Annotated in this window: 81 protein-coding genes and 3 pseudogenes; 42 read left to right on the top strand and 42 right to left on the bottom strand. The window is 69.4% G+C overall.

Annotated elements, in window-relative coordinates; all coding sequences use genetic code 11:
* From LDL49_RS49770 to LDL49_RS49745, 6 genes are all read left to right on the top strand, one after another.
* Window positions 1–236, top strand: a 236-nt coding sequence (locus LDL49_RS49770; protein ID WP_225301969.1) for a CBS domain-containing protein, incomplete at its 5' end; no start/stop codon positions are given.
* 18 nt (window positions 237–254) lie between these two features.
* Window positions 255–767, top strand: coding sequence for a flavodoxin family protein (locus tag LDL49_RS49765; RefSeq protein WP_225301968.1), 513 nt, complete (start codon window positions 255–257; stop codon window positions 765–767).
* 28 nt (window positions 768–795) lie between these two features.
* Window positions 796–1,062: a cation-transporting P-type ATPase gene (locus LDL49_RS58840; protein ID WP_225301967.1), complete on the top strand. Its 267-nt coding sequence runs from the start codon at window positions 796–798 to the stop codon at window positions 1,060–1,062.
* Window positions 1,004–1,207, top strand: a complete 204-nt coding sequence (locus LDL49_RS49755; protein ID WP_225301974.1) for a hypothetical protein — start codon at window positions 1,004–1,006, stop codon at window positions 1,205–1,207. Before LDL49_RS58840 ends, LDL49_RS49755 begins: the two co-directional genes overlap by 59 nt.
* Before the next feature lie 114 nt (window positions 1,208–1,321).
* Window positions 1,322–2,188, top strand: coding sequence for a universal stress protein (locus tag LDL49_RS49750; RefSeq protein ID WP_225301966.1), 867 nt, complete (start codon window positions 1,322–1,324; stop codon window positions 2,186–2,188).
* Window positions 2,185–2,958 (top strand): DUF6544 family protein, encoded by a 774-nt coding sequence (locus LDL49_RS49745; protein ID WP_225301965.1) that lies wholly within the window; start codon window positions 2,185–2,187, stop codon window positions 2,956–2,958. The genes LDL49_RS49750 and LDL49_RS49745 overlap by 4 nt, the downstream gene beginning before the upstream one ends.
* Window positions 2,959–3,091: 133 nt before the next feature.
* Here the strand turns inward: LDL49_RS49745 and LDL49_RS49740 are convergent, their stop codons facing one another.
* Complete coding sequence (locus LDL49_RS49740; RefSeq protein WP_225301964.1) at window positions 3,092–4,129, bottom strand: P-type ATPase actuator domain-containing protein; 1,038 nt, start codon at window positions 4,127–4,129, stop codon at window positions 3,092–3,094.
* 59 nt (window positions 4,130–4,188) lie between these two features.
* Between LDL49_RS49740 and LDL49_RS49735 the strand changes: the two genes are divergently transcribed.
* Window positions 4,189–4,656, top strand: a complete 468-nt coding sequence (locus tag LDL49_RS49735) for a pyridoxamine 5'-phosphate oxidase family protein (protein ID WP_225301963.1) — start codon at window positions 4,189–4,191, stop codon at window positions 4,654–4,656.
* A gap of 294 nt (window positions 4,657–4,950) precedes the next feature.
* Here the strand turns inward: LDL49_RS49735 and LDL49_RS49725 are convergent, their stop codons facing one another.
* Window positions 4,951–7,848 (bottom strand): pyridoxamine 5'-phosphate oxidase family protein, encoded by a 2,898-nt coding sequence (locus LDL49_RS49725; protein ID WP_308016289.1) that lies wholly within the window; start codon window positions 7,846–7,848, stop codon window positions 4,951–4,953.
* 383 nt (window positions 7,849–8,231) lie between these two features.
* Between LDL49_RS49725 and LDL49_RS49720 the strand changes: the two genes are divergently transcribed.
* Entirely contained in the window at window positions 8,232–8,888 is a 657-nt protein-coding gene (locus LDL49_RS49720; protein WP_225301962.1) for a CBS domain-containing protein, read from the top strand.
* Window positions 8,889–8,999: 111 nt separating this feature from the next.
* Here LDL49_RS49720 and LDL49_RS57765 read toward each other — a convergent pair.
* The 4 genes and pseudogenes from LDL49_RS57765 to LDL49_RS49705 all read right to left on the bottom strand — a co-directional run.
* Window positions 9,000–9,131: pseudogene (locus LDL49_RS57765) on the bottom strand (phosphoketolase family protein); the annotation flags it as partial.
* Between the two features lie 15 nt (window positions 9,132–9,146).
* Window positions 9,147–9,278, bottom strand: a pseudogene (locus LDL49_RS59530) (CBS domain-containing protein); the annotation flags it as partial.
* A 20-nt stretch (window positions 9,279–9,298) separates the two neighbouring features.
* Complete coding sequence (locus tag LDL49_RS49710; protein ID WP_225301961.1) at window positions 9,299–9,982, bottom strand: CBS domain-containing protein; 684 nt, start codon at window positions 9,980–9,982, stop codon at window positions 9,299–9,301.
* A gap of 200 nt (window positions 9,983–10,182) precedes the next feature.
* A complete protein-coding gene (locus tag LDL49_RS49705; protein WP_225301960.1) occupies window positions 10,183–11,139 on the bottom strand; it encodes an Acg family FMN-binding oxidoreductase in 957 nt (318 codons plus the stop codon).
* A gap of 211 nt (window positions 11,140–11,350) precedes the next feature.
* On the opposite strand from LDL49_RS49705, the gene LDL49_RS49700 reads away from it, so the two are divergent.
* Window positions 11,351–12,334 carry an Acg family FMN-binding oxidoreductase gene (locus LDL49_RS49700; RefSeq protein ID WP_225301959.1) on the top strand — a complete coding sequence of 328 codons (984 nt, stop codon included), beginning with the start codon at window positions 11,351–11,353 and terminating at the stop codon, window positions 12,332–12,334.
* A gap of 47 nt (window positions 12,335–12,381) precedes the next feature.
* Window positions 12,382–14,070, top strand: coding sequence for a sensor histidine kinase (locus tag LDL49_RS49695; protein ID WP_225301958.1), 1,689 nt, complete (start codon window positions 12,382–12,384; stop codon window positions 14,068–14,070).
* A 39-nt stretch (window positions 14,071–14,109) separates the two neighbouring features.
* On the opposite strand, the gene LDL49_RS49690 is transcribed toward LDL49_RS49695, so the two are convergent.
* The gene (locus tag LDL49_RS49690; protein ID WP_225301957.1) at window positions 14,110–14,751 is read right to left on the bottom strand and encodes a response regulator transcription factor; all 642 of its coding nucleotides are present in this window, start codon (window positions 14,749–14,751) and stop codon (window positions 14,110–14,112) included.
* A gap of 717 nt (window positions 14,752–15,468) precedes the next feature.
* Between LDL49_RS49690 and LDL49_RS49685 the strand changes: the two genes are divergently transcribed.
* The 7 genes from LDL49_RS49685 (at window position 15,469) to narI (ending at window position 25,617) form a co-directional block, all read left to right on the top strand.
* Window positions 15,469–16,743, top strand: coding sequence for an MFS transporter (locus LDL49_RS49685; protein ID WP_308016288.1), 1,275 nt, complete (start codon window positions 15,469–15,471; stop codon window positions 16,741–16,743).
* A gap of 203 nt (window positions 16,744–16,946) precedes the next feature.
* Window positions 16,947–17,357, top strand: coding sequence for a pyridoxamine 5'-phosphate oxidase family protein (locus LDL49_RS49680; RefSeq protein WP_225301956.1), 411 nt, complete (start codon window positions 16,947–16,949; stop codon window positions 17,355–17,357).
* Window positions 17,358–17,633: 276 nt separating this feature from the next.
* Entirely contained in the window at window positions 17,634–18,428 is a 795-nt protein-coding gene (ppk2, locus tag LDL49_RS49675) for a polyphosphate kinase 2 (protein WP_225301955.1), read from the top strand.
* Between the two features lie 491 nt (window positions 18,429–18,919).
* Window positions 18,920–22,573 (top strand): nitrate reductase subunit alpha, encoded by a 3,654-nt coding sequence (locus LDL49_RS49670; RefSeq protein WP_225301954.1) that lies wholly within the window; start codon window positions 18,920–18,922, stop codon window positions 22,571–22,573.
* Between the two features lie 37 nt (window positions 22,574–22,610).
* On the top strand, window positions 22,611–24,266 hold the full coding sequence (narH, locus tag LDL49_RS49665; protein WP_225301953.1) for a nitrate reductase subunit beta: 1,656 nt from the start codon (window positions 22,611–22,613) through the stop codon (window positions 24,264–24,266).
* Window positions 24,263–24,889, top strand: a complete 627-nt coding sequence (gene narJ / locus LDL49_RS49660; RefSeq protein WP_225301952.1) for a nitrate reductase molybdenum cofactor assembly chaperone — start codon at window positions 24,263–24,265, stop codon at window positions 24,887–24,889. Before narH ends, narJ begins: the two co-directional genes overlap by 4 nt.
* Window positions 24,886–25,617, top strand: a complete 732-nt coding sequence (gene narI, locus LDL49_RS49655; protein ID WP_225301951.1) for a respiratory nitrate reductase subunit gamma — start codon at window positions 24,886–24,888, stop codon at window positions 25,615–25,617. The genes narJ and narI overlap by 4 nt, the downstream gene beginning before the upstream one ends.
* A 152-nt stretch (window positions 25,618–25,769) precedes the next feature.
* On the opposite strand, the gene LDL49_RS49650 is transcribed toward narI, so the two are convergent.
* Window positions 25,770–26,483, bottom strand: coding sequence for a CBS domain-containing protein (locus LDL49_RS49650; protein WP_225301950.1), 714 nt, complete (start codon window positions 26,481–26,483; stop codon window positions 25,770–25,772).
* Window positions 26,484–26,741: 258 nt separating this feature from the next.
* Between LDL49_RS49650 and LDL49_RS49645 the strand changes: the two genes are divergently transcribed.
* On the top strand, window positions 26,742–27,266 hold the full coding sequence (locus LDL49_RS49645) for a hypothetical protein (RefSeq protein ID WP_225301949.1): 525 nt from the start codon (window positions 26,742–26,744) through the stop codon (window positions 27,264–27,266).
* Between the two features lie 187 nt (window positions 27,267–27,453).
* On the top strand, window positions 27,454–28,959 hold the full coding sequence (locus tag LDL49_RS49640; protein WP_225301948.1) for a WS/DGAT/MGAT family O-acyltransferase: 1,506 nt from the start codon (window positions 27,454–27,456) through the stop codon (window positions 28,957–28,959).
* Here LDL49_RS49640 and LDL49_RS49635 read toward each other — a convergent pair.
* From LDL49_RS49635 to LDL49_RS49610, 6 genes are all read right to left on the bottom strand, one after another.
* Complete coding sequence (locus LDL49_RS49635) at window positions 28,956–29,831, bottom strand: universal stress protein (protein WP_225301947.1); 876 nt, start codon at window positions 29,829–29,831, stop codon at window positions 28,956–28,958. The two genes, LDL49_RS49640 and LDL49_RS49635, sit on opposite strands and share 4 nt — an antisense overlap.
* 193 nt (window positions 29,832–30,024) lie before the next feature.
* Entirely contained in the window at window positions 30,025–32,715 is a 2,691-nt protein-coding gene (gene fdhF / locus LDL49_RS49630; RefSeq protein WP_225301946.1) for a formate dehydrogenase subunit alpha, read from the bottom strand.
* The gene (locus LDL49_RS49625; RefSeq protein WP_225301945.1) at window positions 32,712–34,400 is read right to left on the bottom strand and encodes an NAD(P)H-dependent oxidoreductase subunit E; all 1,689 of its coding nucleotides are present in this window, start codon (window positions 34,398–34,400) and stop codon (window positions 32,712–32,714) included. The genes fdhF and LDL49_RS49625 overlap by 4 nt, the downstream gene beginning before the upstream one ends.
* Window positions 34,397–34,744, bottom strand: a complete 348-nt coding sequence (locus LDL49_RS49620; protein ID WP_225301944.1) for an adenine nucleotide alpha hydrolase family protein — start codon at window positions 34,742–34,744, stop codon at window positions 34,397–34,399. Before LDL49_RS49620 ends, LDL49_RS49625 begins: the two co-directional genes overlap by 4 nt.
* Window positions 34,738–35,007 (bottom strand): DUF1876 domain-containing protein, encoded by a 270-nt coding sequence (locus tag LDL49_RS49615; protein WP_225301943.1) that lies wholly within the window; start codon window positions 35,005–35,007, stop codon window positions 34,738–34,740. Before LDL49_RS49615 ends, LDL49_RS49620 begins: the two co-directional genes overlap by 7 nt.
* Before the next feature lie 324 nt (window positions 35,008–35,331).
* Window positions 35,332–37,911: a cation-translocating P-type ATPase gene (locus tag LDL49_RS49610; RefSeq protein ID WP_225301942.1), complete on the bottom strand. Its 2,580-nt coding sequence runs from the start codon at window positions 37,909–37,911 to the stop codon at window positions 35,332–35,334.
* A gap of 520 nt (window positions 37,912–38,431) precedes the next feature.
* Here LDL49_RS49610 and LDL49_RS49605 point away from each other — a divergent pair.
* The 3 genes from LDL49_RS49605 to LDL49_RS49595 all read left to right on the top strand — a co-directional run bounded on the left by LDL49_RS49605 (window position 38,432) and on the right by LDL49_RS49595 (window position 39,681).
* On the top strand, window positions 38,432–38,620 hold the full coding sequence (locus LDL49_RS49605; RefSeq protein WP_225301941.1) for a hypothetical protein: 189 nt from the start codon (window positions 38,432–38,434) through the stop codon (window positions 38,618–38,620).
* A 236-nt stretch (window positions 38,621–38,856) separates the two neighbouring features.
* A complete protein-coding gene (locus LDL49_RS49600; protein ID WP_225301940.1) occupies window positions 38,857–39,126 on the top strand; it encodes a DUF1918 domain-containing protein in 270 nt (89 codons plus the stop codon).
* A 111-nt stretch (window positions 39,127–39,237) separates the two neighbouring features.
* Window positions 39,238–39,681, top strand: coding sequence for a CBS domain-containing protein (locus LDL49_RS49595; protein WP_225301939.1), 444 nt, complete (start codon window positions 39,238–39,240; stop codon window positions 39,679–39,681).
* Here LDL49_RS49595 and LDL49_RS49590 read toward each other — a convergent pair.
* The 4 genes from LDL49_RS49590 to LDL49_RS49575 form a co-directional block, all read right to left on the bottom strand.
* On the bottom strand, window positions 39,675–39,947 hold the full coding sequence (locus tag LDL49_RS49590) for a calcium:cation antiporter family protein (protein WP_225301938.1): 273 nt from the start codon (window positions 39,945–39,947) through the stop codon (window positions 39,675–39,677). The two genes, LDL49_RS49595 and LDL49_RS49590, sit on opposite strands and share 7 nt — an antisense overlap.
* Complete coding sequence (locus LDL49_RS59525; RefSeq protein WP_225301971.1) at window positions 39,925–40,146, bottom strand: SdpI family protein; 222 nt, start codon at window positions 40,144–40,146, stop codon at window positions 39,925–39,927. The genes LDL49_RS49590 and LDL49_RS59525 overlap by 23 nt, the downstream gene beginning before the upstream one ends.
* Window positions 40,147–40,312: 166 nt before the next feature.
* Window positions 40,313–41,902 (bottom strand): ABC transporter permease, encoded by a 1,590-nt coding sequence (locus LDL49_RS49580; RefSeq protein ID WP_225301937.1) that lies wholly within the window; start codon window positions 41,900–41,902, stop codon window positions 40,313–40,315.
* Window positions 41,899–42,792 (bottom strand): ABC transporter ATP-binding protein, encoded by an 894-nt coding sequence (locus LDL49_RS49575; RefSeq protein WP_225301936.1) that lies wholly within the window; start codon window positions 42,790–42,792, stop codon window positions 41,899–41,901. Before LDL49_RS49575 ends, LDL49_RS49580 begins: the two co-directional genes overlap by 4 nt.
* A 597-nt stretch (window positions 42,793–43,389) precedes the next feature.
* On the opposite strand from LDL49_RS49575, the gene LDL49_RS49570 reads away from it, so the two are divergent.
* From LDL49_RS49570 to LDL49_RS49560, 3 genes are all read left to right on the top strand, one after another.
* Window positions 43,390–43,944, top strand: a complete 555-nt coding sequence (locus LDL49_RS49570) for a CBS domain-containing protein (RefSeq protein ID WP_225301935.1) — start codon at window positions 43,390–43,392, stop codon at window positions 43,942–43,944.
* The gene (locus LDL49_RS49565) at window positions 43,941–45,233 is read left to right on the top strand and encodes an ArsB/NhaD family transporter (RefSeq protein ID WP_225301934.1); all 1,293 of its coding nucleotides are present in this window, start codon (window positions 43,941–43,943) and stop codon (window positions 45,231–45,233) included. The genes LDL49_RS49570 and LDL49_RS49565 overlap by 4 nt, the downstream gene beginning before the upstream one ends.
* Window positions 45,234–45,295: 62 nt before the next feature.
* Window positions 45,296–46,525, top strand: a complete 1,230-nt coding sequence (locus LDL49_RS49560) for a cation:proton antiporter (protein WP_225301933.1) — start codon at window positions 45,296–45,298, stop codon at window positions 46,523–46,525.
* A 235-nt stretch (window positions 46,526–46,760) separates the two neighbouring features.
* Here LDL49_RS49560 and LDL49_RS49555 read toward each other — a convergent pair whose 3' ends face one another.
* Complete coding sequence (locus LDL49_RS49555) at window positions 46,761–47,456, bottom strand: DUF998 domain-containing protein (RefSeq protein WP_225301932.1); 696 nt, start codon at window positions 47,454–47,456, stop codon at window positions 46,761–46,763.
* A gap of 149 nt (window positions 47,457–47,605) precedes the next feature.
* Between LDL49_RS49555 and LDL49_RS49550 the strand changes: the two genes are divergently transcribed.
* Window positions 47,606–48,064, top strand: coding sequence for a GbsR/MarR family transcriptional regulator (locus LDL49_RS49550; RefSeq protein WP_225301931.1), 459 nt, complete (start codon window positions 47,606–47,608; stop codon window positions 48,062–48,064).
* A 1-nt stretch (window position 48,065) separates the two neighbouring features.
* Window positions 48,066–49,268, top strand: a complete 1,203-nt coding sequence (locus LDL49_RS49545; RefSeq protein ID WP_225301930.1) for an FAD-dependent monooxygenase — start codon at window positions 48,066–48,068, stop codon at window positions 49,266–49,268.
* On the opposite strand, the gene LDL49_RS49540 is transcribed toward LDL49_RS49545, so the two are convergent.
* The 4 genes from LDL49_RS49540 to LDL49_RS57750 are packed head-to-tail and all read right to left on the bottom strand — an operon-like array spanning window position 49,253 to window position 53,074.
* Window positions 49,253–50,398, bottom strand: a complete 1,146-nt coding sequence (locus tag LDL49_RS49540; protein ID WP_225301929.1) for an FAD-dependent oxidoreductase — start codon at window positions 50,396–50,398, stop codon at window positions 49,253–49,255. The two genes, LDL49_RS49545 and LDL49_RS49540, sit on opposite strands and share 16 nt — an antisense overlap.
* A complete protein-coding gene (locus tag LDL49_RS49535) occupies window positions 50,398–51,417 on the bottom strand; it encodes an NAD-dependent epimerase/dehydratase family protein (protein WP_225301928.1) in 1,020 nt (339 codons plus the stop codon). Before LDL49_RS49535 ends, LDL49_RS49540 begins: the two co-directional genes overlap by 1 nt.
* On the bottom strand, window positions 51,414–52,118 hold the full coding sequence (locus LDL49_RS57755; protein WP_308016287.1) for a CocE/NonD family hydrolase: 705 nt from the start codon (window positions 52,116–52,118) through the stop codon (window positions 51,414–51,416). Before LDL49_RS57755 ends, LDL49_RS49535 begins: the two co-directional genes overlap by 4 nt.
* Complete coding sequence (locus LDL49_RS57750) at window positions 52,016–53,074, bottom strand: CocE/NonD family hydrolase (protein ID WP_263656517.1); 1,059 nt, start codon at window positions 53,072–53,074, stop codon at window positions 52,016–52,018. Before LDL49_RS57750 ends, LDL49_RS57755 begins: the two co-directional genes overlap by 103 nt.
* Before the next feature lie 158 nt (window positions 53,075–53,232).
* Between LDL49_RS57750 and LDL49_RS49525 the strand changes: the two genes are divergently transcribed.
* Window positions 53,233–53,703 (top strand): GbsR/MarR family transcriptional regulator, encoded by a 471-nt coding sequence (locus tag LDL49_RS49525; RefSeq protein ID WP_225301927.1) that lies wholly within the window; start codon window positions 53,233–53,235, stop codon window positions 53,701–53,703.
* A 445-nt stretch (window positions 53,704–54,148) separates the two neighbouring features.
* Here the strand turns inward: LDL49_RS49525 and LDL49_RS49520 are convergent, their stop codons facing one another.
* Complete coding sequence (locus tag LDL49_RS49520) at window positions 54,149–54,988, bottom strand: AMIN-like domain-containing (lipo)protein (protein WP_225301926.1); 840 nt, start codon at window positions 54,986–54,988, stop codon at window positions 54,149–54,151.
* 202 nt (window positions 54,989–55,190) lie between these two features.
* Between LDL49_RS49520 and LDL49_RS49515 the strand changes: the two genes are divergently transcribed.
* The 3 genes from LDL49_RS49515 to LDL49_RS49505 are packed head-to-tail and all read left to right on the top strand — an operon-like array spanning window position 55,191 to window position 56,887.
* Window positions 55,191–56,123, top strand: coding sequence for a universal stress protein (locus tag LDL49_RS49515; protein ID WP_225301925.1), 933 nt, complete (start codon window positions 55,191–55,193; stop codon window positions 56,121–56,123).
* Window positions 56,124–56,126: 3 nt separating this feature from the next.
* On the top strand, window positions 56,127–56,459 hold the full coding sequence (locus LDL49_RS59520) for an ATP-binding cassette domain-containing protein (protein WP_372470700.1): 333 nt from the start codon (window positions 56,127–56,129) through the stop codon (window positions 56,457–56,459).
* Window positions 56,456–56,887, top strand: a complete 432-nt coding sequence (locus LDL49_RS49505) for a pyridoxamine 5'-phosphate oxidase family protein (RefSeq protein ID WP_225301924.1) — start codon at window positions 56,456–56,458, stop codon at window positions 56,885–56,887. Before LDL49_RS59520 ends, LDL49_RS49505 begins: the two co-directional genes overlap by 4 nt.
* Here the strand turns inward: LDL49_RS49505 and LDL49_RS49500 are convergent.
* The gene (locus tag LDL49_RS49500) at window positions 56,868–57,557 is read right to left on the bottom strand and encodes a CBS domain-containing protein (RefSeq protein WP_225301923.1); all 690 of its coding nucleotides are present in this window, start codon (window positions 57,555–57,557) and stop codon (window positions 56,868–56,870) included. The two genes, LDL49_RS49505 and LDL49_RS49500, sit on opposite strands and share 20 nt — an antisense overlap.
* Before the next feature lie 532 nt (window positions 57,558–58,089).
* On the opposite strand from LDL49_RS49500, the gene LDL49_RS49495 reads away from it, so the two are divergent.
* Complete coding sequence (locus LDL49_RS49495; protein ID WP_263656516.1) at window positions 58,090–58,947, top strand: universal stress protein; 858 nt, start codon at window positions 58,090–58,092, stop codon at window positions 58,945–58,947.
* 56 nt (window positions 58,948–59,003) lie between these two features.
* Window positions 59,004–59,243 (top strand): annotated as a pseudogene (locus LDL49_RS49490) (ISAzo13-like element transposase-related protein); the annotation flags it as partial.
* Between the two features lie 234 nt (window positions 59,244–59,477).
* Here the strand turns inward: LDL49_RS49490 and LDL49_RS49485 are convergent.
* Window positions 59,478–59,720 carry a CBS domain-containing protein gene (locus LDL49_RS49485; RefSeq protein ID WP_225301921.1) on the bottom strand — a complete coding sequence of 81 codons (243 nt, stop codon included), beginning with the start codon at window positions 59,718–59,720 and terminating at the stop codon, window positions 59,478–59,480.
* 113 nt (window positions 59,721–59,833) lie between these two features.
* The gene (locus LDL49_RS49480) at window positions 59,834–60,496 is read right to left on the bottom strand and encodes a helix-turn-helix domain-containing protein (protein ID WP_225301920.1); all 663 of its coding nucleotides are present in this window, start codon (window positions 60,494–60,496) and stop codon (window positions 59,834–59,836) included.
* Between the two features lie 101 nt (window positions 60,497–60,597).
* Here LDL49_RS49480 and LDL49_RS49475 point away from each other — a divergent pair, with 101 nt between their 5' ends.
* Both LDL49_RS49475 and LDL49_RS49470 read left to right on the top strand, forming a co-directional pair.
* Window positions 60,598–60,966, top strand: coding sequence for a universal stress protein (locus LDL49_RS49475; protein ID WP_225301919.1), 369 nt, complete (start codon window positions 60,598–60,600; stop codon window positions 60,964–60,966).
* A gap of 27 nt (window positions 60,967–60,993) precedes the next feature.
* Window positions 60,994–61,464 (top strand): rhodanese-like domain-containing protein, encoded by a 471-nt coding sequence (locus LDL49_RS49470; RefSeq protein ID WP_372470699.1) that lies wholly within the window; start codon window positions 60,994–60,996, stop codon window positions 61,462–61,464.
* A gap of 83 nt (window positions 61,465–61,547) precedes the next feature.
* Here LDL49_RS49470 and LDL49_RS49465 read toward each other — a convergent pair whose 3' ends face one another.
* Complete coding sequence (locus tag LDL49_RS49465) at window positions 61,548–62,231, bottom strand: CBS domain-containing protein (RefSeq protein ID WP_225301918.1); 684 nt, start codon at window positions 62,229–62,231, stop codon at window positions 61,548–61,550.
* 185 nt (window positions 62,232–62,416) lie between these two features.
* Here LDL49_RS49465 and LDL49_RS49460 point away from each other — a divergent pair, with 185 nt between their 5' ends.
* Window positions 62,417–62,620, top strand: coding sequence for a hypothetical protein (locus LDL49_RS49460; RefSeq protein WP_225301917.1), 204 nt, complete (start codon window positions 62,417–62,419; stop codon window positions 62,618–62,620).
* Window positions 62,621–62,803: 183 nt separating this feature from the next.
* Window positions 62,804–63,250: a site-specific integrase gene (locus LDL49_RS49455; RefSeq protein WP_225301916.1), complete on the top strand. Its 447-nt coding sequence runs from the start codon at window positions 62,804–62,806 to the stop codon at window positions 63,248–63,250.
* A 1,124-nt stretch (window positions 63,251–64,374) separates the two neighbouring features.
* On the opposite strand, the gene LDL49_RS49445 is transcribed toward LDL49_RS49455, so the two are convergent.
* Window positions 64,375–65,355, bottom strand: a complete 981-nt coding sequence (locus tag LDL49_RS49445) for a TniQ family protein (RefSeq protein ID WP_225301914.1) — start codon at window positions 65,353–65,355, stop codon at window positions 64,375–64,377.
* Between the two features lie 731 nt (window positions 65,356–66,086).
* Here LDL49_RS49445 and LDL49_RS49440 point away from each other — a divergent pair.
* Together LDL49_RS49440 and LDL49_RS49435 are read left to right on the top strand one after the other, a co-directional pair.
* Window positions 66,087–66,755 carry a nucleotidyltransferase domain-containing protein gene (locus tag LDL49_RS49440; RefSeq protein ID WP_225301913.1) on the top strand — a complete coding sequence of 223 codons (669 nt, stop codon included), beginning with the start codon at window positions 66,087–66,089 and terminating at the stop codon, window positions 66,753–66,755.
* Window positions 66,756–66,980: 225 nt separating this feature from the next.
* Complete coding sequence (locus LDL49_RS49435) at window positions 66,981–68,297, top strand: coiled-coil domain-containing protein (protein WP_225301912.1); 1,317 nt, start codon at window positions 66,981–66,983, stop codon at window positions 68,295–68,297.
* Between the two features lie 122 nt (window positions 68,298–68,419).
* Here LDL49_RS49435 and LDL49_RS49430 read toward each other — a convergent pair whose 3' ends face one another.
* From LDL49_RS49430 to LDL49_RS49410, 5 genes are all read right to left on the bottom strand, one after another.
* Window positions 68,420–69,706 (bottom strand): MFS transporter, encoded by a 1,287-nt coding sequence (locus LDL49_RS49430; RefSeq protein WP_225301911.1) that lies wholly within the window; start codon window positions 69,704–69,706, stop codon window positions 68,420–68,422.
* Window positions 69,703–70,242 (bottom strand): ArsR/SmtB family transcription factor, encoded by a 540-nt coding sequence (locus LDL49_RS49425; protein ID WP_225301910.1) that lies wholly within the window; start codon window positions 70,240–70,242, stop codon window positions 69,703–69,705. Before LDL49_RS49425 ends, LDL49_RS49430 begins: the two co-directional genes overlap by 4 nt.
* Window positions 70,243–70,407: 165 nt before the next feature.
* Complete coding sequence (locus tag LDL49_RS49420; RefSeq protein ID WP_225301909.1) at window positions 70,408–71,370, bottom strand: ABC-2 membrane transporter-related protein; 963 nt, start codon at window positions 71,368–71,370, stop codon at window positions 70,408–70,410.
* Window positions 71,367–72,212: an ABC transporter ATP-binding protein gene (locus tag LDL49_RS49415; RefSeq protein WP_225301908.1), complete on the bottom strand. Its 846-nt coding sequence runs from the start codon at window positions 72,210–72,212 to the stop codon at window positions 71,367–71,369. Before LDL49_RS49415 ends, LDL49_RS49420 begins: the two co-directional genes overlap by 4 nt.
* The gene (locus LDL49_RS49410; protein WP_225301907.1) at window positions 72,209–72,601 is read right to left on the bottom strand and encodes a GntR family transcriptional regulator; all 393 of its coding nucleotides are present in this window, start codon (window positions 72,599–72,601) and stop codon (window positions 72,209–72,211) included. Before LDL49_RS49410 ends, LDL49_RS49415 begins: the two co-directional genes overlap by 4 nt.
* A gap of 107 nt (window positions 72,602–72,708) precedes the next feature.
* Between LDL49_RS49410 and LDL49_RS58835 the strand changes: the two genes are divergently transcribed.
* Together LDL49_RS58835 and LDL49_RS49400 are read left to right on the top strand one after the other, a co-directional pair.
* The gene (locus LDL49_RS58835) at window positions 72,709–75,402 is read left to right on the top strand and encodes a helix-turn-helix transcriptional regulator (RefSeq protein WP_372470695.1); all 2,694 of its coding nucleotides are present in this window, start codon (window positions 72,709–72,711) and stop codon (window positions 75,400–75,402) included.
* A gap of 3 nt (window positions 75,403–75,405) precedes the next feature.
* Window positions 75,406–76,284, top strand: coding sequence for an alpha/beta fold hydrolase (locus LDL49_RS49400; RefSeq protein WP_225301905.1), 879 nt, complete (start codon window positions 75,406–75,408; stop codon window positions 76,282–76,284).
* 31 nt (window positions 76,285–76,315) lie between these two features.
* Here LDL49_RS49400 and LDL49_RS49395 read toward each other — a convergent pair whose 3' ends face one another.
* The gene (locus LDL49_RS49395; RefSeq protein WP_225301904.1) at window positions 76,316–77,431 is read right to left on the bottom strand and encodes an epoxide hydrolase family protein; all 1,116 of its coding nucleotides are present in this window, start codon (window positions 77,429–77,431) and stop codon (window positions 76,316–76,318) included.
* A 62-nt stretch (window positions 77,432–77,493) separates the two neighbouring features.
* On the opposite strand from LDL49_RS49395, the gene LDL49_RS49390 reads away from it, so the two are divergent.
* Window positions 77,494–78,453, top strand: a complete 960-nt coding sequence (locus LDL49_RS49390) for a helix-turn-helix transcriptional regulator (protein WP_225301903.1) — start codon at window positions 77,494–77,496, stop codon at window positions 78,451–78,453.
* An 87-nt stretch (window positions 78,454–78,540) separates the two neighbouring features.
* On the opposite strand, the gene LDL49_RS49385 is transcribed toward LDL49_RS49390, so the two are convergent.
* The 7 genes from LDL49_RS49385 to LDL49_RS49355 form a co-directional block, all read right to left on the bottom strand.
* A complete protein-coding gene (locus LDL49_RS49385) occupies window positions 78,541–79,419 on the bottom strand; it encodes an ABC transporter substrate-binding protein (RefSeq protein WP_225301902.1) in 879 nt (292 codons plus the stop codon).
* 104 nt (window positions 79,420–79,523) lie between these two features.
* Window positions 79,524–80,279, bottom strand: a complete 756-nt coding sequence (locus LDL49_RS49380) for an SDR family NAD(P)-dependent oxidoreductase (RefSeq protein ID WP_225301901.1) — start codon at window positions 80,277–80,279, stop codon at window positions 79,524–79,526.
* A 349-nt stretch (window positions 80,280–80,628) separates the two neighbouring features.
* Complete coding sequence (locus LDL49_RS49375) at window positions 80,629–81,471, bottom strand: ABC transporter permease (protein WP_225301900.1); 843 nt, start codon at window positions 81,469–81,471, stop codon at window positions 80,629–80,631.
* Complete coding sequence (locus LDL49_RS49370; RefSeq protein ID WP_225301899.1) at window positions 81,468–82,370, bottom strand: ABC transporter ATP-binding protein; 903 nt, start codon at window positions 82,368–82,370, stop codon at window positions 81,468–81,470. The genes LDL49_RS49375 and LDL49_RS49370 overlap by 4 nt, the downstream gene beginning before the upstream one ends.
* A gap of 228 nt (window positions 82,371–82,598) precedes the next feature.
* A complete protein-coding gene (locus tag LDL49_RS49365; RefSeq protein WP_225301898.1) occupies window positions 82,599–83,078 on the bottom strand; it encodes a Clp protease N-terminal domain-containing protein in 480 nt (159 codons plus the stop codon).
* Entirely contained in the window at window positions 83,075–83,308 is a 234-nt protein-coding gene (locus LDL49_RS49360; protein WP_225301897.1) for an RNA polymerase subunit sigma-70, read from the bottom strand. Before LDL49_RS49360 ends, LDL49_RS49365 begins: the two co-directional genes overlap by 4 nt.
* 62 nt (window positions 83,309–83,370) lie before the next feature.
* A complete protein-coding gene (locus tag LDL49_RS49355; protein WP_225301970.1) occupies window positions 83,371–83,721 on the bottom strand; it encodes a cytochrome P450 in 351 nt (116 codons plus the stop codon).
* Between the last annotated feature and the right edge of the window lie 114 nt (window positions 83,722–83,835).

The following is an 83,835-nucleotide window of genomic DNA, read 5'->3' as shown; positions in this document are numbered from 1 at the left end:
CCGGTGAGCGCAGGCCGCGGGTGCGGCCGGACGACCCGCTGACCCGGGTCGCGGCCGTGATGACCGACGCCGGCTGTGACGCCGTACCCGTGGTGTCCGGCAGGGGACTGGTCGGGATGATCACCGCCCGCGATGTCGTGTCGGCGGTGGCCGGACGTAGCCATCACCTGAAAGAGGGCGGCGAGGTGGTGACCGGCATGTTCCACCTCGAACCGGTGATACCGGCGCGGAGCTGAGTCCGAAGGAGGCAGGAGATGTACGCGCTGATCGTTTACGAGTCCATGTTCGGCAACACCAAGCAAATCGCCGAGGCGGTGGCGGAAGGGCTGGCCACCACGATGAGGACAGAGGTCCTGGAGGTCGGCTCCGCGCCCGCCTCGGTCGGGGAGGACCTCGGCCTGCTCGTCGTCGGCGGCCCGACGCACGCCTTCGGGATGAGCAGGGCCTCGACCCGGCAATCGGCCGCCCAGCAGGGCCGGGTGCTCTCCCAAGGGCAGGGGGTGCGGGAGTGGCTGGCCACTGTTCGGTCGCCGTCGGCCAGACTCGCCTCGGCCGCCTTCGACACGCGGATCGCCAAGCCGCGCATGCCCGGCTCGGCCGCGCGCGGTGTCGCCAAGCGGTTACGTCGGCTCGGCCTGGCCTTGGCCTCGCCCGCCGAGAGCTTCTACGTCACCGGAACTCAGGGGCCGCTGGTGGCCGGCGAGGTGGAGCGAGCCAGGCAATGGGGCAGGCACCTCGCCTCGTCCTTCCTGATCCCGGCGTCCTGAGACCGTCAGAAGGCGCCCGGCGATCGGTGTGCCGGACGCCTTCCCTGACCGTCCTGTTCCGAACCCCCTCACTAGGCTGACCGAGTCTGAGGCCGCCCAACTGCTGGCCGAGCACGGGCCCAATGAGCTGCCCGCGCCCAAACAGCCGTCCGTGCGGGCGAGAGCCATGCGCCAGCTCGCCGATCCGCTGTCGATCCTGTTGCTGACCGCCGGGCTGGTCAGCTACTGGTGCTCCGATGACCAAGCTCCGGCGCGATGGCACGGTGCTCCGGATCGTCGAGGTCGCCGCCGGTGACTGGGTGCCCGTCGACGCCGTCGTGGTGGAGGCGGGCCGGTTCGTCACGGATCGGACTCCGTACCCGGCCGGGGACATCGCGCCACCGCGTTCCCAGGGCCGATGGTCCCTGATAGGGCAGGACTTCGTCCTCTGGGAGACGTAGGCCGGTAGGTGTGTGCTGGAGGTGTGGGAATCGGAACCGGTGAAGGACGTCGAAGTCACCGTGAACGAGGGGCGTGCGCCGCATCCGGCGGAGAAGGCCCGAAGGAGGACGACGATGAGCAGACCGATCGTTGTCGGCGTGGACGGATCGCCATCGGCCGGTTCGGCGCTCGGCTGGGCCGCTGACGACGCCTCACGTAGAGGGCTTCCCCTGCGGATCGTGCTCGTGCGCGAGCCCTGGGCGGCGGAGCATCCGCCCACCGCGGCCAGTGACCGGCAGACTCTGACCGAGCGGTGCACGTACCTGCTCGACAAGGCCGCCGACCAGGTACGGAGGCTCACCCCCACGCTGGAGGTCTCAACGGCTCTGGTCACGGGCGCGGTGATCGAGCGGCTGAAGAGCGAGTCGGAGACGGCCGACAGCGTGGTGGTGGGCAGCAGAGGTCTCGGCGGGTTCGCCGGACTGGTGCTGGGCTCGGTCGGGCTCGGTCTGGCCGGGCACGCGCACAGCCCGGTGGTCATCGTCCGGATGCCCGTCCCCGACGGGCACCGTGAGATCGTCGTCGGCTTCGACGGCTCCCCGTTCGCGGAGTCGGCGCTGGAATACGCCCTGGAACAAGCCGGGGCGCGGCGCACACCGGTGCGTGTCGTGTACGGCCACAGGACACCGATGCTCGCCCCACAGCCCTCGGGGTGCGGCCCGCTCTTGGCCGGGGCGCTGGGCGACGAGGCGGCGGAGATCCGGCTGCGCCTGGCGCTGTGGCACGAGAAGTACCCGGACGTCGAGATGATCGAGTCGATCGTCCCAGGGCACCCGGTCCCGGTCCTGGCCAGGGCGTCCGAGAAGGCGGCGCTCGTGGTGGTCGGATCACGCGGACTGGGCGGCTTCGCCTCGGCGGCACTCGGGTCGGTCAGCCACGGTGTCCTGCACCGGGCTCGCTGTCCGGTGGCCGTGGTACAGACTCCTTGGCGGCGATCATGAGCGTCATCGTCGCCCCGCCGTACATGACCGAGACGGCCTGTCACGACTGGGACCTCCTGCAGGCGCAGACCAAGGACGCCCAGGAGTTCGACCCGGCACAGGCCGGCCACCTGCCAGAACCGGCTCGACGCTGGGTGCTGCACGCCATCGCTCCGGGGACACCCCTGCTGCGCGCGGTGGTGCTGGACATGCACGGCTCCATCCGGCTCAACACCTGGCGCGACTTCCGCGCCCAGCAGGTACTCCTGCCGATGGAGGGCTTCGTCTGGTCGGCCACCGCCTACCTGGGACTGTTGCCCGTGCACGGGTTCGACCGCTATCGGGCGGGCCAGGGGGAGATGCGCTGGCGGCTGCTGGATGTCATCCCCGTGATGTCCGGGGCTGGTCCGGACATCACCAGAAGTGCCGCCGGCCGACTGGCCTGCGAGTTCGTCATGGCGCCCGCCGCCGCACTCGACCCGAGGGTGCGGTGGAAGTCGATCGACGACCGCCAAGCCATCGCCAGCCTTCCCGTAGGGCCCGAGGATCACGACGTGACCCTGACCGTCGCGCCCAGCGGCGCGTTGGAGCGCGTCACGATCTCCCGGTGGGGAGATCCCGGGGAGGGCCGCTACCGCGACCACGTGTTCGGGGTGGAGTGCGGGCGCGAGATCGAGTTCGACGGGTTCACCATTCCGGCCTACCTGTCCGGAGGCTGGTGGCCTGGCACAGATCGGTGGACCAAGAGCGAGTTCATCCGCTTCACCATCGACGACGCCCTGTTCCGATAGCCACCGAAAGTCCCGTCGGCGACTGCCTCGTTGCGAGGCCACCGCTGATCGGTCGGCCCGCCTGGAGTTCGTGGCGGCGGGATGTGTAACGCGGTCGGCACTGACAGGTGGGGTAACCCGCGGGCTGGTCTGATCAAGGAGCGGCTGTTGGTTGGCTATTGCCCGGCGGGCGCCGTCGTGGCTTTGCGCGGCAAGGAGGTGCTTGCGACGGTGAAGCGGCTGGCTCTGCGGTGGATGCGGTGAGCGTGAGGCGGTTCGCGGTGGCGCGCGACCTCGGGAGCGTTGCGGTAGAACCAGCGCTTGCCGAGCTCGATGAGGCGAAGGGCACAAGGGCCAGCCGCCGGTAGCGGCCCAGCTGCTCGTGCAAGGTGGCAGCGGCGGGTGAGTTCCACAGAGCCAGGTCCAGAGGGTTGCCGCCGACCACCTGTCCCCGCCCGGCATCGGGGTCAACGATGGCCTCGTCGCGCAGCAGGCCGAGCTCCAGCGGTTCCTCGCCGACGTGCCCGGCCGCGTCCACGCCGCACATGAAGCTGATGCGACCCTCGGTGAGGGTGCCCGTCGTGTCAGTGAACAGCACCTCCACGTCACCCAGACTCTCGATGCACACCAGGCGCATGACGAGTACCTTGTGCCGGGCGAGCCGCCGGCTGCTGGCGGCCAGGCTGGTGGAGACGACCGCCGGCAGCAACTGGGGGAGATGCCCCCTGCGATCGCCAGGGAGGACAGCAGCGCGTCGACGACCGGCCGCTGCAAGACCACGTTGATGATGAAGATCGTGCTGGTGAGCACGGCGGCGACGCGCACCAGCAGCATGGAGAAGCGGCGCAGCCCTGTCTGGAACTCGGTCTCGGGTGACGCTCACCAAGCGCGAGCGCGATCTTTCCGAACGCGGCGCGGCCCCGGTGGCCACCACGACGCCGGTGCCCGAGCCCTCGCGTACGACGCCCATCAGCGCGCCGCAGGTTAGCTCGGCGAGGGCGGTGTTCGCGCCGGTCGGCTCCGTGGCCTTGGCCGTCGGCAGCGACTCGCCCGTTAGCGCCGACTCCTCACATTCCAGGTCGGTCACCGAGATCAACCGCAGGTCGGCCGGCAGGATCTCGCCCAGCCGTAGTTCGACGACGTCGCCGGGGACCAGCCCGGCAACCTCCACCGAGCCGGGAATCTGTCGCATGGGATACAGAGCGGCGAGGCCAAGAGTACGGCTGACGGACCGCATGAGACGCTGTGTGGATGGAGCGGCAGGAAAGGCGATCGAGGCCCGCAGATCCTATCGAGACCCTGGACCGTGATGCCTGCCTGGCGCTGCTGTCGACGGTCGTCATCGGTCGTGTTGCCTGGGCGGCATCCGGCAATGATCTGAAGGTCGTGCCGGTCAACTTCGTGCTGGACGGTGACAGCATCGTGTTCAGGACCGCGCGGGGCGGCAAGCTTGACGCCATCCAACACGGCGTGCCTCTGGTCTTCGAGGCGGACGATGTGGAGCCCGCGTTGCACGCGGGTTGGAGCGTCGTGCTGAGCGGTCGGGCCGAAGTCATCACCGACCGTGGGCAGGTCAGTTGTCTGGAGCAGTTGATCGGGGCTCCGTGGGCCGCGATGACCGAGCCGGTGTTCGTGCGGTTGCCCCTGCACGAGATCAGCGGTCGCCGCCTTCCCTTGCACGCGGGCGGCGTCTTCGTACAGCCCGTCGAGGAAGGGTGATTCAGGCTCGCGGTGTGGCGTTTGGACCGTGGCGTTTAGAACGGAAGGGGCCGCCCGGACGGAGTGCGGCGGTCGATCTCCGGTCGAGGTCGTGCTGGCTTCGGGCGCATGGTGATCTGGGTGGTCCGCATCTCAGTCAGCTCCTCCGGCACGTCGTTGGTGTGATGCCAACTCTGCCGCGCCGCCCGGCGCCCGAGCAGATGCGTAAGTCCTCTCCGCGGGGCTCGAAGGACCCTTGGGGATCGGTTGCTTCACCCTTCTGGGAAGGGGACCTTCGGCCCTGGAGCATGACCGTCAAAGGTGGTGGATGCGGCGGCCGGTGATCTGGTGCGGGGTGATGCGGACGTAGAGGTCGCGTTCGCCGCCTGCCCATGGGGTGACGCCGGCGTCGGTGACTTCCGACAGCTCGTCGGGCGAGACGTGGTGGGCGGGGCCCTGGATGAGCACGCTCCACCCTTCGCGCTGGGCCTCGTCGATCCGGTCCACCTCGAAGCCGATCTTGATCTCCACGCCTTCCTGGCCGGTGCGCAGGTCCTGGTCCATGGGGCCGCCCGTCGCGGTGCGGAAGACGATGGAGCCGTGGCGCACTTTGTAGTTGACGGGCAGCACGGTGGGGCCGTTGGAGCCGTTGAAGGCGACCCGCCCGATGCCGCCGGGCTCGATCAGCTTGAGGCATTCGTCGCGGTCCAGGCTCTCCAGTGTCGGCGCCGCCTTGGCGCGGCCGCGGCCGGGTGGCTGGTCGATGCCTCCGCCGAGGAGGTCGTCGACGGTGGTCTCCAAGGCTCCGGCCAGGCGGTACATGGACTCGGCGGTGGGAATGCCGGGTTGTTCCTCCAGGTATTGGAGGTAGCCAGGTGACATGTCCGTGAGGTCGGCGACCTGTTCGAGGGTCAGGCCGAGGCGTTCGCGGTGATGGGCGATGCGACGTCCGAGGTCGCCTGTGGCTGTCATGATCGGTTCTCCTTGCATGCTGGTGATGAAGGCCGGTCTTGGCGCTCCGTTGATGCGTGCCTGCCGTTGGTCGGCGTCGATGAAGAGCTGGGTGCCGCAGAAGCGGATCGGCATGGACAGGACGCCGAGCCGGTCGGGAAGCAGCGGGTGGATCTCCAGACCCAGGTAGCAGCGCTGCAGGAGGTCGAGGGTGCCGGCTATGGCGCCGAGGTGGATGCCCTCGGCGGTGGTGCCGTGCTGGACGTCCTTGATGTCGCTGAACAGCGCCTCGGCGAAGAACTGCCAGGACCGGGCCCGGTCGGAGCGGGCGAGCACCCAGGCGTGCACGACGGCGCTGAGGGTGGAGCCGTGGCTGGTGCGGTTGAGGTAGTAGCCGACCATGCGGGGGATCAGGCTGGGCTCGACCGGATAGCCCAGCCGGTTCAGGATCCCCACCAGCTCGTCGGAGGTGAGCAGGTAGCACAGCATCAGGGTGTCGGCCTGCTTGGCCGCCTTGTAGCGGTTGACGTCGTCACCGTCGGCCTCCAAGGCCCGGTCGAGGCGGCGCACGCCGCGGTAGCGTGCCCAGTCCAGCTCCAGCAGGTCGGCGTAACCGGTGAACTGGCTGACCACGCCGTCGTGGAAGTCGACCCGCATGCGGCGGGTGATGTCGTCCCAGCGGGCCCGCTCCTGCGCGGAGACCGCGAGTTCGGGCAGCAGGTCCAGGGTGTCTCGGGCGCGCAGCAGCAGCCACACGGTCATGACGTTGGTGTAGGCGTTGTTGGCCAGGCCGGGGGAGCCGGCTCCCGGGTAGCGCTCGTGGTACTCGTCGGGTCCCATGACGCCGCGGATCTCGTATCGTCCCGATGTGGGGTCGAGCACGGCTAGTGAGGCGAAGAACCTGGCGATGTCGATCAGCAGTTCCGCGCACCACGGCGGCATCGAGCCGGTCGCCAGGTGGTGCTGCCAGACGTTGTAGGCGATGGCCAGGCCGATGTGCCGCTGCAGGTGGGAAGCGTCCGCAAGCCAACGGCCCGAGACGGGGTTGAGGTGCAGGGTCTGGGTCTGTTCGCGTCCGTCGCTGGCGCTTTGCCAGGGGAACATCGCCCCGTCGTATCCGGCCGCCCGGGCCGCCGCCCTGGCTTCGGGCAGCCGCCGCCACCGGTAACGCAGCAGGCCGAGCGAGGTCTCGGGGAAGCGCAGGTTCAGCCAGGGCAGCACGAACAGCTCGTCCCAGAACACGTGCCCCCGATAAGCCTCGCCGTGCAGGCCACGGGCGGGCACACCGACGTCCAGGTCAGCGGTGTGCGGAGAGAGCGTCTGCAGCAGATGGAAGACATGCAGGTGAACGATCTGCGACAGCTCCGGGCCGTCCACATCGACCCGGGCGCGATGCCACAGCCGCTCCCAGGCCGCCGTGTGCTGGGCCACCAGCGTGTCGAAACGCGGCGCCAGCCGTACGGCGCGGATCGCCGCGGAGCGGGCGTCGTGAACGGCGCAGTCGCGCGAGGTCACCAAGGCCACGGTCTTGGTCAACGTGGCGGGTACGCCCTGCGCGAGGTCGAGCACGTGTTCCGTGCTGATCCGGTTCCCTTCGCGGATCACCTCGTGGGCGGGGATGGCGGCGTCGGTACGGGAGGCGAGCGCCACGGTGATTTGGGAGGAGCGGGTGAGGGCGGTCAGCCAGGCGAGGCCGTTCTGGTCGCCGGTGTCATGGCAGGTGAGGTGGTCGCCGCGCAGGTCGCGGTAGCGGGCCACGCCGCTGTTGGTGACCCTGCCGTCCAGGGTGGCGCGGACGCGGAGCGGGCCCGACCAGTTCTCGGTGGTGAAGGTGGTTTCCAGGGCGGCCAGGCGCGGGTCGGCCATGGAGACCAAGCGGCGTTGCCGTACCGCGGTGATGCGGCCCGACTCGTCGCGCCAGCGCAGCGTCCGATGCAGGATCCCGCGGTGCATGTCGAGCTCCTGGCGGTAGTCCAGCAAGTCAGCGCGTTCAGAGCGGAACCAGTCCGAGCCGGGGACAGCGAAGGTGAGGGGCAGCCAGTCAGGCAGGTTGACCAGATCCTCGTTGGTCACCGTCCGCCCCGCGACGATGGAGTCCAGCCGGTCATAGCACCCCGCGACGTAGGTGCCCGGAGTCCGAAACTCGCCGTCAGGAGTCGCGCCGCGCGTGGCGAACCGGCCGTTGCCCAGCGTGCACAGCGCCTCACGCAACCCCTCGGAGGCCGGGTCGAAACCCCCGTAGGACAGGACCCATGGGTTCATGACCGGCTCGCGGACACATCAAGCACGCCGACGTGAACGCCGCCGAGTAGAACCTCACCGCCGAGAGGGCGGAGCACAGACAGCCCAGAGTGAGTGTGCGGTTTGGCGTGGGCCGGAAGGCCAAGCCCCAAGCAGCAGCAGCCCAGGCCGCCGCCCAGATGGAGCCCGAGCCGGCTGGAACCCCCGCCCTTGGCCGCGAGGAGCGCTTCAAGCAAGCCATGTCAGGACGCTACCCATGGCGAGGTCGGACAGAACACGACCGCCAGCCCGCTGTCGAGGTGACGCCGCAGGTCAGGACCTAGGCCCCTGCGCTGGGGGACGTTCGCCGCTACCGACCGGCGCCGCTGGAGCGGACCGTGGGAGGTGAAGGAGAGGTGAGGACGATGACAATCGAGGTCAAGGACGTCATGGGACGCGTGGCCATCGCCGTCCTCGAAGACGCGCCGTTCGCCGAGATCGTAGGCGCGATGAAGCGCTACGCCGTCGGCGCGGTCACCGTGATCGACGCCGACCGGCGGCCCGTGGGCGTGGTCTCCGAAGAAGATCTGCTGCTGAAGGAGACCGACACCGTACGGCACAGCGTCTCCATCTTCGAGTCGCGCCATCAGCGCCAGGAACACCACAAGGCCGCGGGCACCAAAGCGGAAGAGCTCATGACCACTCCGGCGATCACCGTCACGCCCGGCGCGTCCGTCCGCGACGCGGCGCGGCTCATGCACGACAAGCGCGTCAAGCAACTGCCCGTGATCGACCCGGTCACCGGGCGCATCATCGGCACGCTGCATCAGCGTGACGTACTGCGGGTCTTCACCCGTCCGGCCGCCGACCTGATAGCGGACATCACCGCGCTGCTACCGGATCGCGAGGCGTTCGCGATCGAGCTCGACCAGGGCGTCGTGACGCTCGGTGGCAGGGTCGAGCGGAACTTGCAGGCCGTCGCCCTCGTGGAGTCGATCCGCGGCGTGGAGGGCGTCGTGGACGTCGTCAGCGAGTTGACCTTCGACAAGGAAGACCTCATCGTCGTCCCGCCCTTGCTCTAGGACCTCCCCTGAAGATGGCTGCGACCACGGAGATGCCCGCCACCGGCTGAGACGGTGGCGGGCATCAGGCGGCCGGTGATCAGGTGGGCCAGGCCCACTCGCTGGCTCGGGGAGGACGCGCACCTTCAGCTTGGGCAGATGCTCGCCCAGCAGCGCGGCGGCCGCGAGGGTCTCCAACGTGGGCACATCCCCGGCGCAGGCCAGCACCACGTCAGGGTCGTCGCCCTGGTCGGTGGAGGCCCATGGCAGCAGGTCGAGCTCGCTGACCACGCCGACCAGGCGGTCGGCGTCATCCGTGACGGGGGCCGCGGTGATGCCATGGTCGTGCAGCGTCCGGACGGCCTGCCGAACCGGGTCGGTGCGGCGGACGGTGATGGCCGGGCCGCTCATGACCTCGCGCACGAGCATGACTATCTGGCCTCCCACTTGGAGTCGTCGTGCTTCCAGGTGAGCTCGTCGATGACGTCGACCACACCATTGACCCGCTGGGTCATGCGGACGGCGATCGCGGTCTCGGTCTTGCGGTCCATCTGGCCGCTCAGCGTCACCACGCCCTGGCGTACCTGGACGAGGACGCCGGAGGTATCCACCCACAGCCCCCGGTCGAGGATGTCCTCGCGCACTTCGGTGGCGATGTCGTCGTCGCTGCGCAGGAACAGCTTGATCAGGTCGCGGCGGGAGACGATGCCGACCAGGCGGCCGTCCTGGTCGACGACCGCGAGCCGTTTGACGTCGTGGGAGTCCATCAGCCGGGCGGCCAGGACGGCCGGGGCCTGGGGTGAGACGGTGATCGGCGGGCTGGTCATCAGCTCGGCCGCGGTGTCACCGGCGGCCTTCTTCTTGCCTTTGGGGTGGCGCAGCCGGGCGCGCAGCGGCGGCTGGTAGCCCTCGCGGTAGAACTGCTCGCGAAACTCCTCCTTGCGGAGCAGATCGGCCTCGGACACCATGCCGATGACGTGGCCGTCGTCGTCGACCACCGGGACGGCGCTGATGCCGCCGGCGATCAAGGTCTCGGCGATGTCCTTGAACGGGGTTCTCGCGGTGACCGTGATGACTGCGGCGGTCATCACGTCGGCGACGGTCCTGTGCTTCACGGGTCAGCCCTTCTCGTCGGCTGTTCTGTTGTCTTCATCACAGCCCCGCGGCAGTGCGCCTGGTAGGGCCGTAAGTCCCAACGACGGTGGTCGTTGGTCAACGCAGATGGCGCACCAGTTCGTGCAGCGCGTGGCGGTCGGTGGGGCTCAACGGACGAACTCGGGCTATGCCGCCGTCACGCAGCAGTACGTCGTAGCTTTCAGACATGGCTGGTCTCCAGTTCGCCGGCCGGGCGGCGCGGGGGGCGGGCCACGTAGGGGCCGTAACCGAGCCGGATGATCATCTGAGGGTGGCCGCGCCGGTGGTGCGGATCCCTGCGGCGGCGCATGTCCCGCAGGTCCAGCGGCTGGTTGAGGAACGACGCCGACAGCCCCTGCGCGGTGGCCACCAGCAGCACGCGTTGTAGCGCCTGTCCGGCTAGCAGCCAGTCGAGCGGCCGATCGCCCGGCGTGGTCAGCACCGCCAGTAGCGGGTGCTCCTCGAAGCGAGCCTGACCAGCCCGCCGCCCGAAATCGCGAGTACGCCCGGGCTCCTTGACCGGCCGCGGCCCATGCACGTAACTCGGGACGCCGTCGAAACGGGCGCCGGACATCGTCCACGCGGCCAGCTCCGCCTGGTAGTCGTGGTCTCGGGCCAACTCGTCCTCGGCCATGGCGGCATAGTCGAGTGTCTCCCCGGCGCAGCGCGGGTCGAGGAGCAGCAGGTGCGCGCCCTCGCGAGAGGCGGCGATGCGCAGCTCGGCCAGTACCGGCAGCGGCACCTGCCGCTCGAAGAACGGTTCCCGGCTGGTGCGACGTACCGGAATCAGGTCGTACAGCTCGCGCTGCTCGCCGGAGGCGGGCGCGGCGTCGGCCATGCGCACGGCCGCCAGCAGGCGGGGCTCCTCATCGGGGTTCGGCAGCAGCCAGACCAGCGGACGCCGCCCGGTCACCCGCACCGCCAGGCGCAGGTTGAACAGGGCCGCGCCGCAGCTCACATGCTGGGACCGCCCTCGCGGGTCGCTCACCCGCAGTCGCCGGTCGGGATCGGCCCGCAAACTGATCTCCTCGCCGGACACGGCGAAGCGCCATGGCTGGGTGTTGTGCACGGAAGGCGCCTGACCGGCCGCGACGAGCAGCCGCCTGACGCCGAACATGGTGGCGAGTGATGGGGACATGACGCACCTCCCGCCACCCACGCTGTCGCAGGTGCCACGGCCCTCGGCAGTGCCGTACGGCCCCGGCCTTGGTGCCGAAGGTCCCGGGCCGTCGGGTTCGTGGCGAGTGTTCGAGGAGGGCCGATGCCTCTAACGGGGTGGGACCTTCGACCCTGCCTGGATGCCGTTCCAGCGTGATGGGCTGGGGTCATCACCGATGGGAGGTGCTGTCATGGCCGCTGGCACGGCACAGCATCGAGAGCACGCCATTCAGGCGGCGTTGGAGGCCGCTCGCTGGGCCCCTTCCGTGCACAACACGCAGCCCTGGTCCTTCGGCGTGTCCGGTGAGGAGATCAGTTTGCGAGCCGACACCGGCAGGAAGCTGCTCATCGGTGACAACGCCGGTAGGGAGTTGCTGATCAGCTGCGGGGCCGCTCTCTTCACCATCCGTACAGCGCTGCGATGTGAGGGTTATGAGCCGTCCGTCCGTGTGCTGCCGGATCCGGACCGTCCCTCGCTGCTGGCCACGATCAGGCTGGGTACGGAGGTGGAGGCCGACGAGGACACGCGGGCGCTCGGCGTGGAGATCGAGCGGCGCCGTACCCACCGGGCGGGGTTCACCGACCTGCCTGTGCCTGAGCGGCTGCTCGAAGGGCTGGTCAAGGACGCCAGGAGTGAGGGGGCCAGGCTGACGCCGGTCGGCTCGCCCGTCGCGGTGAGTATGATCGCGGCGCTCACCCAGGCCGCGCAGGCGGCGCAGTCCCAGGACAGGGCGCTCAGCCTGGAGCTGATCCGCTGGGTCCGGCCGCCGGGCAGCGCCCGCAAGGACGGCGTGCCGGCCGAGGGCTACCCGCGCCAGGCCGCCCGGACCGACCCGTACTTCCCCCAGCGCGACTACGCCTGGCGCCACGATTGGGGGAGCCAAGCCGACCAGAGTGGCTCCACGGCGACCGGAGTCGTGGCCCTGCTCACCACCCCGGGCGACACGCGGGAGGAATGGACCGCGACGGGGCAGGCGCTGCAAAGCGTTCTGCTGCACGCCTCCGCGTATGGGGTCAGCGCCGCCTTCCACACCCAGGCGCTGGAGATGTACCACCTGCGTGAGTTCCTCAGGCAGGAGCTGTGCTCGCAGGAGTACCCGCAGATGATCATGCGGCTGGGGATCACCTTCGACGACAAGGAATCGGTCCGCCGCCCGCTGTCCGACATGCTGTAGTGATCTGGGGATGGGCGTGGCGCCGTCCAGGTGGAACACTGATCCTTATGACGGAAGGCGAGCACCGCCCCTTGATGCCGAACATGCGGCTGGATGAGTTGCTGGCCGAGCTGCAGGTCAGGCTCGATGCCGTACTGTCCACCCGCGACCGGGTGCACGCTCTGCTGGAAGCCGTCGTGTCGGTGGGCAGCGATCTGGATCTGGAGACGGTGCTGCGCCGGATCGTGGAGACCGCGACCAGGCTGGTGGACGCCACCTATGGCGCGCTGGGCGTGGTCGGGGAGCAGAGCACGCTCCTGCAGTTCATCCCGGTCGGCTTGACCGAGGAGGAGATCGCCCGCATCGAGCACTGGCCGCACGGACTCGGCCTGCTCGGCCTGCTGATCAAGGACGCCCGCCCGCTGCGGCTCAGCCGCATCTCCGACCACCCGGAATCCTATGGGTTCCCTTCCGGGCATCCTCCGATGGGCACTTTTCTCGGTGTGCCGGTACGGGTACGCGATGAGGTGTTCGGCAACCTGTATCTGACCGAGAAGCGGGGCGGGGCGGAGTTCGACGAGGAGGACGAGGCGATCGTCATCGCACTGGCCGCCGCCGCCGGCGTCGCCGTGGAGAACGCCCGTCTGTATGAGAAGACGCGGCGGCGCGAGACCTGGCTGCAGGCCTCCTCCGAGATCACCACCAGCCTGCTGTCCGGGGCCGACCCGCGCGAGGCGCTCACCCTGCTGGCGGCCCGCGCCCGTCAGATGAGCGACGCCGACCTCGTGAAGATCCTTATACCGGAGGCAGGCGGCCGATCCCTGGTGGTGGAGTACGTCGATGGCGAGCACGCCGAGCAGGTGGCGGGCCTGACCTTCGACCTGGCGTCCACCGCGGCCGGCCAGGTTTACACCCGCGGCGAGGCGGTTTCGGCGCAGGAGCTGCACGAGACGAACTCACCGTTGCGTCACCTCGGCTTCGGCCCCGAGCTGCTGATGCCCCTGGGCGTGGGGGAGAAGGTGCGCGGCGTGGTGGCGGTGGCGAAACGGTCGGGCCGACTGCCGTTCAGCGCCGCGGACCTGCGGATGCTGGAGGCGTTCGCCGGGCAGGCCGCCATCGCGCTGGAGCTGGCCGAGGCCCGCAAGGACGCCGAACGCCTCAGCCTGCTCGAAGATCGCGACCGCATCGCCAAGGATCTGCACGACGTGGTCATCCAGCGGCTGTTCGCGATCGCGATGACACTGATGAGCACGGTCCGGCTGGTGGACAAGCCTGAGGCGGCGAACCGGATACGGCACACGATCGACGAGTTGGACGAGACCATCCGGCAGATCCGCTCGACCATCTTCGCCCTGCAGGGGTCGCGCGAGGCCCTCGGCCCCAGCCTGCGCGCCCAGATCGTGGAGTTGGTGGAAACCTCCCGTGGCCATCTCGGCTTCATGCCAGGCCTGCTGATGGAGGGCCAGCTCGACAACCGCGTCCCCGAACCCATCGCCGAGAACCTGCTCGCCGTCCTGCGCGAAGCGCTGTCCAACGTGGTCCGCCACGCCAAGGCCTCCAAAGCGGACGTTTCCGTTGAAGTGGCGGATGACACGCTCACGCTGGCCGTTCAGGACAACGGCGTCGGGCTGCCCGCCGACGGCAGGCGTAGCGGCCTGCGTAACCTGCAAGAGCGTGCCACCACGCTCGGCGGCTCCTTCGAGGTCACCTCTCGGGAAGCCGGGGGGACAGCTCTTCGCTGGAGCGTCCCGCTCTGATGCGCTCAGATTCGCCGTCGCACTGAGGACGAAGGCCCGTCATTCTCGCCGATCTGCCCGCAATCTGGCGGACAGCGCCGCCGCCTGGGTACGGCGCTGCATGTCGAGTTTGGACAGCAGGTTGGACACGTAGTTCTTGACCGTCTTCTCGGCCAGGAACATCCGCTCACCGATCTGCCGGTTCGTCAGCCCCTCGCCGATCAGGTCCAGGATGTTGCGCTCCTGCTCCGACAGCGCCGCCAGCGGATCTTTCCGGGCAGCGTGCTCCCGCAGCCGCTGGAGCATCGCCGCAGTGGTCTGCGGATCGAGCAGCGACCGCCCCGAGGCGACCGTACGTACGGCGCCCACCAGGTCGGAGCCATGGATCTGCTTGAGCACGTAACCGGCGGCGCCCGCCATCACCGCCTCGAACAGCGCGTCGTCGTCGGTGTAGGAGGTCAGCATCAGGCACGCCAGCTCCGGCAACCTGGAGCGGGCCTCGCGGCACACGTCCACCCCATTGCCGTCGGGCAGCCGGACGTCCAGCACCGCCACGTCCGGCTTGAGCGCCGCGATGCGGGCGATCGCCGACTCCGCGGTCCCGGCCTCGCCGATCACCTCGATGTCGTCCTCGGAGTCCAACAGGGCAGCCACGCCCCGCCGCACCACCTCATGGTCATCGACGAGGAACACCCGAATCATGCTCCGACGCTAACCGGCTCGGCCCGCCACAAGAAAGGGGCCAAAGTCCCTAATCAGCGGCACCGCGGTTTCCCGGGGTGGCGAGTTCGTTTCCTCCGGGGCCTTCAGGGCTGCACGTCCTTCGTCTGAGGGACCTTCGGCGCCAGGCCGCCGCGACAGTCGGTGGTGTCCTGGAAGGAGGGAGCAGCCATGATCGCGGTCGGAGTCGACGGCTCGCGTGCCGGGTTTGATGCCGTCAGGTGGGCAGCTGGGGGAGGCGGCATTGCGCGGGTCGCCGCTGACCGTGGCACACGTGCTGTCGAGGTGGGTGTGCGAGACAGAATGCGGGGCGTCCGGTCGCTGCAATAGCTACCGGCTGAACGCTTCCATCGTCAGGCAGCGGAGGATCAGGGGAAGAAAGCACTCAACAGGCAGGACTTTCGCCCCTAGGGGGCATGGAGCTGTTGCGGTGAGATGCGATGGGAGAGGGCGGGGCAAGAACATCGCGACAACCAGGTGGTGGTCGGCGAATGCCGGAGGGGGCCGATCGCCCTGGGGCCGATCTTGTGGGCGGTTCGCGGCCGGCAGAACCGCTCCGCCTGGCCACCCGGCGCACCTTTGGTCTTCTCGATTGGGCCGGACGGTCCGCCTCCTCGCAGAGGTGCTCACCTGCTGGAAACGGCGGGATGCACCACGGCACCTACTTTGGGCATGAATGGGCGCACAAGGACGGATGAGATGAGCACCGATAGGAGCAACCGAGCAGTCCCACGCGGTTCCACCCGCCGGCCGGCGCTGATGCTGGCGTTGGCGACCGCGGGATTCGCGGTGAATTTCTGGGCGTGGGCGCTGCTCAGCCCGCTGGGCCCGCGGTTCAAGGAACTGCTGAACCTGTCGGCTGCCCAGCAGGCGCTGCTGGTCGCCGTGCCGGTGATCGTCGGCTCGTTGGGCCGCATCCCCGTCGGGGCGCTCACCGACCGCTTCGGCGGCCGGGTGATGTTCCCGCTGATCTCGGCGGCTGCCATCGTCCCGGTGCTGTTCATCGGCGTGGCGGGGCAGAGCTCGCTGGCGGCGCTGCTGGTGGGCGGGTTCTTCCTGGGCATCGGGGGGACGGTGTTCGCCGTGGGTGTGCCCTTCGTCAGCGCCTGGTTCCCGCCCGAGCGCCGCGGTCTGGCCGTCGGTGTCTTCGGCATGGGGATGGGCGGCACCGCGATCAGCGCGCTGACCACCGTCAGGCTCGTCAGGACCGGCGGCTCGGCCACCCCGTTCCTGCTCACCGCGGCCATACTCGCTCTCTACGCCGTCGTGGCCTGGTGCGTGCTGCGGGACGCGCCGGGCCGTACGGTCCCGGCCCAGTCGAGCGTGGCGCGCCTGGCCGCGGCCGTGCGCCTGCCGATCACCTGGCAGGCATGCGTGCTGTATGCGGTGGCGTTCGGCGGCTACGTCGCCTTCTCCGTGTACCTGCCCGTCTACCTGCAGTCGGCCTACGGCCTGGAGCAGGCCGACGCGGCCAACCGCATGGCCGGATTCGTGATCTTGGCGGTCGCGATGCGTCCCATCGGCGGCTGGCTGTCGGACCGGATCGGGCCGATTCCTGTTCTGGTTGCCGTGTTCGCCGTAGTCGCGCTCTGCGCCGCGGTGCAGGCGTTCACTCCACCGCTGATGATGCTGGGCACGGTCGCGTTCCTGACCATGGCCGGGGCGCTCGGCGCCGGCAGCGGGGCCACCTTCGCCCTGGTGGCGGCGGTGGCCCCGGCTGACAAGGTGGGCTCGGTCACGGGCCTGGTCGGCGCTGCCGGAGGGCTGGGCGGGTTCGTGCCGCCGCTGGTGATGGGGTTCGTCTACGGCCTGTTCGGCTCCTACGGGCTGGGCCTGGCTCTGCTGGCCGGGGTGTCGGTGCTGACGCTGGTGCTGACCCTCACCGCGGTCCGTGCCACGGCCAGGCAGGCGCTCGGCCGCGCCGGTGCCGTCCAGGCCGGTACGGTGACGTCAGCGGGAGACAGCGACAGCTGAGGGATCCCGCCTGGCCGGGTCGCGAAACCACACGGGTGCCGCAGATGAGGCGTCGCGCCGGCCAACGAAGGAGAACCCCCGCTTGTCGTCGGCGAGTGTCGCATGTTGGACGGTCTACGGTCACCACCACTGAGGGCGATCGGCGGCCGTCACGGGACTTTCGTCCCTGACCAGTCAGGTAGGGGCGCTGGCAGGCTAGCGGTATGAAACTCGACTCGGCCGGCCTGCAGGTGCTCTCGCACGAGGAGTGCATGCGCCTGCTGCCCTCACGCCCAATCGGGCGGATCGTCTTCACCGATCGCGCCCTGCCGGCCGTGCAGCCGGTCAACTTCTGCCTGGACGGGGAGGACATCGTCATCCGTACGGCGGCCGGTTCCAAGCTGGCCGCCGCCACCCGCCATGCGGTCGTGGCTTTCGAGGTCGACGACTTCGATTCAGGAGAGCGGACCGGCTGGTCGGTCACCGTCGTCGGGTATGCCCGTGTCGCCGACGACCCCGCACAGATCGCCCGGCTGGAACGACTGCCGTTGACGTCGTGGGCACGCGCTCGCGACCATTTCATCGTCATCACTGCGGTGGAGGCTACCGGCCGACGCATCCGGCAACCCATCTGATCGTCCAGATCCCGCAAGGAGCTCACAGGCGGTGCAAGGTCTCATAGCCGCGCGCCTGGCCACCAGTATCAGCGCCCCGCCGACAGCGAGGCGATGAAGGAACCCGAGCAGTTCCTCATCGACCGGGCGATGGAGCACTACTCGCCCATGCTGCTGGTCAACCTGGCGCGCGAATAATTGATGTCGGCGAAGGTGATCCGGTCCGGCGCGCTCACCTTGGCCAAGATGGTCGACACGGCCCGCCTGCGATGTGTCAATGGCCATGGAGGGAGCCCGATGGAGAAGAGATTGCCGCGCAAGGCGTACGAGAAGGAGCTTTTCCGCCTGCAGGGAGAGCTGGTGAAGCTGCAAGGGTGGGTGCGCGCGGAAGGCCGGCGGGTGGTTGTGATCTTCGAGGGGAGGGATGCGGCCGGCAAGGGGAGCACGATCAAGCGGGTCTCCGAGTACCTCAACCCGCGCGTGGCGCGTATCGCCGCGCTCCCGGCACCGACCGAGCGGGAGCGGTCACAGTGGTACTTCCAGCGCTACATCGAGCATTTGCCCGCTGCCGGGGAGATCGTGTTGTTCGACCGCAGCTGGTACAACCGCGCGGGTGTCGAACGGGTGATGGGTTTCTGCACCCAGGAGGAGTACACGCGATTCCTCCACCAGTGTCCGATCTTTGAACGGTTGCTGGTGGAGGACGGGATCCTGCTGCGCAAGTACTGGTTCTCGGTGAGTGACGAGGAGCAGGAACGGCGATTCCACGCCCGGCTGGAGGATCCGATGCGGCAGTGGAAGCTGTCGCCGATGGACCTGGAATCGATCACCCGCTGGGAGGACTACTCCAGGGCCAAGGACGAGATGCTGGTGCACACCGACATCCCAGAGGCACCGTGGTACGACGTGGAGAGCGAGGACAAGCGGCGGGCCAGGATCAACATGATCGCCCACCTGCTGTCCACGATCCCCTACGAGGAGGTACGGCGGGCAAAGCTGAAGATCCCGCACCGCCCTCCCGCCGCCGGCTACCGGCGACCGCCACGCAGACCGGAGACCTTCGTGCCGGACGCCGCGCCCGACCTCCGCTAAGAGGCATGGACGCGGCGGCCGGTGATCTGGTGCGAGCGCCGACCGGGTGCGATCTGCCACGGATTGGCACACATCCAAAGCCCCACCGGCGGACACGGGTAGAACGCCGGATGGGCGACGCGGAAGACCTCAAGGTGGTCCACGGCGCCGGGTGCGCCGCCTTGGCCCGGGCCACGGCGGTGACGTCGCTGGTTGGTCGGTCGGCGTCGTGCTGCCGCCGACCGCGTTGCCCGCCACCTGAACCGGCCACCCTGGCCCGTTATCGCAGGTTTCGGGCCTTTGGGGGTCTGAAGGTGGGACTAAAGACCCTGAGGTGGCCGTATGGCTGGCAGCAAGGATGGAGGCGTCATGCTGGCCCCGGCGCCGGACCGGGTCGGCGCAGGTAGCGAGATGGTCGAACGGGCGCGGGGTCTTCGTGCCGCTACCTGGCTATGAAAGCGCCGATGGCGGGGCAGGTCCGGGTTTGTGCGCTAGATGAAGGAGTTGTGCGTATGGCGGGTATGGACGGGCCGGTCAGCGATGCCTTGCTCCAGATGGGAAGGCATTTGCGCCGCGGCGAAGTCTCCAGTGACCTGCGGACGTTGCACCAGATCGGCGGACGCCAAGGCGACGCGTTCTACCGCGACCGATGGAGCCACGACAAGGTCGTACGCTCCACTCACGGCGTCAACTGCACCGGCTCCTGTTCCTGGAAGGTGTACGTCAAGGACGGCGTGATCACCTGGGAGGCGCAGCAGACCGACTACCCCAGCGTGGGCGGCGACCGGCCGGAGTACGAGCCCCGGGGCTGCCCGCGCGGGGCCGCCTTCTCCTGGTATACCTACTCGCCCACCCGGGTCCGCTTCCCGTACGCCAGGGGCGTCCTGGTGGAGATGTACCGGGAGGCCAGGGCGAGGCTGGGTGATCCGGTCGCGGCGTGGGCGGAGATCACTACAGACCCGGACAAGCGCCGCCGCTACCAGTCGGCCCGCGGCAAGGGCGGCCTGGTGCGCGTCACCTGGGATGAGGCCACCGAGATCATCGCCGCGGCGCACGTGCACACCATCAAGACCTACGGCCCTGACCGGGTGGCTGGTTTCTCCCCGATCCCTGCGATGTCGATGGCCTCCCACGCGGTGGGCGCCCGGTTCGTGTCGTTGATCGGCGGGGCGATGCTGTCGTTCTACGACTGGTACGCCGATCTACCGGTGGCCTCGCCGCAGGTGTTCGGCGATCAGACGGATGTGCCGGAGTCGGCCGACTGGTGGGACGCGGCGTACCTGATGCTGTGGGGCTCGAACGTCCCGGTCACCCGCACGCCGGACGCCCACTTCATGGCAGAGGCGCGTTATCGGGGCCAGAAGGTGGTGGTGCTCGCGCCTGACTACAACGACGCCGCCAAGTTCGCCGACGAGTGGCTGGCCCCGCACCCGGGCACGGACGGGGCGTTGGCCATGGCGATGGGGCAGGTGATTCTCAAGGAGTTCTTCGTCGACCGGCCAACGGCGTATTTCGCCGATTACGTCAAGCGGTTCACCGACCTGCCGTTCCTGGTGCGGCTGCGTGAGCGGGACGGGTCGTATGTGCCGGACAAGTTCCTCACCGCGGCCGACCTGGGAGAGGAAGGTCAGGAGGCGGCGTTCGCGACGGTCCTGCTGGACGCGCGGACCGGCGAGCCGGTCGTGCCGAACGGCTCACTCGCCTTCCGCTACTCCGACCACGGGCAGGGCCGCTGGAATCTCGACCTCGGCGAGGTGGACCCGCTGCTGACCTGCCTCGGGCAGGAGGCAGCGGCGGTTGCGCTGCCGCGCTTCGACGGTCACGGCGAAGGAGTGCTGGAGCGTGGCGTGCCGGTGCGGCGGGTCGGCGGCCACCTGGTCACCACGGTGTACGACCTGATGCTCGCCCAGTACGGCGTGGCCCGCGACGGGCTGCCGGGGCGCTGGCCGTCCGGGTACGACGACGCGGCCGAGCCGTACACCCCCGCCTGGCAGGAGGCGCTCACCTCGGTGCCGGCCGCGGCGGCGGCCCGCATCGCCCGGGAGTTCGCCCGCAACGCCGAGGAGTCGAGCGGCCGATCCATGATCATCATGGGGGCGGGGACGAACCACTGGTTCCACTCCGACACCATCTACCGCTCGTTCCTGGCGCTGACCACGCTGACCGGCTGCCAGGGCGTCAACGGCGGAGGCTGGGCGCACTACGTCGGCCAGGAGAAGTGCCGGCCGATCACCGGCTGGGCGCAGCTCGCCTTCGGCCTGGACTGGTCGCGCCCGCCCCGGCAGATGATCGGCACCGCCTACTGGTACCTGCACACCGACCAGTGGCGCTACGACACCTACTCGGCCGACGTCGTCTCCTCGCCGCTCAGCGACGGCGCGTTCACCGGCAAGGCCACCGCTGACCTGCTGTCGCAGTCGGCGCGGATGGGCTGGATGCCGTCGTACCCGACCTTCGACCGCAATCCGCTCGACCTGGCCGACGAGGCCGCCGCGGCGGGCGCGGAGGCGGGGCCGTACGTGGCCGAGCAGGTCGCCCAGGGGCGGCTCGGGTTCGCCTGCGAGGACCCCGACGCGCCCGCGAACTGGCCGCGCGTGCTGACCGTGTGGCGGGCCAACCTGCTCGGCTCCTCGGCCAAGGGCAACGAGTATTTCCTGCGCCACCTGCTGGGCACCGACTCGGCCGTACGGGCCGAGGAGGCCGCGCCCGGACAGCGGCCGCAGAGCCTGGCCTGGCCGCAGGAGGCGCCGCGCGGCAAACTCGACCTGCTGCTGTCACTGGACTTCCGGATGACCTCCACCACGCTGTTCTCCGACATCGTGCTGCCCGCCGCCACCTGGTACGAGAAGCACGACCTGTCCTCGACCGACATGCACCCGTTCGTGCACGCCTTCACCCCGGCGATCGACCCGCCCTGGCAGACCCGCACCGACTTCGCCGCCTTCCACGCCATCGCCAAAGCCTTCAGCGACCTCGCGAAGACCCACCTGGGCACGCGCACGGACGTGGTGGCCGTGCCGCTGCTGCACGACACGCCCGACGAATTGGCCACCCCGCACGGACGGGTGCACGACTGGCGCGCGACGGGCCGGCCGCCTGCTCCGGGACGCGACTTCCCCAAGCTGGTCACGGTGGAGCGCGACTACGGAGCGGTGGCGGAGAAGATGGCCGCCCTCGGTCCGCTGCTGGAACGGCTCGGCGCCACGACCAAGGGGCTGACGTTCGACGTCTCCGGCGAGATCGACCGGCTGGGCAGGATGAACGGCACCGTCCGCGGCGGCGTCGCCGAGGGCCGCCCCTCTCTGGCCCGCGACTGCGACATGTGCGAGGCCATCCTGGCCCTGTCGGGCACCACCAACGGGCACCTGGCCGCTCAGGGGTTCGCCACGCTGGGCCGCCGTACCGGGACGTCGTTCGACGGGCTGGCCGACGAGCACAAGCAGATCACCTTCGCCGACACCCAAGCCCGGCCCGTACCCGTGATCACCTCGCCGGAATGGTCGGGCAGCGAGAGCGGCGGGCGGCGCTACTCGCCGTTCACCATCAACGTCGAGCACCGCAAACCCTGGCATACGCTCACCGGCCGCCAGCACTTCTATCTCGACCACGACTGGATCCACGAGGCCGGCGAGGCGCTGCCGATCTACCGGCCGCCGCTGAACATGACCGCGATGTTCGGCGAGCCCGGCGTCGGCCGATCGGGGGTGGACGGCATCACCGTGCGCTATCTCACCCCGCACTCCAAGTGGTCCATCCACTCCGAATACCAGGACAACCTGCTCATGCTCACGCTCTCCCGAGGCGGCCCGACCATCTGGATGAGCCCCGCCGACGCGGCCAAGGCGAAGATCGCCGACAACGACTGGGTAGAGGCGGTCAACCGCAACGGCGTCGTCGTGGCCCGCGCGGTCGTCTCCCACCGGATGCCCGAGGGCACCGTGTACATGTACCACGCCCAGGAGCGCGTGGTGGACGTCCCCAAGAGCGAGACCTCCGGGCGCCGCGGCGGCATCCACAACTCGCTCACCCGGCTCCTGGTCAAGCCCACCCACCTGATCGGCGGGTACGCCCAGCTGAGCTTCGCCTTCAACTACCTCGGGCCCACCGGCAACCAGCGCGACGAGGTCACCGTGATCCGCCGCCGCTCTCAGGAGGTCGACTACTGATGCCCGCGAGCGTAGCGAGCCGCGAACGGAGTGAGCCATGAGACTGATGGCCCAGCTGGCCATGGTAATGAACTTGGACAAGTGCATCGGCTGCCACACCTGTTCGGTCACCTGCAAGCAGGCGTGGACCAACCGGGCCGGGGTCGAGTACGTCTGGTTCAACAACGTCGAGACCCGCCCAGGCCAGGGCTACCCGCGCACCTACCAGGATCAGGACAAATGGAAGGGCGGCTGGGAGCTCAACCGGCGCGGCCGGCTCCGGCTGAAGGCGGGCGGGCGGCTCAAGAAGCTGTTCACCATCTTCGCGAACCCGCTCATGCCGTCCATCCAGGACTACTACGAGCCCTGGACCTACGACTACGACCGGCTCTTCTCGGCTCCCGCCTCCGAAGACACGCCCGTCGCCCGGCCCAAGTCGCTGATCACAGGCAAGAACACGAAGATCACCTGGAGCGCGAACTGGGACGACAACCTCGCCGGCGGCCCGGAGCTCACCTCCGCCGACCCGGTGCTACGCAAGCTGTCGGACCAGGTGAAGCTGGAGTTCGAGCAGGCGTTCATGTTCTACCTGCCGCGCATCTGCGAGCACTGCCTCAACCCCTCCTGCGTGGCCTCCTGCCCATCCGGCGCAATGTACAAGCGCTCCGAGGACGGCATCGTCCTGGTCGACCAGGACCGCTGCCGGGGCTGGCGGATGTGCGTGACCGGCTGCCCGTACAAGAAGGTGTACTTCAACCACCGCACCGGCAAGGCCGAGAAATGCACCTTCTGCTACCCCCGGGTCGAGGTCGGCATCCCCACAGTCTGCTCGGAGACGTGCGTCGGCCGCCTGCGCTACCTCGGTCTGCTCCTCTACGACGCCGACCGCGTCGCCGAGGCCGCCTCCGTCCCGGACGAGAAGGACCTGTACGAGGCGCAGAAGAGCGTCCTACTGGACCCGCACGACCCCGAGGTGATCGCCGCCGCCCGCACGGCGGGCATCCCCGAGGACTGGCTGGAGGCGGCACGCAACTCCCCGATCCACAAGCTGATCTTCGAGTACGGCGTGGCGCTCCCGCTGCACCCGGAGTACCGCACGATGCCGATGGTCTGGTACATCCCGCCACTGTCGCCCGTGGTCGACGTGCTGGCGAACACCGGCCACGACGGCGAGGACGCCGGCAACCTGTTCGGCGCGATCGACGCCCTGCGCATCCCGATCGGCTACCTGGCCGAACTGTTCACCGCCGGCGACCCCGAGCCGGTGCGGGCCGCGCTGCGCCGCCTGGCCGCCATGCGCTCCTACATGCGCCGACTCAACCTCGGCCAGGACCCCGACGAATCGATCGCCGCCGCCGTGGGAATGAGCGGCGGGCAGGTCGAAGGCATGCACCGGCTGCTCGCCCTCGCCCCCTACGACGAGCGGTACGTCATCCCCAAAGCCCACGCCGAGCAGGGCGCGCAACTGGAGGAGACCGCCACCGGGTGCAGCCTCGACTACGACGGCGGCCCCGGCATGAACGGCCCGTTCGGCGAGGCCTCCGGCATGCCCGCCCCGATGGCGGTGGAGAACTTCCACGCGCTGCGCGAGCGGCAGGCCGGCGACGACCTGGAGGACGCCGGCGAGCTGCGCGGCCGCGTCAACCTCCTCAACTGGGACGGCAAGGGCACCCCTGACGGGCTGTTCCCTAAAAGAAACCGGGACAAATCATGATCGATCTGGGAGAAAGCGAGCTGCGTGCCGCCCACATGGTGGCGTCGGTGCTGCTCGGCTACCCCGACGACCGGTTGTACGGCGCCCGGCAGGTGCTGGCCGAGGCGGTGGACGCGCTGCCCGCCGGGGAGGTCCGCGACCACCTGAGCGCCTTTCTTGACCACGCCGCCGGCACCGCGCAGGCCGACCTGGCCGCCCACTACGTGGCGACCTTCGACCTCAAGCGGCGCTGCTGCCCGTACCTGACGTACTACGCCTACGGCGACACCCGCAAGCGCGGCGGGGCACTGCTGCGTTTCAAGCACGCCCTGCGCGCCGCGGGCTTCGAGGTCGCCGACGGAGAACTGCCCGACCACGTGGCGGTGGTGTGCGAGCTGTCGGCCCGCGGCGCCGTGCGGGAGGCGCGGCGCCTGCTACAGGAGCACCGGGCGGGCCTGGAGCTGCTGCACACGGCGCTGGAGGACGAGCGCTCGCCGTACGCCGACGTGGTGGCCGCCGTGACGGCCACGCTGCCCCCAGCCGGCCCGCGCGAGAAAGAGGCCGCGCTGCGGCTGGCGGCCGAAGGACCGCCCGCCGAGGAAGTCGGACTGGAACCCTACGCCGTCATGGAGGCATCCCGGTGAACGCCCTCGACGTCCTGCTGTGGGTGGTGGCGCCCTACGTGGCACTCACCGTGTTCGTGCTCGGCCACATGTGGCGCTACCGCTACGACAAGTTCGGCTGGACCACCCGCTCGTCGCAGATGTACGAGTCGCGGCTGCTGCGCATCGGCAGCCCACTGTTCCACTTCGGCATCCTGGTCGTCCTGCTCGGCCACATCGGCGGGCTGGTCATCCCCAAGAGCTGGACCGAGGCGGTAGGCGTGAGCGAGGAGGCCTACCACGCCGGCGCCGTCGTGCTCGGCACCATCGCGGGCATCGCCACCCTCGGCGGCCTGGCAATCCTCATCTACCGGCGCCGCACCGTCGGACCGGTGTTCACCGCCACCACCCGCAACGACAAGCTCATGTACGCCGTGCTGAGCGTCACCATCGTGCTCGGGCTGGCCGCCACGGTCGTCGCGAATGTCGTCGGCACCGGCTACGACTACCGCACCACCATCTCACCCTGGTTCCGGTCGATCTTCTCCTTTAGCCCGGACCCCGCGCTGATGGCCGGCGCGCCGATCCTGTTCCAATTGCACGCCCTCAGCGCGCTGTTGCTGTTCGCCATCTGGCCGTTCACCCGGCTGGTGCACATGCTCACCGCGCCCATCGGCTACCTGACTCGCCCCTATATCGTCTACCGCAGCCGAGCCGACCAGCCGACCGGCGCCCGCACGCCCCGGCGCGGCTGGGAACCGTCACGCTGACGGCCGCCGGCCAACCGACGGCGAGCACGACGAAACTGCATCAGGCTCCGTCCTCCCTGCGGTGGTCAGGCAGGAAGGAGCCAAGGACACCGCGGCCGAGGACACTCGCTGATCGCTCCAGAGCATCAGGGCGGAAAGTGGCGTCCACGGGATTAGGACGGGCCGGAAAAGGTGTCGCCGGCACGCGTGGAGTCGTCGTGCTTCCAGCTCAGCTTGTCGATGATGTCGACGACGCCGTTGACGCGGCGGGTCATACGTGTCGCGAGCATGACTTCGCTGCGTCGGTCCATCCAACCGCTCAGCGTTACCAACCCCTGGTCGACATGCACGGCAACGCCCAAGGTCTCCATCGACAACGAGCGCTCCAGCACCTCCTCGCGGATCTCGCGGGCGATGTCGGAATCGGCCCGCACGAACGTCTTGAGCAGATCGCGTCTGCTGACGATTCCTTCGAGATAGCCGTCTTCGGCGACGACCAGGCGCTTGACGCCGTGCTTGTCCATGAGACGGGCGGCCGTGACAGTCGAGGAGCGGGGCGAGACCGTCACCGCGGGCGACGTCATGAGCTCGGCGGCTGTGTCACCCACCGCCTTCTGCCGGAGACTGCCCCCGTCCTGCGACAGCCGGTGGCGCAGCCGTGCGCGCAGCGGCGGTTGGTAATTGTCGCCGTAACACTGCTCACGGAACTCCTCCTTGCACAGCAGGTCCGCCTCGGACACGACGCCGAGCACATAGTTGCTCTCGTGAACCACCGGCACGGCGCTGACGCCATGCGCTATGAGCGCCTCGGCGATGTCCTTGAACGGGGTGCTGCTGTTGACCGAGACGACCTGCGTGGTCATAACGTCTTTCACAGTGGTCCGCATGGTGGACCCTCCTTCGGATTTCATCTCGATCCCACAGCCAAGCGCTCCGGACCGATAGGGGCGGAAGTCCCAGAGCGTCCGGTCCTTGGTCTGTATGGGGATGCGGTGACGGTGACGCACCACACCGAAACCGGCATAGCCGTACGAAGTGCCAAAGGTCCCGGCATGGAGGGCCGTACGGCACTGCCCGCCGGTCACCGGAAACGGTGTGATCGAGGTGTGAGAAGAGCAGCCCATCCGCACTGAAAGGGGGCCGTCATGGCCACCACACGTTTAACCCCCATGAACGTCAACACGAGGGACAACGCCACTCGCCCGGTCGACTATGTCTGGGCGATCGCCCGGATCTCGATCGGCTGGATCTTCCTGTGGGCGTTCCTGGACAAGACCTTCGGCTGGGGCTTCGCCACCCCCGCCAACCGCGCCTGGATCTCCGGCGGCAGCCCCACCACCGGCTTCCTCAAGGGCACCGGCGAAAACGCGCTCGGCGGCTTCTTCAGCACGCTGGCCGGACAGCCCTGGGTGGACTGGCTGTTCATGCTCGGCCTGCTGGGCATCGGCACCGCGCTCATCCTGGGCGTTGGCCTGCGGATCGCGGCCGTCACCGGCACACTCATGCTGGTCCTGATGTGGGCCGCCGAACTGCCCCTGGCCAACAACCCCTTCATGGACGACCACATCATCTACTCCATCGTCCTGGTCGGCCTCGCTCTGGCAGGCGCCGGCACCACCCTCGGACTCGGCAAGCTCCCCATCATCCAACGCAACGCCTACCTGAAGTAGTGCGCCCCCGCGCTCGATGCCCACCCCCAGCCCGGGGGTGGGCATCGCGCTGTGCCGCTCCCCGCCGCCACGCACCCGTTCACAGATCGGGCATAACGGCGAGCCGCCCGGGACCTTGTGCCCTGGCCGCCTTGCCAGCACGAGACGACGCTGGGGGCACATCGACAAATACAGAGGTGAGACGGTCATGGCCGATCACATGAGCCCGCTGGATGCGGCATTCCTGGATCTCGAAGACGAGGAACCCGAGGTGTCCATGGCGATCTCGTCGGTCGCCGTCTTCGAAGGGCCGGCGCCCGCTCCGGAGGAGTTCCTCGCGGCCATCAGGGCCCGGCTTCCGCTGGTGCCGCGCTACCGACAGAAGGCCCGCCAGGTGCCGCTCGACCTCGGCTTGCCGGTCTGGGTGGACGACCCCGCGTTCGATCTGAGCTATCACGTCCGGCGCGTGGCTCTTGCTCCACCGGGTCAGGACACGGCGCTCCACGACCGGATCGGCGACATCATGTCGCAGCGACTCGATCGCGCCCGGCCTTTGTGGGAGTACTGGGTGATCGAAGGGTTGTCCGGCGGCCGGTGGGCGCTGGTGTCCAAAATGCACCATTGCATGGTCGACGGGGATTCCGGCCCACACCTCTACCAGGTGATCTTCGAGGAGTCGCCCGAGGGCGGAGCGGAGCCGCCGCCGGACGTGTGGACTCCGGCCCCCGAACCGTCCACGCTGAGCCTGGCCGCGGGCGCGCTGCGCGAGCTGCTCCTCAACCCGGTCGAGCAGGCGCGCATGATCGGCAGGGCGCTGGCCGCGCCGCGCGCCACCGTCCAGCACGTGACGGACACCGCGCGCGGTCTGATCGCCCTGGCCGGCGCGCTGTGGCCGGCGAGCGGCTCCACCCTGACCGGCCCGATCGGTGGGTACCGGCGATACACCGTGGCCCGCGCGTCGCTGACCGACGTCAAGGAGATCGCCCACCGGGCGGATGTCACCGTCAACGAGGTGGTGCTGTCCGCGATCAGCGGTGGTTTCCGCCACCTGCTGCTCCAGCGCGGTGAGGAGCCGCACTCGCGCGCGGTGCGCTCGCTGGTCCCGGTGTCGGTGCGCGCCCGAGGCGCGGAGGGCGTTTGCGAGAACCGAGTGTCGGTGATGCTGGCGTTCCTGCCGGTGCACGTGGCCGATCCGGTCGAGCGGCTGCGCGCCGTACACGAGCACCTCGCCGAGCTGAAGGCGAGCGGGGAGGCCCAGGCGGGGGAGGCGATGACCGCGCTGGCCGGCCACGAGCCCTTCCTGCCCATCTCCTGGGGACTGCGGCTGGCTGCGCACCTGCCGCAGCGTCACATCGTCACGGTCACCACGAACGTGCCCGGGCCGCGCGAACCGCTGTACCTGCTCGGCCGACGGGCGTTGGAGATCCTCCCGTACGTCCCGATCGCGTTGCGGCTGCGTACCGGCGTGTCGATCTTCACGTACGGTGATCAGGTCACGTTCGGCGTCACCGGCGACTACGACAGCGCGCCCGAGGTCAAGCCGTTCGCCCGCGCCATCGAGCACGAACTTCACGCGCTGAGCCTTGCCCACCGCCCGAACCCCGCCCCATCGGTGGTCACGCTGCTGCGCCCCAAGGACAGACGGCCACGTAGAGCGGCCACGCGTCCATCGACCGCCACGAAGGCGAAGGCGGCAGACCGGCGCCTGAGCTAGCCGGGCGGGGTTACCGCGACCGGGCACCAGGCTTCGAGCAGTGCGGTCTGGGTGACCGGTCCCAGCAGAAGGCAGGCTGGTGACTCGTTTCCCCGGCTGCCGAGCACGAGAAGCGTCGCATCTTTGGCTGAGTCGATCAGTGCGCGCTGGGGCCGCTCGGTCACGAATTCCGTCGTGACCGGTACATCGGGGTGTCTGCGCGCCAGCTGGGATGCGACTTCATGGAAGCGGGCTTCGGCTCCCCTGCGCAGCGCGTGCGAATCCACGAAGGGAAGCGGCTCCTGCCAAGACGATGATCCGCAATCTCCCCAGCAGCACAGGGCCGTCACGGTGCCGCCACGCAGCGCGGCCTCCTCCAGAGCGAAATCGAGGGCCGCCAGGCTCGCGGGCGAGCCGTCGACGCCGACCACGATCCGGACCTCCTGGCTGCTCGGTGATGGCAGGGGCCGTACGACGATGACCGGCCTGACGCTGTGCGCGGGCACTTGTACGGCGGCTGACCCCATGCGTAGGCCGTCGAATCCTCCTTGCCCGCGAGATCCGAGCACCGTCAGCTCCGCCTCGCGTGCGGCCTCCAGGAGCACCGCTGAGGGTGTCCCTCTCCCCAGCAGTGGCTGGGCGTCTATCTCCGGAGCCAGGTTCCGGGCGCGGCGGACGCCATCGTCCAGCACACCGCGGGCGACTCGCTCGATCTGGGCCAAAACCTCCTGCGGAACAGGTCTGAGGGCATAGGGCCAGTGCCAGGCATGGCAGACCAGTACAGGAAGCGCCCGCAGCCGCGCCTCCTCGACTGCCCAGCGCAGCGCCTGCTGGCTCTCAGACGAATCGTCGTAGCCGACCAGAATGGGCCGACCGGCATATTGATCGCTCACTGCCGCCTCCCGGAAGAGGAATTCTCTGGCCTTGCCGCATGAGCTTTCCCCCAGCTGATGAGATGAGACCCGCAGACGATAAAACTCTTGGCGCTATCTCGCCTGCCCTAGACGGGCGCTCCTAGCCGAGGTCGCAGGCCGTGAATCGGCGTGCTTGGAATAGTTCTCAGCACCGAAAATTCATCTTTGATATTCATTTAGCGGTAAGGGGGTTCAGCGCTGTCAGCCGCACAGCCGTGACTTTGTATTCGGGGCATGAGGTCACGGTGTCGACTCGGTCAGAGGTGAGGGTGTTGACCCCGCTGGCAGGGAAGTGGAAGGCGCAGAAGACTTGGCCCGGAGCCATGGCGTCGCTGGTTCCGACGATCAGGCGGGCCTGACCGTGGCGGCTCTCCACCGCGACCGGGTCGCCGTCGCGCAGGCCGTAGCGGGCCGCGTCGGTGGGATGGATGTCGAGCCGGTCCACGGAGTCGAGGAGGAGATTGTCCGTGCGCCGGGTCATGCCGCCGGAGTTGTAGTGGGCCCAGCGCCGTCCTGTGACCAGCACCAGAGGGTAACGGTCGTCAGGCTGCTCGCCGGGCGGTAGATAGGGCGCGGCGCTGAGCTGAGCCAGCCCATCGGGGGTGGCGAAGCGTTCCCGGTAGAGCGAGACCTCGCCGGGCCGGTCGGGGTCCGGGCACGGCCAGGGGACAGCGCCTTCGCGGTCGAGGCGTTCGTGAGACAGTCCGGCGAAGGGGGGAGCCAGTCGGCCGCACTCGGTCAGTGCCTCTGCCGGGGTGGGACATCCCAGATCGGCGTCGAGCGCTGCGGCGAGGGCGTGGATGACCTCGAAATCGGTGATCGCCGCTCCCGGCGGGTCGAGGGCGGTTCGCACCCTTTGGAAGCGACGGTCGAAGTTGACGAAGGTGCCTTCCTTCTCCAGCCAGGACGCGACCGGTAGCACGACGTCGGCCCTGCGGGCGGTTTCGGATAGGAAGAGCTCGTTGCACACGACGAGCGGGCACGTCTCGAGCGCTTGGGCGACGTGTGTGCTGTCCGGATCGGTGGCGCACACGTCTTCTCCGATAACCCACAACGCGCGCAGTTCTCCCGCGCGCGCGGCGGCGAATATCTCTGGGATGCGCATTCCGGGCCGCTGCGGGACTGATGTGCCCCACACGCGCTCTGCTCGGGCTCGGGCGGCAGGGTCGGTCACCTTCCCGTATCCGGGCAGGAGGTCCGGCAGCGCGCCCATGTCGGAGGCGCCTTGGACGTTGTTCTGGCCGCGTAGCGGGTTCACCCCGAAGCCGCGGCCGGTGCCGACCGCTCCGCGCAGGATCGCCAGGTTGGCCAGGGTGCGTACGCCGTCGGTGCCGTGCAGGTGCTCGGTGACCCCCAGCCCGTAGATGATCGCGGGCTTCTCGGCCCGGCCGAAGAGCCGGGCGGCGGCGACCACGTCGTCGGCGGGGACGCCGGTGATCGCGGCCGTCCGGTCCGGGGAGTAGTCCGCCAGTAGCGTGGTGAGCTCCGGCAGGCCGGTGGCTCGGCGGCGCAGGAACTCCTCATCGATCAGGCCTTCGGTGAGCATCACGTGAGCCAGCCCATGGAAGAGGGCGACGTTGGTGCCGGGCCGGGGCCGCAGGTGAACGTCGGCGTAGCGGGCCAGGCCAACCGCCCGAGGGTCCGCCACGACGAGCCGCGCCCCGCGCAGGACCCGCTGCAGCAGGCGCGCGCCGACCACCGGGTGCGCCTCGGCCGGGTTGGCGCCCACCAGCAGCAGACAATCGGCGCTCTCCACGTCGTCGAAGCAGTCGGTGCCGCCGGACAGGCCGAACGTCGCGGTCAGTCCGGCCGCCGATGGCGCATGGCACAGCCTTGAGCAGTTGTCGACGTTGTTGGTGCCGATCACCACCCGCATGAACTTCTGGAGCAGGTAGTTCTCCTCGTTGGTCGCCCTAGCCGAGGAGATCGCCGCCACCGCGTCGGGGCCGCCCTCGGCAACCGCGGCCCGTAGCCCTCGGGCGACGTGCTCGAGCGCCTCGCGCCAGCTCACCGGCTCCAGTCGGCCGTCGCGGCGCAGCAGCGGCTGGGTGAGACGCTCGGGCGAGCTGAGGAAGCCGTGGGCGAAACGGCCTTTGACGCACGCGTGCCCGCGATTGACCGGGCCGTCGTGGTCGGGCAGCACCGCGACCACCCCGCCCTCGCGCGTGAGCACGTCCAGCGAGCAGCCCACCCCGCAGTAGCCACACGTGGTGCGGGTACGTGCCGGCTCCGGTGTCCTGCCGCCGATGGGCAGGCCGGGCTCGGTGAGCGCGCCGGTGGGACAGGAGTCGACGCAGCCACCACAGGCGACGCAATCGGAGTCCGCCCACAATCCTCCCGTGCCAGGCGCGACCACCGTATCGGCACCCCGCCCTACCAAGGTGAGGGCGAACGTGCCCTGCACCTCGGCGCACATCCGCACGCACCGGCCGCAGGCGATGCACAGGTCCCGGTCGAGGTGGACGTAGGGGTGGCTGTCATCACGTCCCCGACCGCCGAGCCCTTGGGCGGCCTGCGGCGCGATCCCCAGCGAGTGGCAGACCCTGGCCAGTTCGCTGCCGCCGGGGCCACCGTCAAGAGTGTAGGGCGGCAGAGCCGAGACGATCAGCTCGACCGCCTCGCGACGCAACGCTCGCAGATCGTCGGCCGCGACCTCGATCAGGGCGTCATCGGCGGCCGGAGTCACGCACGCGGCCACCACCTTTCCACCGGATCTCACCAGGCAGGTACGGCAGGAGCCAACCGGAGTCAGACGGTCATCGTTGCACAACGTGGGCAACTCGCCGCCGGTCGCACGCACGGCATCGAGCACCGAGGCGTCATCCGCCACCTGAGCGGTCACCCCGTCGACCCGGACCCTCACCGGTCCCACCTCGCTAGCCGTTCGCCGTAGGCGCGGGCGAGGCTGCGCACCGCCGCCGGTACTCGCCGCCCGAAAGCACACAGGCTGGCCTCACCCATGACCTGGAGCAGCCGCGCGTACTCCGCGTCGGCCGGCGCACCGGTCCGGACGATCTCCAAGCCGCGGCGGGACCCGACCCGGCACGGTGAGCACGCGCCGCAGCTCTCCGCGGCGGCGAACTCCCATACATGGCGCAACACCTCTTCGGGCTCGACATGCTGGTCGAAGGCGACCAGTCCGGCATGCCCGAGAGCCGCGCCGCGACCGGCCAGATCCGCCTCCGACAGCGGCACGTCGAGCTGGTCGGCAGCAAGGAAGCCGCCCAGAGGCCCGCCGACCTGCAAAACGGTCAGATCCGAGCCCTCACGCAGGCCACCGCCCAGCTCGACGACGATCCTGAGCACGGGCATGCCGAGCTCGACCTCGTAGCAGCCAGGCCGGGCGAACCGCTCAGACAGGCAGACCAGCTTCGTACCGGACTCCGACGGCGTGCCGCGTGCGGCATAGGCGTCTCCGCCGCGAGCGACGATCCACGGGACCGCGGCCAGCGTTTCGACGTTGTTCACCACGGTGGGGGCATCCCACAGACCCCGCTGCGTCGGGTAGGGCGGACGCGGCCGCGCACAGCCGCGCCCGCCTTCAAGTCCGGCGACAAGGGCGGTCTCCTCGCCTGCGACATAAGAGCCCGAGCCGTCAACCACCTCAACGTCGAGATCGACATCAGTGTCATGGATCCGCCGCCCCAGATGCCCCTCGGCGCGTGCCCACTCGACCGCGACCCGCATCCGGGCCAGCGCGCGCGGATACTCCGACCGGACCAGCACCACACCACGGCGGCCTCCGCAGGCGAAACAAGCCAGAGCCAGCCCCTCCAGCACCCTCCCCGGATCAGTCTCCATCAGCAGCCGATCGGCGTACGAACCCGGATCGCCCTCATCGCCGTTGGCCACCACCACCGTGTCGGGCGAGCGCCCCGCGGCGGCCCACTTGGCGGCCACCGGAAACCCGGCTCCTCCGCGCCCCCGCAGCCCGGAGGCCGCCACCTCGGCAAGGACCTGCTCCGGCGTGCGCGTCCGCACAATGCCGGGCCACACCTGCCAGGCGTCCTCTCCCCCGACGACGCCGGCCAGCACCACAGGAGCACCGGTGGCATCGACGGCCGGTATCGGGGGAGCATGAGGTTCCGCGCGGCCAGAGAGCTGATCGGCCAGCACCGGCCCGGTACACGGCGTGTCGCCATCGAGGCAGGCGGGACCGGCATAGCAGTAGCCAAGACACCGGACACCCTGCAGCGAGACCTCCGCCGCCGCATCGACGTGACCTGCCGCGACGCCGAGCACCTCCTCCACCTCACGAACATGCCGACCCGCCCCTGCGGCGAAGCACGCCGCAGCGGTACAGACCCGCACATGACGGCGACCGTGAGGAGCGGCCAGATCGGCGTAGAAGGTGGCCGGCCCGAGCCCCGCCGCCGCTGGCAGGCCAAACCGATCGGCGACCTCAGGAGCAAACACCTCGGCGGCCTCCCGCCCAGTCTTCGCCGCGTCGGACAAAGCCTCCAGCAACCGGATGCCAGGACGCCCACGACGCTCGGCCAAGGCGCGAAAAGCGTCGAATCGGCTGTCTGACCCCATGTTCCCCATCATGACCCCACGCCCGTCACCGTCGCACGCAGGCGCTGGTCATCATTGGGCAAGGCCGCGCCCACGGTGACCAGCAGCTGGGCATCGGTGACACGCTCGACTAGGGCCAGAACCGGTGACCCGGTGACCACCTGGGTGATGACGCTGATGTGGGGCTGTGTGGTGCGGAGCACGGCACCGTCCAGTAGCGTCCGCACCGCGGCAGCGAGCCGCCGCCTCATACGGGCTGGGAGGGCGTGCAGCATGAGCAGCGGGGCCCGGCGCAACTCTGCCTCCTTGCCCGCCCAGGCGGCCGCGCGCAAGGAGACGGGACTGCCGTTAACGCTGGCGACGGCCGGGCTCACCATGAACGGCTCGGCACGGCAGAATCGGCGAGTTCGGTGATGTCGTGTTGCGTGATGCGGGCCAGCTTCTCGACGAGATCCGCCAGGGCGCGTGAGGCGGCTAGCTCGTCGCCGATCTCGGGCACGGCGGGGTCGGCCGGGTTGCGCCGGGCGTGGCCCGTGCCCGTCAGCCGCGTGGCATCCCTGGTGGTCAGGACCGCTCGCGCGGTGGTGTCGTCGCTCTCCTGCGTGAGGTAGATCTGCACGGTCCACTGCTTGGCTTCCATGATCGCCAACCTCCTTCAGTGGCCTATATGCCTTCATCCCATCGGATGGACTCGACGCATGGCAGAGGCGAAAGTCCACAAGCCGGTCGGACCAACGGCCCTACTGTCCGTCGCGGGCGGTACGACTTCACAGGTGGGCGGCGATCGGTCCCCATCCGGGTCACTTGGATGGCGGCGAGGTGCCGTGCCCTCGATGGAACACGACAACGACAGCCGAACGCCGAAACTGTCGCGGCCGCCTACGCTGACTATGCAGCTCTGCACCCCGATGGCCACCGCGTTAGCCCAGCTGACCATGCTAAACGTTGTCCCGACCCGCACGGGTCACGCGCGGGATTGATCGCTGTGGTCGAGCTGGTGGGCATGGGCGGGGGCGCCTGGTGGGAGGGGCTGTGGCGGGCGGGCGGGGTGAAGGATCCGGTCGAGGCGGACGGCGGCGTAGCCGAGGGTGGACAGCGCGGTGACGATCAGCAGGTCGCCCAGGGGCAGTGGTTCGGTGCCGAGCAGTTCGCGTAGCGGCGGGAGGTACAGTCCGGCGAGCTGCAGGACGAACGCGCCGGCGACGGCGAACAGCAGCATGGGGTTGGCCAGCGAGCCGGGTCTGGTGCGGGAACCGAGCGCGACGCCGAGTTGGGTGGCGCCAAGGGCGAAGAAGGCCATGCTCTGCCACGGACGTCCCGTCAGGTCGGCCCAGACGGCGACGCCCAGGGTGACGGCGGTCAGGACGACGGCGATCCGGATCACGCGCTGCCACAGCCCCGCGCCCAGGATGCTCTGGGTGGGCGGCCGGGGTGGGGTGGTCATGGCTCCGGGCAGGGCCGGTTCGCCGCCGAGGGCCACGCCCGGCAGTCCATGGGTGAGCAGGTTGATCCACAAGATCTGGGCGGGAAGCAGGGGGAGCGCGAGGCCGACGAACGGCCCCAGCAGCATCACCGCGATCTCGGCGGCTCCGCCCGACAGGCCGTAGACCAGGAACCGGCGGATGTTGGCGTAGACCCGGCGGCCCTCCTCGACGGCCGCGACAACGGTGTCCAGGTTGTCGTCGGCGAGAACGAGGTCGGCCGCCTGACGGGCAACCTCGGTGCCCCGTTTGCCCATGGCCACACCGATGTCGGCGCGTCGCAGCGCCGGGCCGTCGTTGACGCCGTCACCGGTCATGGCGAGGGTCTCGCCGCGATCCCGCAGACCCTGGATGATCTCGAGCTTCTGCCCCGGGGTGGCCCGGGCATACACCCCGGCCGCGGCCTGATCGGGTGCTGCGGGGTCGCGGCAGTCCACGACCGGGTCGCCGGCGGCGATGATGCCCAGATCGGTGGCGACGGCGCGTGCGGTCCCGGGGTGATCGCCGGTGATGAGGAGCGGTCTGATTCCGGCCTGCTTGCAGGCGGCGATCGCGGCCGCCGCCGCAGGACGCGGCGGATCCAGGATCGCGACCAGTCCGAGCAACGACAAGCCGCTCTCCCACACTGTTTCCGGAACAGTGTCCAGATCGGTGCTCGCCACCGCCAGGACCCGGTATCCGGCCTGGGCGAGCTGCTCGGCCCGCTCGGCCGCGCGGGCCAGCAGCACGGGATCGTCGACCAGGACAGGCGGGTGGAGCAGCGCTTCGGGTGCCCCCTTGCAGATCACCCGGCCATGTCCGCCGGGCAGGCGATGCACGGTGCTCATCCGCTTGCGTTCACTGTCGAAGGGACGCTCGGCGACGCGCGGGAAACGCCCCTGCAGTTCCTCGCGGTCCAGGCCGAGCTTGGCGGCGGCGGCGAGCAAGGCCGCCTCGGTCGGGTCGCCCAGCGCCGCCCACTCCTCGCCGGTGTCCTGCGGCGGTGACAACCTCGCGTCGTTGCACAGTACGGCCGCCGTCAGCAGATCGGTGAGGATCGCTCCGTCGAGGGAGCCGTCGCGTTCGACCTCGCCGTCGGGTGCGTATCCGGAGCCGGTGATCGTGGCCTCCCCTGCGGGGGTCCAGAGGTGCCGGGTGACCATCCGGCCCTCGGTGAGGGTCCCGGTCTTGTCGGTGGCGAGCACGGTCACCGAGCCCAGCGTCTCCACAGCGGACAGCCTGCGTACGAGAGCGTCGCGCGCGGCCATCCGGCGAGCGCCCAACGCCAGGCTCAAGGTCACAACGGCGGGCAGCGACTCGGGCACGGCCGCGACCACCAGACTGATCGCGGTCACCACCATCAGCTCGACCGGCTGCCCGCGGACCAGCCCCAGGGCCAGCACCACCGCGGACAGCAACACCGTGATGCCGGCCAGCAGGCGCCCCACCCCCATCAGCCGCCGTTGCAACGGCGTCAGACCGGCTCCCTTGACCATCATGGACGCGATACGGCCGCTCGCGCTGGCCGCCCCGACGGCAGTGACCACCGCCCGGCCACGCCCTCGCACCACGACGGTGCCCGAGGAGACCGGGTCGTCGCCGGCCTTGTCCACCGGCACCGACTCACCGGTCAAGGACGACTCGTCGATGAGCAACGCCGCCGACTCCACCACCGTGGCGTCGGCCACGATGATGTCGCCTTCGGCCAGCACCAGCAGGTCTCCCACAACGACATCGGCTGCCGGAATCTGTGTCTGGGAACCGTCCCGGATCACGCGGGCTACAGGGGCCGTGAGCTGTGACAACGCCGTGATGGCTCGGTCGGCGCGCACCTCCTGTGCCACCCCGACGGAGGTGTTGACCACGACCACGAGCATGATGACGGCGGTGTCGGTCCAGTCGCCCGTGACGATGGTCAACGCCGCCGCCACGAGCAGAACGACGATCAGCGGATCGCGAAGCTGGGCCATCACCCGCCGCCACAACGGAACGGGCGGCTTCTGCGGGAGCAGGTTGGCCCCATCCCGCTCCAGACGCACGGCCGCCTCCGCAGACGACAACCCAGAGGGCGCGGGAATCACCATGTCTTCCTCTCTGACCTGCTGTCTTCCGGTCGGCCGCATCGGGGCGCCGCATCATTTCCCCTACCTGTTTTCGCACGGGATGAACTGTCAAACCAGGAGCGAAGGTCCCATCCAGACAGGGCGAATGGCAGGTATCGTGCACGCGGTCTGCCCATCTGAGCTGAGAGGGCAGGTCTGGACTGTGATCGACGGCTAGGTGGTGATGGCAGGTGGGAGCGGCGGCCGGCGGGACAGCGTCGGGGGGTCGTGGACAAGAGCCTGGTCGCCGCGCTACTCGCTGAACGCGTCGGGGCCGAAGATCAACGTTGTCGCGCGTTCAGCCGCGCAACGGAACGTCCCGCGGCCAGCGGAGGCCTGGCTGAGTTCGCGCCGGTCGCGCCCGGCGATTGCGGTACGCGGATCCAGCCTGCCATGGTGACTTAGGTCACACCACTCCAGGACGTTCGCCCCCGGGCGTGCGAAGAAGATCGGAGAGAGGGTGAGGTCACCACGAAATCCTGAGCGGACAAGGGTGATCGAAATGTCGGCTTTCTTGGGTGTAATGCGCACCGAAAATGACCCGCTGATCGAGACGTACTTCGCGAGAGCGGCCGATGCGCTGGATGTGCACCGCGCGGATTCGGGGCACGCCTGTCTCTCCTGTGCCGCCGCATGGCCATGCGCACCTGCACTGGCCGCGGCCTTCATGCTCGATCTGCACACCGCCTGACGAACGTCGAGATCGGGCAGGTGCGCCCATATACGTGCAGGCAGCGCGCTGTGGCGGCCTGGGCACAAGCTTCGGTTCCACCCGTGCCTTTGTTCGACCGGCACCTCAGACCGGACTTCTGAGGGCCGAAGGTCCCCCGCCGAGGAGACCTCCGGCCCTGCTGGATACCGACCGAACCCTGCAGGGTGAAAGCGGGTAAATACCACCGCTTAGTACCCGGAGAAGAGGAGATCGCCATGAAGGCGGCAGTGGGTGATCGACTGATCGTGGAGGCCACACGTGGCACCAGCACGCGCCATGAAGGATTCATCATGCAGGTGGACCACCCGGACGGCTCACCGCCCTACCTGGTCCGCTGGCTGGACACCGAACGCGAGACCCTCGTCTTTCCCGGCCCCGACGCACGAGTGGTCCAAGCCGGGCGAGCTGATCTCGCGCCTGCTACTTCGGCGACGCACCTGGGACCATCGGGTACAGCTCCGGCAGCCTGGACTTCCTCAGCTTGACGAACGGCCCGCATCCACTGTGTCCGACCTTGACCCTCATTGATAGGTTCTCTACAGGTGTGCCGGGAAGTCTGGTCGGCAGTCATTCGTCGATCGCGAAAGGTGCCCACCATGCGTGCTCGAGATCTGCTCACCGCCTTCCCCACAGTTACTCTCGACACCGCGGTGACCGACGCGGCCCGGCTGCTGGCCGATCAGGACCTGCCCGGTCTGATCGTCGTGGACGAGCGCGGGCTGCCGTCCAGCATCCTGCCTGGCACCCAGGTGCTGCGCTTGGCCGTGCCCGGCTATTGCCAAGATGATCCGGCACTGGCGCGTGTGGTGGACGAGGCGCACGCCGATGCCTTCCTCGCCTCGCTGGCAGGCTGGCGCGTGCGCGACGCCTTGCCCGCCCATGCGCGCGAGCTGCCGGTCACTGATCCCGAGGCCACCGCGTTGGAACTGGCCGCATTGATGGCCCGAACGCACAGTCCGTTGGTGGCGGTGGTCAGCGGGAAACGTTTGCTGGGCGCGGTCACCCTGCAGGCGCTGCTGGACAGACTGTTCGCTCAGTGAGCATGCTCGGCGCGTACGGGCTGATCGCCAAGGATGTTGGATCCGACCAGGCTGCCCGCAGCGAGCTCGACCTGCCCATGCACGCTCGCCGTACCCGCGACGACCAGCTCGGGCGCGCTGGTCCCGAACCCGATCACCACCACGCCGACCACGACCGGCTGAACCCCGAGCCGCTCGGCCGGCCGACCCGAGCCGAGGACCAACTGGTCGGCTGCCAGCGCGAGCACGGCCAGGCCGAGCAGGCTAAGCAGCGCGAGAGTCAGCATCGCGGGTCCTCCAAGAGTAGACGACCGTGGTGATCCCCGACCTCAGGATGCCGATCAGCACGAGCGGCAGCAGCGCAGCCACCTGGACAACGAAGGGCACCACAACCAGGACCGCGCCGACGGTCATGAACATTCGCCCGCCCAGCCGATGGGTCCGCGTCCAGGAACGTTCTTCAGCCAGCGCCCAGAGTGTGTGGATGCCGATGATCTAGTTGGGGCGGGTCGCCGGTAGAGCATGGCCGATGGCTTCGCTGAACGCTCCCAGCGCGGCGGCGACGAGCCTGATGAAGGGGACCCGGCCAGCCACGGTGTCAAGCACCGATCATGGTGGGACGGGTGTTCACCCCAGGACAGCTCCCAACAAGTCAGTTGCCAGCCAGGTCACGCCGCTGGAACGCGGCGACACCGGCCAGTGCGAGCGCCATCGCGATGGCGGTCAACCAGAGCAGCGGCGTGGCGCTCACCTCGCCACCGGGCGCCTGGGGCAGGTGGGCGAAGGGCGACAGGCTCCTTATCCAGTCATCGAGCTGGAGCAGCTCGCCGAGCTGGCCGAGCAGAGCGAAGGCCACCAGAGCCGCCCAGGCCAGGGCGGTCAGCCGGGGCAGCAGGCCGAACAACAGCATCGCGATCCCGGCCGACACCCACGCCGCGGGCACCTGTACCCAGGCCGCACCCAGCAGCCGGATGACCTGCTCGCCAACCTCGCCTGTTCGCACGCCGTGCGCCAGCCCGGCCGTCAGGCCGCCCGCCGTGATGACGATCGCGGTGCCGCCCAGAGCGATGACCAGGTGGCTGAGCGTCCACCGCCAGCGTGGCACGGCCGCCGCCAGTACGGGCTCGGCGCGGACGCCGGCCTCTTCCCCCTGCAACCGCAGTGTGGCCTGTACGGCGAAACCGCCCACGGCCAGGCCGAGCAGCCCCATCACGGCGGCCAGGAAGGTGTCCACGAGCGCCCCCGCGCCGCCTATCCGCTCCAGGATCGCAGCGAGCTGAGGGTTGTCGTTGACGATGTCGCCCACGCTTTGGGCCAGCGAGCCGAGCATGGCCCCGCCGATCGCGAAGCCGATCATCCAGCCCAGTAGCCCGCCCCGCTGCAACCGCCATGCCAGCGCCAGCGCACTGGCCAGGTTCGGGGCCGCATCCGATGGGCCCAGCCGGGGCGGCAGCAGTCCAGTGCCCACATCTCGCCGCCTGGCCAGCAGCGCGGCTAGTCCGACCAGGATGAGTCCGGTCAGCGCTAACGGTCCGACGACCCACCAGCGTTCGCCGGCGAAGGCTCGCACCCCCTGAGCCCAGCCCAAGGGCGACAGCCACGACAGTGTCTCGACACCAGCGGCGTCACCTGAAGCCCGCAGCAGGTAGGCCAGGCCGAGTACCGAGATGGCCAGCCCGTTGGCGGTGCGGGCGTGCTCGGTCACCTGCGCGGCCACCACGGCGATGCCGGTGAACACCCACCCGGTGCCGCCCACCGCGAGCCCGGAAGCGAGCGCGCCGGAGCCGGGAAGTCCTTGGCCGGTCAGAGCCACGGTGAGGAGGAGCGCGATGAGGAGGTTGGCGCCACCCGCCACGATCACCGCGGCTGCCGGGATCGCGTGGCGGCCGACCGCACAGGCCCCGATCAGCTCGGCGCGGCCGGTTTCCTCCTCCGCGCGGGTGTGCCTGGTGACCACCATGATGCTCATCAAGCCGGCCAGGGCGGTGGCCAGGGTGGTCGCTCGCCAGGCGGTCAGACCGCCTACCGACGTCGCGTCGAAGACCGGGCCGGTGAGCGCCTGCAGCGCGGGGGTCGAGCCGATGGTGACGCCCAGGGCGAGGCGTTGTTCCATGCCGGGGTAGAGCTCGCCGATCGCCGAGGCGGTGCCCGCGATGGCACCCGTGATCACCATGATCCAGACCGGCAGGAGGAGGCGGTCACGGCGCAACGCCAGCCGTACCAGCGCGAACGTGCCCGTCATGACGCGCTCTGATAGTGCCGCAGGAACAGCTCTTCCAGGGTGGGCGGCTGGCAGGTCAGGCCACGTACGCCCGCGTCGGTCAGCAGTCGCAGCGCGCCGCCGAGCCGGTCGGCCTCGACCTCGAAGCGCACCCGGGAGCCGCTGATGGCCAGCTCGTGCACGCCCGCCAGCTCGGCCAGGCCGTCGGGGATCCGGTCGAGCTCGGCGGTGATGGAGCTACGGGTCAGGTGACGTAACTGCGCCAGGGTGCCGCTCTCGACGGCTCGGCCGTCGCGGACGATGGTGACCCGGTCGCACAGCGCCTCGACCTCGGACAAGATGTGGCTGGACAGCAGCACCGTGCGACCGTTGCCGCGCTCCTCGGTGACGCACTCGCGGAAGGCGGCCTCCATCAGCGGGTCGAGCCCGGCGGTCGGCTCGTCCAGAAGCAGCAGTTCCACGTCGGAGGCCAGGGCCGCGACGAGGGCCACCTTCTGCCGGTTGCCCTTGGAGTAGGCGCGGCCCTTCTTGGTCGGGTCGAGGTCGAAGAGCTCCAGCAGCGCCTTCTTGCGCCGCTGGTCGAGCCCGCCGCGTAGGCGCCCGAGCAGGTCGATGGCCTCGCCGCCGGACAGCGTCGGCCAGAGCACGACGTCGCCGGGTACGTAGGCCAGGCGCCGGTGCAGCTCGACCGCGTCGCGCCATGGGTGGCCACCGAGGAGTTCGGCGTGGCCGGAGCCGGCCCGCAGCAGGCCGAGCAGGATGCGCAGAGTGGTGGTCTTGCCCGCACCGTTCGGGCCGAGGAAGCCGTGGACCTCGCCCGCTTCCACGGTGAGATCGAGTCCGTCCAGGGCACGCACGCGCCCGAAGGTCTTGGTCAGCCCGCTGATGAGAATGGCAGGATTGCCCGACATGGGCGCCTCCCTGAAGCCGGTCCGATATGACGTTGCCGACCAGACTTCCCGGCGCTCCGCAATCGACGTTAGCAGCACCGAACCCTCCACACCAGACACACCTCAGTAGGCGCGGTGCGGCCGTCCATGCGGGTTCTCGACGAAGCTTCTGCGTATGGACGCGACGGCGAGCCCAGGCTGCACGCGACCGGCGAGCGGAGCCGATGAGGAGCGGTGGGCAAGGCCGGATAGTCGGCCACGTTGAAGGCCGGCTCAGGGCTCGCCGGGTTGGACGCGTTGCTGACTGAGATCGGCAGGCTGACTTCGGTGCGCGCGTTAGGGCTGGATGAAGCAGGTGACCGCAGGGACCCGTAGGGACGCCCGACGTGAAGGTCGGCACCGGGTCTTCACCGCAGTAGGTGTCGGCGCACGGACTCGTGTGCACCCACGCCGTGCGGGAACCGTGCACAGGGCCGCGTTGTCCGCTTACGCCGTCGCGCCCGGCGGTGGGCATCGCACCGGAGCTCGGCGACGCGGGGCCTGTCCACTCTCGCGGTGATGCAGGCCATGTTCGGCGCGAGCACGTCGTGGTAGCGCTCGGTTAGATTCGACACCTCGATGACCGGCACGCGTCCGCTGTCCCCGATCTTGACGCTCCTTGATAGCCTTCTTGCAGGTGAGCCGGGAAGTCTGGTCGGCAGTCTCATTGCCGATCTTGAAAGGCTCGCCATGCGCGCTCGTGACCTGCTCGCCGCCTTCCCCACCGTCACCGCTGACGCTCCGGTGATCGAGGCCGCCCGGCTGCTGGCCGAGCAGGATCTGCCCGGTCTGATCGTGGTCGATGATGCCGGGCTGCCCGTCAGCATCCTGGCGGGCACCCAGGTCCTGGCGTTGGCCGTGCCTCGCTATTGTCAGGACGATCCGGCGTTGGCCCGGGTGGTGGATGAGAAACACGCTGATGCGTTCCTGTCGTCGCTGGTCGGTCGGACGGTGCGTCAGGCGCTGCCGCCCAGGCCGCGTGAGCTGCCGGTCACCGACCCGGATGCCACCGTGCTGGAGTTGGCGGCGCTGATGGCGCGCACGCGTACGCCTCTGGTGGCAGTGGTGGAGGGGGGTCGCCTGCTGGGTGCGGTCACCCTGCAGGCGCTGATGGACCGGGTGGTGCCCTCATGACGGCTCTGGCTTGGTTGTCGGTCGCGGTCTTCCTCGGCGCCTACGCGCTGATCGCCTCCGAAAAGATCCACCGGGTGGCCGCCGCACTGGGCGGCGCCGGGATCATGCTGGCCATTCACGCCACCGACGCCCGTGCCGCGTTCTTCTCCGAGAAGAGCGGCGTCGACTGGAACGTCATCTTCTTGCTGCTGGGCATGATGGTGATCGTCGGTGTGCTGAAGCAGACCGGCGTGTTCGAGTATCTGGCCATCTGGGCGGCCAAACGCGCTCGCGGCCGGCCGTACCGGCTGATGGTGTTGCTGGTCGTCATCACCGCGCTGGCCTCGGCGCTGCTGGACAACGTCACCACGGTGCTGCTGATCGCGCCGGTCACGTTCCTGGTGTGTGAACGGCTGGCGCTGCCGGTCGTGCCGTTCCTGATCGCCGAGGCGATGGCCTCCAACATCGGCGGCGCGGCCACCCTGGTGGGCGACCCGCCGAACATCATCATCGCCAGCCGGGGCGGGCTGAGCTTCAACGACTTCCTCGTCCACATGGCGCCGATGATCATCGTGTTGATGGTCGTGTTTCTTGGTCTGTGCTGGGTCATGTTCCGTAAGGCGTTCGTCTACGATCCGGACCGGGCCGGTGAGGTCATGGCGCTGGATGAGCGGGAGGCGATCGCCGACCGCAGATTGCTGTGGCAGAGCCTGACGGTGCTGGCACTGGTGATGGCGGCCTTCGTGCTGCATCCGGTGTTGCACTACGAGCCGTCGGTCGTGGCCATCCTCGGGGCGGGCTTGTTGGTGGCGGCCACCAAGGTGACCACCGAGCAGGCCATCGCCGAGGTCGAATGGCCCACCCTGGTGTTCTTCATGGGCCTGTTCGTCATGGTCGGCGCGCTGGTGCAGACCGGCGTGATCGGCCAGGTCTCCACGCTCGCCGTCGAGGCCACCTCGGGGCAGCTCGCTCTGACCACGATGGCGCTGCTGTGGGCCTCAGCCGGGCTGTCGGCGATCGTGGACAACATCCCCTACGTCGCCACGATGAGCCCCATCGTCGCCGACCTGGTGCAGGCCAACGGCGGACACGGCCCCGGGCAAGTGCTGTGGTGGGCGCTGGCCTTCGGCGCCGACCTCGGCGGCAACGCCACCGCCGTCGGCGCCGCCGCCAACGTCGTTGTGATCGGCATCGCCGCCCGCAACGGGCACCCGATCAGCTTCTGGCAGTTCACCAAATACGGCCTCATCGTCACGGTCGTCACCGTGGCGCTGGTGACGCCGTACCTGTGGCTGCGCTACCTGACGTGATCACCTTTGCCGGCGAGAGCGCTGGAAGGCGGACTGATGAGCGAGGATGAGAGGGCTGCCTGATGGGTGTTCTGCTGCTCGCGTTCGCGGGCGTGCTGTTGCTGGCCGTACTGCTGTCCAGTCTGGCCCATCGCACGATCTTGTCCACGGCGGCGCTGTTCTTGGTGGCCGGGTTCGTGCTCGGCGACGGCGCGCTCGGCGTGGTGTCGCTGGCGCCCGACGAGGAGTTAGTGGGGACGCTGGCGGAGCTGGCACTGTTCGCGGTGCTGTTCACCGACGGGATGCGGGTGGGCTGGGCCGAGCTGCGCAGCGCGTGGCGGCTGCCGGGCCGGGCGCTCGGCTGGGGGCTTCCGCTCACCCTGGCCATCACCGCGGTGGGTGCGCACTACCTGGTCGGGCTGGGGTGGATCGAGTCGTTGCTGATCGGCGCGATCCTCGCGCCCACCGACCCGGTCTTCGCCGCGGCGCTGGTCGGTAACGACAAGGTGCCGCCCCGGCTGCGGCAGCTGCTCAACGTCGAGTCCGGCGTCAACGACGGCCTGGCCTTGCCGTTCGTGATGGTGTTCCTGGCCGTCGCCGCCGGATCGCAGGACCTGCATCTGGGCGAACTCGGTTGGGAGCTCGGGCTGGGCGTCGTGATCGGGGTGGCCGTGCCATGGCTGGCGATCACGCTGGAGCGCACCCGCTGGTTCTCGGCCTCCACCGCCTACGAGCCGCTCAACGCGCTGGCGATCGGGCTGCTGGTGCTGGCGCTGGGCAAGGCCACGCACGGCAATCTGTTCCTGGCGGCCTTCTCGGCCGGGATCACGGTGGCCACCTTCGGCGAGCGCCAGCGCGCGTCGTTCGAGCACTTCGGGGAGCTGCTCGCGGAGCTGTTCAAGCTGGCCGCGCTGCTGGTGTTCGGCGCACTCATCAGCCTGCCCCTGCTGGGGTCGGTCGGCTGGGCAGGCTGGCTGTTCGCCCTCCTGGCGCTGGTGCTGGCCCGGCCGCTGGCCATCTGGATCTCCTTCCTCGGCTCCGGTTTGACAGTGCGCGAGCAGGCGGCGGTGGCGTGGTTCGGGCCCAAGGGGTTCGCCTCGGTGGTCTACGCCCTAATCGTGCTCGCCTCGGGTATCGCCGCCTCCCAGCAGGTCTTCCAGCTGGTCGCGGTCACCATCGTGGCCTCGATCCTGTTGCATTCCTCCACCGACATCGTGGTGGCCCGCTGGTTCGACGACGAGCGCGAGGTGCCCGCCTGGTACGGCGCGGCCCGCCGGCTGCGAGCGCGGAGCCGGCGGGAAGAGGAGAGCTGACCGACTTCGCCGTACTGGGAGTCGGCTTCGGCCCTGTACGGCCCCAGCCACAGACGCGTGTGAGGGTGGAACGAGTTTTGCGCGTGTCAGTTTGCGTGGCGAGCATGACGAGCGCCCAGACGAACAGGGCGCCGTCAACAGAACCGCCATCAGTGACCGGTGAGCGCCGCCGCTTTCGTTGAACGAGCGGCGGCGCCAGCGGTCCGCGCGTGGTGCACCCGTCGGCGCACCGGGATCAGCGATGGGTCTTGTCTCCCGGGGACATCGCTGATGCCGAAGGGCTGTTGGGGTGGGCGCGGCGCAGGTGCACGCCCACCGCCACGATCCAGCAGAATCCGGCCAGTAGGGAGAGGTGTTCGAGCAGGCCCGCCGGGGCTGGTCGGCAGATCCCTAGGGTGTCCAGCCTGTAGGCGATACCGGCGGCGAAGGCGAAGACGATAATGAGGGTTCCGGACAGCCGGGAGTAGACGACCCAGGCGCGACTCGTCTCGCCCAGGCGTCTGGCCAGGACGAACGCGGCAGCGCTGAGTCCGGCGAACAGGAGGAAACCGGCCACCTGGTGGACGATGCCGGAGGCGGTGACGACGTTCGGCTGCCCAGGCGGGTAGCCCAGGGCGGGATTGGTGGGCACCAGCCCAGCCACGACCAGGCCCGCCGCCGTCGCCGCGAGCAGGATCGGTCCCCAGGTCGAGCCGCGCCCGCCACGCAGGGCTCTCCGGACTCCGGCGGCGAACGCTGCCAGCAGCAGCCCGCCGAGCACGAAGTTGATCGTCTGCAGCCAGGCGCGCTCGCCGGTGCCGAGCTGGCTGGCGCCGTGGTGCCACAGGCTGTAGCCGGGCCGGGTGGCGCCGTCGGCCCACAGCAGCACCGGAACCAGGACGCCGGCAGCGATACCGCTGCCGAGCAGCACCGAAAGGGTGCGTGAGGTCATCGGGAAAGCCCTCCTCCTTCTCCGTGACGGCGAACGTCACGGGCCGACCAGACTTCCCGGCTCACCTATGGTGGCGCCTCAGGCGGGCACCCTTGTATTTAAGCCATTTTAGCTCATACTGTAATGACTGACTAGGGAGTGAGGCCGGAGTGAACGAGCACGAGCGGCTGCTGGAATGGGTGGAACGCATTGCCATGTACTTGGCGCGCGACGGGGTGCCGCCGATCGCCGGGCGGGTGCTGGGCTGGCTGATGGTGTGCGACCCGCCGGAGCAGTCGGCCGGGCAGATCTGCGCGGCCATCGGCTCCAGCCGGGCGTCGTTGACCTCGAACCTGAGAATGCTGTCCAGCATGGGGTTCTTGACGTGGCGGACCCGTCCGGGTGAGCGCACCGTCTACTACCGGCTGGCCGAGGACGCCTGGGCCGGGGTGGTCCGCCAGCAGATCGCCGGCATCACCTCGTTCCTGGACATCACCCGCGACGGTCTGAGCCTGCTCGGCGAACAAGAGGATCGGGCAGGCAGGATCCGGCAGGCGCAGGCCACCTTCGAGTGGATGGCCAAGCTGTTCGAGGGCGCCCCGCCCCTGCCGAGCGGGAAGGAGCGCTGAGGTGGCCGGACACGCGATCGTGATCGGCGCCGGCATCGGCGGGCTGGCCGCTGCGCTCGCGCTGCGCCGGATCGGCTGGCAGGCCACCGTGCTGGAGCGCGCGACGGCGCTGGGCGAAGTCGGGGCGGGCCTGTCGCTGGCCCCTAACGCGATGCGCGCGTTAGAGGTGCTGGGCGTCGGCGAGCAGGCCCGCGCGGCCGGCGTGCCGAGCATGGCCACCCACCACCTGCGCCTGCCGTCCGGCCGCTATCTGGTCCGCGCCCCGGCCGCCGGGGGCCCGCCGTTGCGGGCCTTTCGCCGCGCAGTGCTGCACCGGCTGCTGCTGGACGCGGTGCCCGAAGGGTGGGTGCGCACCGGCGTGGAGGTCACCGGCATCGACGAGACCGGCCCGCACGTGAACGTCGCGGGGGTGAGCGCTGATGTGGTCATCGCGGCCGACGGCATCCACAGCGCCACCCGGCGGCAGTTGTGGCCGCAGGCGCCACCACCGCGGTTCCTGCGCTACACCGGCTGGCTCGGTCTCGCCGAACTCGCGCACCGGGTAGGACCCAGCGGCCCGGCCGGCTTCGAGGGCAGCGTGACCATGGGCGACGGCGGCTACTTTCTCATCCACCCGATCAGCGAGCGCCATGTCTACTGGGCGTTCGGCACTACCGCCGACCGGCCCGGCATCCGCTACGGCGACGAGGCGGCCGAGGTCCGCAGCCGCCTGGATGGCTGGCACGACCCGATCCCCGCCCTGGTGGCGGCCACCGACCCGACGACGATCCGTCGCATCGACATCCACGACCTGGCGCCGCTGCCGAGTTTCGTCAGCGGCCGGGTGGCCCTGCTGGGTGACGCCGCGCACGCGATGAGCCCTGACCGGGGTCAGGGAGCCGGCCAGGCGCTGGAGGACGCCGTGGTGCTGGCCGCCCTGCTGAAGGATGCCGCTGACGGCATCCCGGCTGCCTTGGACCGCTACGACCGCCAGCGTCGGCCGCGCGCTCAGTACATCGCTCGCGACGCGCACCGCACTGGTCAGCAGATGGTCAACGGCGGTCCCGTTGTCCGGCGGCTCACCCCCACCATGCTCCGGCTGATCCCCGCGACGTTGTGGTCCCGGATGCTCGCGCCCAAGCGCAACCCCATGTGGAGCTGGCAGCCGCCTCAGCTGGACCGTGGCGATCTGGATCTGGGCAGGAGTGATCAGCCCTTGATGTAGCGGCGCGTCATGTAGCGGCGGACCGGGCCCAGGGAGGCCAAGCGCAGCGGCAGTCGGCTCAGCCACAGCACGACGGGGTTGGCCGGGGCGTAGACGCCCTTGACCCGGCGGCCCAGCTTCTGTTTCTTCTCCACCTCCGGGCGTAGTCCGGCCTCCCAGGTGGTCAGGGCGGCGCGGATGTCACCCGGGTTGTTCTGCAGGGCCGTGCCAAGCAGGTCGGCGCCGCCGACGGCCAGGGCTGAGCCGTACCCGGCGAACAAGGTGACGCACCAGGCGGCATCACCCAGCAGGACCACTCGACCGTGGCTCCACCGGTCGAGGACCATCTGGCTGATGGTGTCGAAGTAGACCGATTCGGTCGTGGCCAGGCCGGCCAGGGCTTCGGGCACCACCCAGCCCATATCGCCGTAGACCTCGGGGAGCACCTTGTGGGGGTCCTGGCCCGGGGTGCCGCGGTCGGTGCGGTAGCCGAAGAAGGCGACGTTGCGGCCGTCGCCGACGCTCATGACGGCTACCGTTCGGCCGCCCTGCGACAGGGTGCCGGTGGTGCCTTCGGCGATGGCCGCCGGCCGCTTGTCCAGCATGTAGACGGCGACCATGTGCTCCAGATCGAGGCGGTAGTCGTCTTCGGGGCCGAAGACCAGGGCGCGGGTGGCCGAGTGCAGGCCATCCGCGCCGATGAGCAGGTCGGCGTGTTCGACGGTGCCGTCGCTGAGGGTGGCGTGGATGGCGCGCTCGTCCTGCTCGACGGCGTTGATGGTGGTGGCGAATCGGATCTCGACGGTGTCCGCGACCGTCTCGTACAGGACGGTCTCGACGTCGCCGCGCAGGATGTTCATCGACCGCTGACCCATGGTGGCCGCGATGGTGGCGCGGTCGAGGGAGAATCGGCGCTCTCCGCCTGGCTTGTGGTAGACAAGCTCGCTGGTGACGAAGGCTTTATCCTTCAGCGCGGGCAGGATGCCCATGCGCTCGGCGGCGTCGTAGCCAATGCCGCCGAAGCTGACCCCGTAGCCGCCGCCGCGCCGCTGTGGAGCGCGTTCGATGAGCAGGGTGTCCCAGCCGATCTGGCGCAGGCGCAGGGCGGCGGCCAAGCCGGCGATGCCGGCTCCGATGATGATGGCGCGCATCAGGTTCCTTGGTTGTCGGGCGAGAGCAGGGCGAGAAGGTGGCGTTCCTGGGCGGGGTCGAGCCAGGTGTCGGGGGAGGGCGCGTCGGGGCGGGGCATTGGGTCGCCTTCGGCTTGCAGCCAGGCCCAGGTGTCGGCGAGGGTGTCGCGCAGCGGGCGGACGGTCAGGCCTGCGGCGAAGGCGGCGCTGACATCGGCGTCGTGCATGCCGCTCGGCGCGCTGCCGCCCGGCAGCCGCAGCCCGAACTCCATCCCCAGCAGGAAGCCGTGCTCGTGCAGTAGCTCCGGTGGGGCCCACACCAGCTCGGTGTCGAAGCCGGTCACCTCCAGGACGGTCCGCAGCAGCCGGCCGATCGTGATCGCGCCTGGGTGACCGGTCACGGTGAAGGCGCCGGTGAGTCCTTGCTCGGCGGACTCCAGCATCCACCTCGCCATGTCGCGGGCGTCGATGTACTGCAGTGGCCCGTCCGCCGGGCTGGGGGCCAGCACGCGGCCGCCTTTCTCCAGTCGGCGCAGCCACCACGGGATGCGGCCGACGTCCTCGTATGGTCCGAGGATCATTCCGGCCCTGGCCAGCAGGGCACGCTCGGGGAAGGCGTCGATCACGGCGAGCTCACCGCCGCGCTTGGCCGCGGCGTAGTCGATGCCGTCTTCGCTGCTGGGGTCGCCGTCTACCAGCGGGGCGTGCTCATCCGCATTCGCAGGCCAGGGCCAGCGGTGCACGCCGCGGCTGGAGACGTAGCCGTAGTGTCCGGTCCGGTCGGCCAGCAGGCGAGCGCTGTCGCGTACGACTCGCGGTGCCCAGGCCCAGGTGTCAATGACGGCGTCCCACGCCTGCGTGCCCAGGGCGGCGCGGACGGCGTCGGGGTCGGTGCGGTCGGCGATCAGGACCTGCACGCCCGGCGCGGGCGGACGGCTGAGGCCCCGGTTGAGCGTGCTCACCTCATCACCGCGCTCGAGTGCGGTTTCCACGATGGCGCGGCCCACGTGGTGAGTACCGCCGAGGACGAGCAGTTTCATGACGCTCCAGAGGTGATGGGCAGCCATACGGCTGAGGGGTGGTCGTGGTCGTGAAAGATTTCGTGCTCGGACGGGTGCAGGCTCCGCCCGGTGGCCAGCGGCTCGCCGGTTCCCGGATTACGGCCGAAGCGCGGGTGGGCGCCGCTGGAGATCTGCAGCCGGATGCGGTGACCACGCCGGAAGCGGTGGGCCAGCGGCCACAACACGATGTCGGCCACCCGGACACCGCCCGGCCCATCGCCCGGTCCATCGCCGCGCGGATCGTGGAGCGCCGCGCTGGGTGCCTGCATCCGGACGATGCCGTCGCACACATTGACCGAGCGCCCCCGTGGATTCACCTCGCACACGCGGGCGAAGTAGTCGACGTGCGGGATCGAGGAGCGCGCGTACAGGCGGACGCGCACCGGGCCGATGGCCTCGACGTCCGCGGCGAGGGGTTCGGTGGTGAAGGTCAGCACGTCGGCTCTGGCCTCGATGGCGCGATTGTCCTTCGGACCCGCGGACACACTCACCACCGTGCCGCCGACCGTGGGGGTTGGATCCGCTGGATCATAGCGATAGCGGCTGGGCACACCGGCGACGGCGGCTGCCGTACGGCTCAGCCTCCCGTCCGGCTGCAGGTACCACGGGCTCGGCTGGTGTGCGGGAGGCCAGGTGGGCGACTCGATCCAGCGTTCGGCGCCGGTGACGAACAGCCGCACCCCTGACTCAACGTCGTGGCCGAGCAGGGCCGCGTCCAGTGCGGCAAGGGCGTCGCGCATGCCCTCGCGGGTGTACAGGCCCGGCCGTGTCCCCACGGCCCGACCAGCAGCCGCACCTTCCGTCCCGCCGCCTGCAGCGCGGCGTGATCGTCCAGCATGCTGGACAGGAAGAAGTCGTGCCAGCCGCCCTGCAGGTGCACCACCGGCGGCATCCGCTCGGCGTTGGCCCGATGGTCCATCCGCGCCCAGTAACCATCATCCGGGTCGTGGGCGATCCACTCCCGAAACCAGCTCACCGCGTGCCCGGTCAGCTCCCGGTCGGCCTCGCCCACCGGCAGGCGCAATGTGGCCCGGCGCAGTGTGCGGCCGGCGGACAACGCGGCGAGCATCTGCCGCACGGTGGAGAAGCCGCTGGTGAACATCGTGTCCACGAGCTGCACCCAACCCAGCGCGTTGCCCAGGGCGAAGACGCCGCCGGGATACATGAAGGCGTGGGCGAAGGCGGATGGCGCGTCCTGGATGAGGGCGATCTTCCATTCCGGGATCTGGCGGGCGGCCAGCTCCCATTGCGCCAAGCCCAGGTAGCTGGCTCCCCACGTGGCCAGCTGATCGCCGAACCACGGCTGAGCGCGTAGCCAGGTCAGCGTGCCGTCGGCGTCGGCGGGGTTGATGGTGAACCCGTCGAAGCGGCCGCCCGATCCGGCGGTGCCGCGCAGGCTCTGATACAGCACCTGGTAGCCGCGCTCGGCCAGGAGCGCGGGCATGCGGTCCAGCGCGTTGCCCCTGCCGTACGGGCTGCGCAGCAAGATCAGCGGCGGCTGACGCAGATCGGCGGGGTAGCGGCGGGTGGCCAGCAGACGCGCCCCGTCCGCGGCCGGGATCGCGATGTCGCGCTGTACCCGCACCGGGTGCCGCACTGCGGGACGCACGCCGGACAGACGGCTGAGGAAGGTCATCGGGTCAACTCCTGGGTCGACAATGCTGCTCGCCGACCAGGCTTCCCGGCACACCATCGAATCTCCGAGACGGAGCCGATGTTAGCAATATAGCGAATCTTCAGAACTTTCTGAACCCTTCCGAGGTTCGCTATCCTGTCGCCTACCGGAGGTGACGTGTGAACGACAGGCACGAGCAGTGGCAGGCGGCCGAACGACTGGCCCTGACCTTGACCGAAGGCGGACTGCAGCGCATGGCCGCCCGGACGCTGGCGGTGTTCCTGTTCACCGACGCCGAGACGGTCACCATGGGCGACATCGCCGACCAGCTCGGCGTCAGCGCCGGCTCGGTATCCGGCTCGGTCAAATCCCTGCTGTCGGTCGGCCTGATCGAACGCCTGCCCGCGCCCGGCAGCCGCCGCGAGCACTACCGACTACGCGAAGACGCCTGGGCCACCCTGTTCTCCACCCAGAACACCGTCGTCCAACTCATGCTCCAGGCCGCCGAGACCAGCATCGCCACCACCGCAGCCAACGATCCCGCGCACCGACGCCTGTCGCAGATGCGCGACTTCTACCAATTCCTGTTCCAAGAGATCCCCACCCTGCTGCACCGATGGCAACAGCACCAGGCCACCCGCCCCGGATGATGTTTCCCGCGAAGACCGGAGCCAGGCTCCCGCGCTGTCCAGGCTTCCCCTCTTCACCTCGGGAAAGAACGCCCCTCGTGAAACGATTCGCCTGAAATCGCAGGCGCCAGCGCTAACGATCCGACCGGGGTGTACCGCGATTTCGATTCAAGAGCTGCTGAAGGCTTCACTGCTCGGGCATGGGCCGATGATCGGCCAGAACCTGTATGCGGACCCCGGCCAAGTCCTTCGCGGACACCGCGCGATCCCGATCGCGCAGCCAAGAGCGGCAACATCACGGTGAGCTTCGACGTCCTGTCCTATGTGGGCATGCTGACGATCATCGTTGTCACCGACCCCGACGGCGTGCCCGACCTCGACGATCTCGCCGCGCACCTGCGTGCGGACTCGATGCGCTCACGGCTCCAACGACTGCGGGATGGAGTCCGACGGCCCGGTCGGGTGCTCACTCTGCCCCGTCGAGTCGTAGATCTTGACCCCACTTGATCAGTGGGAACTGCTTGAGCGTCGGCCTGATCTGGTTGGTGATGGTGAAGGTGGATCCGCCGCTGGTGACGCGGCCGGTCAGGTACACCCGGGCGACACCGTTCTTGACGGTCAGTTTGCTGAAGCCGGTGGCCTTGGACCTGATGAAGCGCAGCCCCTGCGCGCGCTCGGCCTGAGTGGGGCCGGCGAACAGCCGCTGCAGCGCGCCGAAGGCCGTCGCCGGAGGGATCACCGGACGCTGCACGGCCGTCGTGTACGGCCTGCGGCCGGTGTTGTAGTTGGCGGTGTTGAGGAAGTACTCGTGCACGGGCACGTTCCGGTAGGGCGTGGCGATGTCCACGACGACGCGGCTCGGCGCGGTGAGCGTGTAGACCCGGTACGGCACGCGCTTGGCCAGCCCCACCCCGAAGGTGAGCGTGGCCTCGAAGTCACCGGTGTTGACGACCTGGATGACGCCGGGCAACGCGTACGTCCTGCGGCTCGGCCCGTAGGTGACCTTGCCGCGGCGGTTGTGGCCGTCGGCCTGGTCGAAGCGGATCTGCAGCAGTGCGCTGCCGACCGCGTTGACCCTCTGCCCGGAGCCGTCGGCGATCAGTTTGGACACGTAGCGGACATCGCGCTGGGCGGGTAACCGGCCGTGGAACTCGAAGACGAGCCGGTCCAGGCCGTGCTGGTGCGCGGCTCGGATGCCGACCAGCATGGGCGGGACAGCATGCTGAGCAGCCTGCGCCGGTACGGCCGGCAACCCGGTGACACTGACCACCATCGCGGTGGCGATGAGGGGGTGGATCGAGAGCATGATCACCATCTCTTTCCGATGAGTGCTCCTGATTTCAGCCTGATGCCTGCCATCGCCGGATAACACCGGCGGACATCCCAAACCCTGCGGACCTTCGGTCAGATCAGGGACGAAAGTCCCGGAGAAGACGAGAGGAACGACTCTAAGCCGCACCGCATGCTCGGACGACGGTGGAAGTGACAGCGCCCGAGCGGAGGCAATCATGAGGGATCAGCTGGGTGTGGTGGTCGGCTACGAGAAGTCGCCGTCAGCGCAGGAGGCCCTGCGGTGGGGCGCGGCGGAGGCGGCCGCCAGGAAAGTGCCGCTGACAGTGTGCCGCGCATGGGAGTGGCCCTACCACGAATGGCCGGGCGAACTGGTGCCGCTCGAGTTGGAACGCCGCCCGGCGCAGCGGCTGCTCAAGGACGCCGCCGCATGGGTCGGGCGCCACTATCCGAAGGTGCCGCTCAACACGCTTACCGACCGGGGCCTGCCGGCCGTGATCTTGACCGATCTGTCCAGGGACGCGGAGCTGATCGTAGTGGGCACTCGCGGCTACGGAGCACTCGCGGGACTGGTCGCGGGCTCGGTGAGTGCTCACGTCGCGGCGCACGCCTCCTGCCCGGTGATCGTCATGCGCGGGGACCCGGACGAACGCGACGCACACGAGGTGGTGGCCGGCTTCGACGGATCACCGCAGTCCTTGGCCGCCTTGGGTTTCGCCGCCATGGAAGCGCATCGGCTGGCGGCCCCGCTCAAGGCACTGATCGCCTACCGCGAGCGAGGCGGGGAAGCGGGCATGCAGGAACCCCGCATCGAAGCCCAGGGACTCGCCTGGAATGAGCTCATCTCCTGGCAGCGCAGGTACCCCGAGCTTCAAGTCGATGTCGAGTTGGTCGACGAGCCCGCGCGCCCCGCGCTGCTGGAGGCGGCGCAGAAGGCGCGCCTGCTGGTGATGGGCGCCCGTGGCCTGGGGGAAGTCAGAGGGCTGCTGCTCGGCTCGGTGAGCCAGGCCGTACTGCATCACGCGCCGTGCCCCGTCGCCGTCGTGCACGCATCGCGAACGATAGCTTCGCTTTCCCGCCCAGATCGGGATGATCGGCCCTGTCTACCACCCGTTGCGGCATCGCCTGATCGGACCGATGGCCTGCGGTGAGCGATATGGGCAACGCCAGCGGGACGGTTCACCGTCGAACGGGGAGAGGTGTTCGCGGTGCTCGGGCCCAATGGCGCGGGCAAGACGACGACGGTGGAGATCCTGGAGGGGCACCGGGGCCGTGACGAGGGTCAGGTGTCGGTGTGGCCGCTGGACGCTCGCCGGGGCTGCGGTTCTCGCCGTCAGGAAGGGCAGGCAGTGTGCCGGCCATCCCGCTGTGGCGTGACGCCGCGTCCTGGTGCGGCAAGAAAGGGACCTTGGACCCTAGTCCCGGTGCCGTCGATACTCCAGGCTGTTACAGTGATTTTCAGTACGACAGGCGGTTCTGTGGCATGACTCGCCGTGACCTCAAAGAACTGTCCACGGCGGACTCTCTCCGGCTGCTGGCCAGCGTGCCGCTTGGACGGGTCGTGTTCACTCGCCATGCGCTCCCGGCCATACGGCCGGTGAACCACATCGTCGCCGACGGGCAGATCGTCATCCGCTCCAGCCCCGGCACCATCCTGAGCGCGGAACTCGCCGCCTTGGAGGTTGTAGTGGCGTTCGAGGCGGACGATCTGGATGTCGAGGAGCAGCTGGGCTGGAGCGTCGTCGTCACGGGCGTCGCCCGGCTGGTGAAGGATCCCGGGGAGGCGGCCCGCTACAAGGACATCCTGTACTCCTGGGTGGCCGGTGAGATGGATCAGGTAATCCGCATCCGTCCAGAGATCATCACCGGCTTCGAGCTGGTCTCGGACGAGAGGTTCACGGGCGATCCCAGATGACAGGCAGTTCCAGGATGTCGTCCTCCTGCCAGGTGAGGGCTTTCTGGACGTCGACGATCCCGTCCAGTCCTTCGGCCGCGCGGACGGCGGCGGCCGCCTCGCTGCGCTTGCCCGTGTGGCCGGACAGCGTGACGATGCCGTTGTGGACCTCGACGATGATCCCGTCGCGCTCATTCCACCGGGCATGCGATGGGATGCCTTCGACGACGCGCCGCCTGATCTCGTCATCGTCGCGCAGGTACATCCTGAGCAGATCCCGTCTGCTGACGATGCCTTGCAGCCTTCCCTCGGCATCGACCACGATCAGCCGTTTGACGCCGCACTCGTCCATGATGCGGGCGGCCCTGGCGGTCGAGGCGGATGGGGCCACGGTCACTGCGGGCGTGGTCATCAGGTCGGCTGCGGTATCCCCTGCAGCCTTCCTTCTCCCGCCCTCGACCTGACCGGTCATCCGCCGACGCAACCGGGCGCGCAGCGGCGGCTGGTAGCTTTCGCCGCAGTACTGCTCCCGGAACTCCTCCTTGCGCATCAGGTCTCCTTCGGACACCACACCAAGGACCTGCTCGTCGCCGTCCACCACGGGAACGGCGCTTATGCCATTCGCCACCAAAACCTCGGCGACGTCCTTGAACAAGGTGTCCGCCATGACCGAGGTGACCTGGGTGGTCATGACATCCCTCACTGTGATCCGCATCGTGGACCCTCCTTCCATCCTCCCTTCCATGAGATCGCCATCCGCGGCGCCATCGTAGGGACGAAAGCCCCTGCCCCTGCCTCCTTTGGAAACGCCGAAAGTCCCAAGTCAGCGCGGCTACCCTTGCCGGCCGAGCTGTGGCGTGTCCCGTGGATCTTTGGTGGTGGTTTGGTGTAGGTCGGCAGATGGAAGATCGCCCTGCATAACCATGATCAGACTGATGCCGAGTGGGAACGGCTGGCGCTGCTGCTGCCGGCCAACCCGCGGCAAGGCGATCAATGGGCCGCTCACCGAGTCGATGGGCCCATCACCGAACGGTCATCAACGGGAGATCCGCCCCGCCTCATGAGCGAGCCGGTGTCCAAGGACGTGAGCCAGGAGGCTCTGCCCGGTTTGGTGCGCGAGCCACGCGGGCAGCAGCGCGCTATAGGCTCGTTGTCAACTGAAACGACGAGTGATGTTCGAATCGGGGAGCCGGATGCCAGACGTTTCAGCGCTGCGTGTACTCATGGGGTACGACGGCTCCCCGGCGGCGAATGCAGCCGTCGGTGTTGGAGCGCTGTTGTTCCCTGGTGCGCACGCGTGGATCGTGTACCTGTGGACCCCACCGTTTGCCCGTGAGGACCTCCGCCGCCGGTTGTGGACCGGTACGTCGCATGTCAACGAGTTCGTGGAAGCCATCGAACGCGAGGGCCGGTGGGAGGCTGAACAGATCGCCGCGGTGGGCACCACGCTTGGCCGTGCGGCCGGATGGGGAGCTGAGTCACTGGTCGAGCGCAGTTACGGTGGTGAGGGATTCAGAGTCGCCCAGCTTGCGCTGGAGCTGGACCCAGACGTCGTACTGGTCGGCTCGCGTGGTCTGGGTGGCGCCAAAGCCGTGCTGGGCAGCGTTTCCGACATGGTCGTGCACTACAGTCCGAAGCCCGTGCTGGTGGCTGCGCATCCACTGCTCACCGCCGAACACGCCGCGCTGGCCACCGGACCGGTTCTCATCGGCTGGGACGGATCGGCCGGTGCGCACGGCGCCTTGACCGCAGTCGAACGACTGTTCCCGACCCGGGATCTGCTCCTGGTGTCCGTCAACGCTGACGGAACGACAGATGATCTGGACAGTTACACCGGGTCCAACAACGACCGCCAAGTGGTCCGACTGTCCGTGGACAGTCAGCACGGTACGTCCTCGCGCGCCGTGGCTGACACACTCGCCGGCCTCGCGCGGGAACGGCACGCGGCGCTGGTGGCAGTGGGCTCCCGCGGTCGTACCGCCATCCGTGAAATTCTGCTCGGCAGCGTGGCCATGGCGACCCTGCACCGCGCTTCCCGGCCTGTCCTGGTGGTGCCGTCGGCCGAGCGTGGCTCGGCATAAGGGATCGTTTTTACTAGTGCTGTGTTCCTCCATGGGAGTAGACGAACCATCGGCGTAGGGTCAAAGACTTCCAGGACAGCGACGATCCGGTGATCAGCGGGGACACCGAGAAGAAGGAACTCGTCGGCGAGTTCAAGAGCCTGGGCAAGGCGGTGCCGTACGGCATCTACGACCTGACCGCCAATGCGGGCTGGGTGAACGTCGGCACCGACCACGACACCGCCACGTTCGCGGCGGAGTCAATCCGCCGCTGGCGGAAGGGGGCGGGCGCCATCGCCTACCAGATGGCCCGGCGCTGAGGTCACGGTCGTGTCGGCCGCCGACCGTTTCCTGTTCAATCCGTCGCTCATCTGGCTGCCGTTCGGCAAGCGGCCCGCGGCCGACATCACTTTCCCGCTGGCGCCGACCTTCGGGATGCACGGCGTGGAGTTGGTGCACGCGGCGGCGACCGTGATCGACCCGGGCACGGCGTGTCACACGCCGTGGCCGGTCGCCGCTCGTGCACGTTTCGGGCGTGCACGTTTCGGCCGTCAGAGGTCGTCCTCGTCCCAGAGCAGTTTGTCCTGTACGTCCACGACACCGTTGACGCGGATTAGGGAACGGGCGATGAGCGAGGCATCCGAGCGGGTGCGGGTGCGTTCGTCGAGTGTGACGATGTCCTCGTCCAGTCGGGCGAACACCTTGACCAGATCGTGGCGGCTGACGACGCCGGTCAGCCGGCCCCGACCGTTGACAACGGGCAGGCAGGTGCCCGAGCCGGTGGCGATCGGCATCGATGTACGCGTCGTTGGTCCTTCTCTTTCTCGTTCGCGCCCCGCCGCCTGATCCAGGGCCGAAGGGAACCGCCCGCCTCGCACGAGCTGAGGGCGGGGCGGAATTCCCAGGGTCAGAGAGCGTGGATGCGGCGGCCCGTGACATGGCAGGGGACGATCCGGATGTACAGGTGGCGGTCGCCGCCCGCCCACGGCTCCACGTCGGTGCCGGGTGCCTCGTCCTCGGGCACATGGTGGGCAGGGCCTTGGACGAGCACGCTCCAGCCGGCTCGCTGTGCCTCGTCGATCCGATCCACCTCGAAGCCGATCTTGATCTCCACTCCGGTGAGCCCGGTCCGCAGGTCCTGGTCCATAGGACCGCCGTGAGCAGTACGGAACACGACGGCGCCGTCGTGGTATCTGTAGTTCACCGGCAACACGGTCGGCCCCTGAGAGCCGTTGAACGCTACCCGGCCGATGCCGCCCGGCGCGATCAGCCGCAGGCACTCCTCGGGGTCGAGCGTCTCCGGTGCCGGCGCGTGCATGACGTCACTGGGGCCGGGCGGACGGTCGCGGTTCCCGCCCAGCAGGTCCTGGGGCGTCGTCTCAAGCGCGCGGGCCAAACGGGCGATTGTGTTCGCATCCGGGGTACCCAGATGGCCCTCCAGGTACTGGACGTAACCGGCCGACATGTCGGCGCGGGCGGCGACCTGGTCAAGGGTGAGGCCCAGCTGGACACGGTGATGGCTGATGCGACGTGCGAAGTCGCCCTTGTTCGTTATGTCACTGTTCGTCATGTCACCGACGCTACGCACGGGCGACTGAAGGGGACAGGGTCCTTCGGCCCTGGCATGGCGGACCTCCGGCCCCTGCACCCAGCACGGGCGGGCACGGTCCGATGAGAGGTGGCGAAGGAGGACATATCACGATCATTGTAGGAGTGGATGGCTCCGTGACCTCGCGGGCCGCCGTGGAGTGGGCGGCCAGTGATGCCATGTGGATGGGGGAGCCGCTGCGCATCGTGCACGCGGCGGGCCGCTTTCCGTACCAGATCAGTGGATATCAAGAAATGCCGGACCGGCTACTCCGCGCGGAACGCAAGATCCTTCGCGAGGCTGAGGCGCTCGTCCACGAGCGCCAGCCCGCCGTCGAGGTCACCACGCAGGACATCGAGGGCACGCCCACCACGGTTCTGCGCGACCAGGCGAAGCAGGCCAGTGGGCTGATGGTCGGCAGCCGGGGCTGGGCGACCAGACCTAACTGCTGACCCACAAGGGCAAAGGCGTCCTCGTCGATCTTCCGCATCGACGCGGCCTCCGCCCGCTCGCTGATCGCGACCCACCCCGACGTCCTCGTCGTGGACGTCCGCATCCCGGCCGAATTCGAGTCCGCGCACATCGACGGCGCCATCAACCTGCCCCTCGACCAGGCCGACGACCACCTGCGACGTATCGTCACCGATGCCGGCGGCCGCATGTTGCTCATCTGCCAGTCTGGCAACCGCGCCGAGCGCGCCCGGACGGCACTCAGCGACACCGGGCTGTCCGACGTCGTGGTCCTGGACGGCGGCATGAACGCCTGGATCGCCACCGGAGCGCCCGTCAACCGCGGCTGGGCTCGCTGGCCGCTGGAACGGCAGGTCCGGCTTGCGGACAGCATCGTGCTTGCCGCGGTCGTGGCCAGCCTCTGGATCCCCGCCGGGGCGGCCACGGCGGCGCTGGCGGTCACCGTCGCGCTCGCGCTGCGGCAGGTCGCGGCTATATGAACGTGTCCCGGCGTCTAATGCCAGGCCGGGACACGTGATCGGGGGCCGTCAGCCGATTTACCATGCGCGGGACGAGCGACGTGTCAGGCTCCGCCCCAGACAGGCAGGTCGGCGATGTCGTTGTGCTTCCAGCTCAACTCGTCGCGCACGGCCACCACGCCGTCGATGCTCTCGGCGGCCCGGACCGCGGTGAGGGTCTGGCTGCGCTCGTCGCAGGTTCCGAACAGGGTGACCACGCCGTCGACCACTCTGACGTCGAGCTCGCCGCGCAGGGCCTCGCGTACTTGGCGCTCGATGTCGATGTCCAGACGCACGAAGACCTTGATCAGGTCGTGGCGGCTGACGATGCCGACCAGGTGGCCCTCGGTGTTCACCACGGGCAGGCGTTTGACGCCGTACTTGTCCATCTGGCGGGCGGCCACCACGACGGGGGTGTCCGGGGCGGTGGTGTGGGCGGGTGAGGTCATCAGCTGGCCGGCTGTCTCGCCGACCGACTTGCGGTAGCCGCTGCCCTCACTGCCGGCGGCGTGGCGCAGGCGGGCGCGTGGCGGCGGCCGGTAGTCGTCGCCGTAGTAGCGCTCCTTGAACTCCTCCTTGGCCAGCAGGTCAGCCTCGGAGATGACGCCCAGGACCTTGTTGTCGTCGTCGAGGACCGGTACGCCGCTGACGGTCCTGTTGATGAGCAGCTCGGCGACGGTGTGGAAGGACGCGTTCTGGTTGACGGCCGCCACGTCGGTGGTCATCACGTTCTCAACGGTCGTTCTCATGGTGTGCTCCATCCGGAAGTGGTCGACCCCAGCACAGCTCCGGGACCGCCGGGGAAGTAGGGCCGGAAGTCCCGCATCGGGCGGCCCTTGGTCCGGTGACTTAGGTCATAATCGTGCGGGCCGTTCGCCTCGGGCGCGCGAAGGCCGCAGGGGAGAAGCTCTGGTCATCACACGATGACGAGCGAATGCAGGTGATCGAAATGGCCGTACTCCTGGGGATGACGCGTACCGAGGCTGACCCGCTGAGCGAGACGTATTTCCATCGCGCCGCCGGCACGCTGGACGTTCATCGGATGGACGCGCGGCACATGTGCGCGTCTTGCGGATCCGCGTGGCCGTGCGCCCCCACGCTGGCGGCGGCGTTCGTACTCGACCTCCACACCGCGTGATTAACGTCCGCGAGCTCGACCCCTGTGACGCTCTGGAATGTTCGGGTGCCGGAGATGGATCATGACCGTCCGTGCGATCAAGGTCGGCCATGAGTGAGAGGACCGAGCTGACACCCGGGCTGAGGACCTTCGACTCTGGTGGGCCGCTCTCGGTGAAGAAAGCGTGGAAGCGGGCCGGGTCGAGTGCGGGCTACCCGCCGCGCCTACGCCCGGGAGACCGACAAGGACTCCCGCGGCGAGACCATCGCCATCCCACGCGGCAGCCACCCGCTGACCGACCCGGTCGCCGCCTGGCGCGACTGGCTCACTCAGCTTGACCAGGCCGGACACACCTCAGGGCGACTGCTGCGCCGGATCAACCGGCACGGGAGGATCGGTCCCTCGCTCGGCGCCGACGCCGTCAACACCATCGTCCGCGACCTCGCCGTCCGCGCCGGTGTCCCCAGCGCCGAAACGATCACGGCGCACAGTCTGCGTGCCGGCGGCGCCACCGTCGCTTACGCCGCCGGTGTCCCCGTCGCCGTCATCGCCAAGCACGGCCGCTGGGCCCCCGCCTCACCCGTGGTTTTGCGCTACATCAGGGCCGTGGACCGCTGGCGGGACAACGCCATGCGGAATGTGGGCCTCTGACCAGCTAATTTAGAAAGGCCTTGATTTAAACTGACTAGGCACACTCGGCGGAGTAGGGTTCCAGGAACGCGCACGTGAACAGGCAGGACAGGGCGTGGGAGTGTATCCGGCCGGCAACAACAGAAGCGATGGGGGGAGTTGGCCTAGCATTTGGCGCGCGATCACCTCTGGATGTGCGGGAAGTGAGGTGAGCGGTGCAGGCCGGGCCAAGTGATGCGTGCGGCGCCTACGAATCTCCTGAGGATCGACAGCGAACTCGATTTCGTCTCCAATCCACCTCAGCAGAGGATCTACCGAACTCCATTGCTGCGGCTGGTAAAGATACGAAGGCGCCACCGTGCGGACTAATTCGTCGAAGAAGCGGCCCCGACCCTCATCGTGTATGGCCAAGGATCGCCAGTGTGGCGTGGCGATCAGGCGTGTTAAGGCGATGACTTGCGGATAGCGCGAGGCCCGGGCGTACGGATCATTCAACCAAATACTCCTCCAGTCTGAGCGAAACACCGTCATGAGTCGCTGAAAATCCTCATCGAACCACCGCTTACGATGCCATTCAACAACGATGCGTGTGGCGATCTCATACCCCAACTCCATATCATGACGGCCTAGACGGCGCACCAGGCGCCGATGCTGCGCATTCGCCCGTACGATGCTCGACTGTCCCACAAGACTAGGTTGCTCCCGCGCCTTCCCCGCTTCCAACCAGCGGAAGTGCTGCACACACGCCATCTGCTCCTGTGGCAACCAGCACGTTATCGGCTCAGTAGAGCCACGTATCCGCTGGCAGCTCACACACGCTCGCCGTTGATGCCGCAAGGGTTCCTTTGGGTAGCGCTGTTCAAGGTCCGGCAGAGCCAGGAGCAGGTTGGCCTGGGATATACCTGTCACTGCGGACAATCGCTCGGGTGAGGTCGGAAAAATGGACCGATCACTGGCAGACAGGTAACGCTGTAACCCGCCGGGCGCCAATCGATTAGCACTGGCCAGCCGGGTGATGTAGGACTGTGTCGTCTCACGATGGAAGGGTCTGCAAACCAAAGGCAGGCGCGACGGCTTCACAAAGCGCTCGTTACTCATCCGACCCGCCACTCATCTGTCCTTCGAATCCCTGCACATGAAGACGATCACGAGTGGCTCTCCACCTCTTCGACAACCGGTGACATCGGCAGACACCGGCGCAACAAGGCCACTTTCTCGTCTTGCGGCACATCCGGCCACGGCCAGCTCTGCATGTCGATCCAGCGCTGCAACGGCGTGTTCAGATCCGGCCGACCATTCGTAACTCCGTACTCTGCAACCTGGCGGAAGAACCTCTCCCGCTCCGGGTCGTCCCCGACACTCAACCGCCGCCAATAGGGTGAGACAAGCACCCTGGCAAGGGTCACGACCTCGGGGTACATCGCAGCCGCGTCGCAAGCATGGGAGACGTTCCCGGTGCCTTCTTGCTGGCCGAAATATTCCCGACGCCTCCAGCGTGGGGTATCTGATGGAAAATGAGTCGACCAGTCCACTGCACGGATGGCTCCGTCGTAGGCTGCTCCTACTTCTCGATAACCGAAACGCCTGATCATACGACTATGTGCACGCTGAGCCCAGAGAATTTCAGGCAAACTCGACACGGAAACCTGATCGGCAGGCGATGTCACGTCGTCGCCAATCCATAAGCCATGGCGCAGACAAACATTCTCATCGGGTCGTCGCCACACTGTGACATTATCTTTGACTCCTTTTGCGGAGACACAAAGGCGGCACGCTAATAGCGCCCGATTTGGGCGGCCCGCCCTGGTGGTTCCCTCCAGATGGAGCCCGTGCGCTATAGGCAAGTGCATCCGCATCTCCGGCAGCCCATATGCCAGACATATCGGTGAGATCCCTGATACGGTCGCAAGCTGCTCCAGGCGCAGTCTGCGTACAGTTATATTAAGGTTGTTATATTCAGACGGAAAAAGCAGGCATGCCAAATCGCTGAGCGATATTCGATTGGCGCGCGCCAAACGCTCAAGGAAGGAGTTGACTGTTTCGGATTGTATAGGAGCTACGCGGCGCGGCAGTGGATGAGTGGCGGTATGGGGCCAGCCGGTAGGCAAACCGTCATTTCGCGGCATGATCGAGTCACCAACACTACAGGGTGTATTAGAAACCAGTCTAACGTCCTACATCCACGAGCCGGGAGGGGAACATCTCGTGCCCCTCATGATGCGGAGGCACGCCACAAGTTCTAACAGGCCTGTCTATCGGCAGCTCGGCGTCCGTCGCCTCCGGGTGCGAGCGAAGTGCCACGTCGGATGAGAACAGGCGCACTCCCTCACGCCACCTTGGATGAGAACCCGTGCCCGGCGCCAAGTGGATTGAGAAGGTGGCCATGATGCCACCTTGGATGAGAACCCGAAGCCCTCACTCCGAGAGTTCGTGCCATCTGCGTTGAGAGAGTCGCGTCGCCGTGCCAGGTATAACGAGAAAATGCCACCTACAGCGAGAAGTCACATGGCTAGTCCCATACTTCGCTGAGTCAGGACAACCACCAGGAACCCCGGCTCGCGGCTGTAAATCGAAACTTGTGGGAATTCCACCTTCTCGCAAGTTGCCAAGATCCTCCGCCACGCAACAGATCTGAATTATTGAATTTGAATTTCTAGAAAACAGAAAATGCTAGAGTCTGAGCGTGGCGACTGAGACGGGCGGACGCGAGAACCGTGCGGGGGCTCACCTCCAAAGAGGCGAGGAAGACCTCCTGATGTCCGGTCCCTCTGGAAGCGTCGCGTGGAGCCTGGCGGGCCCTTGGCTTGGAGTGCCGTGCGCGCTGACGACGGAGGCTGTGATCGTGCATGATTTGCCGATGGCGAGGATCGAGACTCCGTGGGGTCCCTGGGAGGCCGCGCCGCTTGGCGAGGTCGTCGCACTGATGCGCGGGCTGGCGGCGCCGTGGTGGGTGGCCGGCGGCTACGCCATCGAGCTGGCCGTGGGCCACGCGTACCGCGAGCACGGGGACGTCGATATCGCGCTGCTGCGTCGGGATCAACTCGCAGTGCGGCGGCTACTGGACGGCTGGGACGTACACGCCGCGGTCGTGCCCCAGACGCTGCGGCCATGGGCGCTTGGCGAGGTGCTGCCCGAGCAGGCGCACGACATCTGGGTACGCGAGCATCCGGACGGCCCTTGGCGGTTCCAGCTCATGCTGGACGAGGCCGACGAGGAGGATTGGGTCTACCGGCGTGACCCTCGGATCCGCCGCCCGCTGGCCGGATTGACCGTCGAACAGGATGGTTTCCGGCGGGTTGTCCCGGAGGTGCAATTGCTCTACAAATCCAGGGGGCTGCGGCCGAAGGACGAGGCCGATTTCGAGGCGGTCCTCCCGCTGCTGAGTAAGGGGCAGCGGCGCTGGCTGGACGAGGCGCTGGAGACCGAGCACACCACACATCCCTGGCGCGAGCGCCTTGCGCCAGATGCGCCAGATGCGCCACATATGCCAGATGACGTGCGGTATTTCGGTGGTGGTGCGTCGTGAAGTCGCGCGAGGCCGCAGAGGCCGCGGCCTTGCCCGGCGTCTTCGTCACGTCGGTCTCTGACGGGTCAGGGGGTTCCTCGAACGCCACGTTCATTGAGAGACGGGCGGGCGGGCGGCGATTACGGTTCGCCTTCAGACGCGGCAGGTTCTGGGTCCGCCCAAGGCCCGCCTCTGTCGGCGTCCCGTTCCGCGAAATCCGCCACTTCCTATGAGAAGGCAAGATCAGTGACCATCCCGGACAAGCACGGCGCGCCGCAGGCCGGCGCTCGACAGATCAGCACAGAAGCCACAGTGGTTACGCCGTGCCTGCACTGTGGAGCCCCGATAGAGCAGCGGCGGGGGAGGGGGCGGCCCAAGGCGTACTGCCCGGAAGGCGACTGCCAGGCCGCCGCCAAGCGTGAGCGGGAGATGCGCCGTGCCACGCCCGGGCTGGAGGGGGCGCTGGCGCGGGCCGAGCAGCTGTACGACCGGATGGAAAACGGGCTGAGCGCCGCCATCGAGCCCCTGGCCAGGGCGCTGGCCCAGGAATTGAGTCCGGCCGGGGTCGAGGCGAAGCTCAGCGCCGTACAGGCTGAGGCTCACACGCGGGTCGCCATCGCGCGTACTGAACGGGAGCAGGCGTTCGAGCAGGTACGGCTGTCGCGGGAGGCTGCGGAGCACGCGCGCAGGGAGGCCGGCGTGATGCGGCTGCGCGTGGAGGAGGCCGAGGCAGAGCGGGACACGGCGCTGGCTGACGGTGAGCGGGCTCGCGAGCAGGCGCTGGCCGCGTTGCGGGAGGCGGCCAGCACCGAGCGGCAGGCCCTGCAGTCGGCCGAGGAGGCCGGGCGCCGGGCCGATCTGGCCGAACGGCAGGCCGATGAGGCGGTACGGCGGGCGGAGCTGACCGAGCGGGCCAGGGATCAGGCCCTTCAGGAGCTGGCGGAGCGGGTCGAGGCCGCCGACGGGCGTGCCGCTGAGGCGGAGGCGCGGGCCGTACGAGCGGAGACGGCGGCAGAAGCTCGGGTGGTACGCGCTGAGGAGGAGGCGCAGGCGCAGGTCGTACAGGTGCGGAAGGAGGCCGAAGCCCGAGCCGTGCGGGCGGAAAAGGACGGGGAGGAGCGAGCCGAACAGGCCCGCAAAGAGGCGGCGGCGGCGCTGGCGGAGCGTGATCGCGCACGTGAGGAGGCGACGGAAGCCAGGCGGGCCAGGCAGCTGGCCGAGCGGGACCTGGCCGCGGCCGAGGCCAGGGCGGAGGCGGCCGGGCAGGAGCGGGAACGGGCCGTCACCCGGGCGGAGACCGCCGAACGTGCCGCGGCCGAGGCGCAGCGGGATCGCGCCGTCGCCCTGAACGACGCGGTGAAGGCTCGGGAGCTGGCCGCCGCGGAGATCGCTCAGGCGCGCGAGACGGCGGAGGGCGCGGTGGAGGAACGCGATCGGTTGCGGGGGGAGCTGCGGCTGGAGCGGTCTCGGCTGGAGGACGCCCGTGCTCAGCTGGAGGCGGCTCGGGCGGAGGCCACCCAGCTGCGGGAGCGGGCGGTCGCGGCGGAGCTGCGCGCGGGCTGATGTCCGGCCCCCTCCACGAAAAGCTCACCGATACGGCGATGCGCCAGGCGCCCGAGGCTCCGGGGGCCGAGGCGAGGAAAGCCGAGCTGGGCTTAGCACGGGCTCAACGACCTCGCGGAGCCCTAAATGGCGCCCTCCTGAACGGGTTCACGGGATTCCCGGTGATCTGGATCACCGGCCGGGGCGGCGGCACGCAACGCCGCCTCGACCCGGCGGTTGCCGGTCATGGTCGACGTGACGGCGGTCATGGCGAGGAGGAGGCCGGCGGCGGTGTAGAGCGGGGTGCGTACGTCGTAGGTGGTGGCCAGCCAGCCGCCGAGGAAGGCGCCGAACGGGGCGGCGCACATGGCGAGCATGCGGGAGGTTGAGGCGACCCGGCCCATCAGGTGGGCGGGGACGATCGCCTGTCGGAGGGAGGGGGCGAGCACCATCGTGGCGCCCATGCCCGCGCCGCAGACGGCGAGCGCGAGGCCGGCGACGTACGGGTTCGGGGCGGCGGCAAGGCCCAGGATGGCGAGTCCCTCGACGGCGGCCGTGCAGGTCAGTGCGGTGCCGGTGCCGAGTCGTCGGCCGAGGAAGGAGGCGATGGCCGCGCCGAGCAGTCCGCCGGTGGCCTCCGCCGTGAGGAGCAGGCCGAAGCCGAAGGTGTCGATGCCGAGACGATCGTGCGCGAAGAGCGCGAGTACGGTCTCCACGGCCATGAAGGCGATGTTCCCGACCGCCGGACGTAGCGCGAGCCCGAGCAGCAACTGATCCTTGAATACGTACGAGGCGCCGGCCCGCGCCTGCCGCAGCAGCGACTCATGGGCCTGCGGTACGGGCCGGGGCAGGGCAGGCAGCGACCGTACGAGCAGCGCGGAGAGCGCGAACGACACCGCGTCGGCGAGCAGCGGAACCGCCCGCCCGAGTGCGAGCAGGGCACTGCCCGCGGGCGGCCCCGCGAAGCCGGACGCGGCGGTCTGGGTGCCGCGCAGGCGGGAGTTGGCGCGCTCCAGGAGCACGGGGTCGCGGCCGAGCAGATCCGGCAGATAGGCCGTGGCGGCCGTGTCAAAGAAGAGTCCGCCGAGGCCGAGCAGGAAGGCGGCGGCCGCGAGCAGGGGAATGCTCAGCACGTCGAGCGCGGCCGCCGCCGCCGGTACCGCGAGCAGCAGCGCACGCGCCGCGTCCGTGACCCACATCGTGCGCCGACGGTCCCAGCGGTCCACCAGCGCACCGCCGAGCACCCCGAAGATCAGCCACGGCAGCGTTCCGGCGGCCGTGACGACGGCCAGCCCCATCGGATCCCGCGTCAACGTCAACGCGAGCAGCGGCAGCGCGGCATGCGACACCCCGTCACCGAGCGAGGACACCGTCTGCGCGGTCCACAGCCGTCCGAACCCGGTCGGCAACTTTCGAACGTCTGAGTTCACTTGGCGTCCCTCTCGGCCTGCTCGCGCGGTGCCGGATGGAACAGTGCGAAGACGAGTGACGCGTCCGGCAGCGAGGGATCGGACAGTTCCTGGTATTCGTCCGCGAGTGCCTGCAGCCGCGCCCCCAGCTCCGCGAACTGCTCCTCGGTGAGGCGTAGATGCGCCATCCGTACGTGCCGCGCGCCATCCACCGGCGCCGCCTCCAGGTCCGCCACCGCATGCCGCATCAGCACATCCGGCCCTCCCTGGCCCGGATCCGGCAGCACGATCGCCCGCGCGGCCATTGCGTAGTAGCGCTCGGTGACTCCGCGGACCTTCCGTGTTCGTACCACCTTCACCAGGCCGGCCCGTTCGAGCAGCCGTACGTGGTAGCTGGAACTTCCCTTCGCAAGACCCAATCGCTCGGCGATCTGCGTGATCGTCGCGGGCTCGAAGCGGAGCACGGCCATGATCCGGTGACGCGTGAGGTTGGAGACGGCGCGTAGCTGCTCGTCAGTGGTGACGTGGAACGTCTCAGGAGGATCGTCGGTAGGCATGCGCCCAATGGTCAACGTTTCTTGACCATTGGGCAAGGGGTTTTCGGAATCGGCGGTTTTCCACACCGATCGGACTTGGGCGGCTACCGTCGGCGGCCGGGTATCAGCGGCTGCTGTGGCTGGGGGGCAGGCCGTTCAGGTCAGGCCGCCGCCACCGTGGACCTGTCAGCCGGGGCGGCGCAGGGTGCGGTGTACGGCCAGGCCGACCAAAGCCGCCGACGTGAGCGTCAGGATCGCCGCCTCGGTCCACTGGAAGCGCCAGAACCTCGACGGCGGGTGGTGGTACACCGCGTACCGGTAACCCTTGCCGAACAGGCACGCCTGCCATGCCTCAGCGTTCTTGCTGCTCTGCCCCATGTCCACCCGGCGCGGGCAGCCGCTGCCGACCGGCTCGGCGACCTCTCTCCCGGACGGCTCCACCCAGGCGGCGCTCACCAGCCGGGCGTCGGGATCATCCAGCAGCACGGTGCCGGACAGCTCCGTACGCACCGGCTCGGCGTAGTGGTCGCTCAGCTGGAACAGCGTGAACATCGTCGCCGCCACCCCGGCCACGACCAGCGCCATCGCCGGCAGCGTACGCCGGAACAGGGTGCCGGCCGCGGTGCCGAGCGCGAACGCGTACAGCCACCACGCCGCCGGCTCCACGCCGACCATGTTGAACACCCCGATGTTGCCGAACGTGGAGTCGACTCCCGTCCTGAACACCGGCCGCCACAGGCTCACCATGAGAGACAGCAGCAGCCCGCCCGCCACGACCGCCCCGCCCAGGAGCGACAGCTTGACCGCCAGCCATCGCCGCACGGGCACGGACTGGGTCCAGGCCAGGCGGTGGGTGCCGCGCTCGTACTCGCGGCCGAGCAGCGGCGCGCCCCAGAACGCCCCGATCAACGCCGGCGCCACGAGCGGCATCCATCCGAACACTGAGTAGGCCGCGTTGTAACGCTGTCCGAGCGCCGCCGCCAGGTCTCCGCACGCCACCGCGGGCCCCGGGCAGCCGGGCGGGGCGTGCTCGGCCACGTACCGGCTCGCCTCCAGCGCCGAACCCAGCAGCAGCACGCCCAGCAGCGCCAGGAAGCCCGCCGTCACGAGGAGCTGCGCCCGGTGCTGGCGCCACGTCACCCAGATCACGCGCCCACCCCCGTCAGGCCCGGCAGCGCCGCCGACTCGGGGCTGCGCAGGTAGCCCATGACGAGCTCCTCCAGCCCGGGGCGCCGCGCCTGCCAGCGCGGGTCCAGCGGGGGAGCGCCCCTGACCAGCATGCTGACCTGCCTGCCGGTACGGCTCGCGCCCACCACCTGCGTGCCCGCCGCGGACGCGCCGTCCGGCCCGGTGAGCACGAGATGTCCGTCGAGCAGTTCCTCGATGTCACCGCTGACCTGCAGCCGGCCGCCGTTCAGCACGATCAGCCAGTCACACGTCTCCTCCAGATCGGAGACGACGTGCGAGGACAGCAGCACGGTCAGCTCCCGCCCGGCCACCTCCGCCATGATCGAGCGCATCACGTCGTGGCGGGCGAGGGGGTCGAGGTTGGCCAGCGGTTCGTCCAGGACAAGCAGGTCGGGGCGGCAGGCCAGCGCCAGCGTGACCGCCACCTGCGCCTGCTGCCCGCCCGACAGCCCGCCCACCTTCCGCTCCAGCGGGATGCCCAGCCCGGCGAGCCGGCCGGCAGCGGCGGTGTCGTCCCAGCGGGTGTTCATGCGGCGGCCGAAGGCGAGCATCTCGGCGACGGTGAAGCTGTCGTACAGCGGCTTGTCCTGTGCCACGAACGCCGCCTCGCCGGCCACGCGGACGCTTCCCAGCGCGGGGCGCAGCAGGCCGACGGCCGTGTGCATGATCGTGGTCTTGCCCGCGCCGTTGGGCCCGACGAGCGCCGCCACACGTCCCGTGGGCACGGACAGCGAGCAGTCGCGCAACACCCACGTGCGGCGAAAGCGGACCCCCAGCCCGGTCGCCTCCAGCGCGGGACTCACGCCACGCCCTCCTTCGCGGCGTCGGCCAGGACCACATTGAACAGCGCCCGCAGGTCCTCCTGATCGAGCCCGGCCACGCGGGCGTCGCGCACCCACGCCTCCAGGCCGCGCCGCAGCCGCGTGTGCTCGGCGAGCGTGGCACCCGCGATGCCCTGCCGGACGAACGTCCCCATCCCCGGCCGGCCCTCGACCAGCCCTTCGCGCTCCAGCTCCCGGTACGCCTTGAGCACGGTGTTGGGGTTGATGGCAAGGCTCTCGACCACCTCGCGGGCGGTCGGCAATTGGTCGCCGGGCCGCAGCGTACCGAGCCGGAGCGCCTGTCTGACCTGGTGAACGAGCTGCAGGTACGTCGAAACCCCCGAGCCTCGGTCCAGGTTGAACTCGATCAACAAAACACCCTTTCACTATTTGAGTAGTGAAAGGGTGTTGTATGCGGCCGTCCGTTGTCAACCCATGGTCGTAGGGGACGAGGCGGCATGCGGGCCTCCTACAGTGGGTGTTCGTGCTTTATGGAAGAGCTGTGGAGATCAGCGCACTCGACGAGGTGATCGCGCGGGCCCGCGATGGCTTCGGGGGCGCGGTGGTGTTGCGGGGCACGGCGGGAGCGGGCAAGACCGCCCTGCTTGACGCGGCGGCCGCGCGCGGTGGCGCGATGCGGGTGTTGCGGACCACCGGCGTCGAGTCGGAGTCCGACCTCGCGTTCGCGGCGCTGCACCAGGTGCTGTGGCCGGTGACCGGCTCGCTCGACGCGCTGCCCGAGCCGCAGCGCGTGGCGGTGAGCGCGGCCCTGGGGCTTGCCGAGGGCAGTGCCGGCGATCGGTTCCTGGTGGGGGCCGGCGTGCTCTCGCTGCTGGCCGAGGCCGCCGCGCCGGACGGGCTGATCTGCGTGATCGACGACTTCCAGTGGGTGGACCGGGCTTCGGCCGACGCGCTGCTGTTCGCCGCCAGGCGGTTGGGGACGGAACGGATCGCGATGCTGTTCGCCGTGCGCGGGGACGCTGCTGTCAAGGGTGTACCGCTGACGATGAACGTGCCCGGCCTGCCCGAGTCCGCCGCGGCCGAATTGCTGGAGTCGCGCTGCGGTGAGCTGCCCGCCCAGGTGGCACGGGAGCTGGTCACGTTGACCCGCGCGAACCCGCTCGCCCTGGGCGAGGTCGCCGCTCGCCTGACACGCGCGCAGCTCGCCGGCCGCGAACCGCTGCCCGACCCGCTGCCCGGTGGCGCCCGGCTCTTCGGTGATCGGGTGGCCGCGCTGTCCGCCCCTGCTCGGCTGGTCGCCCTGGCCGCCGCCGTCGAGGCCGACCTCGACCTGGTCCTGCGCGCCACCGCCCGGCTGTTCGCCGAGCAAGCGGTACGGCCCGGTACGAGCACGCGGGTGGCGCTGGCTGAGCTGGAGGAGTCCGGGCTGGCCGGGGTGTCGGGCACGAGCGTGCGCTTTCGCCATCCGCTCATCCGATCCGCGGTGCACGAGGCGGCCGCCCCCGCCGACGTCCGCCGCGTGCACGCCGTCCTCGCGGAGCTGACCTCGGACGACCGCCGCGCCTGGCACCTGGCAGAAGCGGCCCTGGGGCAGGACGAGCAGGTCGCCGCCGCGCTGGTGGCCGCCGCGGACCGGGCGCGTGACCGTGGCGGCTACGGCGCCGCCGCCACCGCCCTGGCCAGGGCCGCCGAGCTGACCCCCGAGCCACGCGCCCGTGCCGTCCGCCTGAAAGACGCCGCCGTCGCGGCCTGGCTCGGCGGCCGCCCTGGACAGGCGGAGTCGCTGCTGGCCGAGGCGCGAGAACGGGCCGGCGGGGACGCCATGCTCGCCATGGAGATCGCCCAGCTCCGGGGCCGGTTCGAGCTGAACTCGGGCAACGCCGCCGAAGCCGTACGGATCCTGGCGGCGGGTGAGAGCCTGGCCATGCTGGCCGACGCCTCAGAGGCGGCCTCGTATGTCGGCGACACTGCGGCCATCGCCGAGCTCGGCCGGCGGGCCGCGGCGCATCCTGAGGGGTTCTTGCGGGACACGGTGGCCGGGATCGGCTTGACGCTGGACGGCGACGCTGCCGGGCCGGGCCTGCTGCGGCGGGCGCTGGCCAGGGTGGGCGAGCTGGCGGACGCGGCGGAGTACCTGTGGGCGGCGGCCGCGGCCAGCTACCTGGGCGAGGCGGACCTGGCGGCGGAGATGGCCGGTCGGGCCGGGCGGGTGGCCAGGGTCTCGGGGATGAGCGGGCAGCTGCCGGTCGTGCTGGAGTTCGTGGCGACGGCCGAGCGCATCGCGGGGCGGCTGGCGCGCAGCCAGGCCGTCTCCGAGGAGGGCCTGGAGCTGGCTCGTGAGGCCGGGTATGAGAACACGGTGGCGGCGCACCTGGCCAACCTGGCGGTGCTGGCGGCGCTGCGGGGCGAGGAGGAGCCCTGCGAGCGGCAGGCCCGCGAGGCGCTGGCCATCGCCGTCCCCCACCGGGTCGGGTTGCGCGCGGGCGTCGCCTCGTACGCGCTGGCGCTGCTCGACCTGTGCCTGGGCCGGTTCGCGGCGGCGCATGACCGTTTCACGGCCATCGCCGCGGCAGGACCGGGTGCCGGGCATCCGACCGTGGTGTGGCGGGCGACCCCGGACCGCGTCGAGGCCGCCGTGGGCGCGGGCGACGAGGCGGGCGCCCGGGCGGCGCTCGCCGCGTACGAGCAGTGGTCGACGCACGCCGCCACGGCCGAGTCGCACGCCCTGCTGGCCCGTTGCCGTGGCCTGGTCGAGTCGTCCGAGGACGCCTTCGGCGAGGCGCTGCGGCTGCACACCAATCCGTTCGAGGCGGCGCGGACGGCCCTGCTGCTGGGTGAGCGCCTGCGCCGGACGCAGCGGCCGGGCGAGGCGCGGACGCATCTGCGGACGGCGTGGGAGACGTTCGAACGGGCGGGCGCCCGGCCATGGGCGCGGCGCGCGCGGGAGGAGCTGCGGGTGGCGGGCGAGAGCGGGCAGGCCCCGCCCGCGGCCGTGCTCGACGCGCTGACCCCGCAGGAACTGCGCATCGCGGGCCTGGTCGCCGATGGGTTGTCGAGCAAGCAGATCGCCGCCCAGCTCTTCCTGAGCCCGCGCACGGTCGAGTATCACCTGTACAAGATCTATCCGAAGCTGGGCATCGGGTCCCGTACGGATCTGGCGCGACTAGTAGTTCTACAGAAGGCGCCCGTAGCCGAAGACGACATGCTTTGAGGCATGCAAAACGTGAACCTCTGGAGCGAAGAGTTCGGCGCCGAGACAGACGCGCCGATCCTGTTGATCATGGGTTCGATGTCGCAGGGCGTCCTGTGGCCGGACGAGTTCGTCGGCCGGCTGACCGCCGGAGGCCGCCGGGTGATCCGGTACGACCACCGCGACACCGGCATGTCGGGCACCGTCGATTTCGCGGCGGAGCCGTACACATGGGATGACATCAAGAACGACGTCTACCGCGTTATGGATGACCACGGCCTGGAGAGCGCGCACCTGGTCTGCCACTCGGCGGGCGGCCTGCTCGGCCAGTTCGTCGCCGTGGAGCGGCCGGAGCGGGTGTGCTCGCTGACCGTCATCGGCTCCTCCCCGCTCGGCGGCGGCGAGGGCCAGGTGATCATGCGGGCCCTGATGGGACAGCCGCAGCCCGAGGGGAGCCTGCCGGAGCCGGCACCGGAGTTCGTGGCCTTCTACCGTACGCTGATGGCCGCCCCGCCACCGGCGGACCGGCGCGCGCGGATCGACGGCATGATCGCCGAGCAGCGCCTGCTGCACGGCACCGGATTGCCGTTCGACGAGGACGCGGCGCGGCGCCTGCAGGAACGGATCTACGACCGGGCCCGCGACCTGTCGGCGGTGGCCAACCACCGGCTGGCCGCCATGGCCAAGCCCGACTTCGAGCCGGTGGGTGTCCTGCATCAGGTGAAGGCACCCACACTGGTCATCGAGGGCAGCCACGAGCCGGCCAAGCCGGGTCACAGCGCGATCATCGCCGAGCAGATCCCAGGAGCGCGGCTGATGATCGTGGCGGGCATGGGGCACACCCTGCCGCCCGAGGTGCACGAGGAGCTGGCCGCCGCCATCCTCGCGCACACGGGCGGGTGACCTGCCGCGAACATGTCCGAGCCGGTCGTGGTCAGCCGAGCGTGCGGAAGAAGCCGCGGATGTCGTCGACCAGCAGGTCGGGCGCGTCGTGCGCGGCGAAGTGGCTGCCCGTGTCATACACGTTCCAGGACACGATGTTCTTGTGGTCGCGTTCGGCGAACGGGCGGATCGACTGGAAGTCCCAGGCGAAGTTCGCCAGCCCGAGCGGCACGGTAGTGGGTTCGGCCGGCTTGTCGGTGGCGTGGAAGTCCTCGTAGTAGAGGCGCGCGGAGGACGCGGCGGTGTTGGTGAGCCAGTAGATCATCGTGTTGGTCAGCACGTAGTCCGGGTCGAGGTTCGGGCCGAGCAGCTGCGCGTTCCAGCCCAGTTGCCCCACCGGCGAGTCGGCCAGCGCGTGTGCCAGGGTCTGTGGGGCGGTCGACTGGAGCTTGTCGTAGGCGCCGCCGTTCTCCAGCCACCACTGCAGGAACTGGACCTTCTTCTGGTCCTCCTCGGACAGATCGGCCAGCTCGGCCGGGTCCCCGGAGGGGAAGGAGAAGATCTGGGTGACGTGCACGCCGATGACGTGCTCGGGATCGTGGCGGCCCACTTCGGGGGAGATGAGCGAGCCGCCGTCGTTGCCGTGCGCGCCGTAGCGCTCGTAGCCGAGGCGGCCCATCAGCGTGGCCCACGCCTTCGCGATCCGGTACCGGTTCCACCCACGCTCGGCGGTGGGGCCGGAGAAGCCGAAACCGGGCACCGAGGGGATCACCAGGTGGAAGGCGTCGGCGGGGTCGCCGCCGTGGGCCCGGGGGTCGCTGAGCGGGCCGAGGACATCCAGGTACTCCACGATGGTGGTCGGCCAGCCGTGCGTGAGCAGTAGCGGCGTGGCGTCCGGCTCGGGTGAGCGGACGTGCAGGAAGTGCACGTTCTGCCCGTCGATGGCCGTGGTGAACTGCGGGTACGCGTTGAGCTTCGCCTCCCACGCGCGCCAGTCGTAGCCGTCGCGCCATCGCTGGACAAGGCTCCTCAGGTACTGCAGCGAGACGCCGTAGTCGTTGCCGGCGTCGGGCAGCTCGTCGGCCCAGCGGACCCGGGCCAGACGCTCGGTCAAGTCGTCCAGGTCGGCCTGCGGGATGTCGATGCGGAATTCGCGGATCTCGGTCATGTCATCGACCCTGCCGGACCATTAGGAAGACTCCGATCCTAATTAGCGGGAATCCTGGAGGAATGTTGGACACCTCCGCCCGCCTCCTGCGGCTGCTCTCCCTCCTGCAAACCCCACGCGACTGGACCGGCACCGAACTCGCCGAGCGCCTCGGGGTGAGCGGGCGGACCGTGCGCACCGACGTGGAGCGCCTGCGCGGCCTCGGCTATCCGGTACTGGCCACGCGCGGCGCCACCGGCGGCTACCGTCTGGGTGCCGGCGCCGCGCTGCCGCCGTTGCTGCTCGACGATGAGGAAGCGGTCGCCGTCACGGTCGGCCTCCGGACCGCCACCAGCGGCGCCATCGCGGGGATCGAGGAGGCGTCCTTGCGGGCACTGGCGAAGCTGGAGCAGGTGCTGCCGTCACGGCTGCGGCGCCGGGTCAACACCCTGCAGACCTACACGGTGCCGGTGCCCCGCGACGACGCCGGCCCCCGCGTCGACCCGTCGATCCTGACCACCCTGACCGCGGTCTGCCGTGACCGGGAACGGCTCCGCTTCGACTACCATGACCATGCCGGTGCGGCCACCGTGCGCACCGCCGAGCCGTACCGGCTGGTCAACTGGGGCCGCCGCTGGTATCTGCTGGCCTGGGACGTCGAACGGGACGACTGGCGCACCTTCCGCGTCGACCGGATCCGGCCTCGCACCCCGACCGGCCCCCGCTTCACACCACGCGACCTGCCCGACGACGACGTGGCTGCATACGTGTCACGCCGGGTGTCCGCCGCCGCCTGGCGCTACCGGGCGCGGGTCACCGTACACGCGCCGGCCGATGTCGTCGCCGATCGGATCAGCCCGGCGGTGGGAACGGTCGAACGCGTCGACGAGCGCACCTGCGTCCTGCACACCGGCGCGGACACGGTCGAGACCCTCGGCGTCTACCTGGGCCTGCTCGGTGAGGACTTCGACGTCACCGGACCGCCGGAACTCCTCACGCACCTGCGCCGGCTCGCCGGCCGCTACGCACGAGCGACTGGCTGACGACCCACGTGTCCGGATCAGCCGGCTCGGCGGATCGCGTTCATGGCGTGTTCCCGGTAGGGCGTGCGCTTCGGCAGCGCCGGGCTCCTAGGGTGTGGTGGTCGCGATGCGGTAGAACTCGGCCGCGGTGACGGTGGCGGGGACGCCGAGTTCGGCGGCGACCGAGGCGATCGCGGTGGCGCCGACATCGAGGTCGGCCTGGCCGTCGGTGTTGAAATACGGTGCGATGAACGTCTCGTAGTGGGCCCGGACCTCTTCCGCGGTGTGTCGGCCGAGGAACGTCCCCATGTGCCGCACCGTGGTGTCGGGATCGTCGCGGATCACCTCCAGGGCGCGCCGATGGGCCCGTACGACGGCCTTGACCGCGGGGTCGTCCGGCCGGACATAGGTGGGGTCGACGGCCACGCCTACGGTGGGGATCTCGAAGTGGTCGCCGACCCAGGCCAGCACCTGCCAGCCGTACTCGGCGGCTATCGCCTCCGGCGCCATGGTGCTGCCGACCAGGGCGGCGTCGATCCTGCCGTCGTTCAGCCGGCGCAGGTCCATGCCGTAGTCGCCGGGCGGGCGGACTATGGTGTCGACGTCGCGGTCCGGGTCGAGGCCGGCCTGGCGCAGGACGATCCGGGCGAAGCAGCCGGGCGCGGTGCGGGGCGCGTGTACCGCCAGCCGCCGGCCGGACAGGTCGGCCAGGGAGGTCAGGCCGGGGCGGGCGAGGAACCAGAACAGCGGGCGGTGGGTGTTGACATTCAGTGCGACCCAGGGGATGCCACCGGCCAGCCGGGTCAGCAGCGCCCGGCCGAGTCCGATGGTGGCGCCATGGCGCAGCCGCTCGTCGTCCCAGGTGCAGCCGTCGCGCAGCGCGACGTGGACGCCCTCGTCGGCGTAGTAGTCCTCCTGGTCGGCGATGTAGGCGGTCAGCTCCTCGTGCAGGCCCCGCCCGACGTAGGTGAGATCGATCGTGTCCATGGACGTCTTCCCTTGATCGTGTCACCGCCACGCGTCCGCGCGTGCCGTGGATCCATGGCGCTGAGCTGACGGGGTGCCGGATGCGGATGCGATAGGACCATCACTTACATGGACATCCCGCCGTCGACCGCGGCCGTGGTGCCGGTCATGAAGCCGTTGTCCTCGCTGGCGTAGAAGGCGACCGCCTGGGCGACGTCGCCGGTGTGTGCCAGGCGGCCCAGGGGAGTGGCGGCCACCTGCTGCCGCTTGTGCTCCTCGTCGAGGGCGTCCGCCGCTATGCGGGTGTCCTCCACCGGGCCGGGCTCGACGACGTTGACCGTGATGCCGCGCGGGCCCAGTTCCTGGGCGAGGTAGCGGGCGAACTGCACCAGTGCGGCCTTGGCCGTGCCCAGCGCGATCATGCCCTGCCGAGGCCGGCGGCTGAGGCCGGTACCGAGATAGATGATGCGTCCCCACCCCTGTTCGGTCATGGCGGGCAGGACGGCTTTGGTGACCACGTACGCCGCACGCATCTCGTCGTCGAGCTTGCCGCCCAGTTCTTCCCACGTCATGTCCTGGAAGGGCTTGATCGCGTACGGGGTGAGCGCGTTGTGCACGAGCACGTCGATGCCGCCCCATGCCGCCTGGACCCGCTCGGTCATGCTCGCGACCGCCGCCACCTCGCGTACGTCGGCCTGCACGGCCATGGCCTGGCCGCCGGCGGCCTCGATGCCGGACACGACCTCCTCGGCCGCCGCGCCGCTGCGGAGGTAGTTGACCACCACGCGCATCCCTCGCGCGGCCAGCAGGCGCGCGGTGGCCGCACCGATTCCGCTGCTGGAGCCTGTCACCAATGCCACCCTGCTGGTCACCCCGGTCACGGGCCCACCTCCTGCTCATCATCGCGGGCCGTCGGTATGACCGCCCGGAGTGGTTCATCGTCGATGCCAGGGGTGGGCTGAGTGGATCGCCCCGAAGAGCACGGTGTCGACGGTCGGCCTTGCGGTCCGGTCGAGGTCGCGTCGCGAGTGCGAGGTGAGTAGTCCGTCGAGTTGCGGCCGTGGTGGCAGGGAACCGGATCTCGGTTTCCTCGCGGATGCGGCACCAGCTATCCGCGGTCGCCTAATGACTCGGTCTCGAGGTACTTCCCCATAGGCTTCGCATACCCGGTCACATGAGGTTCTATCGCCTCGGCACGACGCCGTTGGCGGGGTGACGATCATGGTGTCATCAGACCCGCTGCAGGGCGCGCTCGCGGCGCGCCGTCACGGTTGAGCCGGACTCGCCGCGCGCCATCCGGCGCAGCACCACCGGCGCCAGGAGCAGACCGAGCACCGCCCAGGCCGCGAGGACGCCGACGGTCTCCAGGTGCCGCCAGGATTGGCCGATCTCGATCGCCGCCGCCGGGTCCGGCAGCAGGGCTGATCGCATGCCCAGACCCATCCAGTAGATCGGGAAGGCCTGGGCGATCCATTGCAGCCATTCGGGCAGCGCGGTGATCGGGTAGAAGATGCCGGAGATGCCGATCACGGCGAGGAACGGCAGCTGGATGAGCCCTTGGGCGCGTGCGCTGGTGAACGCCGAGCCCAGGACCGCCCCGAGCGGCAGGGTCGCGACCAGGCCGAGCGCCAGCGTCCAGGCCAGGGTGGGCCAGGAGCCGGGGCCGATCCGCAGGCCCTCGACGATGAGCATGGCGGGCACCAGGAAGATGACCAGATCGGCTAAGAGACCGCCGGAGACCGAGATCACCTTGCCGATGAGATAGGCGGGCATCCCGTGCGGCGTCGCCTTGGCGCGCAGCAGGGTGCCGTCCTCGCGGTCGGCGGTGAGCTGCTGGCTCATGCTGATCATGCCGGTCGCGGCGTTCATTCCCAGGATGCTCGGCAGCGCCAGCATGCCCAGCAGGAGCCCGCTGGATCCGAAGGGCAGGTCCCGGATGAAGAACATGGTGGCCGCCATCAGTCCGGGCCAGAGGAAGTGGGAGAACAGGTCGGCGCCGTTGGTGAACGACTGCCGCAGCTCGATGCGGCCGCGGGTCCAGCCGGTGCGCAGCACGGTCGTGGCGGGGTTCATCGGGTGGCCTCCTGGGCTGATTCGGCCTGGCGGACCAGGGAGAGATAGGTCTGCTCCAGCGAGGCGCGGTGGACTTCGAGCTCGTGGAGGTCGTCGCCGTAGCGGGCGAACAGGTCGCGGGCAAGCCCAGTCGAGTCGGTGGTCCGCTCCGTGAAGCGCTGCCCGCCGCGCAGCCAGCGCACCTCGTCCTCGCCGACGATCCGCTGCGCGAGTTCGCCGGCCGTGCCGTCGGCGATGATCCGCCCGCCATTGAGGACGAGGATGCGGTCGGCCAGCTTCTCGGCCTCGTCCAGATCGTGGGTGGTGAGCAGGACGGTGGTCTCGCCGGTGCCGACGACGCGTCGTACGAGATCGTGGAACTCGTGTCTGGCCTGCGGGTCGAACGAGGCGGTCGGCTCGTCGAGGAACAGCAGCTCGGGACGGCCCACCAGGCCGATCGCCACGTCCAGCCTGCGTCGCTGGCCGCCGGACAGCGTCCTGAGCTTCTTGCCGGCCTGCTCGGTCAGGCCGACCGCCTCGATCAGCTCGTCGGGATGCCAGGGCCGCTTTATCCGCGGAGTGGTGTACGGGGCGTAGTAGGTGCCGAGGTGTGCCAGGAACTCGCGTACGCGCCATTTTCCGTGGTCGCGCCAGGACTGCAGCACTACCCCGAGCCGGGCCCGCCACCGCTCGTCGCCGTGCGCGGGGTCGGTGCCGAGCACCTTGACCTGGCCCTGTGAGCGGGTACGGAAGCCCTCCAGGATCTCGATCGTGGTGGTCTTGCCGGCGCCGTTCGGGCCCAGCAGGGCCAGCACCTCGCCGTGGCGGGCGTGGAAGGTGACGTCGTGCAGGACGTCGACCGAGCCATAGCGCATGCGCAGCCCGCCGACGTCGAGCACGACCTTGTCGCTCGTCGTCATGAGATGACCTTTCTTCGTGGAGTGAGCGCCTCGGCCTGCCGCGCGTGCCGGCGGGAGGCGTTGCGAGGGCATGCCAGATCGCGGCCCGAGCCGAGCGGCCCGCGTCGCTGTACGGGCGGCTGCGGCCGGGCCGGGCCATGGGGAAAGGGGGAGGGGAATCAGGCGGCGTCGAGGAACGCCTGGCCGGAACCGGTCAGGCTGTTCAGCCTGGTCAGGCGTAGCGGCGCTCTACCAGCTGTTCCCGGCGAGCGCCTCCCGGGCGCGGGCCATCAGGTCCACCCGGTCCAGGCCGGCCAGGGCGAGCGCGCGGGGGACGGTGCCGATCTCGGTGTCCAGGACGCCGAGCAGCAGATGCGCCGGACGCAGGTCCTTCTTGCCGGTGGCGGCGGCGTAGCCGCGTTCGATCGCGAGCCGCGCCGAAGCGCCGAACTTCGGCGGCTCGGGGGCGGGGGCGGGCTTGGGGAGGTCGAAGGAGGCGACGCTCACCCCGACCGCGCTCAGGCTGTGCTCGAACTCCCGGTCGAGTGCGTCCCGGATCGCCTGCCGCCCGAGCCCGGCCGCGGCCAGGACACGGTGGGCCGCGGTGCCTTCGTCGGCCGCCATCGCCAGCAGAAGGTGGTGGGCCTCGGTCGCCGCGGAGCCGTCCTCCCGCGCCTCCGCCGCGCCCCACTCCATGATCGCGTTGATGTAGTGATCGATCGCACTCACTGTCGTCTCCTCAGCGCGACTCCGGCGGCGATGAGCCGCTTGGCGTGCTTCTTGTGAACCGCCTGGCGGGTGATGCCGAGGGCCTCGGCGACGTCCGGCCAGCTCCAGCCCGCGCGCATGGCCTGCTCCACAGCGGCGTCCTCCAGCCGATCGGCCAAGAGCCGCAGCGCCACGACGGCCGCCAGCGAGTCGGCGGGATCCTTGGGAACGGGTACGTCTTCGACCGGCATGCAAGCAACCGTAGTTGACTAATCGTCGATAGTCAACCATGGTTGCTTGGAAGGCTCAGGCGTTACCAGGCGACGGGCAGCTCGTGGACGCCGTAGGTGGTCAGGCCGTGCCGGAAGCGGATCTGCTCGATCGGTACCGCCGGCCGCAGGTCCGGCAGCGTGGGCAACGCCACCTGCAACTCCACCCGGGCCAGCGCCTGTCCCAGGCACTGGTGGATGCCGAAGCCGAACGCGACGTGCGTACGGGCGTTGGCGCGGTCGATGTCGAAGGTGTCGGCCTGGGGGAAGGCCGTCGCGTCACGGTTGCCGGCGGGCAAGCCGGCGATCAGCCCTTCCCCGGCTCGCACCGGTTGCCCTCCGATGGTGACGTCCTCCAGGGCTGTAACTTTCAGCGGTAAACGGGTCTGGTGCATTTGCTGGGGAGCGGTCACGGTCGGTGATCTCAGCTCAGTTCAGCAGTGCCATCTTTCTGAGGAGGTCGTAGTTGGCGCGGCCGAACATGAGCCGTTTCAAGAATTTGATCTTGC

Origin of the sequence: Nonomuraea aurantiaca (assembly GCF_020215705.1) — a bacterium.
Lineage (GTDB): Bacteria > Actinomycetota > Actinomycetes > Streptosporangiales > Streptosporangiaceae > Nonomuraea > Nonomuraea aurantiaca.
This window is presented reverse-complemented; position numbering and strand designations above follow the sequence as displayed.

Bases quoted from the DNA above. Each gene is read 5' to 3' on its own strand.
- LDL49_RS49765 (WP_225301968.1), top strand. From the start codon at position 255: ATGTACGCGCTGATCGTTTACGAGTCCATGTTCGGCAACACCAAGCAA.
- LDL49_RS49755 (WP_225301974.1), top strand. From the start codon at position 1,004: ATGACCAAGCTCCGGCGCGATGGCACGGTGCTCCGGATCGTCGAGGTC.
- LDL49_RS49750 (WP_225301966.1), top strand. From the start codon at position 1,322: ATGAGCAGACCGATCGTTGTCGGCGTGGACGGATCGCCATCGGCCGGT.
- LDL49_RS49745 (WP_225301965.1), top strand. From the start codon at position 2,185: ATGAGCGTCATCGTCGCCCCGCCGTACATGACCGAGACGGCCTGTCAC.
- LDL49_RS49740 (WP_225301964.1), bottom strand. From the start codon at position 4,129: ATGCGACAGATTCCCGGCTCGGTGGAGGTTGCCGGGCTGGTCCCCGGC.
- LDL49_RS49735 (WP_225301963.1), top strand. From the start codon at position 4,189: ATGGAGCGGCAGGAAAGGCGATCGAGGCCCGCAGATCCTATCGAGACC.
- LDL49_RS49725 (WP_308016289.1), bottom strand. From the start codon at position 7,848: ATGAACCCATGGGTCCTGTCCTACGGGGGTTTCGACCCGGCCTCCGAG.
- LDL49_RS49720 (WP_225301962.1), top strand. From the start codon at position 8,232: ATGACAATCGAGGTCAAGGACGTCATGGGACGCGTGGCCATCGCCGTC.
- LDL49_RS49705 (WP_225301960.1), bottom strand. From the start codon at position 11,139: ATGTCCCCATCACTCGCCACCATGTTCGGCGTCAGGCGGCTGCTCGTC.
- LDL49_RS49700 (WP_225301959.1), top strand. From the start codon at position 11,351: ATGGCCGCTGGCACGGCACAGCATCGAGAGCACGCCATTCAGGCGGCG.
- LDL49_RS49695 (WP_225301958.1), top strand. From the start codon at position 12,382: ATGACGGAAGGCGAGCACCGCCCCTTGATGCCGAACATGCGGCTGGAT.
- LDL49_RS49690 (WP_225301957.1), bottom strand. From the start codon at position 14,751: ATGATTCGGGTGTTCCTCGTCGATGACCATGAGGTGGTGCGGCGGGGC.
- LDL49_RS49685 (WP_308016288.1), top strand. From the start codon at position 15,469: ATGAGCACCGATAGGAGCAACCGAGCAGTCCCACGCGGTTCCACCCGC.
- LDL49_RS49680 (WP_225301956.1), top strand. From the start codon at position 16,947: ATGAAACTCGACTCGGCCGGCCTGCAGGTGCTCTCGCACGAGGAGTGC.
- ppk2 (WP_225301955.1), top strand. From the start codon at position 17,634: ATGGAGAAGAGATTGCCGCGCAAGGCGTACGAGAAGGAGCTTTTCCGC.
- LDL49_RS49670 (WP_225301954.1), top strand. From the start codon at position 18,920: ATGGCGGGTATGGACGGGCCGGTCAGCGATGCCTTGCTCCAGATGGGA.
- narH (WP_225301953.1), top strand. From the start codon at position 22,611: ATGAGACTGATGGCCCAGCTGGCCATGGTAATGAACTTGGACAAGTGC.
- narJ (WP_225301952.1), top strand. From the start codon at position 24,263: ATGATCGATCTGGGAGAAAGCGAGCTGCGTGCCGCCCACATGGTGGCG.
- LDL49_RS49650 (WP_225301950.1), bottom strand. From the start codon at position 26,483: ATGCGGACCACTGTGAAAGACGTTATGACCACGCAGGTCGTCTCGGTC.
- LDL49_RS49645 (WP_225301949.1), top strand. From the start codon at position 26,742: ATGGCCACCACACGTTTAACCCCCATGAACGTCAACACGAGGGACAAC.
- LDL49_RS49640 (WP_225301948.1), top strand. From the start codon at position 27,454: ATGGCCGATCACATGAGCCCGCTGGATGCGGCATTCCTGGATCTCGAA.
- LDL49_RS49625 (WP_225301945.1), bottom strand. From the start codon at position 34,400: ATGATGGGGAACATGGGGTCAGACAGCCGATTCGACGCTTTTCGCGCC.
- LDL49_RS49620 (WP_225301944.1), bottom strand. From the start codon at position 34,744: ATGGTGAGCCCGGCCGTCGCCAGCGTTAACGGCAGTCCCGTCTCCTTG.
- LDL49_RS49615 (WP_225301943.1), bottom strand. From the start codon at position 35,007: ATGGAAGCCAAGCAGTGGACCGTGCAGATCTACCTCACGCAGGAGAGC.
- LDL49_RS49610 (WP_225301942.1), bottom strand. From the start codon at position 37,911: ATGGTGATTCCCGCGCCCTCTGGGTTGTCGTCTGCGGAGGCGGCCGTG.
- LDL49_RS49605 (WP_225301941.1), top strand. From the start codon at position 38,432: ATGTCGGCTTTCTTGGGTGTAATGCGCACCGAAAATGACCCGCTGATC.
- LDL49_RS49600 (WP_225301940.1), top strand. From the start codon at position 38,857: ATGAAGGCGGCAGTGGGTGATCGACTGATCGTGGAGGCCACACGTGGC.
- LDL49_RS49595 (WP_225301939.1), top strand. From the start codon at position 39,238: ATGCGTGCTCGAGATCTGCTCACCGCCTTCCCCACAGTTACTCTCGAC.
- LDL49_RS49590 (WP_225301938.1), bottom strand. From the start codon at position 39,947: ATGCTGACTCTCGCGCTGCTTAGCCTGCTCGGCCTGGCCGTGCTCGCG.
- LDL49_RS49580 (WP_225301937.1), bottom strand. From the start codon at position 41,902: ATGACGGGCACGTTCGCGCTGGTACGGCTGGCGTTGCGCCGTGACCGC.
- LDL49_RS49575 (WP_225301936.1), bottom strand. From the start codon at position 42,792: ATGTCGGGCAATCCTGCCATTCTCATCAGCGGGCTGACCAAGACCTTC.
- LDL49_RS49570 (WP_225301935.1), top strand. From the start codon at position 43,390: ATGACCGGCACGCGTCCGCTGTCCCCGATCTTGACGCTCCTTGATAGC.
- LDL49_RS49565 (WP_225301934.1), top strand. From the start codon at position 43,941: ATGACGGCTCTGGCTTGGTTGTCGGTCGCGGTCTTCCTCGGCGCCTAC.
- LDL49_RS49560 (WP_225301933.1), top strand. From the start codon at position 45,296: ATGGGTGTTCTGCTGCTCGCGTTCGCGGGCGTGCTGTTGCTGGCCGTA.
- LDL49_RS49555 (WP_225301932.1), bottom strand. From the start codon at position 47,456: ATGACCTCACGCACCCTTTCGGTGCTGCTCGGCAGCGGTATCGCTGCC.
- LDL49_RS49540 (WP_225301929.1), bottom strand. From the start codon at position 50,398: ATGCGCGCCATCATCATCGGAGCCGGCATCGCCGGCTTGGCCGCCGCC.
- LDL49_RS49535 (WP_225301928.1), bottom strand. From the start codon at position 51,417: ATGAAACTGCTCGTCCTCGGCGGTACTCACCACGTGGGCCGCGCCATC.
- LDL49_RS57750 (WP_263656517.1), bottom strand. From the start codon at position 53,074: ATGACCTTCCTCAGCCGTCTGTCCGGCGTGCGTCCCGCAGTGCGGCAC.
- LDL49_RS49520 (WP_225301926.1), bottom strand. From the start codon at position 54,988: ATGCTCTCGATCCACCCCCTCATCGCCACCGCGATGGTGGTCAGTGTC.
- LDL49_RS49515 (WP_225301925.1), top strand. From the start codon at position 55,191: ATGAGGGATCAGCTGGGTGTGGTGGTCGGCTACGAGAAGTCGCCGTCA.
- LDL49_RS49505 (WP_225301924.1), top strand. From the start codon at position 56,456: ATGACTCGCCGTGACCTCAAAGAACTGTCCACGGCGGACTCTCTCCGG.
- LDL49_RS49500 (WP_225301923.1), bottom strand. From the start codon at position 57,557: ATGACCACCCAGGTCACCTCGGTCATGGCGGACACCTTGTTCAAGGAC.
- LDL49_RS49495 (WP_263656516.1), top strand. From the start codon at position 58,090: ATGGGGTACGACGGCTCCCCGGCGGCGAATGCAGCCGTCGGTGTTGGA.
- LDL49_RS49485 (WP_225301921.1), bottom strand. From the start codon at position 59,720: ATGCCGATCGCCACCGGCTCGGGCACCTGCCTGCCCGTTGTCAACGGT.
- LDL49_RS49480 (WP_225301920.1), bottom strand. From the start codon at position 60,496: ATGACGAACAGTGACATAACGAACAAGGGCGACTTCGCACGTCGCATC.
- LDL49_RS49475 (WP_225301919.1), top strand. From the start codon at position 60,598: ATGAGAGGTGGCGAAGGAGGACATATCACGATCATTGTAGGAGTGGAT.
- LDL49_RS49465 (WP_225301918.1), bottom strand. From the start codon at position 62,231: ATGAGAACGACCGTTGAGAACGTGATGACCACCGACGTGGCGGCCGTC.
- LDL49_RS49460 (WP_225301917.1), top strand. From the start codon at position 62,417: ATGCAGGTGATCGAAATGGCCGTACTCCTGGGGATGACGCGTACCGAG.
- LDL49_RS49445 (WP_225301914.1), bottom strand. From the start codon at position 65,355: ATGCCGCGAAATGACGGTTTGCCTACCGGCTGGCCCCATACCGCCACT.
- LDL49_RS49440 (WP_225301913.1), top strand. From the start codon at position 66,087: ATGGCGAGGATCGAGACTCCGTGGGGTCCCTGGGAGGCCGCGCCGCTT.
- LDL49_RS49425 (WP_225301910.1), bottom strand. From the start codon at position 70,242: ATGCCTACCGACGATCCTCCTGAGACGTTCCACGTCACCACTGACGAG.
- LDL49_RS49400 (WP_225301905.1), top strand. From the start codon at position 75,406: ATGCAAAACGTGAACCTCTGGAGCGAAGAGTTCGGCGCCGAGACAGAC.
- LDL49_RS49395 (WP_225301904.1), bottom strand. From the start codon at position 77,431: ATGACCGAGATCCGCGAATTCCGCATCGACATCCCGCAGGCCGACCTG.
- LDL49_RS49390 (WP_225301903.1), top strand. From the start codon at position 77,494: ATGTTGGACACCTCCGCCCGCCTCCTGCGGCTGCTCTCCCTCCTGCAA.
- LDL49_RS49385 (WP_225301902.1), bottom strand. From the start codon at position 79,419: ATGGACACGATCGATCTCACCTACGTCGGGCGGGGCCTGCACGAGGAG.
- LDL49_RS49375 (WP_225301900.1), bottom strand. From the start codon at position 81,471: ATGAACCCCGCCACGACCGTGCTGCGCACCGGCTGGACCCGCGGCCGC.
- LDL49_RS49370 (WP_225301899.1), bottom strand. From the start codon at position 82,370: ATGACGACGAGCGACAAGGTCGTGCTCGACGTCGGCGGGCTGCGCATG.
- LDL49_RS49360 (WP_225301897.1), bottom strand. From the start codon at position 83,308: ATGCCGGTCGAAGACGTACCCGTTCCCAAGGATCCCGCCGACTCGCTG.
- LDL49_RS49355 (WP_225301970.1), bottom strand. From the start codon at position 83,721: ATGCACCAGACCCGTTTACCGCTGAAAGTTACAGCCCTGGAGGACGTC.